Source organism: Caldococcus noboribetus (assembly GCF_055389385.1).
The window spans coordinates 1-113,351 of sequence record NZ_AP042475.1 but is presented as its reverse complement, the minus strand read 5'-3'; the positions used below and the strand labels follow the sequence as shown (position 1 = coordinate 113,351).

Below are 113,351 nucleotides of genomic sequence, written 5' to 3'. Positions count from 1 at the left end.
GGTCAGGGAACTCAAGGAGGCCAGGGACATTTACGTTATGTTTAACAACGTCTTCATGAAGGACGACGCCTCCCGCTTCAGGTCGCTGTGCACGGCCTAGCCTATTGAGCGCTTAACGTGAACAGACCTCTGGACCACGGTGGCCGCGGCCAGCACTGCCACTATGGCCATTATTACGTTGTCTACGAGCAGCTGCCTAAGGAGGAGCAGCAGCGACATTATGAAGAGGATTATCAGCCTCTCGCTCCTCTCGACGAGGCCGACACCCTCCATCTTAACGTTGAGCAGCTCCCCCTTGGCCCTGGCGTAGCTCACCATGAGCGAGAAGGCCAGCGCCATCATAGTTATATACTGGTTTACTCCAGCTAAGGCCATGGCGAGGAACAGGAAGGCGTCGCTCACCCTGTCGGTCATCGAATCCAGGTACGACCCGAACGCCGTGGTCCTCCCGGAGGCCCTGGCGACGGCACCGTCAAGGACGTCCATGAGGCCAGCCAGCAGTATTAAGAGCGGCAACAACGCGACCTTGCCCAGGTAGACGGCGAGCGGTGCCAGGGCAGAGAGGGCGAGGCCCGCGTAGGTGAGCTCGTTGGGCGTCACGCCAGCCCTGTAAAGCGTCTTGCCCACTGTGTTTGGCGCCACGGAGTTGATGAACTTCCTCAGCCTGCCAAGCAAGCCCTCTCACCGGCTGCCTTGCTGGGCTGGCCCCCTGAAGTTAATATTGCCAAGGAGTGAGACGGCCTCGCCCATAGTCATGGGCCTGTAGCCCCTCCCAACCATGTAATTCACGACACTCCTCAGGAGCCTAAGGAGCCTTGGGCCCGTGCCAACCCATATGTCGGGCCTCCAGTGCACCACGCCCGAGACCTCCCAGGGGTGCACGAAGAGGGTGGTCACGCTCGGCATCACGGCCAGCAGGGGCCTCTGGAGGCTCCACGGCATGCGCAGCACGCTGCTCGTCAAAGTGGCCGGGACCCTGACGACCCCGTCCTCAACCCTTAGGCCGCGCGGGAACGGGGGCTTGTAGGAGGCCAGGCTTGCGTCAACCATGACCCCCTCCTCCCTGAGGACAGGGAGGAGCTGCCGGGGCAGCTTGAGGTTAGGGGCCCTGAACGACCTAACATCGTGGAAGTCCCTGAGCACTCTGAGGGACATCCTTATGTCATTTTCTGCGTCCTTAAGGGGGACCTTGTCCAGCCTCACGTGAGCGTAGCCATGGCTCCCAAGCTCGTGGCCCCTCTCTACGATGCTGTAGACAGCCTTAGGGTACCTCTCGGCTATCCTGCCAACTACAAAGAACGTGGCCTTTACCTTAAGCTCGTCCAGCAGCTCCAGCAGCCTTGGCAGGCCCTCGACAACCCCTCTCTCACTGTTCATGTAGGGCGGGGCGTCCTGCTCCACGTCTGACGACAGGAACAAGACCTTCTGTCGACCTCTCATGGTACTTCCACTTCCTTTCCCTGCACCACTCGCCCTCCTTAACCGGGTCCCCCACGAGGGCCCTGTAAGCCCTGTAAGCCAGGAACCTCCTGTCATCGCTGCACTTAACCTCCTCGGCCCTCCGGTACTCCTCGACATACCTCCTGGCTATAACGCTGCAGTCGAAGAGCCTCGCCCTGTCCTCAGCCTCCCTAGCAAGGCTCCTCCTGAGGCCCTCATCGTTGGCAACCCTTACTATGGCATCTGCCATGGCCTCAGGCCCATCAACTATGATGCCACTCCTGCCGTCCTCCACCAGGTCCAGGACCCCTGGGCTCCTGTAGACCAGCGGGGGCACCCCCAGGGCCATGGCCTCCAGGACAGCTATGCCGAACGACTCCCTGTAGCTTGTCAGGACGAAGGCGTCAGCCCCTGAGAGGAGCTGGGCCACCCTCTCCCTGGGCATGAGGCCCAGGACCCTCACCTTGTCCTCAACCCCAAGGCCTCTGAGCGAGTCCATCAGGTCCCTCATGAGCATGCCGTCCCCGACTACGTAGAACCTAGCCCTGGGGAGCTCCCTGGCCACCAGCGAGGCGACCTTGGCTATCTCAAGGGGGTTCTTCCTAGGCGACAGCCTGGAGGTTATTACTATGGCTGGGTCGCCGTCCAGGTGGGACCATGCAGCCATCCCCCTCCACGAGTCAATGTTTATGCAGTTATGTATTACGTCCGCCGGCCTTCCGCTTATCCTGGAGACGTCCTCGGCGGCAGCCCTTGAGACGCCCACCAGGAGGGTGGGCCACTTGAGCGCATACCTAAGGGACAGCCTGCCCAGGCCCTTCACTGAGCCGCTCAGGAGCGAGTGGTTAGTGAGCACCGAGGGCACGCCCGTGCCGCCGCTGGCTACCATTGAAGTCATGAGGCCCAGCACTGATGTCACGCCGTGAGCGTGAACGATGTCAACGGCGTTCCTCTTGACGAAGAGCGATGCCTTAGCTATGACGAGCGGGTCATAGGTCACGTCATCCTTGGCCAGGAGGCGAGTTCCGATCCAGTACACCAGGTAGCCGTCCCTCTTGACGAGGCCCAGCGGGCCCCTGTAGGAGCTGTTCTCATGAGTTACCACGATCACCTCATGGCCCAGCCTGGCCAGGGCCTTGGAAAGCTCGCTTATGCTGGTCTCTACCCCTCCAACCCTTGGGGGGAACCAGTCGCTGACCATCGCTACCCTCAGCGTCTCCAACTCGCCGCGCCCCTGGCCTGCCTGAGCACGCGGTAGCTCCCAGTAACAGCAAGCACTATCATGCCCGCGACGCTGGGCATTACAGTGTCAACAAGCCTAAGGGACACCAGGAACAGAAGCGCTGCCCCCACGGGGTACCCCATGAGCTTAAGCGCACCTATGACCCCCACGTCAAGGAAGCCCAGGGCTGCCGGGGTCGGCGCCATGGACGTGACCCTGAGGACGACGTAAAGTAGAATTAGGTCGAAGAGGGTCAGGTAGAGGGCGCTCATGAGGGCCACGAGCCACACCTTAATCATGTCTATGGCCACTATGGCGGAGCTTATGGCAAGGTATATGGCCATAAGCCTTCGATCCCTGGAGAGGAGCCTGAATGCCTTAACCAGGTCCCTGAGGGCTGACCTGACCGTGACCCACTCGCGCTGGCCAACGGCCACAGAGACCAGGGTGATGGCTGCGGCGCCGAGGACGTAGTGCCTTATAATCACCGCCAGCAGAAGAAATGAAATTATCAGGCCCTCGGCCACCCACTCAACGGCGGCCGCCGCCATAACGGACGTCCTCTTGCCCTCCCTGACGTCAAGGTATGCTATCCTGAAGGCCTCCTGGGCTGCCTTGCCCGCCGGAAGCAAGTTGCCAAGCGGAAAGCTAGCCACAATAGCGCTCAGTGACTGAAGGTAGCCGACCCTGACCCCCAGGTACCTCAGCCCGGCTCTCCACCTTAGGGCCCAGAGCAGCGTAAGGACAACGTTTATTAGTGACCCTACCAGGACCGCGTAGCCAACCTCCCTGAGGCCGCTTAGCACCGTCGTCAGCGAGACGTCTAGCAAGTCGCTGTCCTCAACTGCATCGCGTGAGGGCTAGGATTAAAGCCTAAGCTGGCCTCAGGGGACCTGACGCCTTTTAGTCCTCAAGTGTACCTGCCGCCGTTAATTCCAATGACCTGGCCCGTTATGTTAAGCGAGAGCGAGGGGTCCGCCAGGAAGTAGATTACCTCGGCCACCTCCTCAGGCTTTATTATCCTTCCGAGCGGGTGCATCTGCTCCACCTCCCGCCTCCTGCGGGGGTCGTTGAGTATGTCGGCCACCATGTCGGTCTCAACGAAGCTGGGGGCAACGGCGTTGACCCTTATGCCGTACTTGGCGAGCTCCACTGCAAGCCTCTTGGTGAGCTCAATCACGCCGCCCTTGGCTGTGCAGTAGGCCGCACTCGCTAGCACGTTCCCGGTCTGGCCCGCTATGCTTGCTAGGTTCACTACTGAGGCCCAGCTGGCCCTCTTCAGCAGGTCTAGGAGCGCCTTGGTCACCAGGAAGGGCCCCGTCAGGTCCACGTCCAGGACCTCCCTCCACCTGTCAGGGGTGAGCCTCTCGAAGTCGCTGTAGTCAATTATGCCGGCGTTGTTGACCAGGACGTTAACGTAGGGCACCTTGCTGGAGAGCTCCTGGGCGAAGCGGGACACGGACTCCCAGCTCGAGACGTCAACCATGTAGTAGAGGACGCTGTGGGCCCCCTGGGCCTTGGCGTCAGACGCCGTGCGCTCGGCGGCGTCCTGCCTGCTCCTGTATGTGAACACTACGTTGAAGCCGGCCCTGGCGAACCTGAGCACCGTGGCCCTTCCTATTCCCCTGTCGCCGCCGGTGACAACTACGTACCTCTCCTCCAAGCTGATCACCTCGCCCGCCTGGTAAGCGGCCTAGAAAAAAGGGGTTGGTCAGAGCGACAGGTGCAGGACCCTGAATATCATGTAGATGCCAACCAGCACTATTATTACTCCGTAGGCCCTCTGGAGCGTCTTCTTAGGCGCCTTGACGGCCAGCGATGTTCCTAGGAAGCCACCCCCTATGCCGCCGAGCACGTAGAGCAGGGAAATTATGAACAGCGTGTCGCCGTACACGGCGTACTCAAGGCCTCCAGCCATGCCAAAGGTTCCTACGCTGAGCAGCGAGGTGCCTATGGCTCTAGTGATGCAGAGGCCTGATGAGAACATGAGGGCAGGCACTATCAGGAACCCGCCACCTATGCCGAAGTACCCGCTTATCAGTCCAACGATGAACCCGAAGATGGCGACAAGGGCAGCAACCTTAGCAGTGAGCTTGGGACATTTAGAGTATGCCTCCACGACTCTGCTTATCTCCTCGTGGGTCCCAGCCTTGGTCGCGTTCCTGAAGAACCCTATGTAGACGCCGAGGACTATCATGGCTATGGCGAAGTACAGCAGCAGCCTGCCTCCAGGCGTTATGTGCCCCAGGTAGGTGCCCAGGAGGGCGCCGACCACTCCGACGCCTGCAAATATGCCCCCTACCTTAGGGGAGACGTTCCTCTTCTTGAGGTGCATGTAGGAGTTTATGTACGCGTTCATGCCAACTGCCAGGTCTGTCGTCCCAAGGGCTATGTGCGCCGCGTTAGGTATGCTGCTGAGGCCGACAAAGTAGAGCAGCAGCGGCACTGCGAGGATGGAGCCGCCCCCTCCTATGAGGCCTAGCGAGAACCCCACTACTACCCCTGATACCACGGAGAGTATGTACTGCAGCAGCGTTATATGGATCATACTCTCACGCCCCACAGTTATTTACACATTTTCAGTATAGTTAACTTGTAAGACAGGAACTTTATAAGTGTTTATCTTTTAATTAAATATATCCGGGCTGCCCCTTCAAATGATGTCAAGCTTCTTGAGCTCCCTGAGCATGTCCTGGTAGGCCACTATTTTGCTTATGTTCTTGGTGCCCCGGGGCCCCGGCATCTTCATGTAGAACCTGTTAACGGCGGCGTAGCTTCCGTGGATCCCCCTCTCAAGCAGCGACTTGGCTATCGGTATGATTGACGCCATGAGGCCGGCCAGGTTTGACTTGTCGTTTATCCTGGCGTTGACTATCACCTCGTCCCTGAAACCTCCGAAGGACTCGTACTCTATGTGCATAGCTACGAACTTCCTGTCGCCCAGTGGCTCAAGGTACCCAGTGGGCCTTATGTAGTGGGGCGCATCGTAGCCAAGTATGTCAGCAACCATGCTGCTCTTGGTGACCTCCTTGGAGTGGTTCCTCTCAGGCTCAGTCAGGCTGAGGAAGTCTGTGTTGCCGCCTATGTTGAACTGCGCCACTGACAGCACCCTGCGGCCCCTCTCAGCCATGTGCTCAAGCAGGTCTGCCGTCAGCGGCGTCGCGCCCGTGGCAGCGTCGTCGCCCAGGACCAGGGCCCCTGCCCTCTCGAAGCGGCTCACGACGCCCGGGCTGTTTGCCGCCGCCGGGGGCGTCAGGTTGATGAATGCCACGGGGTTCCCGGTCCTCAGCGAGTACTCGCTGGCGGCGTATGCATATGCCAGCGTGGCCCCTGCGGAGCACGTTGAGGCCAACTTGACAAACTCCCCCTCGCTCTCAACGAACCTCATAGGCTCTGTGGTTATCACGTTCACTATTACGTCAGGCTTAAGCTTAACCAGCTGCGAGACCAGCTCGTCCAGGGCTTGCTGAGGGCTGCCGAGCGCGTCCTCAAGGCCTGAGGCGTCCACGTCAAGCCCCCTCAGGCTGCCGCAGTGGACGCCTCTGCTCACTACGATGTCCTTCAGGGTCTTGGGCAGTGAGCTGAAGGGCGAGAGCTTTGACGCTATTGAGTACATGTCCTTGCCAACCTTTGAGTTGTCAACGTCATACACGGCTACAACATCTATGTCCTCAGGCCTGTGGGCCTTCATGTAGTTCACAAGGGGTATACCCACGGGCTGTATCTCCCCGGCCTTCAGCTTCTCAAGTCCAGCGAGGAAGTAGGAGGCGCCGTTGCCAGCGCCTATCAGCACTGTCCTTATGCTCACATGTCCGCGCCCTTCCAAGCTGTTCACCTAGGGATATTTACGCCTTTCACTTTCTGAAAGTCTCACTTGGAGACCACGTCAGGGGCCGCCAGCTCTGGGTTAAAGCTGACGTACTGTACCATGCTCCCCCTTATGAGTATCTTGCCCAGCCTGGCGACTATCTGCTTCCCATCCTTCACCTCGACGGAGTTGTCGAGCACTAGGTTCATAGTCGAGTCGGTAACTAAGAGCTGGCCCACGTACTCAGTGCCATCCTTAAGCTTAACGTATATCTGGCTGTCAACAGCATCCCTCAGGTACCTCAGCGGGTTGACGACCCTCTTCTCCTGGCTCGCGGCCACGACTCAAGCACCCTGGCTTTCCTCGTAGAGCCTGCACCCTTATCTTATAAAATTAACCCTCTTTACGCCTCTGTTCAACTCCTTGCACGGCCTGTGGCCGCTTTTAAACTTCCCGAGGCCCTGACGCCCCGTGACTCGCCTTGAGGCTTGCCTCAGTGCTTGTAGGGGGAGTACCCCGGCTGGCCCTGGTTGATGGCGGTCAGGCCTACCTGGCCCTTATCGACGGCTCCCCGGTGGACCCAGCCACGTTCTTCAGGGACCCAGCTAAACTCATGGAGAAGCTGGAGAAGGGGGAGCTCGTCCAGGGGCTTGACAGGCCGCTTGAGCCCCCGGTGCCCCAGCCCTCGAAGATAATTGGCATTGGCAAGAACTACGCGGCCCACGCGAGAGAGATGGGGTCAGTGGAGAGGCCGGTGTTCTTCATGAAGGCCCCCAGCGCGCTGAGTGGGCACCTTCACAGCATTGAGGTGCCGGACTTCATACAGAAGCCTGATTATGAGGGCGAGGTAGTAATAGTCATCGGCAGGGCGGTGAAGCACGCCAGCGCGAGGGAGGCCAGGGACGCCATACTTGGCTACATGGCTGGGAACGACGTGACGGCCAGGGAGCTCCAGTACGACGAGAGGCTCCCCTGGTGCCTCTCCAAGAGCCTGGACACATTCTCGCCCACGGGGCCCTACGTTAAGGTCCTTGACGACTACTCCGAGCTGGAGGGCTCGTGCGTGGAGACTTATATAAATGGCGAGAGGGTTCAGCACGGCTGCGCTAATGAGATGACCTACGGCTTCGCCGAGATAGTGGCTGAGCTGTCAAAGTACATGAAGCTTTACCCCGGGGACCTGATATTTACTGGAACCCCGCCGGGCGTTGGACATCCAAGGGGGAGGTACCTCAGGGACGGCGACAGGGTCGAAATAGTTGTCAAGGGCCTTGACCCCCTGGTAAACACGGTGGTCAGGCCATCAGGGCCAAGGAGCTCTTAGGCCTCGCCCAAGTAAAGGCTTTTTATTTAAAACTCCAGCCCTTTACTTCAGCGCGGGTGCTCTGTTTGGAGTACACCGAGTTCGGATCAACCAAGGAGAAGGTCTCTAGGATAGGGCTCGGGGCCTGGCAGTTCAGCGACGCGTGGGGCGTCACGGACTACCAGAAGGCCAAGGCCACCATAGCCAAGGCGCTGGAGCTCGGAATCACGCTGATAGACACTGCCATGGTTTACGGCAACGGCATGAGTGAGAAGTTCATAGGGGACGCCATAAGGGAGCTTGGGGTGCAGAGGAGCGAGGTGTTCATAGTTACCAAGATACCTGGCCACTTCCTGAGCTATGATGATGTGTTCAGGGCCGTTGACGGGAGCCTGAGGAGGCTCCAGACTAGCTTCATAGACGCGCTTGAGGCCCACTGGCCGCCGGCCTGGCACAACATACCCACGTGCGAGTACGCCAGGGCCTTTGAGAGGCTCGTTGAGATGGGCAAGGTAAGGTACATAGGGCTGAGCAACTACCCCGTGGCGCTCATAGAGGAGTTCAGGTACTGCCTGAGCAGGCACGACGTGGAGGTGCTCGAGCTGAGGTATAACATAGTTGAGAGGCAGGCGGAGCAGCAGCACATACCATATGCCGAGGCCAACGGCATGACCGTGCTGGCCTGGAGCCCGCTGGCCCAGGCCGCCATACTTGGCAAGTACACTCTAGATGAGGTGAGCAAGTTCAGCGACGTCAGGAGGAACAACCAGCTGTTCAGGCCCGAGAACTACTCGCAGATACTCCAGCTCGCAGAGGAGCTAAAGGAGGTGGCAAAGAAGTACGACAAAACCCCCTCACAGGTGGCCCTTAACTTCCTGCTAAGGACCAGCAGCGTCGTGCTGCCAATACCTGGCGCTAAGTCGCCTGAGCAGGTCGAGGAGAACGCCGGGGCCACGGGCTGGGCCCTGTCCTACGAGGACTGGAGGCGCCTGGACGAGGCGAGCAAGAGGCTCAGGATATCATATGTTGACATATTCTGAGTGGGAAGCCTTCGCCACTTTTATTCTTCACAGGCCCTTGGCCTGCAGGTGTGAGCTTGGGCCTCAGGGCAGTTCAGCTCTCCTCACTCCATGAGAGCCTGGGGGCCTCCTTCGGTGAGTTCGCCGGCTGGAGCGTCCCCATGGTTTACACGTCTACCATGGAGGAGCACATGGCCGTCAGGACCGACGTCGGGATATTTGACATAAGCCACATGGGGAGGCTGAGGCTCACGGGCCCTGACGCAGCCGAGCTCCTGGAAATAGTGTTTACTAAGAAGGTCTCAGCGACCAAGGAGGGCTTCATGAGCGGCCCAACCCTTGCCCTCAATGAGCTGGCGAGGGTAATCGACGACGAGATGTGGTACAAGGTCTCCGACAGTGAGTGGCTCGCGGTGCCCAACGCCGCCGTAACTGAGAGGATGAAGTCGCACCTGCTGCAGGTCGCCTCCTCGAGGGGCCTGAAGGTAAACTTGGAGGACCTAACCTCAACCTACGCCATGTTGGCCATACAGGGCCCGAGGAGCCCCGAGGTCATGGAGAGGATGGGCCTCAAGGAGGCGAGCTCCCTTAAGCCACTGCAGTTCCTGCTCAATGTTGACCTGGGCGACGCCAAGGCCTTCCTTGTGAGCAGGAGCGGCTGGACAGGCGAGGACGGCTTTGAGGTGTGGGCAGCCCCAGGCGACGCGGAGAGGATTTACAGGAGAGCCTTGGAGCTGGGTGCGAAGCCTGTAGGCATAGCCGCGAGGGACACCCTAAGGATAGAGATGGGCTTCGTCCTCGGGGGCAACGAGTACGGCGAGGACCCCCTCAAGTTCCCCTGCGCCCTAAGCCTTAGGTACGGCCTAGGAGCCATAGACTGGAGCAAGAGGGGCTTCATAGGCGAGGACGCCCTGAGGGCGTGCAGGAGGGAGGGGCTGAGGTGGGTCAGGGTAGGGTTTGAGATGAAGAAGTCCTCAGCCAGGTTCATACCTAGGAACGGCTACAGGGTCATGGTAGACGACGTTGACGTGGGCTGGGTGACGAGCGGCACCTTTAGCCCAGTGCTCCAGAGGGGCGTTGGGCAGGGCTACCTCGACGTGAGGTACTCCATCTTCGGCGAGACTGTAGCCATAGTTGACGAGAGGGGCAGGTCGGGCGAGGCCAAGATAGTGGACTTCCCGCTGATAAAGAGGTAGGCCCCTTGAGGGCCACGGCATTCTATGGCAGGGTGTACGTTTCCTTCCGGCCCCTCAAGGTAGTGGACTCCCTGCTTGCGGTGAACGGCAGGGTCGTGCTTGAGGGCGACCAGGGCAAGGTAGAGAGGGCCTGCAGGGAGCTGGAGTGCGAGGAGGTCGACATAGACAGGGGCGTGGGCCTGCCGGGCTTCATAGACGCCCACATGCACCTCAGCGGCCTCGCAATACAGGACAGCGGCGTTGACCTCAGGGGAGTCGAGAGCATAGATGAGCTGAGGCGCAGGGTCAGGGAGTTCCTCGAGAGGCGGCCAAACGTCACCGTTGTGCTGGGCAGGGGCTGGGACGACACAAGGCTCAGGGAGGGGAGGCCCCCCACGTCAGCGGACATAGACGACATAGCGGGCGACAGGCCAGTGATGTTAATAAGGGTCTGCGGCCACGTCGCCCTGCTGAGCTCATCAGCTATGAAGAGGGTTGACCTGAGGGGCCTCGAGGACTACATAGATGTTGGCCCAGACGGCAGGCCGAGCGGCCTGGTCAGGGAGGGGGCAGTGATAAGGGCCCTCAGGCAGCTCGAGCCCCCGCCAGAGGAGTACATGATGTACGTAGGCGAGGAGGCCAGGAGGCTGGCCCTGCAGGGGGTGACCACGGTAGGCTTCATGAACGTGCCGCTTAAGCTTATGGCCGGTCTCACGTCCCAGCCCCTGCCCCTGAGGCTTAGGCTCTACCTGGACGCCGACAGCGTGGGCCTTCTAGAGCCCCTAGGCATATCCGGGGGCTTCGGCAACGACCTAGTAAAGGTGATGGGCCTCAAGGTGTTCGCCGACGGCTCCCTCGGCGCCAGGACGGCCTACCTGAGCGAGCCTTACTCGGACGACCCGGGTAACAGGGGGAGGCCGCTGCTGAGCCCCGAGGAGCTAAGGTCGCTGCTGGCCAGGGCCTCTAGGCTTAAGCTGCAGGTGGCGGTGCACGCGATAGGGGACGCGGCCCTTGACGTGGTGCTCAGGGGCTCCGAAGGCCTTGGCGAGTGGCTGAGGGTTGAGCACGCCTCACTTGTGAGGGACGACCAGCTTCCAAGGCTCTCGGGCCTCAGGGTGGCGGTGCAACCCATGTTTGCAGTTGACGACTCGCCGTGGATATACCAGAGGCTGGGCCAGAGGGTCAGGTGGGCCTACAGGTTCAAGTCCATGATCTCCGCGGGCGCCGCGGTTGGGCTCTCCACGGACGCCCCGGTGGAGCCCACGAACCCGTGGGCCACCCTCTCAGCGGCCGTGAACGGCGTTGATGACATAGGCGAAAGGCTGAGCGTCACAGAGGCCCTGGACGCCTACACCAGGGGCTCCGCTGAGGTCCTCAGGGACAGCGACGTGGGCAGCCTCGAGGTCGGCAGGCTGGCGGACCTTGTCATAGCGTCAGGGGATCCCCTAGAGGTTGAGCCTGAAGAGCTGGGCAGGCTGAGGACCCTGGCCACATACCTTGGAGGCTCAAGGGTTCAGTGAGCCCTTGACTGTTGGGCTGCACGCTATGACCTCAGGGCCATGACAGGCCGTGCTAAGCTCGCTGACCCCAGGGTTCACCTCAGGGCCTGCCGCGAGTTCATGACCTTGAAGGCATGCCTTGGAGCCTAGGCCCCGGTAAAGGCCCACGCTTTTTAAGTTAGGTCAGCTTGAGCTAAGGAGATGGGCGTTGGTCGTTGACCCCGTCTGCGGCATGGAGGTTGACGAGAGCACCCCCTATAAGACCATGATATACTCGGTGTCCTCTGCCCTGAGGTTTGCGCTTGGCATGGAGCCGACCTACGTCATTGAGGTGATCTCCGAGAGGTTTGACATGCTTGATACTGAGGGCAGGGAGTCGGTCCTAATTCATGAGCTGCTGCACATACCCAGGAGGTTCACCGGAGGGCTGAGGCCGCACGGCAAGTACGTCAACGGAAGGGAGGTCAGTAGGCTCAGGTCCATGCTAGAGGGCAGGTGCCTTGACCTCCTCTGACCAGGCAGTGAGCGTTCTCCAAAGTCGCTAACGCCCTTGATCCTATGATCTGCGCGGGCTAGCCAGCTCCTGAAGCAAATCAATCGCGTTCACGAACGCCCTGTTGCCCGTTATGAACCTTACTATTGCAAGCACGTCTAAGACTTCATCGAAGTTCCCGCCGTACTTTATAAACATGTTAAGGTAAGTCCTGACGCACTCCCTGTCCCTTAGCGAGATGCTCACAGCCAGCGCTACTGCGAACATGTACTTCCTGCTTAGCCTGAGGCTGTTGATTAGCAGGACGTCCCTCTCCCTGATGTGTTCTTTCGCAAGCTCTGGAGACACCTTAGCTAGCTCAATTATCCTCTCTGGCACAGAACCAACGCTGTTCAGGAGCTCATTAATGAACCTGGAGGACTCCTCTGAGCCCTCAACCTCCTTTGCAACGTACTCGTTGCTTAGCATTACGTCGAGCACGTCTAGGGTCGACGACATGATCGCCATCTTGGCTGCCCTAATCGCGTCTAAAACCTCAAGGTCATCGGCCCCAAACCTCCTGGCCAGCTTAAAGTGAATGGCGGCTGACTCCTTAGGGCCGCTCGCGAGGGCCACGCTCATAGCTATGAGCGCTGCTACCTTCCTAGGCAGGGCCTTCCTTCCAAGGTACAGGTTGACGTTCTCATTAAACTGCTCTACTGCCGCGCTTTCCTCAATTCTGAAGAGAAGGTCTATTACCTTGGGAACCTCCCCAAGGGTCTCCTCAGCGTACCTCCTGACCTCCTCAACGCTTCCCATCGGCGATCCCTGCTGTTAGCTCTCACGCTAGGCTTAAATGCTTTAATCCGACTGGTCGATTTATGTATATCCTAGTTCTCACAGTAGGCACTGCTCTTGCAGGCGAGGGCTCCACAGCACGTCCCACTGCATTCGATGGCGTGAAGCTGATCAGCCCTCCTGTCTAGCCTACGGCCTACCCTGTACTGCTCTAGCCCTACGGTACGGCGGCCTCTGTGAGAGCTGCCAGCTAACATAGAAGTGATGCTAACCGCTGATATCAAGAGGAACGTGAACAGCACCGCAGTGAGGCCCTCATAGTAGGGGGTTAGGCTCATTAAACCTAGGACCGCCAGCTCCAAGCCCTCAATAACAGATATAACAACTAGATACTTAGTCGCCGCCCCATCTCTGCTGCCACCGTAAGTAATATATAGTGTTCTGAAGCCTATATTGCGATCTAGTAGCTTTAACTTCAGAGGCTAATACGCGGAGGAGCCTTCATGATACGCTAGCGTTAATAGGCCTACTACCCTTCTGACTAGGACAAAGGCTTATAACCGTTGAATCGCTTATTCGAGTCGGGTAAGCGATATGAGCTGGTGGAGAGGCTACCGCGGAGGTCCCTGGTCTGGCCCCTGGCCTGGCCACGGGCCTTTCTCGTACCTGCCCCCGTGGGAGAGGCCAGGATACTACCTGTGGGGAGCTGGGACGTATGGAGCTCCGTACTACGCTGCCACGCCATACTACGACGCTGAGTCAGAGAGGAGGTACCTTGAGTCCCAGAGGCTGTACCTCGAGGACCTGAGGTCTAGGATAGAGGACGAGATAAAGAGGATAGACGAGAGGCTAGCGCAGCTAAAGAAGTAGCCAGCTAGGGAAAAGCTAAGAAAGGCCCTTTTTCTAAACCCGCTTTTTAAATGGGGCGACAGGCTCTCAGTGGTGGACAGCCGTAGGCTTATTATGAGAGCGCTTACAATAACCTGCTGAGGGCACACGCCTTGACAGGCTGGGAGATGTTTGACAGGCTCTATGAAAGGTATGACAAGTGGTTCTCGGAGAACGCCATCACTGTGGCTAACGAGCTGGACGTTGTGATAACCTCCGTAAGGGGCCTTGAACGCCCATGCGTTGAGGTCGGCTCTGGGACGGGTTCTTCTCCTCAAGCCTAGGCTGCCTTGGGGTTGACTGCATGTGCGACGAGGAGACGCACTGGGTGAGCGTGTGGTTTAGGGAGCACGTGACGCTAAGACTGCTTGACAGGCGTGATATCTCATACCTGGCGTCCCTCCCGCAAAAGCTTGAGCTTGGCGGATCAACAAATGTTCTGGCTGTTCACGGCGCACCAAGTAGCCCGCTCTATGGCTGCCTTTATCCATGGCTTAATAACGAGCAGCTCAGGTCAATGTTGAGCGGGCTGAGCATGAGACTTGAGAGGCCTCAACCCAACATGAACATGGGTTCGAGCGACCACGTGCTGAAATATGACCTATACCTAGTTGGTCACACCCACCTACAGCTCTGCAGGACTATCGACGGCCGAGCCGTTGTCAACCCAGGCAGCGTAGGACAGCCAAGGGATGGCAATCCCAGGGCCTCCTACGCTATGTTAGACCTTGACGACGGCTCTATAGAGCTGCACAGAGCTAAATATGATATAGGCAAGGTAGTTAAGGAGATCGAGGAGCTCAGCGTGCCTGAGCCCTACCTTAGCGCTCTTAAGTACATGTTTGAAGCTGCCTCAACCCCTCCAATGCCACCAAACCTTAAGGCGTGAGAGGTGATATGGTAAGCTCCTGATAGCTTTGTAGCAGACTGCCTTGAAATGGCGTGTGGAAACAGTTCATGTCAACCCTGAAACCTATTATCTCAACCTCGAACGTTTTACTTGTTTCCTGAAACCGTTTTTAGTAAGTTAGAGGCCTCTTCATTATCAAGCGTTTTCCTGCAGTGCTTCACTACCAGGACAAGGTGGTAGTAAAGAGCGTAAACTGAGCACGATACTCCATCCAATCCACACAGGATTGCTATATCTAACTTTTTAGAGTAACTATTAGAGACAAATTTCTGTGGATGGGCCTACCTATACCGTGAGGGCTTCCACTCCCTTAACCACCATATAGCACTTAAAGGCTGTAGGTCAGCTGTAGGGTTGCAACTCGGAAGGTCAAGGAGAACCTTGCCTGGGCTTTCGGCTACAACAGCGTGCTTGTCCCCATCGCAGCCGGCCTCCTCTACCCGACGGTCTACCTGAGCCCCCAGTACGCCGCCCTGGCGATGTCTATGAGCAGCGTCATAGTCTCCCTGTGGTCCACGGTCCCCCTGTAGGGGCCAACACCTCACCCATTTAATGCCTGGGGCCACAGTGAGCTAGGGTTACGCCTTGTACGAGGCCGAGTTCCCCTCCCTCAGGTCAAGGCACTACCTTGACTGGGCGGCCGTGGGCGTCCCGCCGCTCAGGGCGATAGGGGCCATCAGGTCCCTCCTTGACGTCTACGAGTCGTCTCCAGAGGAGGCGTCATCGATGGGCTCGCAGGCGGAGCTCAAGGCGGCTGCCAGGGAGCAGCTGGCCCCCCTGCTCGGCTGTAGCCCTGACAGGCTTGTCTTCACTGGGACAAGCACCACGTCGGCGGTGCAGGAGGCCGTGGACTCAATACCTATGTCGAAGGGCGACAACGTGGTCATATTTGACATGGACTTCCCACTCGTGCACGCGGAGGCCTACAGGCTCAAGCTCAGGGGCGTGGAGGTCAAGGTAGTCAGGAACAGGGAGGGAGACTATGATGTTGACCAGCTTTATGACATGGTCGACAGGAGGACAAGGGCTGTCATAGTGAGCTCAGTCATGTGGGTGAACGGCCTGAGGCTTGACGTCGAGGAGGTTGCCAAGGTGGTCCACGAGGCTGAGGCGTACCTGGTGGTAGATGCCATACAGCAGGCGGGGGCCCTCAGGCCCAGGGGGCTTGAGAAGGCAGACTTCGTGGCCTTCGGCACGCAGAAGTGGCTCCTGGCCCCCTTCGGGCTCGGAGGCATGTGCGTGAGCAGGAGGGCCATTGAGGAGCTTCAGCCCGCGAGGCCCGGGTACTCCAACGCCCCGGTCCAGGACTGGGACGCCTACTGGCTCGACCCCAACAAGGCGCCGTTTTATGTTGAGCCTTACAGGAGGGACTCGGCCCTCAAGTTCGAGTACGGCGGCTCCCTCTCTTCGCTCTCGCTCAGGGGGGCCGCCGCGGCGGCCTCGCTGATAAATGAGGTCGGCATAGAGGGCGTGGAGGCCCAAGTTATGAGGCTGAGGAAGGCGCTCATAGAGGAGCTCGAGGACCTGAGGGCTGATCTGCTGAGCGTGCCGGAGCAGTCCAAGGCCTCCGGCATAGTGCTCTTCAGGGTGGGCGACAGCTTGAGGGAGGACTACGAGCTCACCAGGAGGCTCAGGGCCAGGGGAATAGCGGTCTCCGCCAGGGGTGCGGCGGGCCTCTGGGGGATAAGGGCCTCAGTGCACTTCCCAAACAAGGAGGATGACGTTACGGCCCTGTCAGAGGCCATCAGGGAGCTCAGGGGCTGACGGCAGGGGCCAGCTCAGTGACGTTAAAGGCCTTGACCACGTAGAGGTAGTGCAACACACCGATGACCTGCCCTACCACGTCAACCCTGAGGGGCAGCTGCGTCAGGTTGGCCTCCACATGGGCTCCCGCGCCTATTAATACGAGGGCGAATATCACGTGGTGGGTCGCCTGGGTGCCGTTGACGATCCTCAGCACGGCCACATACGTGGTCTGGTTGACGGCGAAGAGGAGCTCCCCCCTGAACTCATAGACCTTGCCAACTATGTTCTGTGACTCCACGTAAGCATAGAGCCTCTCGTCAACCTTTATTATAAGCTCGTCGGCCCTGTATATGCCCCTGCCAACCACGACGGCCATGCCGTGGCCGCTGGAGGTCAGATTCTCAGCTATTTCGGCGCTCTTGTTGGCGAACTCCACTGACTGGTTGAGGTACTCGAGGGACAGGTTGTCCTCACCTACAGCATAGTAGTGGAGGGCTGTGAGCGTGGCATTTATGGCCTTGAACGTCAGGTTGAGGGCCTCCTCGCTCAGGTTGGCCTCGCTCCCGCTGAGGTACGCTATAAGCGCCTCTACCTTGCTGAGGCTCCTGTTGACACCCCTTAACACATTTACCTGGACGCTGTAAAGCGCCACCCTGCCCGTGGCGTTAGGGAACGGCTCAGCCATTGGGGCCCTGCTCACTATCTCCTCAACTGCCCTGGCCAGGCCCACCAGCTGCGCCGGCGTCGCGTTGGCGGCTGAAGAGTTCAGCTCCTCCTCAAGCTCCTTGGTAACCTCATAGGCCACCTGGGAGGGGCTTACGTTGGCCTCCTGCATGTAGGACCAGTTGGCCTCCATCTCGCCCCTGGCCCTGTGGAGCTCCCTCACGAGCCTCCCTATCATGGCGTGTTTGGCGTACTCTGAGACCCTGACGCTGAGGTTAGCCAGGTAGTCCTTTAGGTTGGCCAGTATTTCAGCGGCCCCGCTGACGTTGCCGCTGGAGAGGTCCTTGAGCGCCTCGCTAGCCTGCGATATCACGTACGACCTCTCAGTGGAGTTTATTGAGGGGGAGCTGTTCACGAACCTCTCTATGGCAAGCAGCTGCGCCTCTATCCCGTAGGCCGGAGGCATGTAGGTAGGCTTGGCAGCCCTGGCCCCGGAAGCTATGTACTTGAGGGCTTCCAGGCAGAGCTCCTCGGCCTCGCTGTAGTTTCCCTTGTTATAGTAGCTGAGGGCCTTTGAGTAGAGCCCCTCGGCCTGGGTGACGTTAATTCCTAGGGACCTGCCAACAGCTATGGCCCTCTGGGTCAGGTTTAACAGGACCTGGGCCTGCCCCTGGCCAGCCCCCTGGGCCTCCCCTACACTTACCTGTAATAATAGGGGGGTCCCGAGGGCCAGCGCCACCAGGGCGACGAGGCCCATCGCGGCCAGCGCCTTCAAGCTTCGCTCACCTCAGGCCTAAGGTTGTCCGGCAAGCGGTATTAGGGACCCGGCGGGATTGGCCTCCCGCCCCTTCCCGCGCTTTCCCGGGAAGAACTTATAGCTTTGCTGAAGGCCATCAGGGCCCCTGAGGCCTAAAGTGACCTGACGGCCTCCAGGGCCTTGTCAGCGTGCTCCTCAGCCTTCTTCAGGTTGCTTATCACGTGCCTTACAATGCCGTCAGGGCCTATAACGAAGGTGACCCTGGAGGCCGTGGCAAGCTTCAGGACGCCGAAGGTCTTTGATATCTCCTTGCCCCTGTCGCTCGCCAGGGGAAACTTGGCCCCATACTTCTCAGCGAACTTCTTAAGCGTGTCGACGCTGTCAACGCTGACGCCTATGACCTCAGCTCCGAGGGCCTTGAACTGGTCGTAGAGCTCCGTAAACCTCTTCAGCTCCCTGGTGCACCCCATAGTGAAGGCCTTGGGGAAGAAGTAAAGCACAAGCTTCCTGCCCCTGAAGTCTGAGAGCCTGACCTTGCCGGCTGTGGTCTCCAGCTCCAGGTCTGGAACCTGATCCCCGACCTGAATCATATTACCTCACCGAAGACTTTTCTGAAAAGTAGAGTATTTAAGCAGAGGTACAGTTGGCGGGGTGTTAATAGGTGGAATGAGCCCCAGCTTATTTACCTTGTTAGGCAAAGTAATAGGAAGGTGCTAAGGTGTATACAATGTCGTCCGGGGAGAACATTGAGCTGCTCAGGTCTAGCGTGAGGGAGTTCGCGGAGAAGGTGATAAAGCCCATCGCTAGGGACATAGACAGGGACAACACGGTACCCCCAGAGGTGATAAAGCAGGTAGCTGACATGGGATACTTTGCCCTGAGGGTGCCGCAGGAGTACGGGGGGCCCGGCCTCTCCACGCTTGAGTCGGTAGTCGTTGTGGAGGAGCTGGCCAAGGCCTCAGGGGCCATAGCCATTATGGCCACGGTCTCAGGCACCATGGTAGCCTACCCGCTGGTTCACTACGCCAACGATGACATAAAGAGGAGGTACCTCGAGAAGCTAGCCAGGGGCTCCATAGGCGCCTTTGCCCTCAGCGAGCCCTGCTGCGGCACCGACGCGGCGGCCATAACCACTAGGGCTGAGAAGGACGGCGACGAGTACGTGATAAACGGCAGGAAGATCTGGATAACGAACTCACCCTACGCTGACTTCTTCCTGGTGGCGGCGAGGACAGGGACTCCCGAGCAGAGGCACAGGGGCATCTCGCTGTTCGTCGTGGACAAGGGCTCCTGCGTGGAGGTCTCAAAGCTCGACATGATGGGCTACAGGGGCAGTGGGACCAGCGAGGTGCTCTTCAAGGACTGCAGGGTACCTGAGGCCAACCTGGTAGGCCAGCTTAACGGAGGCTTTAAGATAGTCATGGACGCCCTCAACGAGGGCAGGGTTGTAACTGCTGCCACGGCCCTGGGCCTCGCCGAGGCCGCCTTTGAGGACTCCCTGGCCTACGCAAAGCAGAGGGAGAGCATGGGGGTGCCAATAGCTGAGCACCAGATGGTCCAGTACATGCTGGCTGAGATGAAGATAAGGGTTGAGGCCATAAGGCAGCTGATCTACGAGGCTGCCCGCAGGGTTGACGCGGGCGACCCCGAGTACCCCATGTGGAGCAGCATAGCTAAGCTGGCCGCGGCCCAGTGGGGCGTTGACGTCGCCAGGATGGCGGTCCAGGTGGAGGGAGGGTTTGGCTACAGCAAGGAGAGCCTTGTCGAGAGGATCTACAGGGACGTGAAGATGGTTGAGATAGGGGACGGCACCAACGAGGCCCAGAGGCTGGTGATAGCCAGGAGCCTGCTGGGCAGGATAAGGCCCGTGAGGCAGGTCACTGGGCCGACGGCCTCAGGTACTCCTCGCCCATGACAGCCCCGCAGAGTATGGTCATGAAAACTATGGCCATGGTTTTTATGGCGTCGTCTACCTTGGCTATTATTGCCGCCTCCGTGGGGCTCTGGGAGGACTTTATGTAGGACTCTATGGAGCTTATGGTTGCCATAACGTTGAAGGCGACCTCGTGAAGCCTCTTCACGCTCGGCTGCGCGACCATGGCGCTCACCAGGGGGGCCAGGTCCCTTATCTGAGAGGCCAGCTGGGAGACTAGCTTTGACCTGACCTCGAGCCTTGAGGCCATCTTAGCCGCGTCAAGCAGGGTGTTGCCAACTACGCCGAGGAGGGCAGTTCCAACTATGGTTCCCTGCAGGTTACCCTCGACGCTGCCGCTGTTCATGGATCCCACCACGTACCTCATTATGAGGTGCTGGTACTTAGTGAGCTCGTTCGTAGCTATTGAGAACTGGTCCTCAGTGACCTGGGCCCCCTCGGCCACCTGCCTGAGCAGCTCCGCTATGTTTGAGACTGCCGAGCCCAGGCCCTTTATGGCGTGCTTGGGGTCGGCCTTTGAGTCGTCCAGGACTATCTTCATCACCGCCCTGTCCCTGTCTACCTCAAGGAGCTCGAGGCCCAGGAGCCTCATCGAGGCCTCCTTGAGGACCTGCATGGCCTCCGAGCCCATGCCCTTCAGGTCTATCGTGGCCTCGTTCACGTTGTTTACGTAGAGGCACGTAAGGGCCCAGGAGACCAGCTGGGGCATGACGAGCTTGTAGGCCTCAAACTCGTAGGTGTTCCTGTCGCTTCCCGTGTTTGCAGGCACTATCTTCAGCCTGTCGCCCTCGTCAACTATGTAGACAACGTCGCCAGCCTTAAGGCCGTGGGCCTCTATCCACGTGTGCGGCAGCGTCACGACAAGCGACGAGGCCCCTAGCTTCTGGAGCTTCCTCGGCGTTATGTTCAAAGTACCAACCCCGTATATACTGGACCTTGCTACCTTGTCTATGCATGTGAGAAGTTTTAACGTTTGCTTAGTATTTTTATCTAAGAACTTTTCTGTGAGAAACTATCTTTCAAAAACTCAAAGAAATGTGGGGCTAGGGGAGCCCCTCAGGGGGCGTACTTCTTGGCCTCCTCCACGTCCTCCTTCGGCGCTTCCCTAAAGGTGAACCACCAGTCGTAGCCCTTGAACTGGGTGAGCCTAAGGGAGGCCTCCTCGATGCTGGAGGGCGTGGGGTTGAGCAGGTTGTCCTTTATTATCTCGTTGTTGGGCCAGTTGGCTGGGGCAACGGCGCCGGTCTTGTCTATCAGCTGAAGGGCCTTCACGACCCTCAGTATCTCCTTCACGTTCCTGCCCAGCTCCAGCGGGTAGTATATTATGGCCCTTATAGTGGCCTTGTTGTCCACGAAGAAGACGGCCCTTACAGTGTTGGTAGCGCTCTGGGCGTGGAACATGCCCAGCCTCCTGGCGACCAGGCCGAGCGGGTCGGCAATTATGGGGAACGGCACGCTTATCTTCAGGTTGCGCTCTATCCACTGCACCCACGATATGTGGCTCGGGTTGCCGTCGACCGAGAGGCTATGAGGCCAGTGTTGAGCTTCTCGAACTCGGGGTAGTACAGCGAGAAGCTGTAGAACTCGGTCGTGCAGACGGGCGTGAAGTCGGCCGGGTGGCTGAAGAGGACGAACCACTTGCCCTTGGACGTGAAGTGGTCCGGCAGCTTTAGCCTTCCATGCGTTGTTGTTACCTCCACCTCCGGGAACTTCTCCCCTATGAGGGGCATCCTCTCCTGCGGGATGACCTCAGAGGCCGACATGGTTGGTCGCGCTAAGCCCTGTGGGGCACGGCTAAAAGCCTTTCTTTATGTAGAGAATAGCTTAGTATAGCCGAGGCTTTAAGGCCGTCGGCCGGCGCGGCACTGACGCAGCGCTATTACTACTGCATAAAGGCCTAGCCTCTGGCCAGCTGGCGGGGAACAATGCTGCTGGGCGACGCTGCCAAGGGCCTCATGACTGGGAGGCTGACGAGGGGCTGCGAGCTGTGCTACGCTGGCCTCAAGGCAGTCATCTTCATAACTGGGGTCTGTGACGAGAACTGCTTCTACTGCCCCGTGGACAGGGGCAGGTTCGGCAGGAGAGTTATGTACGTCAATGACGAGAGGGCCCACGACGTAAACGACATAATAAGGGAGGTGGAGAGGCAGGGGGCCACGGGGGCCAGCATAACAGGCGGGGACCCGCTGGCGGACCTGCCCCTGACCCTCTCCCTCATAAGGGCCCTGAAGGCTACCTTCGGGCCTGAGTTCCACATACACCTCTACACCCCAGGTAGGTACGCGACGCCCGAGGCCCTGCTGGCCCTCTGGAGGGCTGGGCTTGATGAGATAAGGTTTCACCCCGTCAGCAGGAGGTACATGAAGGGCATCGAGTACGCCGTTAAGCTCACCGGCATGAGGGTGGGGGCCGAGATGCCCATAGCCCCGGGCCTCGAGGACTGGGTCAAGGAGGTCATAAGGTTCGTGGACTCCGTCGGGGGACACTTCGTCAACCTTGACGAGATGGAGTTCGCTGAGCCCAACAGGGAGTCGCTCAGGCTCAGGGGCCTCAGGCCAGACGAGGCTAGGGACGCGGCGGTAAAGGGCGCCCTGAGGGCGGCGCTCGAGGTCCTCTCCTGGGCTGAGAGCAACGTCAAGGTGCCCGTGCACTTCTGCCCGGTCTCGTTCAAGGACCTGGTGCAGGTGAGGAACAGGTACAGGAGGACCGCGTTGAGGGACCTGAGGTGGTACGAGGCGCCTCTGAGCGACGGGACCGTCGCCAGGGGCGAGGTGGTCGACGAGGACGGTAATGTTGTAGGCTACTTCAGGCCAGGGGGGCCCGTGAGCCTGCCCAGGGGGGCAGTGGCGAGGGTGGTGGTGACGTACCCCACCCAGTCCAGGTCGCCCGTGCTCTGCGAGGCCGAGTCCGAGGACCCGGCTGAGGCCTTTAGGGAGTGCTCTTCTGCTGAGTGAGGCCCCTGCCAAGTCCTGCGGGTAAGGATTTATCCTCCATGTGGTCCTGTATTAAGGGGCTATGCGTTGAACGTGGTGAGGGCCCTCGTTGAGGAGTCCCTGCCGAGGGCCAGGGGCAGGACAATAAGGAGGATGGCGGTGGGCAGGTACGCCTACGTGGAGCTTGACGACGGCAGGGCTGGGCTAGCTTACGTTGACTGGGACTGGGTCAAGCCAAACAGGGACCCCTGGAGCCCTCCCAGGTCAGCTGAGGAGGCCGTAGGCCTGGCCCTATCCTATGACCCAGTCATGGCCGCGGTGGGCGTGGCCACCATAAATGCCCTCGTTAACACCGGCGGCCAGTCGGTGGACCCCCTTGACATTGTCAGGGTGAGCCCTGGCTCAAAGGTGGCTGTTGTGGGCTACATAAGGCCCTACGTGAGGAGGCTCAGCGAGGTGGCCAAGGTGTACGTCTTTGAGCTGACCCCCTCAGAGGAGGACTTCGTGCTGCCCTGGTATGCCGAGGAGGAGATGCTGCCCCAGATGGACTTAGTCATAGCCACAGGGGTCACGGTGGTCAACAAGACCATAAACAGGATAGCAGAGCTCTCCAGGGGGTCCCAGCTCATAGTTGTGGGCCCCACGACCCCCATGCTGCCCGAGGCCTTTGAGGGCCTGAGGGGCGCCCTAGGGGGCTCCATAGTAGTTGACAGGGAGCAAGCGTACTCAATGATAACCATGGGCTACGGGGCTGGGGCCCTGCTCCACTCAAAGGTCCTGAGGAAGGCGACGGTTCAGCTCTGAGTTCTCTATTTATAGAAAGGCTAAGATAATACCTCTTGTATACAGGTTAGACAACTGGGGGAGAGACTTGAGGCTCCCCCTGGTCAGCCTGAAGGAGGTCGCGGGGCCGGGGCCCTACAGGGCCAGGCTGGAGGTCACCCTGTGGCCCGGCCTGGTGCAGGAGGTCAGCGTCTCGAGGCTCTCGAGGCAGCCCGACAGGGCCTACTGCAGCAGGCTCGAGGGCCTTGAGGCCAGGAGCTACGTGGTGACCCTCTGCAGCTCGGGGGAGCCCTTCGCCTCAGTCTACCTCTGCGCCCCCTGGCTCAGGGGCGCCTCAGGTACCACTCAGCGAAGGCCCTGAGGGCCCTGCCCCTGTGGGACATGGAGTCCTTCTCCTCGACGCTCATCTCAGCGAAGGTCCTGCTGTGGCCCTCGGGCACGAATATTGGGTCGTAGCCGAAGCCCCCCGAGCCCCTTGGGGACTCAGCTATGGAGCCGCAGACCTCGCCTACAAAGGTCCTCACGCCATCCTCATCTGCGTACGCCAGGCCTGTCCTGAAGCAGGCCCTCCTGTTGGTCACCCCGCTGAGCAGCTTCAGGACTCCGCCCAGGCCCACCTTCTCAAGGAAGAAGCTGCTGTAAGGCCCAGGGAAGCCGTTGAGCGCATCTATGTAGAGGCCTGAGTCGTCAACTATGAGCGGCACTCTGAACTGCTCATAGGCGTGCCTGGCGGCCACCTCTGCTATCCTCACTACGTCCTCATCCTGTACCTCGAGCTTCTCAGCCCTCACCTGCTGCAGCTCTATGCCGTAGGGCTTAAGTATGAGTGAGGCCTCAAGGAACTTCCTGTCGTTGTGGGTCACCATGTAAAGCCTTCTCACTCCCTCCCCTCCCCCGCCCAGACGCTCCTCCTTGAGGCGACGTACCTGCCCCTCATCTCCACCTCCCTGGCCCTCCTGCTCACGTCCTCGGCCGCCCTCTCGCCCATCGCCTTTGAGTAGCCCCTCATGAAGGCCTCCATGAACTTCTCCGCGGCCGAGGGGTGAGTGCTGGTGACGGCCTCCCTGAGCAGGTGGACGTCAACAGCCCTGTCCTCCAGCTCCGAGGAGAAGTCCGCGAGGCCGAAGTCTATTAGGGTTACGCCGCCGTCCGTTACAACCATGTTAGAGGTCGTGGAGTCACCGTGCACTATGCCTGCTGAGTGGAGAAGCCCCAGCTGGAGACCCGCGTCCTCCGCCAGCGACTCCCAGCCGGGGGAGCCCACGAGCTCCTTGAGAGTAGGGCCCTTGACGTACTCCATGACTATGAGGCCTATGGAGGGGAAGACGGCGTAAAGCCTTGGCACCCTGACGCCCCTGGCGAAGGCTACAGTCAGCACCTTGGCCTCCTTGAGGGTCCTCTGGGCCCTGAGCCTTGAGTCGAGGGCTGGGTCCATGTACGGCTTGCTCACCCTGAGCTTGTATATGGCCTTCATTCCCATGAAGTCGCCCAGCCTCACCTCGGACTCCGCGCCCCTCTTGAGCAGAGTCAGCGAGGAGGCCCAGGACTCTATCATAGAAGCTTCCCATACCAAGGTATCTCTACCTCGTCAAGCCTCCACCTCTGGTTTATGAAGGCCCTCTCAGGCTCCACGTGCACGCCGCTCAGGTGCGCTAGGAGGCCCGCCAGCGATATCATGGCCCCGTTGTCGCCGCTGTAGTAGGCCGGGACCCCCCTGTAGGTACCCCCGTGAAGCCTGGCCATGGAGTCAAGCTTCGAGTTCAGCACCTTGTTGGCCGCGACGCCTCCGGTGAGGACCACGTCCCTCTTGCCGGTGTGGGCGAGGCACCTCTCGGTCACCTCGACCGCGGCTGAGAAGGCGACCTCCCTGAGGGTGTAGCAGACGTCCTTCAGCTTCGCCCCCCTCCTGACAGCCCTGAGGGCGGCCGTCAGGAGCCCTGAGTAGGAGACGTCCTGCCCTTTCACAACGTAGGGGAAGCCCTCTATGAACTCGCCCCCCTCGGCGCAGATGTCAACCACGTGGTTCCCGTTGACCACGTACGGCGGCCCAAGCTTGACCTCCCTGGCGAAGGTGTCGAGGAGGTTGCCGAGAGCTATGTCAAGGGTCTCGCCGAACACCCTGTACCTGCCTTCCACGAAGGTCGTCACAGCGGTGTTGCCGCCTGAGACGTAGAGTATCACGGGGTCCCTGAGGCCAGTGGTGTACCTGGCGACCTCCAGGTGCGCGACGGCGTGATTAACGGGCACGAGCGGCACCCCTAGGGCGGCAGCCATGGCCCTGGCAACGGTGGCCCCCACCCTGAGCTGTGGCCCCATGCCGGGGCCCAGGGCCACAGCTATGGCGTCGAGGTCCCTGGCCGTAAGTGAGTTCACGGAGAGGGCCTCCTCGACAACGTCAGCGGCCACCTGGCTGAAGAACTGGGCCACCTCCCTGGGCAGTATGCCGCCCTGCTTCGGCACGTAGTTCCTCCTGGCGTCCCTGAGGAGCTCGGGCCCGGCCGGGGTCCACCTGGAGACCCCGACGCCGAAGGTGTGCGCCGTGGACTCTATCCCGAGTACAATAACTTCACTGTTGGACGACGAACTCCGTGTAGCCGCAGTAGCCACAGTGCCACCTCTCAACAGGCTTCAGGTGGTGGGCCATAAAGTTGCCGCACTTGGGGCACTTCTTGTTCTTGGCCTTTATTGTCATGTTGTTGTAGTCGACCTCGTAGAGCAGGTGCACGTAGGCCTTTACCTGCTTTGCCATCACTTGCCACCCCCAGCCTTCGTCTTGACCTGCTTCTTCTCCGCCTCGCCGTGCCTTGCGAGGACGTACTGGGGCTCTACCTTGACAGCATCCTCGTGGCTGTCGTAGACGTGGATGTGGACCTTCGATATGCCGACGCCGTAGCTGGTCTTTATCGTCTTAACGTAGACGGCATTAACGTCCTTGTTGTAGGCCTTTGCCACGGCCTCCCTTATGGCGTTCCTTGCAGGGGTTGACTTGAGCTCGTGGTGCGCTAGGGCCTCCACCTCAGTGCGCTTAAGGAGGTCGTTCCTCCTCTCGGAGAGCACCTCAAGCCAAGAGCCATCCCCTAGGTCAACCCTCTTGGCCTCTGGCATGCCTGGCACCTCACTTAGACCTGACACCTGGGATTTTAACCCTTGAGCGCTTCAGGCGTTACCCAGCAGCCCAGCTTAAGTACTGCGACTGGCTAAGGCCTAAGGGGACCTTTATGAGCGAGAGCGGCCACCCGGCCATGACCCAGGACGCCCTGTCCTCAAGCTACGGCGGCGAGTCCATGGCCCACATGAGGTACCTGATATTCGCAGACATAGCCGAGAAGGAGGGGTTCAGGAACGTCGCAAGGCTCTTCAGGGCCATCGCTTTTGCGGAGCAGGTGCACGCGAGGAACCACTACCAGAGGCTTGAGAAGCTTAAGGCGCCCCTGAAGGTAGTGGCTGAAGCGCCCTTCGGGCCAGGGGACACGGCCAAGAACCTGGAGCTCGCAATAATGGGCGAGAGGTTTGAGGTGGAGGAGATGTACCCGGCCTACATAGAGCTCGCCAGGATGCAGGGGGACAGGGCCGCCGAGGTAACCTTCAGGTACGCCCTTGAGGCTGAGAAGATACACCTCAAGCTCTACCAGGAGGCCCTGGAGCACGTGAAGAAGGGGGAGGACATGCCGCTCGACGGCTACATCTGGATATGCCCCGTCTGCGGCCACACGTACGTGGGCAGGGAGCCGCCGCCCAAGTGCCCCATATGCGGCGCCCTGGGCAAGGACTTCGTGAAGTTCTGACGGGCCCGCCGGGACTTGAACCCCCGACCTCCGGCTCCGAAGGCCTAATCAAGTCATAAAAAGTTCCCGAGTTTCATGTGGTTCGGGAACCTGAAATAGTTTCGGATTTCCTCTCCGGCTTCCCAACCATTTAAGCTATTAGAGCAGGGAACCTTCAGGTTCTCAAAATAAATACATGGCTCGCCCCGTAACCCATGATCTCCCCGTTCCCGTCCTCAGCGGCGTCTAATTGTCCTCTACGAAGACGCAGGCCTCCTCGCTCAAGGCTGAGGCAGCTGCAGGACGCGGAGGGCCTAGAGCGCCCTGCCGCGAGGGTGAGACATCCAGGCCTTAGGGCCCTCAGCCACGCCTTGACCCGCGTTCTCGCCTTCGTCAAGGGACGCGAGCGTACCTCGCACGACCCTATGGGGCAGCGCCCTCCCAGCAGTCCTTGACGACGAACCCCTTCTGCTTGCGGAACCTCATGGATATCTCCAAGACCTCCAGCATTACCTCGCGCTCAGGTTCAGTATTCGGGGGCTCAAAGGGCCCGTCGAGGATGTCGCTGGGCACCCCAACGGCTGGCCGGGGGAACGTGTTCATGCACTACGTCCAGTACCTCTACCACAGGCGCCTCATATCGCCCGAGACCTTCGGGTGGATAATGGAGGTCGTGCCAGGCAGGTCTTACAGGCTCGACGTGAGGCCCTACCTCGTCGACGAGGACGAGCCGAAGAAGACACTGAAGCTCCTGAGGCGGAGGGGCCTGCTGCTCAGGCGTCCCCGCCATCGGAGGCGCCATGGTGGGCCTCAGTTGGCAAGCCACACCATGGTGGGCCTCAGTTGGCAAGCCACACTATGCAGTTAAGGTCCCTCACCACTTTCACCTCGGCGGCGGAGCGCTTGGGGCGACTGAGTAGTCTGTGGGCCTCCTTCCCTGGATCGGCCAAGGCCCAGGTGATAGCGGGCCTCGCCCTCGTTGTGATCATGGTAGTGCTCATAGCGCTCGCGGCCTCCCACCTCAGGTCTCCCGGCTCTCAGGTAGAGCTGGGCGCCGCCTTCGGCGTCGCCGGCACGGGCGCCTCGCTCCTGGCCATGGGGCTGGCGGAGAGGAGCAGATATGTGGAGTCTACCGCCGTGCTCGCCTTGGATGAGAGGGAGGGGATAAGCCCGCAGCCGTTAGACTGCAGTATCGCCTCACGGAGCTACCGTATAACTGCCATGATAGTCAACAGGGGGACCGCCCTCGCGCGGAGGGTGAGGGCCACGCTGACCCTCGAGCTCCTGAAGTGTAATACTGGCGGCCGCGAAGACCGCGACGCCGTAGGGTCCCACCGCGAGACCGAGCTAGGGCCCCGAACAAATGATGGCTGTAAGGGATGTTCATTTGACTGCTGCGAGCGCGGGAGCGAGATCCTTGAAGTCAACAGGCTTAGAAGCTACTTCGAGGACAACTGCCTATGCCCTAAGGCGCAACGACCGCTAGTCAATAGCGTGGTCTCGCTTAGGGTTAAGGAGGAGCTGCTCTCGTGGGCCGTCCCTGAGAACCAGGTGATGGCACCAGGGAGACCCGCGTACGGCTATGAGACCTCGATAGCGCCCGGCCAGGTCGCGAGGCTCCACCTCTTTGACCTATTTGAGCTCAGGGGCCCCAGCGGCAAGGATGATGGCGACGGAGGGCCGAAACCCTCCGAGCTGGAGATCAACTTCCACAGCGAGTATGAACATACTTGGGGCCCGATTTACAGGGCGTGCGTGAGGCTGGACGAGGACGTTGCGATCAGGGCTACAGTCAGGGTCTTTGGCGAGGGGGTTAGAAGACCTCTAGTCATCACGATGTGCCTGAGGCCCGAGTGCCTGAGGCGCCTCCTAGAACGGCTACGCGAGTGCCTCGGGGGAGCCAACTGCACGACTGACGACATAGCCAGGGCCTCACTTGAATGCCTGAACGCATCCTCTCGGCTTGAGAGCTGAGCGTGCAAGCCTAATGCAGCCCGCCCGCTGGCACTTTTGCCAACGGCCGCTGCCGCCCGTCCTAGCGGCCAGGCATGTAGCGACGTGGGCGCAACGTCCCGCGGGTAAACGCCCTGGGCTGGCGGGCTCGGACATGGCTTACCCTGGCAGTGATCAGCTGTCCTTGCCCCGCACGTCAGCAGCTTGAGCATGAGCGGCTAGGGCAGGAGCCGGTAAGCATCGTGAGCGACGTCCCGAGGTAAGCCGGGGGCTGGCAGGTCCCTTGTAGCACGGGCGCAGGGGCAGGGCCGTAGGGGCCGTAAGATACTGGCGGCTCGTAGGGGGAGGGGCTGCTTACCGCTACAGTTGTGATGGACGGACTCCCCTCAGCGTTGACGTAGTGCTGCTGCCCAGCGACATCGGCCTGCTGCAGTAATGGCGCGGAGGCTATGGTTAGGCTGGCGGTAGTGCTAGCGACGGTGTGCGAAGAGAAGACGTAGTCCGAGACGCGGTCCAGTAAGTGCACAGCCCCAGACAAGGCGCCGCTGAAGCAGCGCTCACAGGTGTCGGCGTGATGATGAACGGGGTGAAAGCAAGTTGCGCAGCTTATAGCAGTCAAGAGGCCCGTTATCGCAGTCACGGGGATTGTGACCCACCTTAGCCATTTCCTCTTGACATCTTGCATGTTCATTTAATCACCTCAATTAACCCTTCGAAGCGAACCTTATAAGCTTGTGACGACCCTGCTGTAGCCAGTTGCCTCTCGTCTTCGGCAAGACGTAGGGCCGCTAAGTGCGGTCGGCGTAGGGGCCTTGCCAGCGCCCGGGCTCGCGAGCCGGAGGCGGCGTAGGCCGCGCAGGCGCTCCCTCCGAACCCTAGGCCGCGGCCCCCAGGGCAATAGTCGCACCGCCGCATTGTACAAGTTTGTACAACTGGCCCAGCCCGCACGTCATTTTTCCAGGCCATGTTGAAAACAGCACCGTCATAGAAGCAGTTTTTCTTGGTCCGTTAAACTGCTACTCCCGTGTGGAACGGCGTTTTACCCATCGTTTACAAAACTGATAGATCATGGACGCCCCTACACAGTGGCACTGACCGCGACAGGGTGACTGGCTCACCCCCGGCCAGCGCGCAGCGACGGCAAGCGTCGGCCAGGCCTGCGTGGGGAGGCCGCGACGCCCCCAGGCCTAGGCCACGTAGTCAGCGCGCGCCTCCGAGCCCCGGCTTGTAAGCCCGCCCCACACTCAACGTGCTGGCCCAGCGCTAGGCCCTACGCCCCGCGGGCCGGGCTGCGCGCAGGCGACTCGGCGAGGCCCCTGACGACGCCGGTCAGGGGGCGGACTAGGCCCTCGAGGATCGTAAGGGCCCTCCCGGGCCCGCCCAGCCTCGCCGCCTCGGCCACGGCCTCCCCCACGGCCTCGGCAATGGCCGCCGACCAGGCGGCCGGATCGAGGACAAGGCCGGCCGCCAGCTGCCTGGAGACGGCGCGCGGGTCGGCCGGCCCCACGTAGCACCTCCTCGTCCTGCCCCGCTCGTAGTACAGGCCGTAGATGTACGCCCTGCCTCCCCTCCGCTCCACCACCAGCCTGTCGGCCCTCCTTCCGTCCCTGCACAGAGCCAAGCGGCGCCCCTGTGCGCGTGGGCGCCGGCGGCGTTAAGGCTGGGATATACGCCGCACAGCGCAAAGGCCCCGTGGCGGGGCCTGTGCGCGATCGGCGCCGCCCTGTGCGCAGCCCACGGCTCGACGACCCGGGCGGCTGGCCGCCTTAGCCCGAGGCAAGGCGTGTACAACTTTGTACAGCGGCCTCTACGGGCACAGAGCGCCCTTGCGACCCCCACCCCGCGACCGCCCCGCTCATAGTCCTCGGGCTCGCTGGCACAGGTGCCAGCGCGCCGCCGCGGGGCCCTCAGGGGCGAGAGCCATAGCCCATTTACAGGAGGCTTGACTAGTTCTTGCAGGGCGGCGCCGCCTGATGGCTGGCGGAGGCGCCGTTAACCTCGAGCCGTGTGGCCAAACCTGCACAAGTTTGTTTGTACAGGCAGCCCGCTGACAGCGTGAGGCGGCGCGGCCTCTGGGGCAGCTTGCAGGAGCGGCGAGGGCCATCGAAAGGGTTAAGGCGTTAGCCAGACCACAGCTTTCAGGGAGATCAGGTGAAGTGGATAGAGATCAACGTCTGCGTGAACGTCTATCAGGCCATGTACGATGCCCTAATCAGACTCGTCGACCCGCTGGCCTCCGAGTTCAAGGCCATGGCCAGGGACGGCTGCACGTGGCACTACCTCTGGGAAAACCAGCCCTGGCCCCTAACCCTAAGGGTAAGGTTCTACTGCGACGACGACGTGATAGAGAAGGTAGCTAGGAGGTTCGAGGAGCTCCACTCGTCGCTGGCCGCCTCGCAGCCGCCCTTGCTCTGCGGGTTCTGCTACGGAAGGCATGGCGAATGCGGCAAGGAGTACTCGGGCGAGGCCGACGAGTACGGCCCCAAGGGCTGGGAGCTCGTCAGCAGGATGCTCAACTTCGGCTCAGAGGTCGCCCTCGAGCTGATAAAGGCCGAGGGAGACGGCCTCATGGGGGGAGGCGACTTCAAGAAGCCACTGGAGGTGTACGTCGACCGCTACGTGCACCTATTCCTCGACCAGATGGCGGCTCGGATCGACGAGCTGCGGTTCTGCCTGGATCAGTTCATCGCGAGGTTCATCTACGTCCATGCACACGAATTGCCGTCGGGCGAGCTCGTCAAGCTCGTGGGGAGAATAGAGGGGGAAGTGATGGATCTCGTCAAGCGGAGGGCCGACGAGGCGCGGGCGGCCAGCGGTCGGGTCTAGTGGGCCCACATGGAGCTGGGGCCGCAGGTGGGCCTGCAGAAGCTTATGCCTGGCCTAGTGGCCTAGGCTAGGCTGCGGGCTGCTCGAGACAAGGGCAGCCGCGAAGATTTCATCGCGCGCACGGGGTCTCGTGGGCTACCGCGCCAGGCTACCTGTGGCGTTTGCCCGTGGCGACTTGCTCTCGGGCAAGCGGCCTGAAGCCCCGGCCTCCGGCTTGACCAAGTCATAAAAAGTTTCCGAAAGCTGCGTGGTTCGGGAACCAAAGTCACCTAGTGATAGTCTAAGAGATTTCATTCCTTTATCGCAACTATTCTGGGGTTCAAACCGTCCCTTATCAAAGTATTTTACCTCTACTGAACAACCTTTCCTCCCATTTCTCTATCATTTCCTTCTTCCCTTTGGTCAGTTTAAACGATCTACTACAGATTTCACACACGCCCCAAGGCCTATAGACATCGTGGGCATAAAGAAGCCTATCAGCTTCTAAGCGTATCTCGCTTCTAAACTCACTTATCTTCCCATCATCTAAAGGCTTTCTTAAACGCCTATAACCGCTACCAGTGGCTAAGTGCTGCAGGGCATATCTGATCTTATCGTTGTCAACGCTGGGTCTCTCGACAAGAGTGAAGGGAGGCTCCTCTGATATGATCTTAAACCCCTCGGCTATGAACTTTACGTGCTCCTCGCTTAGTTTAAGTCCAGGCAGCAGCTCCTCATGACCTGCAAGTACAATGCAAAGCCCCCTGGAGCCGCCCCTTTTATGAGTGGGGTTGGTGGTAATTATGATGTTTTTATTCTCTAGCTCCCTTATGCAAGGGTCTACCTTTTTCCAGTGCTTCCTGGGGTCCAAGTTAAGCTTGCGAAACAGCTCCTGCCTAGTCACGCAACTGTTCTTGCTCGACATAATATCAGCGATGGCATTGTAGGCTTCTAGGCACCGTTCAGGTAGGCCCTGGGGTGACTCAGACCTCTGAATCACCATCATCCATGTCATTATTAGCGAACTCAGCGATAAAATCACTTACTGCCTATCACCAGGACTTAACCTATAGGTGAGGAGAGGTGGGCCTTAGTAAGGTCGTTGGCAAGGACCTAATCCCAGTAGGGCTCAGGAACCTCACAAGGATGAGCGCGACGAACGAGAGGTACCTGATCTACCTCCCAGAGAGGCTAAACAACGTTTGGAGGGCCGTGTATGGCAGAGGGATCAGGGTCTACGTTTATGTGGAGATCCCCGAGGACCTAGGGGGCAGGCAACAGGCCAAGTCTAATGCCGAGGCTGACGCGCTCGCAAAGGTGAACGACGGTACTCCATAAAATCCGTGATGGTGAGTAAAATGGCCCTACACCCCTGTTACAGAAGCGTAAGCGATGCCCGTTTAAAGATTAGCAAAAACGCTGAAGGGCCTCTTAATGAACCTAGCAGGAGGAGGGGTCAACGCCAAAGGCTAAGCCTCACACCTAACGAGTACGCCGTCCTCTATTCCATAGGCCAAACGCTTTCTGTGAGCAACGTAAGGGGGATAGGGCGGTTTACAATACACGACATCGTTGAAGGGGTGAAGCTAAACTTTGGTTCAACGATAGACAGAAGGCATGTCTCTAGGATATTGCTACAGCTGGAGAGAAGGCTAGGCGGCGAGGTTATCTTCCGTGAAGGTAAAGGCAATTGGATTGGGGACTACGAAGCTGTATCTAACATAGTGAGGAACGTAAGCGTTAGGAAGGACAACAGGGGGTCGGTAGGCTATTCATCGTTACGTGTTCTGGAAAGGGGAGAAAGGCCTATTAATGAATTTATGGGGACAGGTGGCCTCGGAGGGGGCAAAAAAGAAGCAGAATACTGCATGAGCAAAAACGATGTAATAAAGGCTAGCAAAGGTGCAAAGGTAGGGGAGATATGTGTAAGGCCCTACACGACGTATTTTGACAACGTCCAGATGTATGATTACAACGGCAATTTTGTGAGGGGGGAGGTCGGCGTTATGGGAGTTGACAGGCTGGAATACGAGCTATCCCTTGGGGCCATGGTAAGGCACATGGAGGTCGAGATGTTCCTTAGCGACAGGTACGCTGAAGGGGTCAAGGGCTATTTGATAATGTATCGCGATAGGCGATACAATGTTAACAAGGTCTCCTGGAAGCCCCCAGCTGGCTACTTTAAAGGAAAGGGCCGGGAGGGGATAGCTCGGGTCATCCAAGACTTTTACAAAAACCTGTTATACCAAAGCCTGGCCCTTATCTCTGCGCTACAGAGGTCCCCATCCCACGTTAAGGAATCCTTCAATTATCTCGTCTGCAATGGTCATGAGCTGAGGGAAATTATAAAGGATTTATCCAAGTGCCGGGGGTGAGGCCTTGGTATCGCATGAAGAGGCTGTAAGGGTCCACGACGGCACCTGTGGCAAGCTTGTAAAGGTAGCTGGGGGAGGCCCTGCACGTTCTGCCCGGGCCGCGTGCACGGCCCCAGCCATGTCTGAGCCGCACGAAGGATTTCCGAGCACACAGCCTGAGCGGTTTCAGGAGGCTGTGACCTCATTGGCAAAATTGTCAATGGCGACCCGCCTTGAAGGCTATGTGCACCAACGGTAGGGGCGTGGAGAGCGTCGTCATAAGGCGGAAGAACAACAAGGAGTACTTATACGGGGTCTACTATGAGGGCTCCAAGACAAGGTTTTGCTACATCGGCCCGGCTGACCCCAAGAACATACTCTACAGCATGCCATATGCCTACCCCCTTAACCCCGACGCCTGGAGGTCTATCCTGCGCTCTTCGCTAGTTGAGCTTGTTAATAACATAAACGATGAGGGCGAGCTCAGGGCCCTGTATGAGCTGATAACCGGTGTAGCGAAAGAGATTGAAGAGGCTTTGGGCAAGGTAGGTAACGGGGAGGACCATCAAGCGGCTACCAGGCAGGCCCAGGGACAGCCATCGGGTGGGCAGCAGGCGTTGGTCTTCAAGTGCAGAGCTAAATGCGTGGGAGACTCAGCATACCTTGTTTCGTGCAGCGACGGCCGTGTGGGGCTCGTGCCAAAGGAGTCCCTTGTAGAGCTTGTCAACAGGTTCAGAGAATCCTATGAGATAGAGAGTAATTGCAAGGGCCGTAAGGGCTTCAATCCAGGGCATATATAGGTAGGGCTGATTCTAAGGTAATAGCCCCGCTCTACATAGGACGGACCTTATATGTCCCCAGCGTTATAAGAAGGCGTCCTCGCGGCTCCATTGTCAAAATTGGCAATGTAAATAGGCGGCATAGGGCATTGGTGTAGCCCTGAGATGAACTGCATCGGCTACACGGCATGGTATATACTCAAGGCGATGGTTGTACAAGGTTGTACGCTCAACGAGAAGCGCACTGGGAAGAGTTTAGCCTACCATGCCAATAAGGTCTTTCATTTTCCAATAAGGTATACCCACTGGGAATTTCCGTCAAAGATGTTCACCTTTTAATCAATTCATATCTTTATTATTTGTTTTTTCTATTATAAATGCTATTAGTATCTATTTTTAGTAAAACGTTTATTCTTGAGTTAATATTCATATACAGTGGGTGATATAGTTGCCAATAAGTAGATCCTCATTAAGCAAAAGGTTGTTAGCTGCAATTATAGCTATTGTGGTTGTAGTGATAGTAGTAGGAACTTTTGCTGGTTACTACCTTACCAAAAAATCCACCACTAATGAAGTACCAGTAACTGTTACCATAGGAGTACCAGTAACTACCACAATTACTAATACATATACAGTCCAATCATTACAAGCCCTTAATAATATATTACCTTCTTCCTATGTGTTTAGCTTATCTGCAGGACAGTACCTTTATATGAACTTTACAGTACCAAGTTATGCAACTAATGCTTATGTAAATGGATCTTACACTTCTACTAATGGGGTTGCGGTCTTAATTCTAACACCAGTAGAATTTGGAGCTTTCACTCAAAATCAATGGAATGTTATAAACTCAGGTGATTACGTTTGGTATTCTGGATATAATGGAGGAGCTACAATAGATGCTTCTTTAGTGCCAGGCCAGACATACTATCTGGTGTTCTATGATGGTAACTTGATACATAGTGACACTATAACAGTAATTAGTCCTATAACACTATGGGGCTATGTGCCATCAGAGGTTACTAGTACTACAACTATTGTAACAACTAGCTATACAACAACAGTTACATATACACAAGTCAGCTAATTAATATTACATTTTAAATTTATTTAAAATTTTAAATCTTTTTTAAGAAGTCATGTATCAACAGAGAATCATAGGCCCGATATCAAAAACGTTGATTATATTTTGATGTAAATTAAATAATAGTATTATGGACAAGGTCAAATAAAAAAAGATTATTAGGTTAATACTCAACTTTGTTTTCCAACAATTCTAGGTATTTCGTATAGTATTGGTCTGCCTCTGTTAATAGGTCTTCATACCTTGCTTCACTTATCTTCAATTCACCAAACCTTGACTGTATAAACCTGGCAATTTCTCTAGGCATGACCTCTATAAGGAGCCTCCACGACACCTTCCTAATGTATTTAGGTAAGACCAGGTTGTTCCTCCTCGCGTACCTCGTCACCTGGTCTTTATTAATATGCCTAGGAGATATCTTCTCTATTAACTTTAAAGTATCATTGCTGAAGTAGACCCAGTCGCATGGCTTGTTGCCCTCCCTCAATCCAAGGTAGTACCTTGAAAAGCCTTGAAGCGTCACCAGCCTCTTAGTAAAGGTATCGTCGATTTCAACCTCCTCTTTAGGGTTCCAGCCCTCTATCAGCTTCACCGCGTGGTCCCTCCTTATGCCGGACTCGAGCATTAGCCTGTAAACCGCGTAGTAGACCTCGTGGTTCTCCCTTAAGAAGTCAAGCGTTGACTTAACGTCCTCTACCCTTATCTGATATGGCCTGACGCTCAGCCTGTAGCTCCTGGAGGGCACGGCCTCCATCACCCAGCCAAACGCTTCAGGGCTTACCCTCCTCTTCAGGTACAGGTACTGTATGTAGTGCCTGAACACGTTCCTCAGCCACCTGTTTTCGTGGTTTGCAACGTAGTCGACGAGCGCCTCGCTGAGCTCCCTGCCCCTTAGGTACCTGTTGAAGAGGGACCTGTAGTAGTTAAGGGTTCCCTCAGTCTTCACCTTCCTCCTCCTCTTCCTCTCTGAGAGGAAGTCCTCGAAGCCCTCGTCCCACTCCATCTTCACGTTTGACAGGCCTATGCCGAGCATCCTCCTCAGCTCTTCCCTGTACTCCTTGACAACGTAGGTAAGAATGGCGTTTTTCAGGTACTCATCCCTGGAGGCCAGGGCTATTACCTCTAAGGCCAAGGAGTAGTCAATAGTATCTCCTTTTATAATCCCCAACGCCTTTAACCTATCCCACTCCCCCACTGTGTTGTCAAACTCCTCCTTTCGAAGCAGCTTTATTGCCTCCCCTACGACTTCATCAGGCACCCTCCTCTGCCTAGACAAATACCTGTGCATGCTGGACTTAGCGATGTTCAGCGCCTTGCACGCCTCGTTAAAGCCTAGCTTGTCCTTAACGTAATTGATAATGTTGAACCTGACGTCCTCATCTAGGGCGTTAACGTTAACCTTGCTATACCATTCTTCCCTATCGATTTCATTCTTAATTTCTTGCATGAGTTCCCGCCACTCCCATAAACCGGGAACCAACACCAGCTGATGTAAACCCTAAAGGCAGAGCTTAGAAGTTTATATGAAATTTATGACTTGTGGCGGGCCCGCCGGGACTTGAACCCGGGACCTCCGGCTCCGAAGGCCGGCGCGCTGGTCCTGGCTACGCCACGGGCCCATCTACAAGGTGGGACAGGGGGACATTATTTCTTTCTGGTGCTCCGCGGCAACGCGCAGGGACCCATAATCTTTATGAAGAGCCCTTGAATATATTTATGCTCACGCATTAGCAAGCTCCAGTCTTGGTACGGGGTGCGTCTTGGCAAAACAGGTCCAGTGCAACTCCATAGGGGTCTCCGTGAGGTTCGGTAACGTCACATGCTACGATGACGGCAGCATAGTGGTTGAGGGGCCCGCGGTGCTCTGGGTCTCAAAGGCTCTGATGGGCGTTGACGGCAGGTCCAGGAAGGTGGGCAGCGTGCAGAGGGCCATAATGGACGCCATCTCCAGGGGGCTCCACACTAGGGAGGAGATAGCGTCGAGCGTGGGCATCTCCATAGGCTCCCTGGGCTACTCGCTGACCTCGCTTGTGAGGAAGGGGCTTGTAATACTCGTCAAGGCGACCTCAGGGGGGCCTTGCAGGTCCTACTACTTCCTGCCGGGCCAGGACATACAGGCCTACCTCACAGCCAACAGGCTGGTGCCCTGCCGCAAGTCCTCATGAGGGCACACGGCTGTATACATATTAACTTCACTTGCCCACCCGCGGCACAGGCGCAGCTAATGAAGGCCGATGTTCCAGTGGAGTGTATAATAGATGCACACGTCCACATGCCGCTGCTTAGGGAGAGGGGGGAGGTGAACAGCTACATAAGGGGCCTCGTGGACAGCGGTGTCGGCGGCGCAGTGCTCCTGGGCATACCCCCCTTCAAGGAGGTCCTGGCGTCCATATCCATCGACGAGGTGAAGAGCGAGCACGAGAGGGTGAGGGGGCTCATAGAGAAGCTTGCTAGCGACATAATGGACCAGCTGGAGCCCGAGAGCCTATACCTGTCGGCCGTTAGGCTCTCCGAGAGCTTCTGCTCCTTCGCAAGGCACTCGGAGCTAGCGGGGGTAGTCAACTTCCCGGTCATGTACCCGGCCAACCTGAGCCTGGGCCCGGACGAGCTTGCGAGGCAGCTTGAGGAGGCCATTTCCATGGGCTTCAGGGGCTTCAAGGTGATATCGACCCTCTTCCTCAAGTACCTCAACTCGGAGCAGGTGGAGGCCGTGATAGACGTGGCTGAGAGGAAGGGGGTACCGGTGGTAGTCCACGGGGGCTGCGACCCAGGCATATGGGAGCTGCCCAGGTACTGCAAGTACGGCGACCCGTCAAGGCTCGAGCCCGTGCTCTCAAGGCACAGGGACGCCACGGTAGTGGTGGCCCACGCGGGCGGCTACAGCGCAATAGCCCCTGGGGTCTTCTTTGAGGAGGCCCTCTCGCTCGCCAGGAGGTTTGAGCGCGTCTACGTGGACACCTCGGCCCTGCCCCCTCAGCTGGTGCCCGTGGTCCTCAGGGACTTCCCGGCCGGGAAGGTCCTCTACGGCTCAGACTATCCGGCGGTCGCGAACTCCAGCCTGAGGGAGTACATGGAGGACGTCTTCATGACCCTCCTGGCCTCAGGCTGGAGGGGCAAGGAGCTTGAGGGCTACGCCCACGGCGTAGCCGAGGAGGTCTTCAAGGCCTCCTGCATTACCCCGCTCTACGAGCGCGTGGGGCTTTGATGTAATAAAAGCGCTTTTTATATTATAAAACAGTGGGAACATTTACATAATAAGCCCACAATAGAAACTTTTTAAACTAATCCAATTCTGTATACAAAATGAGAAGAGGAGGTGGGGTTCTTGTCAGAGTCGTCTTCACAACAGGAGATAGAGCTCCTCCCCTACGGTGAGAAGTACCACCCGTACCACAACAAGTACGTTGACTTCTGGAGGCAGAGCCTGGCGGACCCCATAAAGTTCTGGGACGAGAGGGCCAGGGAGCTGGTGTGGTACCGCACCTGGGACAAGGTGCTTGACGACTCCAACCCGCCCTTCTACCGCTGGTTCGTCGGCGGCGAGACCAACATAAACCTGAACGCCCTGGACAGGTGGATGAACACGCACGTGGCAAACAAGGTCGCTTACTACTGGGAGGGCGAGGACGGCACCACGAGGGTGCTCAGCTACAGGGACCTCTTCCGCGAGGTCAACAAGTTCGCCAGGGCCCTGCAGGACCTCGGCGTCAAGCCCAACGACACGGTCACGATCTACCTGCCGATGATACCTGAGCTCCCGATATCCATGTTGGCAGTCACCAGGATAGGCGGGATACACAGCGTGGTCTTCTCGGGCTTCAGCCCCTCGGCCCTGGCCGACAGGATAGTGGACGCAAAGTCTAGGGTTCTAATAACGGCCGACGGCTACTGGAGGAAGGGAAAGGTGGTTGAGCTCAAGAAGAACGCCGACGAGGGCGTCAGGCTGGCCGAGGAGAGGGGAGTAAAGGTAGACAAGGTCATAGTCGTCAGGAGGCTGGGCAACCAGATCTCCTGGAACGAGGGCAGGGACGTCTGGTACCACGAGCTCGTCTCTAAGTACCCGGAGAACACCTACGTGAAGCCAGTTCCAAGGAAGGCCGACGACGTGCTCTTCATACTGTACACCAGCGGCACCACGGGCAAGCCCAAGGGAATCATGCACAGCGTCGGCGGCTACATGGTGTACGTCTACAACGTGTTCAAGTGGAACTGGGACATAAGGCCCGAGGACGTGCACTGGACGATGGCTGACGTGGGCTGGATAACGGGGCACACCTACATAGTCTACGGCCCGCTGCTGAACGGCGCCACGGAGGTCATGTACGAGGGGGCCATAGACTACCCGCAGCCTGACAGGCCTTGGCAGATAGTCGAGAGGTACGGAGTCACGATATTCTACACTAGCCCGACAGCCCTGAGGATGCTGAGGCAGTACGGCGACGAGTGGGTCAAGAAGCACGACCTCTCGACGCTCAGGATACTCGGGAGCGTGGGCGAGCCCATAAACCCTGACGTCTGGAAGTGGTACTTCGAGGTTATCGGCGGGGGAAGGTGCCCCATAGTGGACACCTGGTGGATGACGGAGACAGGGGCGGCCATGATAGCCCCGGCCCCAGGCATATCGCTCGTGCAGCTCAAGCCTGGCTCGGCCACCTTCCCGATGCCGGGCATAGAGGCCGACGTGCTCGACGAGAACGGGAAGCCGACTCCGCCTGGCGTTAAGGGGTACCTGGTCATAAAGAGGCCGTGGCCCGGCATGCTGCTGGGAGTCTGGGGAGACCCGGAGAGGTACGTCAAGACCTACTGGTCCAGGTTCCCAGGCTACTTCTACCCGGGCGACTATGCCGTGAAGGACGAGGAGGGCTACTTCTGGCTGCTCGGCAGGGCCGACGAGGTACTCAAGGTGGCTGGCCACAGGATAGGCACGGCTGAGCTTGAGGACACGCTCATAAAGCACCCCGCGGTCGCCGAGGCCGCCGTCATAGGGGCCCCTGACCCGATAAAGGGAGAGGTTCCCGTGGCCGCCGTGGTGCTCAAGGCGGGCTACAGCCCCAGCGAGGAGCTGAAGAAGGAGCTCATAGACATGATTAGGACCAACATAGGGCCCATAGCGACGCCCAAGGCAATACTGTTCGTCAGCAAGCTGCCAAAGACCAGGAGCGGCAAGATCATGAGGAGGCTGCTGAAGGACATAATGGAGGGCAGGCCGCTGGGCGACACCACGACGCTTGAGGACCCAACCGCCGTGGACGAGCTCAAGAGGGCGTGGGACGAGTTCAAGGCCCAGATGGGGTGAGCCCTTGAGCCAGGACCAGCCATTCGCAGACCCCAGCTCCCTGGGCCTCTGGGGCTTCGCGCTTACCACCATAGTGCTCAGCCTCCACAACGCTGGCCTGGTGCCAACGGCTGGCCTCACCCTGGCCTACGCCTTCTTCTGGGGAGGGGCAGCCCAGGTGTTCGCCGGCTGGATGGACTTCAAGAGGGGCAACATGCTCGGCGGCACGGCCTTCAGCACATACGGCCTCTTCTGGATAGGCCTCGCCATGGCGTTTGTGCTGAGCAGCTGGGACCCCTCGGTGTTCAGCATGAGCGGGGCCGAGATAGGCGCCTGGTTCATTCTCTGGGGCGTGCTGACGTTAGTGTACACGGTGGGCGCCTACATGGCCAAGGCGAGGGTGTTGACGTCGGTGCTGGCCCTCCTCACGCTAACCTTCTGGGTGCTGGGCGCGGCGTTCTTCTCGGGCAGCGCAGCCATAACTAAGGCAGGGGGGTGGATAGGCCTCATAACTGGGCTGGACGCCCTCTACCTTGGGGCTGCCCTGCTAATTAACTGGGTCGCCAGGAGGCAGGTGCTGCCGGCCTAAGGCATGATTTAGCTTGGCTCTACCTTGAGCGGCTTGGTCCCACCGAAGTGCCCGTAACCATGATCTCACGGCTCATTTTTCCTCAATTTATATATTTGTTATCTTGCATTTTTAGCGCGGTGGACCCTTGAGCTCCTGCAAGAGGGAGAGGCTCGCCACCCTGGGCAGCTACTCCATTGAGCTCCTCTGCCCCGAGGACGCCAAGTACGTGGTCGCCTTTTACTCTTCGCTGGACGCCTTCTCGCTCTACTACAGGTTCCTGGGAATATTCAAGGACTTCGAGGGCCATGCCAGGAGGCTCTTCTCGGGCCAGTGCAACTACGCCATAGGCGCCTTCCTTGGCAATGACATCGTTGCCCTGGGCGAGGGCTTCTCTGACTGCAGGAGCGCCGAGCTAGCCTTCGCAGTGAAGGAGGAGCACAGGAGGAGGGGGCTCGCGACAGTGATAGCGGCACTGCTCATACTTGAGGCCTACAGGAGGGGGATTAAAACCATGGAGGCCTACATGCACAGCGACAACTACGCCGCAATAAGGATAGGCGAGAGGGTCGGGCTTAACCTTGAGTGCGAGGGGGAGGTGTACCACGGGAAGGCAGAGGTCGCTAAGGTAAGGGACAGGTGCATGGCGGCAATAAAGGAGAAGGGCGGCTCCCTGGAGCCCTGGTACCTTGAGGCCATATCGTCAGTAAGGCCTTAGGCATTTAATCCCTTGAACTCCAGCCCTGCTGGGACCAGGATGGGAAACAGGGTCGCCATGTTCTCGGGCGGCAAGGACGGCCTGAGGGCGGCCTCGCTGGCGTGGCCTGTCGACGTCTTCCTGTTCCTAATATATGACTTCCCGGAGCCAAGCCCCCACATAGAGAACGTCCACGCAACCATAGCCGAGGCCTCCCTCATAGGGAAGCCCATAGTGGTCGCAAGGCTTGACAGGGGCAAGGAGTTCGAGGAGACAGCCGACCTGCTGAGGAGGCTTAACGCGGACAAGCTCGTAGCGGGCGATGTCTTTGTTGAGGACCACCTTAAGTACATGGAGTCCCTGGCCTCCGAGGCTGGGGCGTCACTCCTTGAGCCGCTGTGGGGCCAGGACACGCTGGAGATCCTCATGAAGGACCTTGAGGAGGGGTACTCGATGAAGGTCCTGGGGGCGAGGACCAGGGCGCTGAGGAGGGCGGTTGGCGAGGTGATAGACAAGCACAACGTTGAGTGGTTCCTGTCGCTCGCCAAGAGCGACGGGGCCGACCCACTTGGTGAGAACGGGGAGTATCACACAGTAGTCGTTAACTCCCCGCTTCACAGGGCCCCGCTCAGGACGTTCAACGTCAGGAGGATATCAATGGAGTGCTGCGACATAGAGCTTGTGGCAGCCCCGTTTAACCAGGTAGCCCTGGGCCCCTACATGAAGGCCTTTGGCACGCCCTAGGCCTATAGAGGCCGCGTGGCTCTACGTAAACTACTTACCTTACGTTTTAATAGGTAGCCAGCGGGAGGGAGCCTTTTATAGCTATGCTAGCCAGGAGTCAGGCGGGTTCAGTTTGGGAAACGGTCGCGGCGCGATATCCACGGCCGCCCTGGCGGCCGTAGTCGTTGTCATAATAGTTATTGCAGTGGCCGGCGCCGTCATATATTACACGCACAGGCCCTCAAAGGTAACAAAGTCAACACCAACAACTACAGCCACATCAGCTACCACGACATCAACGTCGACGAGCTCCCAGCAGGTCACGCTAACGATAGCCACTTACACCGGCGCGCCGCAGCAGTTCCTAAGCATGGCGGCCCAGCTCTTTGAGCAGGAGCACCCGGGCGTCGTAATTAAGGTCGACGCCTACCCCTTCACGGAGTACATTACCAATGAGCTCACGGTCCTGAAGGCCGGCGAGAGCTCCTATGACATAGTGACCTTCACGCCCACCAGCGCAAGGCTGCTAGCGCCTTACCTGGTGCCCCTAAACTCCTCCGTGATAAACATCAGCGACATGCTCTGGCCGGCTGAGAGCTTCGGCGGCGTGATATACAACGTGACCACCAACACCTCTGAGATAGTCGGCGTGGCCCCGTGGGTCTCGAACGTGCTCATAATATATAACACCAAGTACTTTGACAACGCCACCCTGCAGCAGGAGTTCTATGATGAGTACCACATGCAGCTGAACCCATGGACCTGGCACAACTGGACTGTGGTTGTTGACGTGAGCCAGTTCTTCGTAAGCCACAACATAACTAAGTACGGCGTCCTCATAATGGACGACACCGCGGGAGGAGACCTGGACTCAAGCTTCGAGTCCATATACGGCTGGTTCTACATACATAACCAGAGCCTGAACTGCGGCACCATACACGGCATACCTGGCTTCGGCATAGAGTTCTACGGCTGCTACCCCAAGGGCTGGACCTACCCGTTCCCGCCGCCCGCCATAAACACCTCGGCCGGAGTCCAGGCCCTTGAGATACTGAGGCAGCTGGTCAGCTACGAGCCCTCGCCCACCGTGTTCCAGGTGTCGTTTGACAACACGCCAGAGCTCTTCGCCGAGGGCTATGGGCCCGCAGCCGTTAACTACGCCTCGAGGCTGGCCGCCATACTGGCCCAGAACGTGAGCCCGAGCGAGGTGGGCCTGGCCCCGCTCCCCGGCAACTACTCCATGGCTGGGGGCACCTACTTTGGGATAAGCAGGTACTCGCAGAACAAGGCCCTGGCCCTGGAGTTCCTGCAGTTCATAGAGTCGCCGCAGGTCCAGGAGGAGATGTTCCTGAAGCTGGGCCTCTTCCCGATATCGAAGCAGGCCTACAGCAGCCTGCTCTCGAACTCCTCGCTGCCCGCCTATGAGAAGAACTGGCTGCTGGCCAACGAGATCTCAGCCGAGTACGGCAACGCCTGGGAGCCGCTGATACCGGTGACATACCAGCTCGGCAACGCCCTTGGCGACGCGCTGCTTAGCTACCTGGAGAACCCGACCAGCCAGAGCCCGCAGCAGGTGCTCAACTCGGTGGCGGCGCAGTACATAAGTATATTGAAGGCGTACTACACCACCTCAACGACTACGACCTCCTCCTCGTAACTTGCTAAATCCAGGCCACCTTCTTTTTTGTACCTCAGCTCCTGCCCCTGACCGCTGAGGCCACGGCGCCCGCCACGACAAGCCATATCATAACCATGTATATAGTCCTGAGGCCGTGAACGAAGCTCACGGCGCTGGCCACCTGGGTGGCCGGCAGCCCCGTGAACACAGCGACAAGGACTCCCCTGGGAATATAGGAGGCCGCCAGGGCGCTTGCGACTGCCAGGCTCAGCGACTGGCCAGCGAACCTCATCAGGTTAAGCGTGCCCGAGGCCACCGAGAGCCTGTCCCTGGGGGCCGCGCCCATAACAGAGGCCGTGTTGGGGCTCGAGAAGAGGCCCATGCCTACTCCTATGAGCGTGGCCCTCCACGTTATGTCCTGGAGGGAGGCCCTCAGGCCGAGCTGCATCAGGAGCGCCAGACCAACGGCTATTATTGCCATCCCTGCAGTGGCCAGGGGCCTCGCCCCCACCCTGTCAGAGAGCCTTCCGCTTATGGGCGAGAGCACCACCATGGCCAGGGAGAGCGAGAGCAGGGCCAGGCTCACGTATATGGGCCTTACGCCCAGGATCTCTATCATGTAGTAGCTCAGGAAGAAGGGCACGAAGAAGTACCCCGTGTAGTTGAGCAGCGCCGCCAGGTTCCCCGCTGAGAAGGGCACGTACCTGAAGAGCCTCAGGTCAAGGAGGGCGCGCGGCCCAAGCCTCGACTCCCTCACGGCGAAGGCCGCTATGAGGACCAGGCCTGCCCCAAGCAGGGACAGGTATGTGGCGGACCAGCCCTCGAAGGCCCCGGCGGTGAGGCCCATTAGGGTGAGCCATACCCCCGCCGCCGCAAGCAATCCCCCTAGGAGGTCCAGGGGCTCTTCAGCGGGCTCGGACTCCCTAAGGTAGGCCTGCGACAGGGCGTAGCCCAGGGCGGCCAGGGGCACCGTGACCAGGAAGACCCACCTCCAGCTGGGCACGCCGGCTATGTACTTGAAGCTGGTTATAGCGCCTCCCACCACTGGCCCTACGGTTGTCCCTGTGTAGACTGCGAGCGTCCAGTAGCCGAAGGCTTTGCCCCTCTCCCACGGCGGGTAGGTCTCAGTAATTATGGCGCCGCTGTTGGAGAGTATCATAGCTGCCCCGAGGCCCTGCACGGCCCTCCAGAAGTCAAGCTCGAGGCCGCTGAGGGAGAGGGCGCACATGACGGTTCCAAGGGTGAAGATTAGGAATCCTATCGTGAAGACCCTCTTCCTGCCCCTGACGTCGCCCAGCCTGCCGAAGAGCAGGAGGAAGGCGGAGAGCGACGTGAGGTAGCCCATGGGAACCCATATGGTCTCCAGGTAGGTCGCGTGGGACCCCCTAGCTATGGCCGGCAGGGAGACGCTGACTATAGTGCTGTCCAAGGGGGTCAGGATCGCAGCGAAGGAAGTAACTATCGAGACCAGCCTTAGGTACTCCCTGGGGTACCTCCAGGGGCGGGACAAGCCCTCTTACCCGCCAAGCGACTTGACGAACTCCTTGGCCGCCTCGTCAAGCCTCCTGGAGGCCTCCCTCAGCGCCTGCTCCTTCAGGTCCCTTATGGACTTGATGTACTGCTCGTAGCTCTCCTTAAGCTTCCTGAGGGACTCCTCCTCCTTCCTCTTGAGCGTGCCATCTATGGAGCTCAAGGTGAGCCACACTTTGGCCTTGGGCTCAGGGGTTTTAAAGCGTTGATGTGATCGTCTATAATTAGCTAGTTTTTAAATAAAAAGAATGCTTATATATGTCAAAATCTTTAGATGAATTTTAGATGTATATTTCATTTTAATGCCTTTTTTTAATAAGCTATTAAACGATATTTATAATTATAACGTATTTGATGTAAAAACTCTGTTTGCAATTAGGACCAATCTAGTCAAATAACCTCAGAGAGGTGAGGCATGGGTTGATAACATACACGGCCCCCATGTGGGTGGGCCTCATAATAGGCTTCATAATAGGGGCCGCGGCAGAGGCATGGGGCATCGCTAACCCTGAGACCCTGATACGCCTTGCTAAGTGGGAGGACAGGCTGTTCCTTGACTGCATAGCGCTTGGCTTTGCAATAGGCACGCCAGTGCTCTTCGGCCTCTACGCCCTTGGGGTGGGGTTCCACTGGGGCCCCAAGCCCCTCTACGTGATAGGCGTGGGCCTAGGAGGCGTACTCTTCGGCTCAGGGCTCGCGCTCTCGGGCTACTTCCCAGGATCCATATGGATGGCCCTGGGCGAGGGCAGGAGGGACGCCGTCTATGCTCTGTTCGGAGCCATACTTGGCGCTGCCACCTGGACCGCCATGTACCAGGACCCAGCCATAAGGAAGGCCCTCGTTGGCACCCTCAACTTCGGCAGCCAGATAATAGGGGCCGTCCACCCGAGCGGGGCTGAGTACCTGGAGCCGTGGCCTGGGCTTAACAGGTACTCGCTGTTCGGCATAGCCCTGGTCTACGGCATAATAATGTTCCTCATAGCGTACTACGTCCCAAGGTACAAGGGAGGCTTGAGGAGCTGCCTCAGGGCCAACATAGAGAAGAGGATGAGCCCCGTTGAGATGAAGATGCACGAGGACACCGCCAGGTACCTCACGGACGGGGCCCTGCCATACAAGAAGGGAAGCCTTGCCCAGAAGCTCAACGAGTACTACGCTGTTGAGAGCAACGTGACGAGGTGGTTCATGGTCTCAGTGGCTGGCATAGTTGCCCTGACCGTGGTCGCTGAGATGTTCCTGCACCAGATATTCGGCGAGTCCACTACAGACAGCTGGATAGCCGGCCACCTGTTCATGCCGAACTTCGCCTACAGCAAGATAGTGTTCAAGGGCATTGGATGGGAGCCCTACAGCGACATAGGAACCCTGATGGGCAGCTTCTTCGCTGCCATATTCCTGACTAGGAGGTTCACTGCCTTCAGGAACATAATACCGCCCAGCTGGGCTGAGAGGTTCGGCACCAACAGCGCCGTCAGGTTCCTCGGCAGCTTCGGAGGGGCGTACCTGATGCTGCTCGGCGCCAGGATGGCTGACGGCTGCGCCAGCGGCCACATACTGAGCGGAGGCCTCGAGATGGCCCTCAGCGGCCTCGAGTTCGCTGGCTTCGTGTTCCTGAGCATGGTGCTCGTAGGCAGGATATACTACCAGAAGAGGAGGTGATGAAGATGGCAAAGGTGAGCGAGGAGACGCTGGACAAGATGGACAAGGCCTTCAAGGCAGTGTTCATAATAGCATTCATACTGCAGCTGGTGGTAGCGGCCATAGTGACGCATGACGCCACCACCACCCCGCTGACCGGCTGGCAGGTGGCCTCAGTAGGGATAATAACGGTGATACTGTTGGTGGTAGCTGCCGTAATCTACAGCCAGTACCCGTACTCGGTGCTCGGCCAGCCCGTGGAGCAGCAGGGAGGCCAGCAGGCCGAGAAGAAGTGAGGCCCTGGCCCCCGTCATAATGAGTTTTTTGTTTACCCTTTCCTTTTCTTCCCTCCTCCTTCTTGCTTGCACGCAGGGGCCTCTGCGGCACCGTTAGGCGTCAGCGAACTAAGTTATGGCATGTTGTAGTTCCTGCGTCGGGTCGCCTTAAGTTAACCGGCACAGCCCTTCAGGGCGGCTGTGATTGTCAGGGCGCTTGCGGTCGTGATGACTTTAGCGTGGTCATGCAGCCTCAGAGGTCAGCCGCCTGGCGGCCTTAGGGCTCTTGCGCGTTGACCGTGCTACGCTTAAAATGGCCTGATCTCCTGAACCCTTGGGAAGCTGCTTGCGCCTAACAGCCCCCTACGTGGCCTACATAACGGCCTTTGGAATAGTCCCATTCTTCGCCACCTTCGCCCTCGTTGGCCTTGACTTCCGCTCAGCCCTGGTGGCGCTTAGGCTAGTTCCCGTGGGCCAGGTGTTCCTGAACACGTTCATACTGGCCGTTGCCACCTCAGTGCTTGGCACCCTGATAGGCCTCGCCGCAGCCGTGGCCGTTGACATGCTCGACGTGAAGTACCAGAGGCCCCTCTCCCTATTAACGGTGCTCCCGCACACCGTGCCCTTCGTCTCGGCGGCCCTTATATGGTCCATAAGCCTCTACGGCGGCGGCTGGGGGTGGTTCACCTACCTGCTTCACATAAGCTTCGACCCGCTCTACCTAGCTAACACAGCCCTCTACGGCGTCATACTAGTCAGCGTCTGGGGCGCCATAGCGTTCCCCTTCATAATAATATACGCGACCCTGAGGTCGATACCGCCGGAGATAAGGGAGAACGCCATGATAGACAACATAGGCCTTTCAAGGTACTACGGCGAGGTGGCCATACCGCTCGCGAGCAAGGCCATACTGATAGCCTTTATAATAGAGCTCGCCTTCAGCTTCGGCGCCTTTGACGCGCCGTATGTGCTGACAGGAGGCGGGCCCGGCTATGCAACAACGACGCTGGGCATACTCACCTACGAGGCCGTGTACAACCTCAACAGCTACTCCGCGGGGGCCCTGATAGCGGCCGCCATAGCCGCCCTGGCCACGGTACCTGCCATAGCCCTCTTCAAGGTCCTGAGGAGCAGGCGCACCCTGCTGCCGGCCGTCAGCGTGAGGCTGCCGGACAACGTCTTTAAGGGAATAATGTTGTCGCTGCTCGCGGTCATACTTTTCTTCAACGTCATGCCCATATACTGGATGTTCCTCGTGGCCTTCAGGCCGAACACCCTTGACTTCAGGTCGCCCCCGGTCATGATACCGGTCAAGTTCACCAGCGCCTTCTTCATGCAGGCGCTCAGGGGCTCAGTGCCCTACATGATAAGCAGCGTGGTTGTGAGCGTGGCCGTTGGGGTAATAGCTGTCCTGCTGGCCTCCGGGGCCTCCTATGAGATAGCCAGGGGCAGGGCCTGGGGCTGGCTGCTGCCGCTCTCCATTTACCTCTACGTGCTGCCCCCCATGGCCTTTGTGATACCCCTCTACATAGCCTTCGCCAAGGTACACATGCTCAACACCTGGTGGGCGCTGATAATGGCTATGCCGCTGGGCTACGTGACCTACGCCCTGTGGATAATGAACGGCTTCTTCGTCGACCTCCCCAAGGCATATGACGAGGTCGCGGACCTGTTCAACATAAGGGGCAAGTTCAGGAGGCTCATACTGCCGCTCTCCAGGCCCGTGCTCCTCTCGACGTTCCTTCTGGCGGCGGTAGGCACTGGCACGCCCTCTTCTACCCGCTGATATTCTCAGCGACCCCGTACAACTTCAGCTTCCCGCCTCAGGGGGCCCAGACGGTCACCATATACGCGCTTACAGCCATACAGGAGTCAACCATAGACTGGGGCCTGCTGGCCTCTATGGCCTTAGTTGCCGCCCTGCCCCCCATGGTGCTTGACATGGTGTTCCTGTCGTTGATAGCCAGGGGCAGCAGGGCCAGCGGCCTCAAGTTCCTGTGAGCAGCCCAAGGCCCACGGCCAGCGCTGCAGCGATGAGCCCAGCGGCCCCGGCGAGCCGCAGGCCTGAGACGAAGTCCATAGCTGACCAGGCGGCCGTGTACTCAAGGTAGAAGGCCCTCGAGGCGAGCCACGGCCTAGGCTTAGCCCTCCCCAGCACGCCATAGGCGTAGTAGAAAGTCATGGAGACCACGAACCAGCCTACGAAGTTAGTTACGGGCACGCCGTAGTAGGGCCCCCTCGTCTGCCACACCCACAGGTGGCCCTTTAGTGTGAGGAAGGGGTCGAAGGCCAGGTCCATGGCTACCATTGCCAGTGAGGCGATGACGTAGCTTCCAGTGGCTGCCAGCGAGTAGAAGCCCAGGGAGGCCCAGAGCAGGGGTATGTAGACGGGCACCCCAAAGGCCTTGAGGCCAAGGCCCTCAGTGTAGTAGTACTTCCCAAAGGGGAGCCCGTAGTGAACCCCCAGGAACTCGAAGGTATAAGATATGGCTGCCGAGGCTGCCAGGAAGTAGAGGGTCCTCCTTCCGCCCAGCTCCGAGTAGGACGTCAGCAGGTAGAAAGCCACAAAGAAGATGGGTGTTGACACTATTGCCGCGATGAACCTGAGCGGCTGAGGCACGTCAAGTACTGACAGGAGGAGGAACGGAGGGTAGGCAGCCGATAGGCCCCAGGCTACCATCCTAAGCCTGTTCAAGCTAAAGGCCCAGGTGAGGCCGTGACCTTCAGGTTAAAAATTCACTGGCCCAGGCTGACCTCCAGCACGTCCCCTGGCCTCAGCGTGATCTCCTCCGAGAGCCCCAGCGCGCCGTCCTTAACGTAGCTCGCAGGGACCTCTGAGCCGTTGTACTTCACTGACGCCCTGCAGCACTTGACGTCAAGCCTGATTGAGGAGACCCTGAGGCCTGTGCCCTCAAGGGCCTTAACCGTGAGCGAGCCACTGCAGCCCTCCCTCCTGTAGCTGACGCTGAGGAGGTTGCCAGCAACCATCGCTGGGCCCCTGAAGCTTGGGCCGCCAAGCCTTGGAGCTACGGTGAGCTCCCTGCGAACGCCGTCATATGTGACGCCCGCTATGGCGTTGGGTATCGTGAGGGCGGCCAGCGGCCTGGAGTAGTGGCCGTCGCACTCCAGGTGGTTGAAGTAGAGCCCCCACGACCTGTACCTGTCGTGAATTGACCTGAGGACCTCCATGGCCTCCTCCACCATGCCCTCGTAGAGCATCTGGGAGGCGACGCCGAACTCAACGCCTGTCCAGGGCGTGTCGGCCTGCGACGACACCCTGTTTAATATCTTAGTTCCGTTGGGCTCCTCGACGTCGCCTACCATTGATGGCCTCGGGGAGCCTGGGTATGTGCCGTTGAGGAGCCCCTCCCACCTCCTGAAGTTGGCCCTGTAGACCTCCCTGAGGGCTGACCTCACCTTCTCGCTATCAATGCCGTCGCCCAGGCCGAGCATCTGAAGGTACCACTCGCCGGTGAGCTGCGCGGAGAGGACCGCCCTGTCCCTCAGGCCGCTCTCGGGGTCGTACCAGTCGTCAAAGTACCTGCCGTTCCACAGCAGCTTGACGAGGCTATCGTAAGCCCTCGAGGAGAGCTGCCTGAGCTCCTCGGCCCTCTCCAGCCCCTCCCTTGACGCCGCCTCAGCGGCCGCCCTGAGCGAGGCCGCCCACAGGTCCCCGGTGAATGAGGCCACGCCGAGGAGGCTGAAGTTGTCAAACGTGTTCACAGAGTTCATTACGAACTCAGGGCCTGAGAACAGCAGCTTGACAACGTTGCCGCCGTAGAAGCCAGGCACGAGGCCCTTCTCGGCTGCCTCCTGGGCCACTCTTGAGAGGCCCTCGTAGTCGGACGGCATGTAGTGCTCTATGAGCCCGGTGCCCCTGGCGTCGTGCTGCCTCCTGGTACCATCTATAACTGTCAGGACGTCGCTCCACAGAGACCTGAGGTACTCCCCGTCGCCAGTTGCGTAGTAAGGCAACATTGCTATGAGAATGAACTCGGGCATGAGGTCGTTCCTGTCGTAGCTGTCTATCAGGTTAAAGGAGGCCCTGAAGGAGTGGGGCACCCTGCCCGTGGGGTCCCTGCCGGTCCTCCTCACGACATCAGCTATGGCGGCAGAGAACTTGGCTGGGTCGTTCTGTATTGAGGGGTCCTTCCTCAGCATCTCCCTGTAGAGGCTCATGTTCTCGTGGAAGCCGAGGGCGAAGAGCTCATAGTAGTAGTGCTTGTCTGGCCTCAGTATGTGCCTGGCGACGTCCTTAGCAGCGACCTTGACGAGGTCTGGGTACATGTTGACGAGCCCGGCGAAGGCCCAGAGGACAACGTCAACCGTGTTGATCCCGCAGCATCCAGGCCCTCCCTCCCACAGGCCGAAGTGGCCGTCCCTGGTGAACCAAGAGAGCTTCGGGATGCTGGTCAGCTGGGCGGTCACGAGGTCTGAGACCCAGTCATCATATGAGACATCGTACATCGCGCTTGAGAAGGCCTCCAGCCTGGCTATCAGCTCATGCTTATGCTCAAATACATAGGAGATGACCTGCCCCACGTCGCTGAAGAAGTTCTCGTAGTAGTGCCCGACCCTCTGGCCTGAGGCGTCTACGTGATTAGGGAAGTACCAGGCTATGACCCAGTAGAGCTCCTCGGAGGACCCAGGCGCCAGCTCCACGGGCGAGGTGGCCACGGCAGAGAACACGTCAAGGTCTGAAGTGACGCTCGAGGGGCCGCTGAGGAAGCCGTCGCCCCTGAAGTCAACAAGGAGCCTCCTCAGGAAGTTAACTAGCTGGGGCCTGTTGCCGGCGTCAACTGACCCCACGGCGCCTGAGGAGGTCGAGCCCAGGGAGGCCACCCCCAGGGCCCCTCCCGCCATGGGGTGCCTCTCGTCGACGCAGCACGCGCTCATTATCATCGCGGTCCAGCCCGGGCCCTGCCTCACCTCGCTCGATGACCTGCCTCCAGCTGACCTGGCGGGGTTCCTGGCAATCGCCATTATGGAGGCCTTGACCCTGGACCTGCCCCTGTTGGTCACCCTGAACCTGAGTATGACTGCAGGCACCGACGAGTTCCTCAGGTCGCCTGGCAGCAGCGGCGAGTAGGCGTCAAGGCTGACCTCAACGCCCAGCTCGTCTAGCAAGGAGTCCCTGTAGCTCAGCGTCACCCTGGGGTACCTGACGTCCATCTCTACGCCCTCAACGCCCTTGGCCCAGGGCAGGTGGTAGGGCTCAGCCACAACCCAGGGGCCGCAGCCCCTGTAGGTGTAGTCCTCCGCGGAGCCGTACCAGAGCCCCGTAAACAGCCCCCTGAGGAGGGGCTCCTGGCCCTCAGGCTCAAGCCTCAGGAAGAACACGAGGTCATCGGGGGTCATGAACCACTGCGGCTGGCCGTAGCCGGCCCAGGGCCTGTTGTTGAAGATGAGCCACTCCCTGAACCTGCCGTCAGGCCCAACCTCAAAGGAGCCCGTGCCGAGGCCTCCCATGGGGACGCCCGCGAGGGAGGTCTCATAATATGATATGCGCAACTGTACACACCACAAAGAAAGGCAAGGGCAAATATATAAGGCTATGGCTGTAATTATGGCCTGAGCCTCACCTGGGAGCCCAGCCTGATGCCCTCCTCAAATGCCGCCAGGTTCTTCTCTGCCATGGGGAGCTCCTGCACCTTGGCCCTTATCCTCTCAGGCTCAACGAAGCCGTCCAGGGCCCCAGTGCCTACAAGCGCCCCAAGCATTACCATGTTCTCAGCCAGGTAGCTCCCGACCTTCTCGGCCACCTCCCTGGCGGGTATCACAGCGTACCTCACCCCGGCCCCCTTGAGCGCCGCCTCTATCTGCTGCCTCTTCAGCGGCCTGAGGCCAGGGGTTGGGGGCATCATGAGGGTGTCGGCCGTGAGCAGGACGCCGCCCTGCCTGAGGTAGGGCACTCCCCTGACGGCCTCTATCATCTCAAAGGAGAGCACCACGTCCGCCTCGCCCCTGGGCACGAGGGGGGAGTAGACGTCCCCCAGCCTCACGTGGACCTCCACGGCCCCTCCCCTCTGGCTCAGCCCGTGGGTCTCGGCCACCAGCGCCTTGCAGCCGCCCTCCACGGCTGCCTCCCCGAGGACCCTGGCGGCCGTTATGAGCCCCTGGCCGCCGACGCCAGTCATAACTATGTTTATTTTCCTGTGGCTCACATCCATGCCTCCTCCCACCCCTTGCCCTCCTGGACAACCTTAACTATGGCCTTGTACGGGCATATCTCAGCGCAGACCCCGCAGCCGCTGCAGAGGCTCGGGTCTATCCAGGCCTTCCTGTCGTCCTTGACAAATATGGCCGGGCACGAGAAGGCGTTGTAGCATATGCCGCAGGCTGTGCACTTGCTGTCCTCGACCTGGTACAGGGGCACCTGGATCTTGGCCTTCCTGGCCCTCCTCAGGGCGTCCAGCGCACAGGCCCTCCTCGCAACTGCCACCGCCGGCTTCCTCTCCTTGACCACGTACTCGAGGGCCTCAGCCATAGCGTTTGTGGCGCCGTTTATGTCGAATGGGTCAAAGGTCACGACCTTCTCTATGCCTATGCCCTTAGCTATGCCCTCTATGCTTATAACAGGCGCCTCGTCACCCATTGCAGTGACCCCTGACCCTGGGTCAGGCTGCTCCCCAGTCATGGCAGTGGTCCTGTTGTCAAGAACCAGCAGGAGCATGGGGGCCCTGTTGTACAAGGCGTTTATCAGCCCGGGCACCCCGGCGTGGAAGAAGGTCGAGTCGCCGATTATCGCTATGGGCATCTGGTCCTGGGCCGTGTGCGCCAGGCCGTTGGCGGCGCCCACGCTCCCTCCCATCTCAATTATTATGTCCTGCTCCTTGAAGGGCTCGTAGAGGCCGAGGCTGTAGCATCCTATGTCGCCGCTGTATATGGCCTTGATCCTCAGCCTGTTGACTGCCCTCCTCAGGGCGTAGAAGGTTGCCCTGTGCGGGCACCCTGGGCAGAAGGCGGGCGGCCTGGGCGGTATCTGAAGGTCCACCTTGTACAGCCTGGGCTCCTCAACGGGCAGGCCAAGGAATGACCTCACGGCCCTCCTGACGCGGTCAAGCGTCAGCTCCCCGGCCAGGCCCACCAGGTCCTTGCCGTGAACCTCGGGCGTCAGCCTCTCCTCCTCCAGGGCCTGCTTCAGCTGGCCCTCGACCACGGGCTCAAGCTCCTCCACCACCAGGATCCTCTTGACGTTGGACAGGGCTTCAACAACGAATGACCTGGGGAACGGCAGCGGCGTTGCTATCTTAACGACCTTAACTTTGTCGGCCTGGGGGCCAAGCTCCGAGAGGGCCTCCTTAACGAAGCCGTAGGCGACGCCGTCAGTGACTACTGCTACGTCGCCATCTCCCTCGACTCTGTTGAACTGGCCGAGGCCGGAGAACGTCTTCCTTATGTCCTCCCACTTCGATATGAGCTTCTCCCTCTGCTCCCTGGCAACCGCTGGCACGAGCGTCAGCCCCCTGGCCCTCTCAAACTTGCCCGTCGTCCTGGGGGGCCTCAGCGGCCCGAGGACCACGGGCCCTCTTGTGTGGGACACCCTGGTGGTGCTGACCATCATGAACGGGTGCGAGAACTTCTCGCTGAGGTCAAGGCCAAGCACGGTGAGGTCCTTGGCCTCCTGCGGGTCGCTCGGCGTTAGCACGGGCACGTAGGATATGAGGCCGTAGTACCTGTTGTCCTGCTCGTTCTGGCTGCTCCACATGCTCGGGTCGCCTGCTACGAAGACCAGCATGCCGCCCCTGACGCCGGTGTAGGCTATGCTCATGAGGGCGTCAGCAGCCACGTTAAGGCCGACGTGCTTCATGGTAGCTATGCTCCTGACCCCAGTCAAGGAGGCGCCGTAGGCGGCCTCCACGGCTACCTTCTCGTTGGAGCTCCACTCGACGTAGATGCCAACCTCCTTGGCGACGTCAGCCAGAGACTCTATTACTTCAGTTGATGGGGTTCCTGGGTAGCCAGCTGCGAAGCCGCCGCCGGCCTCAAGGAAGCCCCTGGCCACCGCCTCGTTGCCCATCAGCAGGGCTGTACTCCCGGCCCTACCCAGTATGCGATACAATAGCGGGTCCCAGGTAGCTATGGCAGCTGAAAATTAATTAGTTGTGTATTAGCAAAAAAGTTTTTGATCCTACGCATTTAACATCGCAGCCAAGGCTTAGCCTTCCTGGGAGCCCCTGACAGGGGCGCTCACTGAAGGCATGGCAGGGGGCGAGACCTTTATTGTGCCCGCCATTATCATGGCCGCCACGGCTATGGCGAAGAGGCCCGTGACTATGGCCGCCACGTTTATTGGGTAGGCCGGCGGGTAGAAGCTGTAGTAGATGCCGAAGAGCAGTATTACAAAGGACACCACCGGGGCCAGCACGTGGTACACTATGTTGACCTCGCCAAGCCTCCTGTAGAAGAACGGCAGGGCCACGTCGCCAAGCATGTGGCCAACGAAGAGGGCTATGGCTGAGGCGTTTATTAGGAACAGGAAGCCGTTGAAGGGACCCATAGCGAGCCCCGCGGCAAGTATCACTGCCGCCGAGAGGCCGGAGAGCAGCAGTACGCCCTTGTGGGGCGTCCTGTGCCTCGGGTGCACGTCAGCGAGCCAGGCCGGGGCAGCGCCGTCCCTGGCCAGGGCGTACAGGAGCCTCGAGCTCGAGTTCAGTGGCGCCAGGGAGCCTGCCACAAGGCTGTTAAGCATGAACGCCAGGAGCAGCACAAGGAACCAGACACCTATGTACTTGTCTGCCAGTATAAGCCCTGGGACGCCCGAGGGGGCGAAGCTGCTCATCTTGCTCAGGCCCCAGGCTATAACCATGGCGTAGGAAGTGAGCACGAAGACGACGCCTGTTATGAGGAAGCTCACCAGGACTGCCTTCTTGACGTTCCTCAGCGGGTCCCTGGTCTCCTCAGCTATGTAGACGGCCGCCGAGGAGCCCGACATGGAGAATATGGCAAGTATCATGCCCTCAAAGACAGGGGCCCAGCCGTGGGCCGGCCCAGGGGTGAAGGGGGCCAGGCTAAGCCTGCTAGAGAACTTGACAAGGAGTATGAGCGAGAACACTATCAGGAGCGTTATCTCAATAACCGACGTGTAGAGGCTGTACCTTGTGGAGGGCCTTATGCCCAGGTAGGCGGGCAGCGTTATCAGTGCCAGGAAGACTAACGACACTGGTATCCAGAACCACCACGGCAGGCTCACGCCGAAGAAGGTGCTAAGCATAGATGGCAGGAAGACCCCACCCACGAAGAGCACGGCGTTAGTTATGGTGTTGAAGTAGGAGAAGAGGTAGAGGTAGCCCGTGAAGGTGCCAAGCCTGCGCCCGAAGCCCTGGGAGACGAACTCGTAGAAGCCGCCGGCGCTGCTTATCTTCCTTGAGAACTGGTAGGGCACGTTGATCCAGGCCAGGACGCCAAATATACCTATTATATATGCTAGCGGGAGCGAGCCGAGGGCGTACTGGGCGGCCCCCGTGAGGGTCGCGGCGACGGCGCCCAGGGGCGCTATCATAGCTATTGCTTGGCCCAGGAGCTCGTTATAGCCTATGGCGTTCCTCAGGAGCCCCTTACCTGACGACATATAAGTTCCCCAGCGGCCTACCCCGGGGCTGCCTATAAAATGTTCACAGTTTCTGAATAAGTTAAAACGATGTAATGCCCTAAATAATATCCTGTTGACCTGGCCGTTTCTGCTAGAATACGTACTGCTTCTTCCTTACAGAATTCCAGGCCCTTATACGTTAAGGCCTCAGTTTACCCTGTCCAGGGCTATTGACATGACTGACCTGGTCCTCTGCCCAACGCCCCTGACCTGGAGCTCGGACCTCTGCGAGAGGTAGTCCAGGTACTCAAGCAGGCTGTTGTAGAAGCTCACCCTGTTGTGGTCGGCCACCCTGTTATACTTGCACTCGCCCTTGGTGCCGGTCACGGCCAGGGACATGGGGTCTATGTATATGAGCACCTCGGCCCCCCTGTTGAGCTTGCCCATGTCAGGTATCACTATAATCTCGTGGGGCCTGTCCACGTATATGCTCTTGACCACGTCTATGTCTATGGCGTCCCTGAGGAAGTCGTACCTGCCCGCCTTTACGTCCCTGTAGACCCTCTCGAAGAGCTCGTCGAGCTCCCTCCTGAACTCATAGCACTCGTCCTCTTCCCAGCTGCTCAACCGCAGTGCCCAGTCATGGTAGGCGTCGCAGGTTTTTAACCGAGGGCGCTTACGCCGCCATCCGCCTAAGGTCGACCCTCGCCAGGCCCCTGGCAATGGAGTTGTAGTCGGGCAGCGGGGGCTTTACAAGGGACCTTAGCTCGTCCCAGGCGTCCTTGGCAGAGGCGTACTTACCCTGGTAGCCGAGGACCTCGAGGAGCCTTGAGGCCACCTCCCAGCCCCTCAGGGCGCCGTTAATGACCGTGTTGCCCCTGGCCAGAGTCAGCCTGCCGTCCGCTGAGACGTAGACCCCCTCCTCCTCAACGTGAGAGGCCAGCGGCAGGTGGAACTTTGAGGCATAGCTCACGCCAACCCCAGCTGTGGGCGATATGGAGACCACCAGCGGGACCCTTGACATGGCCTCGAGTATCGACTCCCTCATGGGCGAGGGCGACGCCAGGTCGTAGCCTATGACTACTAACGCCCTGAGCTTCCCGTCCCTGGCCGCCTCCAGCATCTCGGCCGAGCTCATACCAGGCTCCTCCGGCACCTGGGCCCTCCACGCGGCTCCCAGCTCCTTGGCCTCGTCAAGCCTAAGGCCTCCCGGCAGCCTTGACGGGCTCACGCCAAAGGCCACGGCCTCGTAGTTGTCAAAGTAGGACAGCAGCGGCATGAAGCCCGAGCCCTCCCTGCTAAGCGCTCCTGAGAGGGCCGCCAGGCTTAGGGCCTCTGAGCCGACGCCCGGGGTGCCGTCAAGCTCAGCCACTATAATCAGCCTCTTAGCTGAGGCGATGGCGTCGGCCGCCGCCCTCACTGCAGCCTCGTCGACCCCTGCCTGCCTTGACGCCCTTGAGCCTCCCAGGGACCTCAGGCTCAGCGCCAGCGACGCGGCCCCAGCCAGGTACCTTGAGGCGCCGGCGACGTCTACCCTGCCGCCCTCAGCAAGGGAGGCCTCCACGGCCCTTATGGCAGCCTGCACGGACTCCTGGCCTGACTCCACGAAGACGTCCGCGAAGCGCGACAGCTTGTCGTCCTTAGTAGATATGACCACCAGCCTTGAGTAGCCCTGGAGGGACTGCCTCCTTATTGCTGAGGCCAGGGCCGGATGGTACTCCTCCACCTGGCCTATGGTAACAATAACGTCAGCGTCCTGGACCGCGCTGAAGGGCGCGGTGGGCAGCGGCCCGCCTATCGGCGCTAACTCCCCAGTTGACGGGAGCAGCGTCGAGGCGGTGTCGATATTGTTAGTTCCAAGGCCTGCCCTGGCGAGCAGCTGGGAGAGGTAGTAGGCCTCAGCCGTCAGCCTCGACGACACTATGACGCCCACGGAGCTGGGCCCTCCCTCCCTCACGGCGTCCCTAAGGCCCTGGGCCACGGACCTCAGCGCGTCGTCCCAGCCAGCCTTGGACCACAGCCCGTTGGACCTGGACCTGGGCCCCTCGGGCCTCTCGGGCACGTAGACGAGGTCCTCCCAGTGGTACCTGCCCTTGAGGCACTCGGCCGAGAACGGGAGCTGGCCCCTCTCGCCCTCGACGTAGACGGGCCTCGAGCCGGAGAAGCCCACCTTGACGGGGCACGAGAGGGAGCACATGGAGCACGCCGTCTCCCCCCACCTGTCAGGCGCGGCTGACGACATCACCTTGTCCACTATGGCCCCGCTGGGGCAGACGTCCACGCACGCCCTGCAGCTTATGCACGAGCTGGTGCCGAGCCTGCCGGTCTCAGGGATGACAACGGTCTGCTGGCCCCTGTACATGGCCCTCCATATGAGCCTCCCTATGTACTCGTCACACACCCTGACGCAGTTGTAGCAGAGGACGCACCTGCTGAAGTCGAAGCGGAGGAGCGGGTGGCTGTCGTCAACTAGCCCCGGCTTCTCCTCGCCGCTTGGCTCAACGCCGTACCTCTTGAAGAGCTCCGCCAGCCTGCCCCTGGCGTCCCTGGGGTGCCTCTCTGCCAGCATGCTCAGTATGGTCTTCCTGTGCTCTACAACCTCCGGGGTCTCCGTTGAGACCTCCATGCCGTCCTGCACGTAAGTGGTGCAGGCGGTCACGAGGCCCCTGCCCTTGACCTCCACGAGGCAGAGCCTGCAGCTACCATATGGCGAGAGCCTCTCGTCGTAGCAGAGCGACGGTATGTCTATGCCGGCCCTCCTGGCGGCGTTGAGTATTGTTGTGGGCTTCTCCAGCACGACCTCCCTTCCGTCAATTATAACCCTCACGGGCACGGCTATCACCTCACTATCTCCTTCCAGAACTTCTTAAGCGTGACCGCCACCGCCTGCCCCGTGGCCTGCCCGTGGCCGCAGAGGCTGGCGGCAGCCATTGTATTGGCTATGCTCATGGCCTCCCTGGCCTCCTCCTCCGTCAGGTAGCCCTTGCTGAACATCCTCTCCAGCTTGGCAGTTCCCAGCCTGCACGGGAAGCACTTGCCGCAGGACTCGAAGGACGCGAACAGTAGGACCTCGTGAAGAATGTCGGCTACGCTCGTGTCGTCACTGAAGGCTATCACGTTGCCGTGCCCCAGGCTGGCGCCTATGGCCCTGAGCTCCTCAACTCCCAGGGGCGTGTCTAGCTCCTCGGGAGGTATCAGGGAGGCCAGGGGGCCGCCTATCATGACTCCCTTAAGCTTCCCGAACCTCACCCCTCCGCCCATGTCATACACCACGTCCCTGAGCTTGACGCCGAACTCGACCTCGTAGAGGCCCGGCCTGTTGAAGGTGGAGCTGAGGCTCAGCACCTTTGTGCCCCTGCTCCTGTTGAACCCCATCTCCGCGTAGGCGTCACCCCCGTTCTCAACTATCCAGGGGACGCTTGCCAGGGTCTCGACGTTGTTAACAACCGTCGGCATGCCGAAGAGGCCCCTCTCTGTTGGGTAAGGGGGCCTCGGCGTGGGCTCGGGCCTCCTGCCCATTATCGCGTTTATCATGGCAGTCTCCTCGCCGACAACGTATGAGCCCTTGCCCACGTGGATCTCCACCTCTGAGGGCAGAGGGGGAGAGAGGTAGCCCGCCTCCTTCACCTCCTCCACGGCCCTCCTCATGGCAGCTATGGCCCCAGGGTACTCCCTCCTTATGTAGAGGTACACCTTGTGCGCCCCCACAGCGTACGCGGCTATCATTGCCCCCTCGAGCACTAGGTATGGGTCCCACTCCATGAGGAACCTGTCCACGTACGCCCCCGCGTCCCCCTCGTCGCCGTTAACTATGACGTACTTGGCGGGCGCCCCCTGCCTGTAAGCGGACTCCCACTTCAGGCCTGTGGGGAAGTACGCCCCTCCCCTGCCCCTCAGCTGGGACCTCTTGACCTCGTCTATGACCTCGGCCTGGGTCATCGAGAGTGCCTTCTCGAGCCCCTTCATGCCTCCCCTGGCCAGGTAATCCTTGAGCGACTCCACGGGGCCGTTGACTATGTGCCTTAACACTACGGCCTTCCTGGACCTCACCTCAACCCTTGGGTAGCCCTGAGTTGACGTGCTCGAGGGGCCCGCGTAGCACTTGCCCAGGCAGTAGGTCGGCGGCTGCTGGGCAGTGGCCTTCTTCCAGGCCTCGGGGTTAAGCGACCTGGCGGCGTAACATGCTAGCCCCCTGCAGTGCTCCTCAGGCGGCGCGAAGTCAGGAAACGAGTAGAACGTGTTCACCTCCTGCTTTGGGAGATTAATCCTAATCGTCAGAGGCACCCTATTGCCTTAAGTATCCTAAGATAGATAAATTCCTACTGCCCCGCCTCTCCTAGGGCCTCCCCAATCCTCCTTATGCCCTCCTCGAGCCTCTCAGGTGGCTGGCTGACGAAGGTGACCCTTATGAAGGTCCTGTCGTTCGGCCCGAAGGCTGTTCCAGGCATCACTGTGACCCTGTACCTTGAGGCCAGCCTTGAGGCGAAGGACTCGGCGTCGCCCACGAGAGGCGAGAGGTCGGCGTAGAGGTACATAGAGGCCCGCGGCTCCGTGAACCTGGCGGAGGGCACGTACCTCTTCATGGCGTTCACGGCGGCGTCCCTCCTTCTCCTGTACTCGGCCACCACCGACTCTATGAACCTCTCCCTCCCCTCCCACTTCAGGTAGCGCAGCACATAGAGCTGCGACATGTTTGAGGCCCCGAAGAACGCGTGCCCGCTGAAGGCAGCGTATGCGTCTATAAAGTCCTTGGGGCCGTAGATGTAGCCCAGCCTCAGGCCAGGCACGCCTGGGTCCTTGGAGAAGGTGCCGAGGCCTATCACGCTGTCAGGGGCGTAGGGCTGGACGCTCCTGTAGGAGCCCTCGTACACTATCTTCCTGTAGGCCTCGTCAACTATGAGGTAGACACCCCTGTCCTGGGCAACCTCAGCTATCGCCCTGCCCACGCTAAGGTCAAGGAGCCTGCCCGTGGGGTTGTCAGGGTCAACGAGCACTATGGCCTTGGTCCTGTCGTTAATGGCCTTTGCTATGGCCTCCGGGTCCGGCTGGAAGCCGGCCTCAGGGCTCGCCCTGACCCACCTGACCCTGCCTCCCAGGTACTCAATGACAGGCCTGTATATCATGAAGGTGGGGTCTATGAGAATGACCTCGTCGCCGGGGTCCAGGAGCACTGACATTACGGAGAATATCGCTGAGGTCCCGCTGGGGGTTATTGCGACCTCGTCGAAGCCCACAGAGGTGCCGTCGCGCTTAAGCTCCTCAGCCACGGCCTCCCTGAGCTCCGGCAGGCCCCTCGTGGGCGCGTAGGCGTAGCTCTCGGGCCTCCTCAGGTCCTCGACCAGGGTGTCTACAAGCTCAAGGGGAGGGGGCAGGCTCGGCTCCCCGGCGTGGAGCCTTATTACGTCAGCCCCGGCGGGGCCCAGGAGCGAGTCTATTATTTTCATTGGCGAGGCGGCCAGCGAGGAGAGCCTGGAGCTGAGCTTCCTGGGCATTCTCATCTCCAGGGCTCCCGTGCCCTCCAAATTTTTATCGTTACCCTTGGCCTCGGCCTCACTTTTATACCTCCCTTCCAGGCCTACCGCGGGGCTAACGTTGAGGCTCTCAGGGCTGCCCTACTACGAGAGGTGGTTCATAGCCGGCATAGTTATAGGGGTCTCAGTGGGCCTCATAGAGCTGGCCCTCTACTACCTTGAGGTCTACGCCCTTGGCATGTTCGTCCTCCTCGGCCTGCTCCATGTAAACGAGAGAAGCATGACGCTCCCCCAGTACTACGCTGCCCTTCCCAGGCTCCTCCTCATGCCCCTCGTGCTGGCGGCCGCGTTCCCGCTGTCGCTCTTCGTGGCCCTTGCTATGAGGACGCCCGAGGTGGGCAGCGACCCTGCGGTGAGGGCGTACCACAGGAACGTCAGGATGAGGCTCGAGGAGGCCCCCGCATCCATCATATCGTCAGCGATAACCATAGGCCTTGGGGGGAGCGCCGGGAGGGAGGGCCCCGCGTCGCACGCGGGGGCTGTGATATCACAGTGGCTCTCAAGGGTCATGAACATGAGCGCGGAGGACAGGAGGAGGGCAGTCGCCATAGGCCTCGGGGCGGGCATAGGGGCCGTCTTCAAGTCCCCCTTCGCAGGCGCCCTGCTCTCGGCGGAGCTGCTCTACAGGAGGGACATAGAGCCTGAGGTCATATACCCCTCGCTCATAGCTTCAAGCATAGCTTACGTGGTGTATGGCTCGGTGACCGGCTTCTCCCCAATACTTGGGTCCTGCAGGTGCCCCTTCAACCCGCTCTACCTGCCCTTCTTCGCGGTCATGGGACTAGTCAGCGGGGGCATGGCAATGCTGTACGTCAGGTCGCTCAGCTACTTCTCAAGGCTGTTCAGGTCGCTGGCCAACCCCTTTGTCAGGGCGGCCCTTGGAGGCGCGCTGGTAGGCCTCCTGGTGATACTGTTCCCAGAGGACATGGGCGAGGGGCTCAGCTGGGTCAGGTACCTCATAGGCGGCGGCCAGGTGGTCACCCTCCTGCCGCTGGCCCTTGCCCTGGCGCTGCTGCCGCTCTCCAAGGTCCTCGCCACGTCGCTCACGCTGGGGAGCGGCGCCAAGGGAGGGGTCTTCGCCCCAGGGCTTGACATAGGGGCCTTCACTGGGCTCGCCTTCGGGGAGGCCCTTCACCTCGCGTCGTCCAGGCTCTTCAGCGAGGTCGGGCCCTTCGTTGTGGTGGGCATGCTGTCGACCTTCGGGGCCGCCAGCTCGGCTCCAGTGAGCTCAATGCTCATGACAGTTGAGATGTCGGGCAGCCTGTCGCTGCTGCCGGGCGAGATGATAGCGCTAGCAGTGGCCATGATAGTCTTCAGGGGGCCCACCCTGCTCAAGGAGCAGGTCGAGAGCAGGGCCCGGTCCCCGGCCCACGCCGGCGAGTACTCAATACCGGTGCTGAGGAAGGTCAAGGTGGCTGAGGTGCCCCCGAGGCAGCTCTACGTGAGGCAGGACGCCAGGGTCTCCGAGGCCCTTCAGGCCATAACGTCAGCAGGCCTCCTGTCGCTGCCCCTGGTCGACCCGCTGGGCAGGGTGCTTGGGATAGTCAACGCCGTGGACCTGAGGCAGGGGAAGCCTGAGGAGCCCGCGATCAAGTACATGAGGCCCGAGCCCGGGCACGTGAGGCCCGACTCAAGCCTTGAGGAGGCCATAAACATGATGTCAAGGACTAACTCAAGGTACGCGATAGTTGAGGACAACGGCAAGTTCATTGGCATAGTTACCCTTGACGACGTCGTCAGAGCCTACGAGAGGGAGGCCTCTAAGTACCCTGGCCCTCGGGGCTGACCTTAACCACCTCCGCGGACTTCACAAGCTCCCTGTAGTCCAGGTTCATGGACTGCTCGGCCTTGATTACGTCCTCGACCCTGGCCCTGGTGGTTGACGCCTGGGCTATAGCGCAGTACTCCGGCACCTTAGCGGATATGCTGTAGGTCCCTATCCTCCTTGCGACCTCCACGATCTCGTCCTTGTCCATAGCTATGAGGGGCCTCAGCACAGGCAGCTCTATGCCGTGCTCCTCCGCCTCCAGGTTCCACATGGTCTGCGACGAGACCTGCGAGAGGGACTCGCCCGTGGTTATGGAGTGGGCCCCCTCGCGGGCCGCCAGGGCCTCGGCGAGCCTGTAGAGGACCCTCTTGAGGACTACGACCCTCAGGTCCCTCCTGACGTCAGCCAGCCCCTTCATGACCGGGATGCCGTCAATGAAGAAGACCTTTATGTCATGGCGTCCCGACCAGGCCCTCAGCACCCTGACCTCCTCAAGCACGGCCCTCCTGTGGGCCTCCCCTCCTATTGACAGGTTGAGCACGAGCGGCACGACGCCCCTCTTCATTATCATCCACGTGGCCACGGGCGAGTCTATGCCCCCGGAGACCAGGGCAACAGTCCTGCCGGCTACGCCCACCGGCAGCCCCCTCGCGCCCTCTGCCATGCCGGCGTGCACGTATGCGAGTCCCCTGTCAACTATGTCAACGTATACTGTCACCTCAGGGCTCTCCAGGTCAACACCGGCTGAGGCCTGCAGCAGCGCGGCCCCCAGCTCCCTGTTGACGTCCATGCTCGTGAACCTGTCCTCAGCCCCTGTCCTCCTGGCCCTGACGGCAAATTTCCTGCCCCTGACGTCGTTGGCCACTAAGGCCGACGCCTTCCTCACAAGGTCCTGGAGGTCCTCATACTTGACAGGGGCAGCCACGGAGTAGTGGGCTATGCCGAAGACCTTTGAGAGGGGCGAGGCGTCCCCGTCAACCTCAAGGACAAGGGTGCCCCCGTAGGCCCTCCACGACCTGAGCTTCACTGCAGCTGAGACGTTGCTTATGAGCTCGCTGACCATGTGGGCCCTCGTCGGCCTCCCCTTTATGCCCAGCTCGCCCGCCAGCGTGGCCACCACTGTTGTCAATGTATCACCGGAGCTCTGGCTAAGGGGGAGGCCAAAAAGCCCTGCTCAGACGACTATGATGTAGGCGAACAGCAGGACGCCTATGAGGACCAGCGTGGCCCCGGCAATAGTGCCATACCTTCTGCTCGCCGACAGGGCCCTCCCAACCGCCCCTGAGAGGCCCACGTACACCGCTGAGTAGCCCGCGCCGAAGGCGAGGGAGCTTAATATGGCAGTCGCCAGGCCCGCGGCGGCCACGGCCGAGACGGCTGCCACGAAGAAGGGGAGGGAGCACTCGAGGCCCGCCAGGGGCGCAAAGGCGGCCGCGGGGCCGCTGAGCACAACGACCCTCCCCCTGAGGATATCATAGCCAAGGAAGGCAGAGAAGCCGGCCGCGAAGCCCTCGAGCGAGGACTCTATGAGGGGCGACAGGGAGTAGGCCCTGGCCAGCAGGGCCCCGAAGGCCGCCACCCCGAGGGTCATCAGGGCCAGCTCGAGGGCCATCCTGGACGCGGCCCTCCTCCTCGATGACGCAGAGTAGAGCGCTAACATTGGCACGCTGCAGGGGCTCAGGGCCGCCAGGGCCCCTACGCCGAGGGCCGCAGCGGGGCTCACGTACTTCAGGGCCGCCGGTGGGCCGCCCTTGACAGGCGCTGGGCCGACGCTGAGGGCCGGGGCTATCGGCCTGCCGCTGAGGGAGCTCCTGACGAACTGCTCTATGTATGGCACCTGGTCAGCGCCCAGGGGAGGCCATATGCCGACGTGGTAGCCGTAGACCATGCCGTGATATATCACCACCTCGGTCGGAGTCCCCTGTACGTCATAGTATGAGACCAGCCTCTCAACGAGCTCTGGGTCGTTGGAGTAGAGCAGGTTAAGCTCAACGTTAACTACTTCAACGTCTGGGTGCGTCTCTGCGTACTGCTCCGCGTAGGGGTCAAGGACGTGGCAGTAGAGGCAGTCCGTGGCCCCAAATATGAGGAGCACGGGCTTAGTGGTGTTCATCGCTGACGCCAGCTGCCGCCCCGTGGTCACCGTTATCATCGCCTGGCGCCCTACGGCCGCCGGGGCCAGCCTGAGCGACAGGGCTATGACAGCGGCCACCAGGCCGGCAACCACCGCGTACTTCCACCTGACGCCGACGTTCGAGGACCTCCTGGGCAGCTCCATCCTCCTGTAGCCTGGCACTCCTGCCGCCTCTCCTGCTGTGCTGCCCCCTCAGGGAGATTAGCTTTGTTCGTAAGTATGCTTAGCGTTTTAACTTCAGGCGACACTGTTGTCGGGGAAAGGGAATGGGAGAGGAGGGAAACAAGTACGACGCCAGGAAGGACCCAAAGGTAATCAAGATAATGACGCAACTAATGGCGCAGGGCGGGGTCATGCTGGAGCAGACGTGCCCCATATGCGGCCTCCCGCTCTTCAGGCTGAAGAGCGGCGACGTCGTGTGCCCGCTCCACGGCAAGGTCTACATAGTAAGCAGCGACGAGGAGGCTCGAGAGGTAGAGATTGATGAGACCATAAAGCGACTGGAGTACTTTGCGAGCGTCAAGCTCAGGGAGCTGATGGACAAGGGCGACATAGGTGAGGCGGGCGACCTGCTCGGCATAATGGAGCAGGCCGAGAGGGTGCTCCGCCTCAGGCTTGAGAGGCTCTCGTCGTCATCAAGGCAGGCCCAGCCGCCCCCACCGCCGCCGAGGCAGAGGGGCAAGGAGGCTGAGGAGGAAGAGGAGGAGTCCTAGCCCTTAAGCAGCCTTGCCAGGAGCGGCGACAGGCTGAGGAGCCTCTCGACGTCCTCAGGGATCACGGGGAGGACCATCTTAATGCTGTTCATCTTCATAGCCTTCAGCACGGCGCCTACAAGCCTCTCGTGCCCCCTGCCCCATATGGCGTCGTTCACGCCGTCAAGGAGCTCGTCAATGAGGCCAGGGGCAGTCATGTCTAGGATCCTAAGCAAGTTGAGCGCGTTGACCTTAAGGCTGCCGCCCACTATGGAGCCTGAGACGTAGGCATAAAGCGCCTTGCCCCTTGGCGACCTGGAGCAGGCCTCGCCCAGGAGCCTGCAGTCGAAGTAGTCGACGGGCAGCCAGCCATCAATGTGGAGCAGCTCGGCGCTGACCACGCTTAGGCTCAGCGAGAAGGAGGCCCTTCGGTACCTGTAAATAACGTACTTGCTGCCCGAGACCCCCTCCACGTCGCTCCAGAAGGCCCTCTCCTGGTACTGGTTAAGGCCGATCCTCGACAGGAGCCGTGACGTGGCCAGGGGAGGGTCCCTGCACCTTAGCCCCCTCTCCCTGCATCCAGCTATCACGGCTCGGGCCGCCTCGACCATGAAGCCCAGGGAGGCCCTCCTCACGTCGCCCACAGCTTAACTGTAAAGCGACCACTTTAAATGTGCGGAGAGGCCCAGCGCTCTTAGGGTAAGGCTTGGACAGGGCCTCGGCGGGCTGGCTAAGCGTCTACGTGATAGGCTCAGCGCTGCTCTACTTCTTCGTTAAGGCAGGCCTGGCCTACGCCCAGCCGCTCGAGTACACGCTGCTCAGGTTCGTGCTCTCGGCCGCGGCCCTGGCAGTGATCACCAGGTCGCTTACGCTCAACAGGTACGTGGTCCTCCTGGCAGCCCTGGCGGCCGCGAGCTCCGTCGTGTGGGCCTGGGGCCTCATGCTGGTCCTCCCGGCGACCTCGGCGAGCCTGAGCTACTTCATGCCCTTCGTGGCAATAATAATGAGCTTCTTCATACTTGGCGAGCGGCTCGACAGGTGGGGCGCCGCGGGCACAGCTATAGGCGCCGTGGGGGTAACCCTCTACGCCGCCGAGTCCATAAGGGGCAGGAACACAGCGCTAGGCGTCAGCCTTACGCTATTTAACACCGTCCTATGGGCTGGCTACACGGTGCTTTACAGGAAGATAGCCAGGCTGGGCAAGGGAGTTGACATGATCTCTGTGAACCTCTCCATGTTCCTGCTTGGCACGGCAATGATGCTCCCCTTCGTGGCCCTCGACCCCTCTCCGGTCAGGTTCAACCTCACGCTCCTCGCGAGCCTAGCCTGGGCCTCAACCATGGGAGGGGCCCTGCAGTTCCTCTCGTGGAGCAGGCTGCTTGAGAGGATGAGCGTCTCCAGGGCTACCCTGTTGAGCTACCTGGTGCCCGCCGCGGCCGCCGGGGTCCAGGCAGCCATGGGGGAGCCCCCGAGCCCGCTCCAGGCCCTCGGCCTTGGAATAATGGTCCTGGGCGCCTACGTGGCCCTCCGCTGAAGTCCTCATGCATCTGGATGACTTCAGCTTCCTTACTAAAGCTTAAAGGCCCCTTGGACAGCTTTGAAGACGGTGTGCAACATGTCCGAAATTCAGATAACTCCCGTGAGGCAGCCCAAGTGGTCATCAGTTCACAGCCACATAAGGGGGCTGGGGCTTGACAAGAACGGCAAGGCGCTCAGGATAGCTGACGGCATGATAGGGCAGACCGAGGCCAGGGAGGCGGCGGGCCTCGTTGTTGAGATGGTGAAGCAGGGCAGGCTTGGCGGCAAGGGGGTCCTCATAGTTGGCCCCAGCGGCACTGGCAAGACCGCAATAGCTGTCGCGATGGCTAGGGAGCTGGGCGAGGACACGCCGTTCGTGGCAGTAAACGGCTCAGAGGTGCTCGCCGCCGAGAACAAGACAGAGTTCCTGATGCAGGCCATGCGCAGGGCGGTTGGAGTTAGGATGAGGGACGAGAGGGAGGTGGTCACTGGCGTCGTCACTGACCTCAAGTACCTCAAGAGGACCTCGCCGTTCTACCCCTACCCAGTGCTGGGAGGCGCCAAGGTGACCCTTGAGACCAAGGACGACTCGGGCACGTTCACCGTAGGCCCAGAGGTGGCCCAGCAGTTCCAGGAGCTTGGCATAAGGAAGGGGGACGTGATAATGATAGACGTCAACACGGGCGAGGTGAGAAGGCTCGGCAGGGTCAAGGAGAAGGCCGCAATAAGCTATGACATAGACGTGACTGAGAGCGTCGAGATACCTAGCGGCAGGGTGAGGTCGAAGAGGGAGATAGTGAGGACCCTCACGCTTCACGACATAGACGCCTCCATAGCGGCCCAGAGGGCTGCCTTCACGATATTCGGCTTCCTCAGGGAGGAGGCTGCCATAAGCGACGAGGTCAGGGCCAGGACGGACGAGCTGGTTAAGAAGCTGAGGGACGAGGGCAAGGCCGAGCTGGTGCCAGGGATAATGTTCATAGATGACGCCCACATGCTTGACATAGAGGCCTTCAGCTTCCTGACGAAGGCCATGGAGAGCGAGTTCGCCCCGATAATAGTGCTCGCCACCAACAGGGGCATGACAACTATAAGGGGCACTGACGAGGTCTCGCCCCACGGCATGCCAAGGGACCTGCTGGACAGGCTGCTCATAATCACCACTAGGCCATACAGCGAGGACGAGATAAGGGAGATCATTAAGGTAAGGGCCGAGGAGGAGGACGTAGAGCTGAGCGACGACGCCCTTAACGCCCTGACCAAGATAGGCGCAGAGAGGAGCCTTAGGTATGCCGTCCAGCTACTGCAGCCCGCCAAGCTGGCCGCCGAGAGGAGGGGGTCAAGCAGGGTGGAAGCCTCAGACGTGGAGCAGGTGTCAAAGCTCTTCGCCGACCTGAAGACGAGCATAGAGTATGTGGAGAAGTACAAGGACCTGCTGCTGCACTAAAAGGCGCCGAGCCTCCTCATGAGCTCAGCCATGGACTCCCTGAGGCCCCTCTCGAGCAGGGGCTGAAGCCTCGGCGAGGGCCTGAGCAGGGGGGCGGACGAGTACCTCCTCGGCAGCTCGCTCAGGGCGCCCTGCAGCCTCCTTGAGTACTCCTCGGGCACCCTGAGGGCGTAGACCGTGTGGGTGCTCGTCTCGGCCCTCCTGACCTCCTCCACGAGCCCCTGCTCTGAGCACCTGTCAAAGGCGACCAACATGGCTGCCAGCTTAGTTACCGGCACCCTGTAGGCGTAGCCCCTGGAGCCAGTGGAGGTGACGTACTCCATCACCGACCTGTTGTCTGGCATGAAGACGGGCCCCCTGACGTTAAGCCCCCTCCTCCTTGCCTCCTCCATTATCCATGAGACCCTCTCGTAGCTGCTCCTGCTGTTGGCCTTAGCCACCACCTCTATGGGCGAGTCCTCAACCACGTCGGGCAGGGGCAGGTAGAGGGTGTTCTCAGCCGTCACGCTCACGTCGGCGATCCCTGAGCTGTCAAGCTCTTCTGCCACCTCTTCAGGGAGCCTGCCGGCCAGGGAGACGCCCATGAGGTCCGGGGCCACTATTATGAGCCCCCTGTCCCTTGAGAGCGCGTCAAGTATGAACTTAGCCATGTGCTCCGCCCTGTCGCCCTCGGGCACCTCTGCAACGCGCTCGTACTCGTATATCTCAGCGAAGTCAAAGGACTCCAGGAGGGCGTTGAGCAGCGGCACCTCGTCTATGCTCGGCTCGTGGACGCTCTTGACAAGGAGCGAGACCTCCCTCCTGCCAGTGGCCTCGGGGGGCGGGGCCTCCCTCAGCTCAACGCTCGCCCTGTACACCCTTGACGTGAGGTATATGCCTTCAAGTTCCTCAGCGCAGTCCTCTGGGGACGCCTTCAAACGCGCTGCCTGTCTAACACTTGGTCTGCGGGGATTTTATGTGAAGCGTCAGCGGCCCCTCACCTGTTTGCGTAGGCGTAGACTGCAAGGAATGCGACAGCGAATATCGGCAAAAGCAGGACGTCGCTGGGCGAGTAGAAGGCCTCCATGTACCAGAAGGCGGAGAACGTGAGGAGCATCGCTGAGACGAAGTTCTTGAGGAGGGCCACCCTTATCCTGAGTATGTTCTGCTTCAGGAAGTAGGTCAGGAGGGCTACCAGGGCGGCACCTATGGCGAAGCCCAGGGCCGCTGAGGCATAGCTCTCTGGCAGCAGGGCAAGTATTACTATGGCCGCCTCCAGCGCCTCCGTGGCGCCTACACTGAAGGCCGTGGCCGCGAGCCCCCTGCCCTCCGAGAGCTCTGAGGCAACTGTTGTCGCCGTCCCCCTCCTTGACCTGAGCACTGTCCTCCTTGTGCTCCTGGCCAGCCTCAGGCCAAAGTAGAGGAGCAGCGTGGCCGAGAACAGGCGGACGTAGGTCACCGGTACCTCCTCTATAGCCCTGCCTGCAACGAACGTGGGCACGAGCACCAGGGCCTCGCCGGCCACCATGGCCCCGAAGGAGCTCAGTGCGCTCCTGAGCTCAGCGTAGACGGCCACGCCAACCGCTGAGGCCTCGGAAAGCTCAAGCAACGTGATGCCTAGGGCCGCCAGGGCCACTCCGGGGTCTATCAAAGTCCGCTCTCCAGGCTGTCGCGCCTTAGATTCTCTTTTAAGCTTTAGCCAGCCTCTCATCAAACTCTATCCTGAGGCCCCTCAGGGCCTTCATAACTGAGTCCCTGTAGGCCTCGACCCTCTCCCTGGGCACCTTGGCCTCCGCCTGCTTAAGCACTAGGTCCTCGACGACCGCGTACTTCTTGTAGGTCTCGTTCAGCTTCCTCCAGTCGATGCCCTTGAGGGCCTGCTCCACCTCCGGGTCCCTCCCTATTATGCCGGCAAGCATGAGCACGGATATTATGGGGTAGCCCACGTAGCCCCTGAGCTTGGTGCCGTTGTCGTCGCTGTACGCCCTGAAGTGGTCGCCCTCCCTGACTACCTTGACGTGGTACTTCCTGTCGCCCTCGCTGCTGGTCACCACGGCCTCAATCACGTCTGGGCTTAAGGTGCTCACCATCTGGACCCTGCCGTCGGCTATGGCCCCCGCGGCCTCAAGCACCTTTATCCTCGGAGGCTGCCTGAGCGTTCCTGCCACCTATAAATACGTGGGACCAGAGGCTATTAACTAGGAAAGCTCTTGCCGGAGGTCTGGGAGCTTTCAGGCTCAAGGTTTGACTCCTCGCCCAGGTCCATAGCTGTCATACCAATAGGCTCCGTTGAGAGGCACGGCGACCACCTGCCCCTGGGCACGGACGCCATAGAGGCAACGTGGGTGGCCCAGAGGGTGGCCGATGCCCTCGGCGCTGACCTCTTCCCAACCATATGGTACGGTGTGTCGCCCGCCCTGGCCAGGTTCCCGGGAACAATAAACGTGGAGACAGACGCCTTCATTGCCTATGTGAGGAGCGTCCTGAGGGAAATAGCGAGGAACGGGTACAGGCTCATAATGATAATAAACGGGCACGGTGGCAACAGCACGGCAATAAGGGTGGCCATGAAGGACGCCGCCTACAGCACCGGGGCTACGTTCGTCATGTTTGACTGGTGGAGGGACGCAGGCAGGGAGGCGCTGAGGCAGCTCTTCACGAGCCCAGGCCACGCGGGCGAGGATGAGACTAGCGCAATGCTCTACATAGATGGGGCCCACGTCGACATGTCGGCCGCCAAGGCCCACCCCAGCGGCTGGAGCCCCAGCGGCGAGGGGGAGGCGAAGGATGTGAAGTCCATGAGGAACTCAATGATATACGTCTCCGGGGTCGCGGTGGAGTCCCAGGAGGTGGACCAGGCGCTTTACCCGCACGCGGTGCTCGGCGACCCCACCAAGGCCTCTGCAGAGAGGGGGGCCAGGTGGCTGGAGGCCGTCGTTAACGAGATAGTGGACAGGGTCAGGGGGCTTGCGAGCACCCTTGGTGTGCTTCCTCCCCGCCCCTAAACATGCCGGTTATCACGTAGGCGGCGGCCACTGTCAGGAAGGCGAGCGCGAGCTCCATTATGGTGAGTGAGTTTATCTGCTGCTGCGTTATTGAGCTGGCTACCATCTCCCTGACTATAACTATCATGGCAACCTCTACTATGCTCCTTATGGATATGTAGCCCTCCCTCACGCTTATAACTATGGTCCTCATGAGGTCAGCGGCCAGGAGCATTATTATGACCAGGTCCACCATGCTGAGTATGGTAACGTGCGCCGCTGCCGCGTTGCCAACTGAGAGCTGCACCGAGGCCTCCTTGACCTCCACCAGGAGGTTCCAGAGCGAGAGGGCCATGACGACTATTATTGCCAGGGCTATGAGGAGCTCGGTGGCGAGCAGGAGGAGCCTTGATGTCTTGCCGAGCCTTACTGACAATAAACTTCCCTAAAAGTCCTCTGTGGCCAGTAAATTAAAGGGTCACGGGTCCTTCATTATCTCCTGGAGCTTCTTCCTGGCCTCCTCCAGGGCCATGGGGTCGCTGGGCTTGGTTGTCTTAGGGTCGAAGGGGTACTGGCTCATAACTAGCTTGACCTCGCCGCTCTCAAGCTGGGCGAAGAGCTGGGGGAGCCAGGCCATGCCAAGGTCGTCCTTGTCACCGTAGGATATGGCGTAGACGTAGTCCTCCTTCTTGACCTCAAGCTCCACGTTGAGCTCCTTAGCAAGCTGCTGGGCCAGGTTCATCCAGTTCTTGTGCAGGGGGTGGAAGTCCTCCGTGTCAAGCACCAACTTGACTACCTTGCCCAAGGCCTCTCTCCCGCGACTCAGGGCCCCTGGGGGATTTTAAGCGTAGAGGTAAAGGCGTGGGCCAAGGCTTGGGCCGCCCGGCTAAAAACCATTTATTAGTGGTGTATACGTGACCCCGGGGTCACGCTTGAGGGCTGTGGTGTTTGACTCCCACGGCGGCCCTGAGGTCCTCCACGAGGCGGAGGTCCCGGACCCGAGGCCGGGCCCAGGCGAGGTGGTGGTCAGGGTCAGGTACACCTCGCTTAACAGGATAGACGCGCTGGTCCGCAGGGGCTACCCAGGCATAAAGGTGAAGCTTCCCCACATCCTCGGCTCCGATGTCTCCGGCACTGTTGAGGAGGTCGGAGAGGGTGTCGACTTCCTGAGGGAGGGCCAGCAGGTCATAGTGGCCCCTGTTCACGGCTGCGGCCACTGCGAGTACTGCCTCAGCGGCAGGGAGAACATGTGCAGGCTCTGGTCCATGCTTGGCTTCCAGGAGGAAGGCTCCTACGCGGAGCTGGTAAAGGTGCCCGCCAGGACAGTGATACCGGCGGAGGGCGACCCGGAGGAGCTGGGGGCCCTGCCCCTCTCCCTGCTCGTGGCCTACAGGTCGCTGGTCAGCGTGGCTAACGTCTCCAGGGGGCAGTACGTGCTCATATGGGGCGCCACTGGAGGCGTGGGCACCCTGGCGGTGCAGGTGGCAAAGGCCTTCGGGGCCAAGGTAGTAGCCACCACCAGGAGCGAGGGCAAGGCAAAGGTCCTCAGGGAGGCGGGGGCTGACCTAATAGTTAACACGAGCGAGGAGGACGCGGTCTCAAGGGTCATGGAGTTCACTGACGGCCACGGGGCCGACGTAGTGATAGACTACGTGGTGGGCACAACGCTTGACAGGAGCCTTGATGCCCTGGCCACCGGCGGCACCATAGTTATCTTTGGCTACCTGGGAGGGCCCGTCAAGGAGATCAACTGGAACAGGTTCTACCTCAAGCACGCCAGGATAGTTGGCACCCACACCGGGAGCCCGTGGGAGATGGCCAAGGCCTACCAGCTCTACGCCCAGGGCCTCGTGAGGCCAATAATAACTAGGAGGCTCGGCCTCTCCCAGGCGGCCGAGGCCCACAGGATAATGGAGGAGGGCTCCCTGGCCGGCAAGCTGACGATGAAGGTTGACCTAGGCTAGGACCTTCACCATGAGTATGCCGTCCTCGTCGCCGTAGTACCTTGGAAGCCTCCTGGCGGGCCTGTAGCCGAACTTCAGGTATAGGTTTATGGCCGGGTAGTTGGTCTCCCTCACCTCAAGCCTGACCGCCACGGCCCCCTCGCCCCTGAGGACCCTCTCGGCCTCGGCCAGGAGGGCTGACGCTATGCCCCTCCTCCTGAAGGCTGGCCTCACTGCAAGGGAGGCCAGGTGCCCAACGCCCCTGCCCTCCATGTAGCCCAGGGCGTAGCCGACTACCTTCCCGTCCTCCTCGGCAACTATCATGAATGACCCCCTGAGGGAGAGCAGGTACTCAAAGGTCTCCGGGGAGTACCTCTGCCTTGGAGGGAAGCTCTCCTCTTCAACCTTAAGTATGTCCTCAATGTCCTCCGGCCTGTACCGCCTCAGCCTAACCAAGCTGCCCCGTGCAGGTGAACTTGGCAGGGTTAAAGGCCTTGAAGCTTAGGCCGTAAGTGCGCGGCCCGCTTAGACCCTGGGGGGCAGCGAGAGGGCCACGAGGTACGCCACAGTTAACGCCAATACTGTGTAAAACCTAAACTTCACAGCCCTGCTCAGGTGAACCTTCCTGACGCCGACCACTATGAGGGTTGAGTAGACGGCCATCGGCGTCACCGCGAGGCTGAGCAGCCCCCAGGGCCACACGATTGCCGCTGGGAGCGCCAGCGAGGCTGAGATTATGGCCACGTAAAGCGCTGAGGAGGCCCTCATGCCTAGCCTGACGGGCAGGGTCCTGACCCCGTGAACCCTGTCCCACCAGTAGTCCCTCATGTCATCTGCTAGGAGGACGGAGGTCGTTATGAGCGACGGTGGCAGCGAGAGGACCAACTCCCTGAGGGTCAGCAGGCCGGACACGGCGTAGGCCGTGCCGACAACCATGAGGACACCCATGAGGAATACGTCCACCTCGCCCATGCCGCTGTACTTGAACCCGCGGGGGGCCGGGTAGAGGAACAGCAGGGGCGAGCCCAGGGCCAGGAACAGGGGCAGCAGGGGCCTGCCGAGAGCAAGGGTGGCCACAGCGACAATTGCGGAGCCCGCGGCGAAGAGCGCTAGGCTGTAGTTCCTCAGCTGGCCGACGCTCATGCCCAGGGAGTAGAAGCCGTGAGGGTTGTAGGTGCTCCTGGGCGCCCCAGGCATGTCAACGCCCCTGACAGTGTCAAGGTAGTCATCAAAGACGTTCTCGGCCGCCAGGAAGAGCGAGAGGCCGAGGGCGGCCACCAGGGCCCCCTGGGCCGTGAAGCCCGCGTAGAGCCTCATGGCTATGAAGCCGCCCGTCAGCGCTAGGGAGACGCTCGACAGGAGCGCGCAGGGCCTCACTGCCAGGAAGTACCTCCTGGCCAGATCCGCCGCTCTCGAGCATGACACCCATGTTACACCACTGAGAAGTTGTGTAAAAAGTTTTTGTAAAAAGTTGACTATAGGGCCGCCGAGGCTATGTTAAGCGTTAATAGCGACCTGGGGCTCCTTGGCGTGGGCGGCGCCTTGGGGACCGTGGCAGTTGACGTGGGAGGCACGTTCACTGACGTTATATACGTTGACAGCTCCGGCGCCCTGAGGCTCTCCAAGGTACCAACCACCGCCAGGAGGCCGGAGGACGGCGTCGTCAGCGGCGTCCGCTCCGTCTCGCCCTCGGGGCCCTTTGAGGTGCTGCACGCCACCACAATAGCCACCAACGCGCTCCTGGGCCAGGTCGGCCTGGAGCTCCCAAGGACGGCGCTGGTCACCACCAGGGGCTTCAGGGACGTGATAGAGATAGGCAGGCAGTCGAGGCCCAGGCTCTACGACCTCTTCTTCACCAGGCCGAGGCCGCTTGTCCCCAGGGAGCTCAGGTTCGAGGTCGACGAGAGGACGCTCAGCAATGGCACCGTGGCCAGGGAGGTCAGCGAGGCCGAGCTGGAGGAGGTGGCCTCAAGGATGAGGTCGCTGGGGGTCGAGGCGGTTGCTGTGAGCTTCATAAACAGCTACGCCAACCCCTCCAACGAGGCCAGGGCAAGGGACGTCCTGTCAAGGTGGTTCAAGTACGTCACGGCCTCCCACGAGGTCGCCATGGAGCCCAGGGAGTACGAGAGGACCTCGACGGCCGTGGTGAACGCCGCCCTGAGGCCCATAGTCTCGAGGTACCTCTCCTCGCTGTGGCCCTCCCTCAGGTCCATGGGGGCCTCGTCGCTCTCCGTGATGTCAAGCGCTGGGGGCCTAGTAGACGTGGAGGAGGCCGAGCTGAGGCCCGTGCAGCTGATAGAGTCAGGCCCAGCGGCGGGGGCCATAGCGGCCTCATGGCTGGCCCGGGAGCTTGGCGTGGGGAGCGCCATAGGCTTTGACATGGGCGGCACCACCGCTAAGGCTAGCTCCATAGTGAACGGCGAGGTCCAGGTGACCACGGAGTACGAGGTCGGAGGCGAGGTCCACCACGGCAGGGTCGTCAAGGGGTCGGGCTACCCGGTCAGGTTCCCGTTCGTTGACCTTGCTGAGGTCTCGGCCGGGGGAGGAACCATAATATGGAGGGACGAGGCCGGCGCCCTGAGGGTGGGCCCCCTGAGCGCTGGGGCTGACCCTGGGCCTGCCTCATACGGCAGGGGCGGCTCGCGGCCGACGCTAACTGATGCCAACCTGGTGCTAGGCAGGATCGGCACCTCCCTGGCCGGGGGCGCTGTAAGGCTCAGGCCGGAGCTCGCGGCCCAGGCCCTGTCTAAGCTAGGGGACCCAGAGGCTGTGGCCCAGGAGGCCCTCGAGCTTGCAGCCCTTGAGATGGCCAGGGCGGTGAGGCTGGTGACCGTTGAGAGGGGCCTTGACCCCTCTGGGATGACGTTAATCGCCTTCGGCGGGGCCGGCCCCCAGGCGGCGGCGGAGCTGGCTGACGAGATGGGCGTCAGCAGGGTCCTCGTGCCCCCTGACCCGGGCCTCTTCAGCGCCTTGGGCCTCCTGGTGGCCGACTCAAAGTACGAGGCTAGGGCCCCCTTCCCAAGGGACCTCGAGGAGGCCTTCGAGGGGCTTGAGGCCTCGCTGTCAAGGAGGCTTGGGAGGGTGGACTACTTCATCAGGCTTGTGGACGCCAGGTACAGGGGCCAGGGCTGGGAGCTCACGGTGAGGGTCCCCGAGGACCTAGGCAGGCTCAGGGAGGAGTTCGACAGGGCCCACGCAGCTGCCTACGGCTTCACCCTCGACAGGCCAGTGGAGGTGGTCGCCGCCAGGGTGTTCGCTGTCATACTGAGGCCCAAGCCGAGGCTCAGGGAGCCGCCCGCGGAGGGCGAGGCCACGCCGGTGTCGCACAGGAAGGCCATGATAGCCGGCGAGTGGGACGAGGTGCCTGTCTACTTAAGGGACTCACTGCCAAGGGGCGCTGTCATCAGGGGGCCCGCAATAGTTGAGGAGTACAGCTCCACAACCCTGGTGCCGAGGGGCTGGACCCTCGAGGTTGGGCCCATGGGAGTCCTGGAGGTGAGGCGGTGAGCCTTGGTCAGCTGGGAGGTCGTGCACAGGGCCACCGTGTTCATAGCGGAGGAGATGGGGGTGGCCCTCAGGAGGTCGGCCCTGTCCCCGAACATAAGGGAGAGGGCCGACCACAGCTGCGCTGTAGTGGACAGCGACGGCAACATAGTGGCCCAGGCCGAGCACATACCTGTCCACCTGGGCTCCCTCAGGGTCGGCGTGAGGGGCCTGCTCAGGGCCATGGAGTCCGAGGGGCTCGAGCTGGGCGAGGGGGACGCGGTGATGTCCAACGACCCCTACATAACTGGCACGCACCTGAACGACATTACTGTCATCTCGCCGGTCTACGTGGGCGGCAGGCTGGAGGGCTACGTGGTTAACAAGGCGCACCACGTTGACGTTGGAGGGCCCTCCTTCGGCAGCATAAACCCCGGCGCCAGGACCATATACGAGGAGGGGGTCATAATACCCCCGGTCAAGGTTGTTGAGGGCGGCAGGCTGAGGGAGGACGTGCTGAGAATATACCTGGCCAACGTGAAGGACCCAGAGGCCTCCGAGGGGGACCTGAGGGCCCAGCTGGCGTCGCTCAGGGTGGGCGCATCGAGGGTCAGGGAGCTCATGGAGAGGTACGGCAGGGGGCCAGTGAGGGACGGCTGGGCCAGGTCCATAGAGTACGCCAGGGGGCTGGCGTCCTCAGAGATATCGTCGTGGCCCGAGGGCACGTACAGCGCCTCGGACGTCCTTGAGGTGGGCCCAGGCGAGGGGGACGTGGTCAGCATAGGCGCTGAGGTCACCATGCTCAGGGACAGGGTGAGGGTCTCCCTCAGGGCGCCGGGGCAGCTCCAGAGACCAGTCAACGCCGTCCTTGGGGTCACCTACGCCGCCTCCTCGTTCGCCGTCAGGTCCCTCATGAGGGCCGACGTGCCCGTCAACGAGGGGCTCTACTCGGCCATAGAGGTCGAGGCGCCGGAGGGCTCCATGCTGAACGCCAGGCCCCCTGCCCCCGTGGCTGCGGGGAACCTCGAGGCGAGCCAGAGGGTGGTGGACGTGGTGCTCCTGGCCATGTCAAGGGCCCTGCCAGACAGGGTGCCGGCCGCCTCCTCAGGCACCATGATGAACGTCATGCTGGGCGGCGTGGACCCCAGGACGGGGAGGACCTGGGCGTACTACGAGACTGTTGGGGGCGGCTCCGGGGCCAGGCCAAACGGCGACGGCGTTTCAGCTGTCCACACAAACATGACCAACACAATGAACACGCCCATAGAGGTGGCGGAGGCCTCCTACCCGATCATATTCACGTCATACAGGGTGAGGGAGGGCAGCGGAGGGGCGGGCAGGCACAGGGGAGGGGACGGCATAGTGAGGTCGTTCAGGGTCACGGCGCCGGCGAGGCTCTCAATAATAGCCAGCAGGTTCAGGTCAAGGCCGTGGGGGCTCATGGGCGGCCTGCCCGGGGCGCCGGCCAGGGTCACAGTGGTCAGGGCCTCAGGGGCCGTGGAGGAGGTAGTGCCCTTCTCCACCGTGGACCTGGGGCCGGGGGACGAGGTCATAGTTGAGACCCCCGGTGGCGGCGGCTACGGGCAGCCTTAGGCCCTTTCAGCTCTCAGGTCGGTCTGGCTCCTGTAGCCCCAGCCAAGCTCGAAGGCGTCGCCGCACCTCGCCTCAACGGCTGAGCCTGGGTATGACCCCGCCACGAGCCTCTGGACCTCGTACTGGACATTCATAGCCTCAGCGCTCTACTGCATCTGCACTTGCCCTCCGACGCCATTATGAAGCAGCTAAGCTACCGGGCACCTTATTGCCAACGCACCAGGTCACAGGTCCACCAGCATTTTAGGGCGCTTTACAAGGCCTCGGGCTCCTAGGGCCCTGGCTGAGGGCTACTGCTTGCTCCTGGGCTGTGGCCAGGCCTCCTAGGCGTCACGCGCAAGAGCTCCAGGACGAGGGCCGCCACGGCCACTGCGAGCCCAGCCATGGCAAGCGATGTGGCCCTGGCCAGGGAGGAGGCCTGAGAGGCCAGCCTGGCGCCCTGGGACTTCAGCGTAGACGAGAGCTGGAGGAGCTGGGAGCGCAGAGAAGTGTAGTTCCCGCTTATCCACGAGGAGAGCCTCGAGGCCTCGAGGGCCTGGTAGGACTCCAGCTGCGTCAGGTTCTGCCTGAGCCCAGTTATGTTGTCCTCAGCCCTTGACACTGCGCCGCCCAGCGACGAGACGTTGACCTCAAGGCTCTTCACGAGCTCCGCCTCAGCGGTCACGTTTGACCTCACCTGGGACGCCAGGGACCCGAACTCCTTGACCACCTGGCCAGCCTGCTGGACTGCTGAGCTGGCCTCCTGGAGCAGCGCCTTGGCGTAGCCCAGGGAGGCGTTTACGGCGTACCCCAGCGAGGTCACGTTGGCCCTGAGGCCTTCCAGGTACTGCCAAGCTGCTGTCAGGTTTGCCTGGGCCTGGTAGAGCTGGCCCTGCAGCAAGCTTACGTTAAACCTTAGGCCCTCGACCTCGGCCCTCAGGGACCCTATGTAGTTCAGGAGCTCCTCCCTCGCGAGGCTCAGGTTGCCCATGGCCTGGGAGAAGTAATCCTTCACGAGGGACTGGAGGTAGCCCACGGCGTCCCTCACGTAGCCTGGCACCACCACGCTGACCCTGGACCCCGGGCCCACCGTTAGGCTGCTCACGTTGGACCACAGCATTGTCAGGCTTGAGTTTACGAGGACCACGTCACTGAGGCGGCTGTAGGCCAGGGTCACGTTGGAGTTCACTATAACCAGGGCCCCCTCTGAGCTTGAGTAGAGGAGCGTGACGTTGCTGTCAACTATGTAGTCAGTTCCCACAAAGGTGTCGCCGTAGAGGGCGCCGCTGAAGGTAAGGTTCACGTTTTCAAAGTACGAGTCCACGGGGTAGAACTGGCCCGCCGCCAGGGTCCTGTTAAAGTAATAGTAAACAGGCAGCTGCGCCACCTGGGCCTCCGCGGGGGCGAGCTGCGAGTAGACTCCCTGGCCGTAGACCTCCAGGTCCCAGACCCTGGGCTGCCCTGCCCCTATGCCCTGGAGGCTCCCGTTGGCCCATGGGAGGGTCAGCGTCGCCTCCCAGAGGCCCAGGGTCGAGTTGAACTCCATAGGTATGATCGCCGCTGGCCCCCCGGAGGCGGGCCTTACCGAGAGCGTGAAGTGGCCAAGCCTTGCCGGCGTCCCGTTCAGGTAGGTGACGTTAGCGTAGACCTCAATGGGCTGCCCCATCATTGAGTACTTAGGCGCTATGAGGGTCGCCCTAAGCGGCTGGGAGACGTAGACGTAGCCGTAGGTCACGCCTTCCACGGGGCCCAGCTCGACAGGGCTGTAGTTGGTCTCAACTATGACTGCGTAGTACCCCTGGCCCAGGTACGGCGGCAGCTCGACGCAGCCCCAGTAGCGCCCAAGGGTGGCGTTGTAGTACACGTAGGCCTGGTAGAAGGTTGAGACGAGGCCGCTGGCGTTTGATGCCAGGTAAACTGTCACGTTGCTCCCGTGCTCAAGCAAGTCCGCCGCCTCCTGCCCTACCTCGGCTGGTGCCAGCAGGGAGGCCGCGACGTAGAGGCAGCCCCCAGGCGACGGCGAGTAGCCCCACGGGGACTCCGGCGCGTAGTTAACTGCTACCATGCTGCCGAAGACCAGGGGCAGCGCGGCGAAGACCGGCGGCTGCGACTCAACCAGGTAATAGCCGGGCAGCTCGACCTCAACAGTGCCCCCTGAGGTCACGGCCTTAAGCACGTAGGTGTTGTTAGTGTAGGAGTAGTAGAGGACCTCAAGGGCCGGCGTCGCCCTGGCCGGGGTCCCGTTGAGCTCGACGGCCCTGTACTCCATGACTACAGGGCTTACGTGGGGCCCTGGGCTCAGGTTTACGTCTTCAAGGAAGTAGCCGAGGAAGGCCTCATACTCGTAGATCCCCCAGGTGCCGTTGTACATGGCCTCAACTGCTATCATTGCCGGCCCTGAGGCGTTGGCCGGGACGGCGACTGAGGCCCTCCACACGCCCCCTGAGTAGCTCATGGGGACGACCTCAACGACGCCCTGCTGGGCCGTCTCTATGTAAAGGTTCACGAAGCCCGAGGAGGCGGACTCGTTGCCGTAGGTCACCGAGGCCGTGACGCTGAGCCTCTGGCCGGGGAGAAGCTCAGGCCCCTCAGGGCTCAGGCTCGCCGAGACCAGCAGCCTGGGCACTGTGCAGTTTATTGCCCTCAGCAGGGACTCGTTCTTGAGCCACCTAGCTAGCTGGCCTGCGTTCAGGGCCCCAAGGCCGTTGAGCACGCTGTAGCCGCTCCCCGCAAGCCACGGGAAGCTGTAGCCTGGGTACACGGGCTCAAATGCTGACCTGGTGGACGTGTTGCACGGAGTCCCCTTGTACATTAGGTACAGCACCGGGGCCGCGAGGCCCAGCCTGTGGCCCACGTAGCCCTCAACGTCTGCCAGCTCACCGGCCACTATTGCTGCTGCCAGCCCGTTGCCCCAGGCAACGCCCTGGCCAGAGCTTGTCGCCACGCCGAGCCCTGCGGCGGGGCTGGCGTCAGCCACTACGTCAGGCGAGCCCCTGCCGTAGGAAAGCCCATGGGATGGCCTCAGCAGGCCCTGCCACCACGGCATTGGCTCAACGTCGCTCAGGCCCGCCTGGCTGCCTATGTCTCCAGTGGCCGACCAGGAGGACTGGGCCGTCAGGTTGCCTGAGGCGAAGGCTGTGGAGCCCCCCACCGCCAGGACCCAGGGCGACGAGGCGGGGTAGTAGAGGGAGCCCATGGGCCCGTAGGGGTACAGGCTCCCGTTGTCCCCCGTGGGGGCTATGAAAGTTATGCCCTCGGCGCCTCCAAGGGCGAAGTAGACGTCAGCCAGGTAGAAGTTGAAGAGGTAGAAGCCGTAGCCAAGGTAGTTGACAAGGCCCTCCGGGACGCCGAGGGGCAGCACGACCAGGGGGGTCTCGTTGAGCTGGTCCACCTCTGCGGCTATAGCTGAGAGCGGCAGCCCCTGCCACGCGGCATATATTACTATAGGAGAGCCCGGGGCCACCGAGTGCACGGCCTCTGCCAGGGCCTCTGCCTCCTCAGCCCACCCGGTGTAGAGGCCCAGGTTAGGGTCGTAGGGGCCTATGGGCACGAAGGAAACTGATGCCCCGGGGAGCCCGTAGGCCTCGTCGAAGGCCCTCAGCTCGTCCCCCAGCAGGGGGTCGCCGTAGTATGTGACTATGCCCACGGGCACCCCGGAGCCCGTCATGTTGCCCACGCCATACACCTCCCTGAGCTCCCCGGGCGTGATTCCCTGGGCGCCCGAGGAGGCCAGGCCAAGGGGCTGCAGGGTGAAGTTGGAGGCGTATATGTAGCCCATGCCGGGCACGTAGGAGGTGTAGACGAAGTACTCGCGTCCCATGTAGCTGAAGTACCTCGCCTGGCCCCCGAAGTCCCCCTCAAGCTGCCCAAGGCGGGCCTCAAAGAGTATCAGGGAGCCCTCCAGGACCCCCAGCACCCTGAAGCCCATGCCCTGGAGCAGGGACGCGTTGCCGCTCACCTGCGACGGCGGCGGGAGGACCTGGGGGAGCAGGGTTGAGTTCATGTAGTGGCCATAGAGGGGGTTGCCCGGCACGCCCGAGTCCTCGGCGTAGAGGAACACCAGGTTCAGGTTCCTGAGGGGTACATAAAGCACGGCCACGGCAACTGGCCCCTGGGAGGCCGCCACGGGAAGCGATGGGGCGGCTGAGAGGAGCGTGAGGGCTAGTAGGGCTAGGACGAGCCCCTTGGCCAACTTCATGGACTGCACCGGGTTTTATGATAAGGAGCAGATGTAATAAGGGTTAACATCCTCCACCTTGGCCCGCCACGGCTAGGGCTTAGCCCGCGTTAATACCGTTTAGGCCGCGCGTGCATACACTGTGAAATACTTTTAACCACTCCATATTAACACCTGCAACTCGAAAGGGAACTCCTTTGGACGCGGCGGTGGAGGAGGGGCTTTCTGCGGCGTTCCTTGACATGCCAGACCCATGGAATGCCCTTAGCTCTGTGCATGCCTCCCTGAGGCCTTCATCCCCCCTGGTGGCATTCATGCCTACCACGAACCAGCTAGTTAAGCTTCTAGACGCAGTAAGGTCGACGGGGCTCTTTGCTGTCCAGGAGGTCTCTGAGCTTGTCAAACGGGAGTGGGAGCCAAAAGCTGAGGCCCTGAGGCCTGCGGTCAGGGTGATCGGCCACACGGGCTTCATAGCTGTGCTAAGGTCTCTTGTCCCGGTTAAGGACGAGCTCAACGACCCTGATCGGCCCTAGGATCTGGGCCAACTGAGAGCGTGCATCGCCCTAAGGCGTTGTAAGTGGACGTCAGCTGGAGTAGAGCCTCAGCAGGTCCTTTACCAGCTGCCTTACATAGCTCACCATTTCTATGTCTGGGTCCCACCATACGATGTAGCAGAGAAGCGCGCCAATGAAGGCCCTCCGCGCGTGCAGCGGCACCGTGACCCTGGCCAGCTTCTCTACCTTGGCGAACAGCCTATTGACGTATCCCTCGCACGAGTTGTACAGGGCCTCCTTAACGTCAGGGTACCGCTCCCTCACGCTAAAGGTCATGAGGAAGAGGAGCCTCTCTGTCCTGTCAGCGTACCTCTTCAGGAATGACAGGCCAAAGTCGGTGAGGAGGTCCTCTGCAGTACTATACTGCTTGACAAGCACGTCCTCAAAGACGTCCAGGGGAAGCGACTTCATCGCAACGGCCCTTATGAGCTCGTTCTTCGTCTTAAAGTAGTGAAAGAGGTCTCCCTTGCTTATGCCGCTCTCTTTGGCTATCAGCTCTGTTGACGTAGCGTCAAAGCCCGCCTCCGAGAACAGCCTCGAGGCGGTCTCTATGATCTTCATCCTTATATCTGTTTGCTCACCCATTTTAGTCCCAGGACGCTATATATAATAGCGGCTTATATCTCATATGGATCGACCGGTCAATATTAAGGTTTTAATACCCCTAAGAATAATTAACCGACTGGTCAATCTAAAAGGTGGAAGCCTTGAGTATGAGCAAAGGGAGCGCACTGGTAGCGCTGAGGGATCATCTTGACAGGTTCCTAGGGCTCTACGTTGGCCTCATGATTGTCATAGGAACCATAACTGGGTACTACGACATGGGCTGGGTGAAGCTCCACATACAACTTATGCAGACCCTCATGGAGGTCGCAATATATGTTATGATATTTCCAATGATGCTCATGCTTAACGTCAGGTCGCTGGGGAAGGCCTTTACTAACTGGAAGGTGACTACAGCGGTTATATTGATGAACTTTATATATGGGCCCCTTATGGCTGTCCTCCTGGGCTACGCGTTTGTCAGCAGCCCCTTCGTGAGGCTGGGCCTCTTCATAGCGTGGCTAGTGCCGTGCTCCTCGATGAGTATTGGCTACGTAGGGCTTATGAGAGGGGACATAAATTTAGCGACGGCCATGGTAGCGCTATCGTTCATCCTTTCACTAGCTCTAATCCCGGTTGAGACCACAGGCTACATAAGCCTCATACTTGTGCACCAGATCCACGGCGCTCTGACGCTTACCAGCGCTGCCATCAGGAAGATGGAGGTCGGCATCCTGATGACCATAGTTGAGATACTCCTGGCCCCGTTAGTCGTCGCTATACCGACGCATGAGGCCATCATAAGGAAGGCCGGAATAGAGGGCTTTAGGAAGGTTAGCCCCCTCTTCTCGTCGCTTACCATGCTAGGCATGTTTATGATAATCTTCGTCATATTCTTTGCACACGCTGGCATGCTGATCATGCACATACACGACGTTCTCGGGGTCTTCTACTCTGCCATGGTTTTCGGGACCGTTTCCCTATTACTGTTCACCGTGTTGTTTAAGTATGTCAGGCTTGCCCCTGGAGGGATAAGGAACTACCGCAACTCGATGGTTGCAGTACTGACAGGCATACCAAAGAATGAGGCAACAGCCATAGCTCTCTCAGCCATGGCGTTGAGCTCGCTCGGCCCGGGCTACGCCTTCCTTGCCTCAATGGCGCCGTCCCTTCTACCAGCGTTCCAGGTGGTGTTTATAATAACGTACCTCAAGATGAGGGAGAGGCTCATAAGGTACTATGGCGGCAGCGTCAAGGAGCTAGAGGTCATCGAGGAGGAGGAGCTGATGCAGCAGCGCATTGCTACAGCTGAGGTCAGGAGGTGATCAAGTTGGAGAGGAAGGGCGTTAGGGCGCTGGTGCCGGTTGACTTCTCACCGCATACGGAGGACTGGGTAAAGAGGGCGTTGGACCTGTTCGGTAGCTACATCTCCAGGCTGACCTTCATGTACGTCCTCCCGCTCGGCCTAAAGGAGCTCGAGGACTTCGTTGACCCAAAGACTATAAGGCAGGCAGAGGCCTCAGCTAAGTCAAAGCTTGAGGCCTTGGCGGAGTCGTTCGCAGGACAGTACAGAATAAGCATAATAGTAGCAACTGGTGACCCTGCCTCGCTAATAGTGGATGAGGCGAACAGCGGAAAGTATGACGTTGTAATTATGGGCCACAGGGGCTACGGCTACCGCGAGGAGTTCTTTGTAGGGAGCGTGACGCTGAAGGTCATATCGTCCTCAAAGGTACCTGTACTGGTTATACATAGGGAACGGAAGTTGACGGAAACGGGCAGGTGATCTGGTGACCTGAAGCACAACACTTATTTTGACAACAGGATTACAAAAGGAGCGTCAGGCCTCCCCCTTCTGGGGGTAATGCCTCCAGGTTTCTGAAAGCTAGAGGCGTTGTAGAGCAAAGCTCGTCTCCGCGAGGGGACGCCCAACAGGGCCCTGCACGCCCCCAAGCCCCTTAGAGCCAATGTAGCCCCGCGGCTAGGGGCAGGGTGCAAACGGCTGAGGGCCCGGCCCGCTGCCTGCAGCTGGACTAGCGGAGTTAGTGGAGAGCGCGCCTGCCAGCGATGAGGCGATGAAAGGTGAGCGCGGTAGGCCACAGACCATGATCCGCCCAAGGGGGGCCCTAGCGGCTCAGGGCGGTGGGGCTGAACCCTTTTCACGTTAACAGAAGGCCTTCCTATATCGGCTTACGGCCGACTTTCCTCGGTGCGTTATGATTGCCCTCGACGCGTGCTGTGCCCAAAAGGGGCGAGGAAAGGGGTAGCGGTGACGTGAGCCCCCTCCCAGCGACGTCCTGCTCGAAGGTTACCCATGGCCTGCCTGCCGTTGAGCTCGGCAGGCGGCTGAGGGCTAAGCCCCTGCGCTCGACCATAAACTAACATGAAGTGACTGGAGTGAAGGCGCAGGGGCAAACGGAGTCGCTAGCTAACTAGCTTGGTGCCATCTGGGTCAACGCTGACTTCCCTGACCCATCTAGCTCTCCTTGCAAGGGAGGCCACTACGCCTGCAGCGCCCCCGGGATGCGCAACGGCCAGCACAGAGCCGCCCATGCCTGCCCCTGTCAGCTTTGCCCCTAATGCGCCGGAGCTACGGGCTATATAGACCAGCTCTTCGAGCTCAAGCGTAGAGACGCCGATAGCGGAGAGGAGGCCGTGACTTATGTTTAGCATAGCTCCGAGCACCTCTGGCCTCGACTCCTTTATGGCGTTCCATGTCATATTAACCACGCCCTCCGCAGCAGCTATAAGCGAGGACTTCACCGAGCCCAAGGTGTCCAACAGGCATGGTGAAGCCGCACCAGCCTCCAGGAGAGGCGCTGGACTTCACTAAGGCCTTGAGGGAAGCCCTTGGCTTTAGCGTCAGGGTTGCCATAGACCTCAACGGCGGGCTAACTAGGGACGGGGCCCTTGACTTCCTCAACGCGGCTTCTAGATATGAGCCGGAGTGGGTTGAGGAGCCCATCTGGCCCGTTGACGATCACGAGGCCTTGGCCAGCATCGCCTCTAAGTCGCCAGTTCCCATAGCTGCTGGTGAAAACGAGTACAGCGTAAGAGGCCTGCTTGACCTTGCCAGGAAGGGCGTGTCCGTTGTCCAGCCAGACATATCAAAGCTTGGAGGAGTCCTCAAGATGTTGGATGCTGTGGACGCCCTAGCCGGGGAGAGGGTCACCATAGCGCCTCACCTGAGGCCCCATAGATCCTTCCTAGCTCATGCATTTACGCTTCACGTGGCCGCGATTCGCCCGCAGGTCAAGCTAGTGGAGTGGCCCTCAGCCCCGCTGGCGGCTGACGCCTTCGAGGCGCCAAGGCTCTCAATCTCCTCAGGGCTCATAGACGCGTCAGGGCTCCTGAGCTCAAGGGGCGTTGGGGTGGCGGTTAGGGAGGAGGTGGTGAGATCCAGGTCTGAGTCATAAAGCAAGTCGTTGAGCTGAAGGTGGTAGAGGGCATTATGCCTTGCCAGCATCACCACCGTCTCAGGGTTGTACTCCTTCGCCAGCCTTAGTGCAAGAACTCTATCATGACACCCACGTTGTTTATCCCCCTCTGCCTGAGCTCAAGCACAGTGGCCAGGGCCCTCCCAGCGGAGCCGTGTATTATGTAGCCCTGGGGGTCCTCAACCTTGGGCTCGATGGCTATTTTAACGTCAGGCTCGGCATATTCTGCAACTTCAGCGAGTGAGTCCACATAAGCGTCCCACTGCCTGGCGTAGTCAGTCGTGAACGGGTAGTCAAAGCCCTCCCTGCCAGGCCAGACGTTAATAATGCTGGATCCGACCTGCCTGGCCACGTCTATGGCCTCCTTGACCCTTTCTACGGCCTGCCTCCTAGTCTCCTTAGACAGGGATGAGAGGCCCCCCTTGCCCACCTGGCCTCCTGGGTTATGGCAACCCCTATCACCGCTAACGACAGGCCGTAGTCCTCTGCAGCCCTCCTGACCTTGTCAGCGTTGTCCTTGTTTATTACGAACGGGTAGTTGACCTCAAGCCCATTAAGGCCCTCTATTCTTGAGAGCTCAGGGAATATCGAGGTTGGGTCCCTTGCCTCCCTGTAGCCACCTGGGTTAAACCTCTCAACCCCTTGCGCGACTAGGGGAAGGAGCACAACTGAAAACTTAAGCTCCAAGCTCCCACGCCCAGCCCAGAGGGTAAGCTCGCGTATTTAGAAACTTATACAGAACTGTATAATAAATGTGCAGCGAAAAGGTAAGGAGGGGAAGGCCCAAGGGGAGCTTAGGGGAACTTCCTGACCTCTGTTGACTTAATTATATGACTCCCCTGCTCATTGATGAGCTGCTCAACCAGCCCCCTGCTCACGCTCGACGTAGCCCCATAGCCTGTGACAGCCACAGCCCCGGCTGCCTGGGAGAACGCTAACGCGTTGGCGAGCTCCTCAGGGCCCAGCCCTGACAGGGCCTCTGCGCTCGTCACCCCTCTCGTCATTAGCCAGACCAGCATGCCCGCGACCATTGCGTCACCCGCTCCCGTAGGGTCTACTGCCTTGACTGAGTAGGCCCTCTGTCTCACAGCTAGGCCATCCATGAACAGCTCAGCGCCGGCCTCACCCATGCTGACAAGCACTGCCGTGACGCCGCTTTTCAGAAGAAGCTTCACTGCGTCTAAGTAGGATGTCAAGCCCATTGCAGTGGCCAGCTCCGATGGGTTGCCGTGAACTAGGTCGGCCCACTCAAGGGCGCCTTTAGCCATGTGCTTGAGCCTTGAGGGCACGGCCGAGAAGTCCACAACCTTGAGCCCCCTGTAGCCCTCTATAGGGCGGCCGAGCCTAGCCCAGACGCCAGTGGTTATGTAGAAGGCCTCCGACCCCCCAACAAGCCTTGAGAGCTCCTCAAAGCTAACCAGGTCAGAGGCCCCGGAGACAGCACGGCTACAACTGACGTCCTGGCCCCGCTCACGGGCGGGGCTGCCGGCTCTATCCCCAGGGACCTCAGGTAGGAAGTTATCAGGTTGCCGAAGGAGTCATCGCCTACCTTAAAGTAAACGGTCAGGCTTGAAGGCTGTACCCGAGCTTGACCATGTCAACGGACACGTTGACCGCGTGCCCGCCAGGGGAGACCTCAAGGCCCTCAGCCTGCGTCGTGCCCCCTGGGGGAGGGACGTCGTCAAAGTCATGAAAGACTAGGTCAACCGTGGCGTACCCAGCTATGAGCACCCTTGGGAGGCTCAAACCTCTATCCTCCTGTAGGGGTTTGGCACACTCTCAATTAGAAGCTTCGTGTACTCATGCCTTGGGTGCGTGAGCACTTCATCTGTTGGGCCCTCCTCTATTATTCTCCCCTCCTTCATCACATAGACCCTGTCGGTTATGTAGCCGACAGTAGCTATGTCGTGAGTTATGTAGAGCATTGTGACCTTCTTCTGCTCGTTGAGGACCTTGAAGAGGTCCAGGAGCGAGGCCCTTATGGAGGCGTCGACGTTCGAGACGGGCTCGTCAGCTATTATCACGTCTGGCTCCAGGGCCATGACCCTTGCCAGGTAAACCCTCTGCCTCTGGCCCCCGCTGAGCTGGAACGGGTACTTGTTAATGTAGTCCTCAGGAGGCGTTAGGCCTACCAGCTTCAGCAGCTCCTTGACCCTGGTCTCGTAGTCGCCCCTGTAGCCGTAGACCTTCAGGGCCCTCTCCACGTGCCACTTCACGGTGTGAGTTGGGTCAAGCGACGAGTAGGGGTCCTGGAAGACCAGCTGCACGTGCTTCCTATACTCCTTCAGCTGCCTTGGCTTCGCCCTCGCCACGTCGAGGTTCATAGGGTAATAGATGACGGACCCCCTGGTCGGCTTCAGCAGGCCGACTATTATCCACGCTATTACCGTCTTTCCTGCCCCGCTCTCGCCCACAAGGCCTACTATCTCCTGCCTGCCCAGGTACATGTTTATGTCTATGAGCCCCCTCCTCTCCTCCCTCGATATGAGGCCTGACCTGGCCACGAAGTCCTTGTAGACGTGCTGGAGCTCTATTACCTTGTCAGGCATGGACCCTCGCCCCTGCCTCTGCCTCTTTCTTCCACTCAGGGTACCTCAGGCACCTGTAGGCGCCGTTGTTGTAGGTGACCAGCTGAGGGTGCCGTCTCCTGCAGTCATCGGTGGCGAATGGGCACCTTGACGAGAGGCTGCAGCCTGATGGAAGGTTGGAGAAGCCCTCAAAGTCACCTGGGAGCCTAGCAAGCCTCTGCCCCCTCTTCACTATTGATGGTATGCTGTTGAGCAGAAGGTATGTGTAAGGGTGATGTGGGTCCTCTAGCAGCGTCCTGTAGTCGGCCTCCTCCACGACCTCGCCGGCGTACATCACGGCCATGTAGTCTACGACCTGGAACAGCATAGCTATGTCATGACTTATGAACAGCATGGTCAAGTTCCTCTCCCTCTGAACCCTCCTTATCACCTTGAGTATCTCGTGTTGAGTCACAACGTCAAGGCCTGTGGTGGGCTCGTCCATAACTACAATCCTTGGGTCAAGCATGAGGGCCATGGCCAGTATGAGCCTCTGCTTCATGCCGCCTGACATCTGAAATGGGTAGAGCTCTAGGACCTGCCTGTCCCTAGCTAGGCCGACCTCCTGAAGGGCGTCGAGCACGAGGTCCATGTGGGACTCTATGTCTATGTTGTGGGCTGCCAGTATGTCACCTACTATCCTCTTAACCTTGAAGACGGGGTTGAGGGAGTTCTGGGCCGCCTGGGGAACATAGGCTATAACCTTGCCCCTGAGCCTGTTCAGCTCCTCCTGGCTCATCGAGAACAGGTCGTACTTGCCCTCTATTATGACCCTGCCGCTCTCCACCACCAGAGGTGGGTTCACAAGCCCCACAACTATGTTCGCAAGCGTCGACTTGCCTGAGCCCGACTCGCCGACGAGTCCCATGAGGACGCCCTCTGGCACCTCAAGGTTTACGTCCCTCAGGACCCTGACGTAGCCGCCCGTCTCGGTAAGGTAGCCTGCGTTAAGGTCCTCAACGGCTATTGCGGAGGGCATCTTAGGCTCACCTTGTAGTAAGGCCAAAGATCCTTAAAAACGTGCACTTAACTGTACCCAATTCGCTATGATGATCTTGGATACACAACCTTGAGCCCCCTTGGGACCCTCCACACCCTTAGCTTGGGGTTAGCCACCACGTCAAGACCTATGTTTATCAGAGCGAACGAGAGCGCGAGGGTCCCTATCATTAGGCCGGGCGGGACGTACCACCACCAGCCGTTTATATAAGCCATCTCTCCAAGGGACCAGTAGAGCATCGTGCCCCAGTTGACCTGCGCGAGGCTTCCGAGGCCAAGGTAGTATATCAGCGTGGCACCGAAGACGCCGTATATGGAGGCCGAGAAGAAGGTTGACGCTATGTAGGGCAGGTTGTTGGGTATTATCTGGTTAAAGACTATGCTGGCCGTGCTCTCCCCTATCAGCTATGACGACAATATATACTCCTTCCTCCTCATAGTCAGCGTCTGCGCCCTGATAGTCCTGGCCCCGTACGGCCACGCGGTCACCCCAAGCCCTATCATGAGCTCAAGGTACCCTAGCCTGAGGTTAGCTACCCTGAAGTAGGCCGCGAACACCATTAATATGAGGATGCCAGGTATCACCAGGAGTATCTGGTCCACCCCTGTGAGCACGGCGTCGATCGCGGTGCCCTCGTAGAGGCCCGCAACAACGCCTATTAGGATGGCCAGCAGGGTCCCTATTATCCCGACCCCTACCCCAAGCCCTATCACTGGCAGGCCGCCGGCCAGGAGCTGTGACAGAACGTCCTGGCCAAACATAGTGGTGCCCAGGGGGTGTGCAAGGCTCGGAGGTGACGCCTAGAGCTGACGGGACCCTAGTGTACTATGACGGCAGTGGGTTCGCCGAGGAGAGGGTCTCCTGCTGCAGGGAGGTCGAGCTTGGCTAGCGGCCTATCGGCGCGCCGACCTCGAAAGCACCAAGGTAGTGTAGCCCCTCGGCCTGAGCCTCACCTTCACGTCGTCCGCTGGCCCCAGGTCCTCCAGCAGGGAGTCCTCGAGCAGGGTTGAGGTGAACGCCTCGAAGCCCTTAAGCTCGGATTTAAGCCTGAGCTCCCTGGGCTCCCCGTCAAGCTCTAGGAGCCTCAGCACGACGCCGTCGCCGAGGTCCCACCGCTTTATGGACGTCACGGCCGCCCCCGGCGTGAGGCTCAGCCTCACCTTGAACTTCCTTCCCCTCAGCGGGGTCAGAGACGCCAGGTGAGCCTGCAGGGGGGTCATGTCGGAGCCGCTGAAGCTCAGCCTGTAGCTGAAGGTAAACGTGCCTCCCTGGGCCGCCCTGTAGTTGGTGTGCCAGTAGTTGTTCATAACGTACGACATTATGAGCCCGCTGGGCCCCGGGTCCCTGCGCCAGTCCCCATCAAAGACGCCCCCGACGGTTACGAGCGGCGCGTCGTACGACGCCAGGGAGGCCGACGGCTGCCCCCTAAGGAGGACGGAGTCGTTGACCGCGTACCATAGCCTGCAGCCCCCTCTCACTATGTCCTTGGATATGTCTACGAAGGCCCCGGGCTCCTCTACCATTACGGAGCTTGGCCTCATGGAGAACGGGAACGCGAAGTAGACCCCCTCCTTGTCGTAGTTGTGCGCCTTGGTTACAACGTTGCTTATGAAGACCTCGTCGGTCCTCTTGGACATGTAGACCTCCTTGACCACGCTAGTCAGGTAGGACTGGGATCGCAGCACCAGCTTGACTACGTCGTCGTTTTCAAACACGCCCAGGAGCTCCGACCTGTACTCCCTGACGACCTCCAGCCTCGGCCTCGGCGCCTCCCTTGGCTCCTCGACGGGGAAGCCATCGAGGGGGCTCTCCATTGAGGTCCCCCTGCCCCCCTTTACGTAGACGAGCTCGTCAACGCCGTACTCAGCGTCCCCCATGACCTCCCTGCCCAGGTCCTTCAAGTAGAGGGACACCAGCCTCCCGTCCCTTACGGTCGCCTCAAAGTTCCCAGCCTCAACCCTTATGGTGCCGCCTGCTGGACCCTGGACCTCGATCAGCTCCTTAGAGGCTGCGTGGGCCGCGTCCATGTAGTCCAGCGAGACCAGCGAGCCGTCCACGAGGCCGCTGACCCTGTAGGGGTACGGGTTGACCACGTACGGGCCGTAGGTCAGCTCCTCGGCCCTGGCCAGCGCCCTCGCCGCGAAGCCCGCCTTGGTGGCCCACTGGCCCTCAACAAAGTCGCTGAGGGGCTTGCTCACTGAGCTCCAGGCGCCCCAGGTGTGCTCGTCATAGTAAATTACGTCGCGCCAGGCCTGGGAGAGCTCGTCCCCAGGGTAGCGGTCTCCGGCAGCGTAGGCCATTGCGTGGTAGCCTCTGCAGCGGCTGCGTTGGAGCTTCAGCTCAGGCGCCCTTACACAGCTGACTTGGGCCTGGGCGGGGCCTTAGAAGCCGTTTCGGGCCGCCGTGAATATATTGAAATACTCTAGTCGGCCTCTTACCCTGGGAGGAGCCTTGAAGCAGCTCATTGCAATTCCTGAGAGGTGCACCGGGTGCGGAAGGTGTGAGCTTGCCTGCAGCTTTGAGCACTTCAAGGTCTTTGACCCCGAGCTCTCGGCAATCCACGTCCTGAGGCTTGAGAGGGAGCCCCTGGACGCCCCGCTCTTCTGCATACAGTGCGGCCTGTGCGCTGTTGACGGGGTCTGCCCCCACAACGCGATCTACAGGGACCCCAACACGTTCTCGGTGGTGATCGACAGAGCCAGGTGCGACGGCTGCGAGAGGTGCGTGGAGGTATGCCCCTACGGGGTTATAACTATTGACCACCTTGAGAAGAAGGCCGTGAAGTGCGACCTCTGCGGCGGCGACCCGCAGTGCGTCAAGGCGTGCCCGGAGAACGCCCTGGCCTACGTTGACGTCAACGAGGCAGCCTACTACAAGAGGTACTTCTTCGCCAAGCTGCAGGAGAAGTTCATGGTGCCCATAGTCCCCTACCCTGCTAGGGGATCGCAGAGCTGACGCCGAAGCGCTCTAGTGCAGGCGCTCCAGCGCTAGGCCTAGTGCGGACGCGCGCAGAGCGGGGGCCCCTGAAGGTTATAGCCTTCTCTTAACTGGTTTGGCCGACTGAAAGGGTAGGCCTGGGCCCTCCAGGCAGCGCCAGGGGCCCGGGGGCTTGAGGAAGAGGCAAGGGTCCGCTAAACCTTCCCCGCCCTGGGCTAACGCTGCCACTTTAATGGGCTCCCAGCTTCTAAAACGCTAGGCCTTCCTGAACCTTGAGCACACGAACCCCTCAACCCCAGTGTAGGGCCTCGGCTCCTCCTCCCTGGGCTCGTCGAGGGGGCCGTAGGTAAGCGTCGCGAAGTGCCCCTCCGGCATAAGCCCTGCGGACACGGCCATGGACTCGACCTCGTCGACGTCGTAGAACTTGGCCAGCGAGTAGAACGGGTGCCCCGCCCTCCCAAGGCCCATGTAGTGCTGCCCCCACGGCGAGCTCCTGGTAACTATGCAGCTCACGAGCAGGCCTCCCCTGGCGAGCACCCTGGACGCCTCGGCCACAGCCGCAACTGGGTCGCTTATGAAACAGAGCGTGACCACAAATATCACTGCGCCCACCGAGGAGTCCCTGAGCGGCAGGGCCTCGGCCCTGCCCTGGACGCTCTGCACACCCCTCCCGAGGGCCAGCCTGGCCATGTTGACGCTTGGCTCGACGCCCAGGCAGCCAAGCCTTGAGGTGAAGAAGCCCGTGCCTGAGCCGACCTCCACGCACGGCCTCCCGGCCCCCTCCACGGCCCTGAGCAGGGCCTTCACCTCGTTCCCCGCAGTCACGGCGTTCCTGGAGAACCAGGAGTCGTACCTCGAGTAGAGCCTCTCAAACGGCTCCCAGCCCAAGCGGCTGACCCATAAGGCTGGGCTGGCCTGGCATAAAATTACTGAGCCCTCGCTGGCCCCTTCCTTGGCTTCCAGACCCTGAGCCTCGGGTTGGCCACAGCGTCAATACCAAGGTTCATGAGTGCGAAGGACATGGCCAGCAGGCCCATCATGAGCCCCGGCGGCAGGTACCACCACCACTCCCCTGTGAAGTACGCGTAACTCGAGAGTGACCAGTAGAGCATGGTGCCCCAGTTCACCGCCCTGAGGCTGCCGAGGCCCAGGTAGTATATGAGGGCCGTGCCGAAGACGCCGTAGAGGGCGTTGAAGAAGAATGCCGAGGCCACGTATGGGAGCGAGTAGGGCACTATCTCGTCAAACATTATCCTGTACCAGGGCTCCCCTATGAGCTGGGATGACAGTATGAACTCCCTCCTCCTTATGGTCAGCGTCTGCGCCCTTATGGCCCTGGCGCTCGGGGGCCAGCTGGTCAGGGCCAGGGCCAGCGTCAGGCCAAGGTAGCCGAGCCTTATGTGGAGGGCCAGCATGTAGTCGGCTATGAACATCATGAATATGAGCGCGGGGACCACCAGGAAGAGCTGGTTGAGCCAGCTGATGGCCTTGCCTAGGGCAGAGTCAGCGTAGTAGCCTGAGGAGACCCCCACGAGCACTGATATGAGAGTCCCCAGGGCCCCAACCCCGAGGCCAACCTCCACGACTGGAAGGCCGCCGGCCAGGAGCTGGGAGAGCACGTCCTGACCGAACACCGTCGTGCCCAGGGGGTGCTTGAGGCTGGGCGGCTGCCCTGGGGGGAAGAGCGACGCCGAGGGGTTGTAAGGGGTCCAGATGGCCCCAATTATTGAGAACGCCAGGATCGCCAGGAAAAGTATGAGGCCCGCCCTGGCGGCGGGCTGCTGCCATATGCCCTCCCAGAGCCTGTAGGCCGGGCTATACCTGTCTGGCAGCCTCAAAGCCCCTCGACCTCGGCCTTACTTGTCCTGGGGTCAAGTATGCCATATATCAGCTCTGCCGCCAGGTTTGACGTTATCATGGCTGTCACCAGCATGACGAGTATGCCGTTGAGCAGCGGGTAGTCGAGCGACTGCAGGGCCTGGCCGTAGTAGTAGCCCAGGCCGGCGTAGTTAAAGAGCCCCTCAATAGCTATGGCTCCTAGGACGGAGTAGCCCAGCGATATGGCGAAGCCAGTGAAGTTGGGCAGGAGCGCCGTCCTGTAGGCCCTGCTGGCTATGACCTTCTCCGGGACCCCTATGGCCCTGTAGTACTGCATGAAGTCCTCCTGGAGTATCGGTATCATGTTGTTCCTCATCCCTATGGCCCAGCCGGCCAGGGAGAAGAGGGTAAGCGTAATTATTGGCAGCGCTGCATGGTGGAGCACGCTGATCACGAAGGGGAGGCTTATGGTGGGCCTCGGGAAGGCCCTCTCGTTGTAGGGGTTCTCGAGAGGGAAGAGCCTGAGGTGAACGGCAAATATCGTTATGAGGACCTCGCCCATAACGAAGACCGGGAACGTGTAGAGGAACATGAGGGCTGAGACTATCGCGTAGTCCCTCCAGCTCCCCCTTCTCAGGGCTGCCGCCCTGCCAAGTATGTTGCCTATGACGAAGGCCAGCGCTATGGAGGGGTACACCAGGAGGACGGTCCACGGCGCCCCCAGGCCTATTATGCCCGACACCTTAAAGGGGTAGTACTCGAGCGAGACGCCAAACCTCAGGGTGAACACGTCCCTGAGGAAGTCGATGTACTGAATGTATATGGGCTCACTGTACTGCTTTATGAGGGGCCCGAACTGGGCCAGGTACTCCCTCATGTACTCCTCCACGAGGCCCGCCGACGCCCCGTAGCTGATCAGCTTTGAGTATATCAGCGTGAAGAGTATGTTGTGGGGCAGCAGGTGGGGTATGAAGAAGTCCACGGTGACGCCCGCGAGCCAGAGGGAGAAGTAGAACAGGACCCTGTCAAGCACCCACCTTAGCCTGGGCATCAGGACCTCCGTATACTTCGCTGGACTCAGCTAAGATTTAAATGTGTAAGCTAGAACTGTGGGAAGGGACTCGGCGTGGTCCTGGGGTGCTTCAGCGTAAGCCCTCACGGCATCTTCGGCCGCCGCTCCTTCTACGGCGTTGTCCTTGACCCTCCATCCACAGAGCCCGGCTCGTGGAGGGGCGCTGGGAAGGCGATAAAGCTCTCGGACAATGAGTACCTGATAAGCACCAGGCCAAGGATGCTGAGGTCCAGGGGCAACGGGGTCGAGGTCTACACCTCGCCCGACGGCCTCTCCTCGCTCAGCCTGGCGAGCTTCATAAGCAAGGAGGACATCTCAAGGGACCTCAAGGTGAGCGTGTACAGTGTTGAGAACAGCCAGCTGCTCGTTGACCCGGCCACGGGGGAGCTCATGCTTTACATGTCCATAGACGTGGGCCCGCACCTCTGGGAGACTGCCCTCTACAGGTCGGACGACCCTAAGGGGCCTTGGAGGCCCGTGGGGGTCGTGATAGGGAGGGACACGCCTTATGACGCCAGTGAGGCCAGGGACTGCACAATAGACTACGTTGACGGCCTCTTCATAGCGCTTTGCAAGGCCGTGGGGGCCGGGGAGGCCACGGTGCGCACGGAGCTTGCTGTCAGCAGGGACGGCGTCAGGTGGACTAAGCTTGGCGTGCCCACAGTTGACGGGGGCATGCAGCCGGCCAACCCAGCGTTCCTGCTCAACGGCAGGATACTTCCCACGGCGCATGGCCCAATGTTCGTCGGCTCGGTCACGCTCTACCAGGTCAACGGGGCCCACGTGACCAGGAACGTGGGCGCCTACATAATAGACATAGATAACGTTAACCTTAAGCAGGTCTACTACGCAGAGTGGAGGCCCTCGTCGCCCTACGAGAGGGAGGACTACCCAATACACACCTACGTTGACATACTGCCTGACGTGGAAAGGGGCAGGTGGGTGCTCTACGTGGAGGCCATAGACCCCAAGCTATCCAAGGACGTGGGGGTGGACCTGGAGGTCGACAGGCTCCTCGCCTACACCTCGCCCATGCAGGGGTGCTGGTCCTCGTGACCCTCGTGGTCCCCGGCTCAGTGGTGGTCAGGAGGAGGCGCCGCGGGGTTGTTGAGACTGGAGAAGGTGGCAGAGTGGAGGACGGCCGCGGGAAGGGGGGCCTCTAAGTTCGGCCTCTTGGGGGTCCTCTCGCCCCAGGAGCTCGTGGTGTGGTACATAAAGAGGATATACCTCGACGTCGGCAGCTCCTCGGGAATCTACGTGGTGAGGCTAGGTAAGAGGCCCCTGGAGGTCCAGAGGTTCCAGCTCATGAACGACCTTGAGGAGAGCGGCGCCTTTGGCCTCGTCAGGGTCGTGACGCTTGGGGACACGGTAAGCTACTTCACCGTGGGCTCAAGCGGCGTCGTTAACGGCCTCGGCTGCAGGTACTCCGGGGCCAGCCTGAGGTTCGAGGACGGCCACGTCATCTGCCTCTGTGACGGCTACGACAACTGCAACGGCACCTCCAACTCAAGGTACACGCTCTACGACCCGCTGAGGGACGTCATAATACACGGAGGGGACTGCACCGGCTTCTACCTCTGGCTCCTGAGGGGCGACCACAGCGACATAGTTGCCAGGCTCTCGCTCAGGGGCTTTGAGACCCCGTTCATGAGCCACCTGGCTGTAGTACCCACGGACGGCGACGAGCTGGTGGTGGTGGCCGGCAACTCGCCCCCAGGCAAGGGCATAGTTGTCGGCAAGGTAAACCTGGACGACCTGGCCGAAAACGGGCCCAGCTCTTACAGGCTGGACGAGCTGCCCTCCTGGAGGGGGCTCTTTGAGCTTGAGGACCCTATATCATGTATCACCTGCTCCAAGTCCGACGGGAGGCACCTGCTCATAGCGGTCGACAGGGGAGGCGTTGTTAACACGGAAGTGGTTGACCTCAGCGGGAGGAAGGTGGACGAAGTGCCCGGCGTTGCCATCCCGCTTCCCATAGGCTCTTACGCGTGGCTCGAGGGGGAGGAGCTGGTCACCAGAGGCGGGGACAGGCTTAAGGTGGGGGGCAGGGGGAGGCTCGTCAGCTCGGCCGGCAACCTGGTCGCCTCCCTGGACACCCTCTCGGGTCAGGCAGAGCTCTTCGCCATGACAGGGGGCAACCAGGACCCAGCCCTGCCGGTCGTTGACGTTGAGAGGGGTACAATAAGGGCCGTGAGGCCCGGCGGCGGCCAGGCGGCGTTGGCGGAGTTCTTCCAGGTGTGGACAAGGCTGGCGTACTCATATTACCAGGAGGGCTGCACCCAGACCCTTCCCCTGCTTAGCCAGGAGCCCAGGAGGGGCTACCTTGAGGGGGAGGAGGTGCCGAGCCCACCCTCTGAGGGGAGGCCGACGCTCTCGCTCTTCCCAGCTTTAACTCACTGATGTAAATATTTTTAGCTTCTGAAAGATTCCCCGCGCAGTGGTGCATCCCCTCTTGGGTACAAGATGGATAGTCGCGGCCCTAGTTATCCTGGTCGCCTTTGCCCTGGCCTACCCCCTTGCGTACGGCGGGGCGGCCACCAGGGCCCAGTCCTACAGCTACCCTCCCCCTGAGGGAAGCATGACCCTGGCTGGGGCCACGGGGATAACGTTCACAAACAACTTCAACCCCTTCTCATCAACGACGTCGCTGCCCAACGACCTGCTTGAGATATTCTTTGAGCCCCTTATCTACTTCAACCCAGTGACCGGCGCGATGATACCGTGGCTGGCCTCCAACTACACCTTCGTCACGGCGTACATGTGGGAGAACGCCAGCGGCAGGCTGGTCAAGGTGCCCACGCTGGGAATAATATTCTGGCTCAGGAGGGGAGTTACGTTCGCTAACGGGGACCCGTTCAACGCCACTGACGTGTGGTACACCTTCGGGCTCACCAAGGCCTACGACCTGCCCAGCAACTACGGCTCGATACCGGGTCCCCTGGCGTCAATGATAGCTAACGTCACGGTGCTGGGCCCCTACGAGGTAGAGATAGTCCTGAGCGGCAACCAGACCCTTGACTTCCTAACAGTGGCCACGGAGCACATAGTGGACGCCCTGACCTGGGAGAAGGTGTGGCCCATAGAGCAGCTGCCCAACGGGACCTTCGTTGGCCTCAATAAGACCAGCCCAGCTACCGTGGCCCTGCCCATAAACAGCCCTCTGATAAACGGCAGCGGCACCGGGCCGTACCTGCCCTACAGCTACTCGCCCCAGATGGTGGTGGCCGTGGCCAACCCCCACTACTGGATACCTGGGGAGCCCCACATAAAGTGGCTCTACTTCCCAGCTTACCCAAGCACCTCAGCGCTCATAGAGGCCCTGCTGGCGGGCCAGGTGGACTGGACTAACGTGGTCATACCTAACATAAACCAGACGTTCGTGGCCAAGAACCCGCAGTACTACCATTACCTGCTCTCGGGCATAGCGTTCCCCGTGGACTTCTTCCTCAACTACAGGAGGTGGCCCCTCAGCGACCCGGTTCTGAGGCAGGCCATAAGCATGGCAATAAACAGGACGGCACTTGACTACATAGCGGAGTACGGCTACGAGCCCCCTGCCGTTGACCTGCCCGTGCCCCCATCGCTTCTAAGCGAGTTCAACTCAACGGTTGTCAGCATGGCCGAGTTCTTCGCCCCGCCTGAGGGCAACGCGAGCGGCGCCATTAAGTGGCTCGAGGCCCACGGCTACAAGTTCGTCAACGGCCAGCTCTACGCCCCTAACGGCACCGACATATCGGACATACAGATGACCATAATTGAGCCCTCCGGCGAGGCCGACTACGACGAGTCAGCCGTGCTCATAGCTGACGAGCTCAAGGCCATCGGCCTTAACGTGGAGCCCGAGACCCTGCCGTTCAGCACGTGGTTCTCCGACCTGCTGAGCGGGAACTACTGGATGGCCAGGTTCTGGGGCATGGGCGCCGTGCCTGTAGCCGCCCAGCAGTTCGTCGCCAGGCTCTCACCTAAGACTGCAAACGAGTCCGCCATGGACTTCGGCGGCTTCATGTGGATAAACCTGTCAGAGTACCCGTTCATGGAGTACCTGAACAAGGCCATGCAGTACTGGCTGATCAACAACACGCTCTACGAGTACTACATAAACAGGGTAGGGATGCTGTGGGTCGAGACCCTGCCGTCAATATCGCTGCTCTACCCGTACTCGCCCTACGAGTACGTTAACGAGACTATAACTGGGTTCCCGACCCAGGACCACAACTACTGGGCCTCCTACTGGCTCATAGGCTGGCCCGCGGCGCTCCTGTGCCTCCACCTGGTTAACCAGAGCGTGCCGGAGCCCTGGTGGTACTACTACAGCGCATACTCGATGGAGCAGGTGCCGCAGCAGTGGGTGACAAGCAACGACCCATACGTGACCCAGGTGACGACGACCACGCCTATAACTACTACAAGCACAACTAGCACTGTTACCTCGGTAACAACATCTACTACGACGACCACCACCACGACAACGACAAGCACAACGACAACAACTACAACGACGCCGACGCCTGTCCACAAGCCCACGCCCGTGGGCCTCTACGTGGGCATAGCAGTTGTAGTAATCATAATAGTGGTGGCGGCCGCTGTCCTGCTGCTGAGGAGGCGCTGAGCCCCAATAACTTAGCTTAAAAGGCTTTTTTGTTTTAGAACACGTTTTCTTGTGAGCGCTAGGGCCTCCTCCTTAGCAGCAGGGAGAGCGACGCTGCAACAGCCACTGCGGCCACGATAGCCGCGCCCAGGCCCTCTGCTTCTGTCGCTTTAATCGTAACGACTTCCGCCTCGCTCATGGGCTCCCCCACGCTCACTGAGGCGCCGTTGGGGAGGTCCAAGGTGCCGACCCACCTGACAGCGTGGAGGGGCTGAGCCGGCGACTCCAGCTTAACAGTGCAGCCCAGCGACGCCCAGAGGCTCCTGGTGGTGCCGTTAGCGTAAGTTATGCTCGCCAGGAACCTGGGCGAGTACTCGACAGGTATTGTACCAGGCGAGATGACCACCGCCTCCTCGGGCGACACGAGCTCGTAGGACACGCCGCTGCTCACGTTTATGGTAGTCGGGAACCTCAGCACGTAGCCGACTGGGAGCCAGCCCACGAAGGCCGTGCCGTTCGGCAGGGAGTAGCTGACCAGCAGCTGGAGCTGGTATTATGCCCAGGAGGATGCCGCCCAGCGCCGCAGACTTTGTCTGACGTCCCTCCTTTAAGCTATTGGCAGTTCCTCACGAAGAGATGTTAGCGAAAACGAGGCCCCAGTCGGCAGCGTAAATGTACCCAGTGCCGGCCCCAACCCCAAACGCGTACTTGCCTGTGCCTGGGGGCGGGAAGTAGGGGCCTACGTAGACCTTAAGGTAGGACACATAGAACGGCCAGTCCAGGTCCTGGGCGTAGCCGTAGAGGTAGCCGTTAGAGGGGTCGTACCTCACGCAGACCAGCACGTAGTCCCCTGCGTCGGGGACCCACAGGAACGGCCAGGAGCCGTAGCCGTCCCAGCCGCTCCAGGGGCTGCCGAGGTTGGGGCTCGGGCTGGGGGCGAAGCCTATCTTGTAGTAGGTGCTCTTCCCCTTCCCCGCCTTGGTCTCGGTGACGACCCAGACGTTCCACGGGCCCGTGGAGCCCGGCACGCTGGGGCCGGTGAGCGAGAAGTAGTTGTAGGCCCAGGCCGGGTCGAACTGGACGACTAGGTAGTTGACCGACGAGTTCGGGAATATCACGTCGCCCATGACGGGGGACGGCATCTGGCTAAGGGCCTCGGACGAGACGTAGACGACCGAGAAGTTGTAGCTCGGCTTGACAGACCAGCCGTAGGGGCTAATGAAGAGGTAGAGGACGAGGCCGTGCCCAACGTAGCCGGTGGAGCTGTTGGCGTACGTGAGCACCGCCTCCAGCGTGACGTTCTCCCCGGCCTTGTAGCTGTAGCTCCAGAACACCGCGCCCGCCTCGGGGACCCCGTAGAAGAAGGGCGTGAGGGTGCCCGGCGTCACGTTCATGACCGCCTGGGTCGCCGCGTTGGGGAACCAGTTGTCCCAGTAGTATGTTGTCGCCGCTGGCCCGCTCAGGTCGCGCGGCCACAGGCTGGTCGGTGTCGTGTCGTAGTCCCCCTGGTAGACGAGCGTCGCCTGGTACGACTGCCCGTCCACGAGGCTCAGGACGTTGACCTTCAGGGGCGGCGACACCGTGACCCTCCAGCCGTAGGTGAACCAGACGCCGGGGTAGAGCGACGACGTCGTGAAGTTCACCTGGCCGCTGTACGTGGCCGTGGAGGTGAGCGGCGAGCTGAGGCTGAGGTAGTCGTAGAGGTAGCCGTGGGGCGGCGGCGACACGTCGCCAGCCCACAGCAGCGTCCCGCTCGGGAGGTAGAGGCCCAGGACGCCGGGCCGCGTGACGTTGTAGAGCAGGACAGGCCAGCTCAGCAGGTAGTATGTTGAGCCTGAGGCAGACACGTTCTGCAGCGTGAATGCCAGTCCGCTGGCGCTGAAGGAAGCGTTGTAGGCGTTTGCATACCTCACCGCGTCGCCGCAGTAGGCCGGGGGCTGGGCGGGCGTCACAAAGTAGAGCGGGCTGGCCTCAGCTGGGAGCTCTGAGCTTAACCTGTAGACGAACACGAGGGAGGCCAGCGAGTCAATGAGCCCGGCTGCCATGACAATGACGAGCAGGGCAATCGCCATGGCGACTGCTGGCCTCACTGAGCTCCCCCCGACCGCTCAGCGCCCCCCTTATTGACGTGCCTCCTCAGGTACCTGGCCCTCTCCATTATCTCCTTGGCGGCCCAGGGCTTTGTCCTCTCAAGCTCCTCAATCCCCACGCCGAAGAGCCTCCTCGCCTCCCTGTCGGCGGCCTCCCTTATGGGCTCCCCCTTGCCGTAGAGGCCTGACCTCGCCTCGCCGTAGCCTGGGGAGTACCTTGAGTAGAGCTCAACGGCCCTTGCCAGCCCAGGGCTCCTCCCCCTGAGCTCCTCGAGGCCAAGCCTGAACCTGGCCCTGGCAAGCCTCTCGGCGGCCTCAGCTATCGCCCTCCTGGCCTCCTGCCACGTGGAGGCTACTAGGGCGGTCGCGGCCGAGGCGGTTAGCAGGGCCACCGAGGCGTAGTCAAGGCTTACAGAGGCACCCGGCACCACAAGGACTGAGGAGGGGCCGTAGTCTATGGCCAGGCCCCCAAGACCCCTTAGGCCCTCGGCAACCTCAAGGGATGCCGTGAAGTAATATGAGAGCGCCGCGAGGGCAAGGTAGGCCGCCCTGGCCCTCCTGTTGAACGCCATGTAGACCGCTGAGGCCCCCAGAAGCGCCTCTGGCACAGCCATGGGAGGGTACAGGACAACCCTGGAGTAGGTGGGGGTCTCCACCCTTGAGATTAGGCCCACCTCTATATAATAGTACCTGGCGTCGGCAACAACCGCTGGCAGTGCGGCCACTGCGCCAAGCGAGGCTATTATCAGCGAGGAGGCCACTGCCATTAGCAGCCTAGCCCTGGTAACCAAGGAGTCCCACCTCCTGGGTGGTGTTTCCGTAGGGCGAGAGGTAGGTCACGTTGGCGAGCGCCCTGACCTGGTACACGTCCCCTGGCGCCAGGGCCCTCAGGTTCTTATAGGTGCAGTTGAGCAGGGGGAGCTCAACTGTCCCCTGGCCCGCCGGCGCAGACTCCCTTGGGGATGAGCACCCGGACAGCACCAGGACCGAGAGGTTGTAGTTTATGTACGTCACCTGGCTTACAGACACCACGATGGGGAACGGGGAGACGTAGCTCAGGGCCAGGAACGGCCTGCCGTCCTCGAATATTATGTTGACGGGCCTAACAGACATGGCTGCAGTGACCAGCCTCTCGAAGTATGAGATGACGTAGCCCCTGTCCCCCAGGGACACGTTAACTGCAAACCTTGCCACGGCGCCGACGAGCTGGGGCTGGAGGGGCAGGACCACTGTGTTGAGGCCGCAGGTGGCGTTAAAGCTGCCGTACTCCACTGGCCTGTCGCCCAGGTAGACCTCAACGGAGCCCGCCAGGGGCCTCACTTGGCAATCGCTTATCGTTAAGTTAACGTAAAGCCTGTCCCCAACGCCGCTCACGTTATCTAGGCTCACGTTAAACGGGGGCTTCGGCAGAGGGCGGCCGAGGGGCCCCAGGTACTTCAGCACCACAAGTGCTCCTAGGACAGACACCAATATCACTACGGCCGCGTAGACGTAGTTTAGGCTGCTCTCGCTCAAGGCCTGCCCCGCCAGCCCCTGAGGAACCTCTTAAAAGAGCCTAAAAGGGAGCCTGTAGCCGTCATGAAGATGAGGTCACGTTTTCTACCTCAAGGTACAGCGTGAGCGTGCCGCTGCTCTGATAGGGCACTGGCAGGGCGGGGATCACCTTGAAGTCAACGTAGTAGGTTGAGCCCTGCGCGAGCGTTGCAGTGCCCGTGGCGCTGCATGACGAAGTTGACGGTGTTATGGTTATGTTCTCTCCCTGGCCGGGGCTGCTGCTGGTGGGGTAAATTACCAGGGTCACGCTGCTTAGGGTGGCTGAGCCAGTGTAGCTGCACGAGGCCACTGAGAGCACTGGGGTTCCTGTCGCAAAGACGTTGTTGACGTACAGTTCAAGCGGCTGGTACACGTACTCGTAGGTCGCGTTAGTGACCGGTATGGTGAGCGTTATGAAGGCCCCGGCAGTGCCCGTATTGCCTCCTGTCACGTTGTAGAGGCTCAGCTGAACGGCGCTGGCCTCAGGGCCTGCCTTGAAGATCACTGGCGTCACTGCCTTGAAGCTCACCTTTTCATTGTAGACAAATATTAGGTGAGCCGCAGCCATGGGGGCCGCCAGGGCCGCTGCCAGCAGCGCAGCTAGGGCCGCTGCCTTTACGTAGCTCCTCAAGCTGGACACCTAAACTGCCCTGGAGGCCCCACTCTTTAAAAACATTTTTACTAATAATTTGAATTTTGACAGTTATGCAGTTTAACCTCCCGCAGCCCTAAGTGGTCACCCGCCCAGGTCCCCCGGCCTCCCTAACTATGCCCAGCCTCTCAAGGGTCTCCCTTGTCGGCCTCCCCTCCTCGTCGTAGCCCCTTAGCTTATAGTATGTTGTTACCATGCTCCTCCACTCGTCCTCAGTAACAACGTAGCTCCTGCCCTCGAACTCCACGGGCTCCTTGAGCCACCTGGGGGGCAGCCTGTCGTCGTCAACGGTTGTGCCGTTCAGGTACCTGTGCAGCACTATTATCCTCTCCGCGGTCTCCCTGAGCGACCCCCTGTCGTAGCCGAACCCTGTGACGGCGTTAAGCGCCTGGACAAGCTCGTCCCAGCCGTAGGCGTTCCTGCCGAACTTGCAGAGCACCGCGCTGTCATAAATTGCGTTCCTCTCCTCGAGGTCCATCACCGCCCTCACCTTCTCCTCGCCTGTGGCCTGCCTTCCGCCCGCCAGGCCAGGTATGTCTACTGCGTACCCGCTGCTCCACAGGTGGTCGGCGCCCCTCTCGGCTACGGCGTAAGTTAATATCATGCCCTTGAGCGTCCTGGGGTCGTAGCCAGCTGGGTCAAGCCCCTTGACCTCCACCGCTGCCTCCGGGTGACCTAAGGCCCTGGCAGCCTCCCTGACGCCCATGGAGAGGACCTTCCCTATTCCCTCCCTCCTGGCTATCGCAGTTACCAGCTCCCTTAGGCGAGCTGCGTCCCCAAACCTCACGCCCTCCGCTGGGTCCACGTAGCCCCTCTCCGTCAAGTATGCCAGGAGCCCAAGGACGTTGCCAGTGCTTATGGTGTCAAGCCCGACGTCGTCAACAAGGGAGGCGAGCTGTATGAGCTCGTCGGGGTCAACGACGCCCGTGAGCCCGGCCAGGGCCATGGTGGTCTCGTACTCGAGCTCGTAGTAGCCCCCGTACCTCCTCGAGGTGACAACCTTGTGGCAGGCCACGGGGCAGTGGAGGCAGGTGGCCCTCTTGCCTGTGTAGTAGTACTTGCTCAGCACGTCATACCACGAGATCCTCCTCCAGCCCGGGGCGGACACCCTGCTCCAGTAGAGCGAGGGGAAGAAGCCGGTGCCGTTGGCCACGTCTATGGTTCCCAGGGTGCCGTTGTCCCTGTAGCTCTTCGCCGCAGCTGCGAGCCTCTGCGTCATATAGGCTATCACTGACCACGTCCTCTCCGGGTCGGCGACCTCCACGGCCCTGCCGCTGGGCACGAAGACAATGGCCTTGAGGTTCTTTGAGCCCATGACGGCCCCTCCGCCGGTCCTGCCGAACTGCCTCCAGGTCTCATGGTTTATGGAGGCGAAAGGCACCAGGTTCTCGCCAGCCGGGCCTATGACCGCCACCGCCGCCTCGTCGCCGTGGGCCTCCTTAAGGGCTTTCTCAGCGTCAAAGGTCCCCGTGCCCCAGAGGCCGGAGGCGTCCTTCACCTCTGCCCTGCCGCCCTCCACCACTATATAGGATGGCCTGGGGGCCCTGCCGGTGACCATCAGGACGTCGGCGCCTGCGTACCTCATTATGACGGCCAGCGAGCCGCCCACCGTTGAGTAGCTCCACCTCCTGGTCAGGGGCGAGAAGAACACCGCCGTGGCCCTAGAGGAGAGGGGGACCCCGCTGCCCGAGAGGGGGCCTGAGGCCACTATGAGGGGCAGCTCAGGCGAGAAGGGGTCCTGGGGCCTGCCGTAGCCTCCCTTGAGGGCCAGGAGCAGGCCTATGCCCCTGCCGCCAAGGTATGCCTTGACCTCGTCGTCCCTCAGCTCGTCGTACCTGGCCTCGCCTCTGGCCAGGTCAACCCTTATGAGCCTGCTGAAGCCTCCCAAGCCCAGCCCCCTTCCCCAGCGAAAAAGGGAAGTATTAAGACAGCGCCCCTGCGGCTCAGAACAGGGGCCTAGGTATCCTGGGGTACTTCTGCCAGTTGGTGGGGTCGTGGGTCATGAACATGTGTACCCTCTTAGATGAGGCCCAGAACTTCATCTTCCTTGTGAACGACTCGAACTGGTCCCCGTTGTAGAGGAGCCACCCCTTGCTCTCGGCCTGGAACTCCTCAGGCATGTGGAAGAAGTCCCCCATGAAGTACCAGGTCTCCCCGTTGGGGGCCTCCACCTTCACAACCATGTGGCCCGGCGTGTGGCCTCCCGTGTGTATGACCTCAATGCCCGGCAGCAGCTCAAGCCTCTCCTCGTCAATGAGTACCCACTTGGCCCCCTTGAGCGGCTCGAAGTCCCCGGGCACGTAGGCCCCGTACTTGCCCTCCCATATCTGCGTCAGGGCGTGCTGAAGCTCAAGCCTGTGGGCTATTAGGAACGCGCTGTCCCTGTACATGTAGGCCTGGCCAGCGTGGTCAAGGTGTAGGTGCGTGAATATTATGGCCCTTATGTCCTCAGGCTTAAGGCCAAGCTGCTTGAGCTGGTAGTCGGACCTGTTCTCCTCCGTGAACCTCACCACTGGGAACGCCTCGAAGGAGTCCTTGGGCCACACCTTGGCCGCGTCGGGGCTGGGGCCGCTGTCTATCATTATCCAGCCGTCCTCGTGCTCTATGAGGGCCCCGGCCATGGGGAACTCCACCCACCTCCTCGGCTTGTCCCTCTGGCTGTTGGTCGCCGGGTCCGGCAGGAACCAGCCCCACTCGGCCTGCATGAGGCCGTAGTCAAAGAGGTAGGCGTGCCTCACGCCTGTCTCGGCCAAGCCCTCTCACCCCTTGGCTTCCCCCCTTCTGTACTCTTATTTTATACATCTTGTAAAATAAATACAGTGGGAAATTAGTAGCGCAGGCCATGCCTGTGGCTAAGGCCTCGGGCGCTCATTGAAGCTCGGCGAGAGGATGGCGTACCTGGCTTACTCGGAGCTCACGGACTCCGTGTTTGTGATAAACCTGCCCTACATCAAGTTCGGCCTGGGAGCGTCAAAGGACGTGGGCTACGAGGCCAGGAGGCTCGGCATGACGAGCGTGCTCCTGGTCGTCGGCAGGAGGCTGGCCGAGAGCAAGCTGGCTGAGCAGGTCAGGGGAAGCCTTGAGTCGCAGGGGATAAAGGTTGAGGTCTTCACCGACGTCCACGTGGAGCCTGACGACGAGGCCATAGTTCAGGGCTTCTCGAAGGTCAAGGACCTGAGGGTGGACGGCTTCGTGGCCCTAGGAGGGGGCTCGACGATAGACACCGCCAAGCTGCTGAACCTGCTCTACAGCTACCCGGCTGACCTTATGGACTACGTCAACAAGCCAGTGGGCAAGGGGATGTCTCCCCCTGGGCCCCTGAAGCCTATGATAGCCGTGCCCACCACAGCTGGCACCGGGGCGGAGAACACCAACGTGGCCGTGCTTGACATAAAGAAGCTTCACGTCAAGACAGGCGTCAGCAACCAGTACCTGAGGCCCTCAGTCGCCATAGTGGACCCGCTTACCACCATAAGCATGCCGCCCACCGTCACCGCCTCCACGGGGCTTGACGTGCTCAACCACGCCATAGAGTCCATAACGGCGCACCCGTACACCGCGAGGCCAGCGGTGTCCCCTGCGGAGAGGCCTGTCTACGCAGGCTCAACCCCCATAGGTGACCTGTTCCTTCCAGTGATAACCTGGGTCGCCAAGTACCTAAGGAGGGCCTACGCCGACCCATACGACATAGAGGCCAGGTACTACATGCAGCTCGGCGCAAACCTCGCAGGCCTTGGCTTCGGGCACGCGGGGGTCCACGTGCCGCACGCCATGGCTTACCCGATAGCCGGCATGGTGAGGGACTGGCACCCGCCGGACTACGACTTCGGCTACCCCATAGTGCCCCACGGCATAAGCACGGCGATTCCTGCCGCCTACGCCTTCAGGTTCCTGGCGCCTTACAACGAGGACAAGTTCAGGGCGGTGGCCAGGGCCCTGGGCCTTGACGACAGCGGGACGCCGAGGGAGGTCGGCGAGAGGATATTCGACTTCTACATGAAGCTGCTCGAGGACCTACACGTGCCAACTAACCTCAAGGAGATAGGCTTCACCAGGTCCGACCTCGACGCCCTGGTGGAGGGGGCGTGGGCCCAGCAGAGGCTGCTGGTGCTCTCGCCAAAGACCATGAGCAAGGACGACCTCAGGCAGCTCTTCTCTGAGATGCTAGAGTGAGCGGCCCACCGAGCGGCTCAGCGCAGGCTTTCTTGACTGTAGTTGCCGTTGCCCTCTTTGCTTTGGCCTGTGGGCCTTGCGAGCCCAGGGCGATGGAGCAGCTCTAAGGGCCGCTAAAGCCAAACGCCCCTGTTGGCTCAAGCCGGCTGGGGTTACCACAAGCCGGGGGCTGCAGGGGAAGCCGCACTCCAAGGAGGCTGGAAAATAAGGAAGGAGGGAAACAAAAAAGTAAGTTGGATTGAGCCTTGCCTTTCACTTCAGGCCGCTGGCCGCTCAGGCTAAGAGCTGCCACCGCCGCCCGGCGGCGGTGCAGGCGATGATGGAGGGGCTGACGTGGGGTACCAGGCCGCGTTGAAGTTAAAGCTCACCAGCAGCGATCCGAGGTCCTCGCCAGGGGTGACCATCTGGTTTGAGTTGCCCACGACCGTTATAGTTACGTAGTATGGCATGCCGCCAGGCGACTTGCCCGTGAGCCAGCACTGCTGGGCCGATGTAGGCCCGGTTGTCGTGGTGCCCGAGGGGCTCACAGCGTAGGTGTACTCATAGTAGTACTCCAGCGGGCCGTTGCTGGTCTCGTTTATCTCAATTGTGCAGCCGTAGTAAGTCCCTGGAGGCAGCGGAGGGGTCCCGGCTGGCTCTATCTCTATAATTACTGACTTAGCGTATGAGCCGCTTCCCCCTATCAGCGACCCTGACACGCTGGCAACTGTTATCGCCAGCTGGTCGGAGTAGACGGTCATCGTGCCTATGTCGCTGTAAGCGCTCGTAGAGTTGTAGAGGGTTGCGTGGAGCTTGAAGCCCCCTGTGTAAGGCGAGGTCGTCGGCATTGTACTGAACGTAGCCCAGGGAGAAGCCACGCCAGGCCCAAAGGAGGCCGGCGCTGGAGGCGCGAACACGTGGAGCTTGCCCTGGTAGCCGTAGAGCAGGAAGGCGGCCGACGAGCTGGCCATTAGGAACACGGCGACTACCGCCGCCGCGGCCACGGCCAGGGTCACGAGCCTTATCCTGGAACTCATGCTCTCAGGCCAAGCTAGTTGGGTGTCAGCTGGAGGCCTTCTGACTGGGGGCTGGCGGCGCCTGTATCAATCCAGGAGATATACAAGTACTTTGTTAAGCCAAGGAGGCCGGGCGGGGCTGCGTAAAAGGATTTTCAGTAAAGCTTACAGGTTACTGAAAAAGTTCAGCCGCTGGGCCCCGGCCTTAAGTAAGCCTTCG

At 60.4% G+C, this 113,351-nt stretch carries 117 protein-coding genes, 1 tRNA gene and 1 pseudogene (1 of these 119 running past the window's edge); 50 read left to right on the top strand and 69 right to left on the bottom strand.

Annotation, left to right across the window (positions count from 1 at the left end):
- Nucleotides 1-100: the 3' end of a DUF72 domain-containing protein gene (locus ACZ5GQ_RS00595; protein WP_498857415.1), read on the top strand. Its footprint begins 644 nt before the window's first position; only the last 100 of its 744 coding nucleotides appear in the window; the start codon falls outside the window, past its left edge; the stop codon is at nt 98-100.
- Here the strand turns inward: ACZ5GQ_RS00595 and pgsA are convergent.
- From pgsA to ACZ5GQ_RS00555, 8 genes are all read right to left on the bottom strand, one after another.
- Nucleotides 97-675 carry a CDP-alcohol phosphatidyltransferase family protein gene (gene pgsA / locus ACZ5GQ_RS00590; protein ID WP_498856735.1) on the bottom strand — a complete coding sequence of 193 codons (579 nt, stop codon included), beginning with the start codon at nt 673-675 and terminating at the stop codon, nt 97-99. The genes ACZ5GQ_RS00595 and pgsA overlap by 4 nt on opposite strands.
- A gap of 6 nt (nt 676-681) precedes the next feature.
- Nucleotides 682-1,419 carry a polysaccharide deacetylase family protein gene (locus ACZ5GQ_RS00585; protein ID WP_498856734.1) on the bottom strand — a complete coding sequence of 246 codons (738 nt, stop codon included), beginning with the start codon at nt 1,417-1,419 and terminating at the stop codon, nt 682-684.
- Complete coding sequence (locus ACZ5GQ_RS00580; RefSeq protein WP_498856733.1) at nt 1,367-2,662, bottom strand: glycosyltransferase family 4 protein; 1,296 nt, start codon at nt 2,660-2,662, stop codon at nt 1,367-1,369. The genes ACZ5GQ_RS00585 and ACZ5GQ_RS00580 overlap by 53 nt, the downstream gene beginning before the upstream one ends.
- Nucleotides 2,650-3,492, bottom strand: a complete 843-nt coding sequence (locus ACZ5GQ_RS00575) for a lysylphosphatidylglycerol synthase domain-containing protein (RefSeq protein ID WP_498856732.1) — start codon at nt 3,490-3,492, stop codon at nt 2,650-2,652. The genes ACZ5GQ_RS00580 and ACZ5GQ_RS00575 overlap by 13 nt, the downstream gene beginning before the upstream one ends.
- An 80-nt stretch (nt 3,493-3,572) precedes the next feature.
- Nucleotides 3,573-4,334: an SDR family NAD(P)-dependent oxidoreductase gene (locus tag ACZ5GQ_RS00570; protein ID WP_498856731.1), complete on the bottom strand. Its 762-nt coding sequence runs from the start codon at nt 4,332-4,334 to the stop codon at nt 3,573-3,575.
- Between the two features lie 39 nt (nt 4,335-4,373).
- Entirely contained in the window at nt 4,374-5,210 is an 837-nt protein-coding gene (locus ACZ5GQ_RS00565; protein ID WP_498856730.1) for a sulfite exporter TauE/SafE family protein, read from the bottom strand.
- A gap of 105 nt (nt 5,211-5,315) precedes the next feature.
- Nucleotides 5,316-6,470: an inositol-3-phosphate synthase gene (locus ACZ5GQ_RS00560; RefSeq protein WP_498856729.1), complete on the bottom strand. Its 1,155-nt coding sequence runs from the start codon at nt 6,468-6,470 to the stop codon at nt 5,316-5,318.
- 62 nt (nt 6,471-6,532) lie between these two features.
- Complete coding sequence (locus ACZ5GQ_RS00555) at nt 6,533-6,811, bottom strand: U6 snRNA-associated Sm-like protein LSm6 (RefSeq protein WP_013266485.1); 279 nt, start codon at nt 6,809-6,811, stop codon at nt 6,533-6,535.
- Nucleotides 6,812-6,951: 140 nt separating this feature from the next.
- Between ACZ5GQ_RS00555 and ACZ5GQ_RS00550 the strand changes: the two genes are divergently transcribed.
- From ACZ5GQ_RS00550 to ACZ5GQ_RS00530, 5 genes are all read left to right on the top strand, one after another.
- A complete protein-coding gene (locus ACZ5GQ_RS00550; protein ID WP_498856728.1) occupies nt 6,952-7,794 on the top strand; it encodes a fumarylacetoacetate hydrolase family protein in 843 nt (280 codons plus the stop codon).
- Nucleotides 7,795-7,859: 65 nt separating this feature from the next.
- The gene (locus ACZ5GQ_RS00545; RefSeq protein ID WP_498856727.1) at nt 7,860-8,813 is read left to right on the top strand and encodes an aldo/keto reductase; all 954 of its coding nucleotides are present in this window, start codon (nt 7,860-7,862) and stop codon (nt 8,811-8,813) included.
- A 50-nt stretch (nt 8,814-8,863) separates the two neighbouring features.
- Complete coding sequence (gene gcvT / locus ACZ5GQ_RS00540; protein ID WP_498856726.1) at nt 8,864-9,988, top strand: glycine cleavage system aminomethyltransferase GcvT; 1,125 nt, start codon at nt 8,864-8,866, stop codon at nt 9,986-9,988.
- 5 nt (nt 9,989-9,993) lie between these two features.
- On the top strand, nt 9,994-11,487 hold the full coding sequence (locus ACZ5GQ_RS00535) for an amidohydrolase (protein WP_498856725.1): 1,494 nt from the start codon (nt 9,994-9,996) through the stop codon (nt 11,485-11,487).
- 187 nt (nt 11,488-11,674) lie between these two features.
- On the top strand, nt 11,675-11,980 hold the full coding sequence (locus ACZ5GQ_RS00530) for a putative metallopeptidase (protein ID WP_498856724.1): 306 nt from the start codon (nt 11,675-11,677) through the stop codon (nt 11,978-11,980).
- 42 nt (nt 11,981-12,022) lie between these two features.
- Here ACZ5GQ_RS00530 and ACZ5GQ_RS00525 read toward each other — a convergent pair whose 3' ends face one another.
- Together ACZ5GQ_RS00525 and ACZ5GQ_RS00520 are read right to left on the bottom strand one after the other, a co-directional pair.
- A complete protein-coding gene (locus ACZ5GQ_RS00525) occupies nt 12,023-12,757 on the bottom strand; it encodes a carboxymuconolactone decarboxylase family protein (protein WP_498856723.1) in 735 nt (244 codons plus the stop codon).
- A gap of 71 nt (nt 12,758-12,828) precedes the next feature.
- The gene (locus ACZ5GQ_RS00520; protein WP_498856722.1) at nt 12,829-13,098 is read right to left on the bottom strand and encodes a hypothetical protein; all 270 of its coding nucleotides are present in this window, start codon (nt 13,096-13,098) and stop codon (nt 12,829-12,831) included.
- A gap of 232 nt (nt 13,099-13,330) precedes the next feature.
- Between ACZ5GQ_RS00520 and ACZ5GQ_RS00515 the strand changes: the two genes are divergently transcribed.
- The 5 genes from ACZ5GQ_RS00515 (at nt 13,331) to ACZ5GQ_RS00495 (ending at nt 16,298) form a co-directional block, all read left to right on the top strand.
- Nucleotides 13,331-13,606, top strand: coding sequence for a hypothetical protein (locus ACZ5GQ_RS00515; RefSeq protein WP_498856721.1), 276 nt, complete (start codon nt 13,331-13,333; stop codon nt 13,604-13,606).
- A gap of 131 nt (nt 13,607-13,737) precedes the next feature.
- On the top strand, nt 13,738-13,908 hold the full coding sequence (locus ACZ5GQ_RS00510) for a hypothetical protein (protein ID WP_498856720.1): 171 nt from the start codon (nt 13,738-13,740) through the stop codon (nt 13,906-13,908).
- A gap of 20 nt (nt 13,909-13,928) precedes the next feature.
- Nucleotides 13,929-14,513 (top strand): metallophosphoesterase family protein, encoded by a 585-nt coding sequence (locus tag ACZ5GQ_RS00505; RefSeq protein ID WP_498856719.1) that lies wholly within the window; start codon nt 13,929-13,931, stop codon nt 14,511-14,513.
- 428 nt (nt 14,514-14,941) lie between these two features.
- Nucleotides 14,942-15,064, top strand: coding sequence for a hypothetical protein (locus ACZ5GQ_RS00500; protein ID WP_498856718.1), 123 nt, complete (start codon nt 14,942-14,944; stop codon nt 15,062-15,064).
- 55 nt (nt 15,065-15,119) lie between these two features.
- Nucleotides 15,120-16,298: an aminotransferase class V-fold PLP-dependent enzyme gene (locus ACZ5GQ_RS00495; RefSeq protein ID WP_498856717.1), complete on the top strand. Its 1,179-nt coding sequence runs from the start codon at nt 15,120-15,122 to the stop codon at nt 16,296-16,298.
- Here ACZ5GQ_RS00495 and ACZ5GQ_RS00490 read toward each other — a convergent pair.
- Together ACZ5GQ_RS00490 and ACZ5GQ_RS00485 are read right to left on the bottom strand one after the other, a co-directional pair.
- Nucleotides 16,288-17,718, bottom strand: a complete 1,431-nt coding sequence (locus ACZ5GQ_RS00490) for a tetratricopeptide repeat protein (protein WP_498856716.1) — start codon at nt 17,716-17,718, stop codon at nt 16,288-16,290. The two genes, ACZ5GQ_RS00495 and ACZ5GQ_RS00490, sit on opposite strands and share 11 nt — an antisense overlap.
- Nucleotides 17,719-17,852: 134 nt before the next feature.
- The gene (locus ACZ5GQ_RS00485; protein ID WP_498857414.1) at nt 17,853-18,287 is read right to left on the bottom strand and encodes a peroxiredoxin; all 435 of its coding nucleotides are present in this window, start codon (nt 18,285-18,287) and stop codon (nt 17,853-17,855) included.
- Between the two features lie 140 nt (nt 18,288-18,427).
- Between ACZ5GQ_RS00485 and ACZ5GQ_RS00480 the strand changes: the two genes are divergently transcribed.
- Nucleotides 18,428-19,615 carry an acyl-CoA dehydrogenase family protein gene (locus tag ACZ5GQ_RS00480; protein WP_498856715.1) on the top strand — a complete coding sequence of 396 codons (1,188 nt, stop codon included), beginning with the start codon at nt 18,428-18,430 and terminating at the stop codon, nt 19,613-19,615.
- Here ACZ5GQ_RS00480 and ACZ5GQ_RS00475 read toward each other — a convergent pair.
- Both ACZ5GQ_RS00475 and ACZ5GQ_RS00470 read right to left on the bottom strand, forming a co-directional pair.
- Nucleotides 19,578-20,543 carry an AbrB/MazE/SpoVT family DNA-binding domain-containing protein gene (locus tag ACZ5GQ_RS00475; RefSeq protein WP_498856714.1) on the bottom strand — a complete coding sequence of 322 codons (966 nt, stop codon included), beginning with the start codon at nt 20,541-20,543 and terminating at the stop codon, nt 19,578-19,580. The genes ACZ5GQ_RS00480 and ACZ5GQ_RS00475 overlap by 38 nt on opposite strands.
- Nucleotides 20,544-20,689: 146 nt before the next feature.
- Nucleotides 20,690-21,378: pseudogene (locus tag ACZ5GQ_RS00470) on the bottom strand (peroxiredoxin).
- Between the two features lie 180 nt (nt 21,379-21,558).
- Between ACZ5GQ_RS00470 and ACZ5GQ_RS00465 the strand changes: the two are divergent.
- The 3 genes from ACZ5GQ_RS00465 (at nt 21,559) to ACZ5GQ_RS00455 (ending at nt 23,710) form a co-directional block, all read left to right on the top strand.
- Nucleotides 21,559-22,587 (top strand): radical SAM protein, encoded by a 1,029-nt coding sequence (locus ACZ5GQ_RS00465; protein WP_498856713.1) that lies wholly within the window; start codon nt 21,559-21,561, stop codon nt 22,585-22,587.
- A 72-nt stretch (nt 22,588-22,659) separates the two neighbouring features.
- Complete coding sequence (locus ACZ5GQ_RS00460) at nt 22,660-23,370, top strand: Rossmann-like domain-containing protein (protein WP_498857413.1); 711 nt, start codon at nt 22,660-22,662, stop codon at nt 23,368-23,370.
- A 67-nt stretch (nt 23,371-23,437) separates the two neighbouring features.
- Nucleotides 23,438-23,710, top strand: a complete 273-nt coding sequence (locus ACZ5GQ_RS00455) for a hypothetical protein (protein ID WP_498856712.1) — start codon at nt 23,438-23,440, stop codon at nt 23,708-23,710.
- Here the strand turns inward: ACZ5GQ_RS00455 and ACZ5GQ_RS00450 are convergent.
- From ACZ5GQ_RS00450 to ACZ5GQ_RS00430, 5 genes are read right to left on the bottom strand one after another with little or no spacing between them, the layout of a single operon-like run.
- Nucleotides 23,673-24,215 (bottom strand): XTP/dITP diphosphatase, encoded by a 543-nt coding sequence (locus tag ACZ5GQ_RS00450; RefSeq protein WP_498857412.1) that lies wholly within the window; start codon nt 24,213-24,215, stop codon nt 23,673-23,675. The two genes, ACZ5GQ_RS00455 and ACZ5GQ_RS00450, sit on opposite strands and share 38 nt — an antisense overlap.
- A gap of 11 nt (nt 24,216-24,226) precedes the next feature.
- On the bottom strand, nt 24,227-24,922 hold the full coding sequence (locus ACZ5GQ_RS00445; RefSeq protein WP_498856711.1) for a Kae1-associated kinase Bud32: 696 nt from the start codon (nt 24,920-24,922) through the stop codon (nt 24,227-24,229).
- Nucleotides 24,901-25,956, bottom strand: a complete 1,056-nt coding sequence (kae1, locus tag ACZ5GQ_RS00440) for a KEOPS complex N(6)-L-threonylcarbamoyladenine synthase Kae1 (protein ID WP_498856710.1) — start codon at nt 25,954-25,956, stop codon at nt 24,901-24,903. Before kae1 ends, ACZ5GQ_RS00445 begins: the two co-directional genes overlap by 22 nt.
- Entirely contained in the window at nt 25,916-26,098 is a 183-nt protein-coding gene (locus ACZ5GQ_RS00435) for a 30S ribosomal protein S27ae (protein ID WP_498856709.1), read from the bottom strand. The genes kae1 and ACZ5GQ_RS00435 overlap by 41 nt, the downstream gene beginning before the upstream one ends.
- Nucleotides 26,098-26,454 (bottom strand): 30S ribosomal protein S24e, encoded by a 357-nt coding sequence (locus ACZ5GQ_RS00430; RefSeq protein WP_498856708.1) that lies wholly within the window; start codon nt 26,452-26,454, stop codon nt 26,098-26,100. Before ACZ5GQ_RS00430 ends, ACZ5GQ_RS00435 begins: the two co-directional genes overlap by 1 nt.
- 113 nt (nt 26,455-26,567) lie before the next feature.
- On the opposite strand from ACZ5GQ_RS00430, the gene ACZ5GQ_RS00425 reads away from it, so the two are divergent.
- Entirely contained in the window at nt 26,568-27,134 is a 567-nt protein-coding gene (locus tag ACZ5GQ_RS00425; protein WP_498856707.1) for a rubrerythrin family protein, read from the top strand.
- Between the two features lie 402 nt (nt 27,135-27,536).
- On the opposite strand, the gene ACZ5GQ_RS00420 is transcribed toward ACZ5GQ_RS00425, so the two are convergent.
- A complete protein-coding gene (locus tag ACZ5GQ_RS00420) occupies nt 27,537-27,686 on the bottom strand; it encodes a hypothetical protein (RefSeq protein ID WP_498856706.1) in 150 nt (49 codons plus the stop codon).
- 28 nt (nt 27,687-27,714) lie between these two features.
- Here ACZ5GQ_RS00420 and ACZ5GQ_RS00415 point away from each other — a divergent pair, with 28 nt between their 5' ends.
- Together ACZ5GQ_RS00415 and ACZ5GQ_RS00410 are read left to right on the top strand one after the other, a co-directional pair.
- Nucleotides 27,715-27,981, top strand: a complete 267-nt coding sequence (locus ACZ5GQ_RS00415) for a hypothetical protein (RefSeq protein ID WP_498856705.1) — start codon at nt 27,715-27,717, stop codon at nt 27,979-27,981.
- Nucleotides 27,982-28,016: 35 nt separating this feature from the next.
- A complete protein-coding gene (locus tag ACZ5GQ_RS00410; protein WP_498856704.1) occupies nt 28,017-29,087 on the top strand; it encodes a hypothetical protein in 1,071 nt (356 codons plus the stop codon).
- A 1,249-nt stretch (nt 29,088-30,336) separates the two neighbouring features.
- Here ACZ5GQ_RS00410 and ACZ5GQ_RS00405 read toward each other — a convergent pair.
- Complete coding sequence (locus tag ACZ5GQ_RS00405) at nt 30,337-30,687, bottom strand: hypothetical protein (RefSeq protein ID WP_498856703.1); 351 nt, start codon at nt 30,685-30,687, stop codon at nt 30,337-30,339.
- Nucleotides 30,688-31,217: 530 nt separating this feature from the next.
- Between ACZ5GQ_RS00405 and ACZ5GQ_RS00400 the strand changes: the two genes are divergently transcribed.
- Nucleotides 31,218-31,892, top strand: coding sequence for a hypothetical protein (locus ACZ5GQ_RS00400; RefSeq protein WP_498856702.1), 675 nt, complete (start codon nt 31,218-31,220; stop codon nt 31,890-31,892).
- Nucleotides 31,893-32,226: 334 nt separating this feature from the next.
- On the opposite strand, the gene ACZ5GQ_RS00395 is transcribed toward ACZ5GQ_RS00400, so the two are convergent.
- Nucleotides 32,227-32,775 carry a hypothetical protein gene (locus ACZ5GQ_RS00395; protein WP_498856701.1) on the bottom strand — a complete coding sequence of 183 codons (549 nt, stop codon included), beginning with the start codon at nt 32,773-32,775 and terminating at the stop codon, nt 32,227-32,229.
- 179 nt (nt 32,776-32,954) lie between these two features.
- On the opposite strand from ACZ5GQ_RS00395, the gene ACZ5GQ_RS00390 reads away from it, so the two are divergent.
- The 4 genes from ACZ5GQ_RS00390 to ACZ5GQ_RS00375 all read left to right on the top strand — a co-directional run bounded on the left by ACZ5GQ_RS00390 (nt 32,955) and on the right by ACZ5GQ_RS00375 (nt 36,091).
- Nucleotides 32,955-33,209 carry a hypothetical protein gene (locus tag ACZ5GQ_RS00390; protein ID WP_498856700.1) on the top strand — a complete coding sequence of 85 codons (255 nt, stop codon included), beginning with the start codon at nt 32,955-32,957 and terminating at the stop codon, nt 33,207-33,209.
- 20 nt (nt 33,210-33,229) lie between these two features.
- Nucleotides 33,230-34,246, top strand: a complete 1,017-nt coding sequence (locus tag ACZ5GQ_RS00385) for a hypothetical protein (RefSeq protein ID WP_498856699.1) — start codon at nt 33,230-33,232, stop codon at nt 34,244-34,246.
- A gap of 212 nt (nt 34,247-34,458) precedes the next feature.
- Entirely contained in the window at nt 34,459-35,025 is a 567-nt protein-coding gene (locus ACZ5GQ_RS00380) for a hypothetical protein (protein ID WP_498856698.1), read from the top strand.
- Between the two features lie 427 nt (nt 35,026-35,452).
- Nucleotides 35,453-36,091 (top strand): hypothetical protein, encoded by a 639-nt coding sequence (locus tag ACZ5GQ_RS00375; RefSeq protein WP_498856697.1) that lies wholly within the window; start codon nt 35,453-35,455, stop codon nt 36,089-36,091.
- Between the two features lie 160 nt (nt 36,092-36,251).
- On the opposite strand, the gene ACZ5GQ_RS00370 is transcribed toward ACZ5GQ_RS00375, so the two are convergent.
- Together ACZ5GQ_RS00370 and ACZ5GQ_RS00365 are read right to left on the bottom strand one after the other, a co-directional pair.
- Nucleotides 36,252-37,535, bottom strand: coding sequence for an integrase (locus ACZ5GQ_RS00370; RefSeq protein ID WP_498856696.1), 1,284 nt, complete (start codon nt 37,533-37,535; stop codon nt 36,252-36,254).
- Nucleotides 37,536-37,628: 93 nt separating this feature from the next.
- Nucleotides 37,629-37,707: transfer RNA gene (locus ACZ5GQ_RS00365), tRNA-Arg, on the bottom strand.
- Nucleotides 37,708-37,848: 141 nt separating this feature from the next.
- Here ACZ5GQ_RS00365 and ACZ5GQ_RS00360 point away from each other — a divergent pair.
- The 7 genes from ACZ5GQ_RS00360 (at nt 37,849) to ACZ5GQ_RS00330 (ending at nt 45,008) form a co-directional block, all read left to right on the top strand.
- A complete protein-coding gene (locus tag ACZ5GQ_RS00360) occupies nt 37,849-38,253 on the top strand; it encodes a hypothetical protein (protein WP_498856695.1) in 405 nt (134 codons plus the stop codon).
- A 59-nt stretch (nt 38,254-38,312) separates the two neighbouring features.
- Nucleotides 38,313-39,293, top strand: a complete 981-nt coding sequence (locus tag ACZ5GQ_RS00355; protein WP_498856694.1) for an amidohydrolase family protein — start codon at nt 38,313-38,315, stop codon at nt 39,291-39,293.
- A 120-nt stretch (nt 39,294-39,413) separates the two neighbouring features.
- Nucleotides 39,414-41,384 (top strand): acetate--CoA ligase, encoded by a 1,971-nt coding sequence (gene acs, locus ACZ5GQ_RS00350; protein ID WP_498856693.1) that lies wholly within the window; start codon nt 39,414-39,416, stop codon nt 41,382-41,384.
- A gap of 4 nt (nt 41,385-41,388) precedes the next feature.
- Nucleotides 41,389-41,952 carry an acetate uptake transporter family protein gene (locus tag ACZ5GQ_RS00345; protein ID WP_498856692.1) on the top strand — a complete coding sequence of 188 codons (564 nt, stop codon included), beginning with the start codon at nt 41,389-41,391 and terminating at the stop codon, nt 41,950-41,952.
- A 127-nt stretch (nt 41,953-42,079) separates the two neighbouring features.
- Nucleotides 42,080-42,649, top strand: coding sequence for a GNAT family N-acetyltransferase (locus tag ACZ5GQ_RS00340; protein ID WP_498856691.1), 570 nt, complete (start codon nt 42,080-42,082; stop codon nt 42,647-42,649).
- Between the two features lie 39 nt (nt 42,650-42,688).
- Nucleotides 42,689-43,372, top strand: a complete 684-nt coding sequence (locus ACZ5GQ_RS00335; protein ID WP_498856690.1) for a TTX_0299 family putative ATP pyrophosphatase — start codon at nt 42,689-42,691, stop codon at nt 43,370-43,372.
- Nucleotides 43,373-43,484: 112 nt separating this feature from the next.
- Nucleotides 43,485-45,008: an ABC transporter substrate-binding protein gene (locus tag ACZ5GQ_RS00330; RefSeq protein ID WP_498856689.1), complete on the top strand. Its 1,524-nt coding sequence runs from the start codon at nt 43,485-43,487 to the stop codon at nt 45,006-45,008.
- 34 nt (nt 45,009-45,042) lie between these two features.
- Here ACZ5GQ_RS00330 and ACZ5GQ_RS00325 read toward each other — a convergent pair whose 3' ends face one another.
- Nucleotides 45,043-46,479: an MFS transporter gene (locus tag ACZ5GQ_RS00325; RefSeq protein WP_498856688.1), complete on the bottom strand. Its 1,437-nt coding sequence runs from the start codon at nt 46,477-46,479 to the stop codon at nt 45,043-45,045.
- A gap of 6 nt (nt 46,480-46,485) precedes the next feature.
- Nucleotides 46,486-46,662: a hypothetical protein gene (locus ACZ5GQ_RS00320; RefSeq protein WP_498856687.1), complete on the bottom strand. Its 177-nt coding sequence runs from the start codon at nt 46,660-46,662 to the stop codon at nt 46,486-46,488.
- A gap of 257 nt (nt 46,663-46,919) precedes the next feature.
- Here ACZ5GQ_RS00320 and ACZ5GQ_RS00315 point away from each other — a divergent pair, with 257 nt between their 5' ends.
- The 3 genes from ACZ5GQ_RS00315 (at nt 46,920) to ACZ5GQ_RS00305 (ending at nt 50,198) form a co-directional block, all read left to right on the top strand.
- The gene (locus ACZ5GQ_RS00315; protein WP_498856686.1) at nt 46,920-48,158 is read left to right on the top strand and encodes a YeeE/YedE thiosulfate transporter family protein; all 1,239 of its coding nucleotides are present in this window, start codon (nt 46,920-46,922) and stop codon (nt 48,156-48,158) included.
- A gap of 5 nt (nt 48,159-48,163) precedes the next feature.
- Nucleotides 48,164-48,433: a hypothetical protein gene (locus ACZ5GQ_RS00310; RefSeq protein ID WP_498856685.1), complete on the top strand. Its 270-nt coding sequence runs from the start codon at nt 48,164-48,166 to the stop codon at nt 48,431-48,433.
- 325 nt (nt 48,434-48,758) lie between these two features.
- A complete protein-coding gene (locus ACZ5GQ_RS00305) occupies nt 48,759-50,198 on the top strand; it encodes an ABC transporter permease subunit (protein ID WP_498856684.1) in 1,440 nt (479 codons plus the stop codon).
- A 201-nt stretch (nt 50,199-50,399) separates the two neighbouring features.
- Here ACZ5GQ_RS00305 and ACZ5GQ_RS00300 read toward each other — a convergent pair whose 3' ends face one another.
- The 9 genes from ACZ5GQ_RS00300 to ACZ5GQ_RS00260 form a co-directional block, all read right to left on the bottom strand.
- Nucleotides 50,400-51,107, bottom strand: a complete 708-nt coding sequence (locus tag ACZ5GQ_RS00300) for a carotenoid biosynthesis protein (protein ID WP_498856683.1) — start codon at nt 51,105-51,107, stop codon at nt 50,400-50,402.
- 41 nt (nt 51,108-51,148) lie between these two features.
- Nucleotides 51,149-53,923 carry a GH116 family glycosyl hydrolase gene (locus tag ACZ5GQ_RS00295; protein ID WP_498856682.1) on the bottom strand — a complete coding sequence of 925 codons (2,775 nt, stop codon included), beginning with the start codon at nt 53,921-53,923 and terminating at the stop codon, nt 51,149-51,151.
- 53 nt (nt 53,924-53,976) lie between these two features.
- Entirely contained in the window at nt 53,977-54,582 is a 606-nt protein-coding gene (locus ACZ5GQ_RS00290; RefSeq protein WP_498856681.1) for an indolepyruvate oxidoreductase subunit beta, read from the bottom strand.
- Nucleotides 54,573-56,474 carry an indolepyruvate ferredoxin oxidoreductase subunit alpha gene (iorA, locus tag ACZ5GQ_RS00285; RefSeq protein ID WP_498856680.1) on the bottom strand — a complete coding sequence of 634 codons (1,902 nt, stop codon included), beginning with the start codon at nt 56,472-56,474 and terminating at the stop codon, nt 54,573-54,575. Before iorA ends, ACZ5GQ_RS00290 begins: the two co-directional genes overlap by 10 nt.
- A gap of 96 nt (nt 56,475-56,570) precedes the next feature.
- Nucleotides 56,571-57,983, bottom strand: coding sequence for an APC family permease (locus ACZ5GQ_RS00280; protein ID WP_498856679.1), 1,413 nt, complete (start codon nt 57,981-57,983; stop codon nt 56,571-56,573).
- 168 nt (nt 57,984-58,151) lie between these two features.
- The gene (locus ACZ5GQ_RS00275; RefSeq protein WP_498856678.1) at nt 58,152-58,571 is read right to left on the bottom strand and encodes a hypothetical protein; all 420 of its coding nucleotides are present in this window, start codon (nt 58,569-58,571) and stop codon (nt 58,152-58,154) included.
- Between the two features lie 49 nt (nt 58,572-58,620).
- Nucleotides 58,621-60,777, bottom strand: coding sequence for a 2Fe-2S iron-sulfur cluster-binding protein (locus ACZ5GQ_RS00270; RefSeq protein WP_498856677.1), 2,157 nt, complete (start codon nt 60,775-60,777; stop codon nt 58,621-58,623).
- A gap of 5 nt (nt 60,778-60,782) precedes the next feature.
- Nucleotides 60,783-62,228: a complex I 51 kDa subunit family protein gene (locus tag ACZ5GQ_RS00265; RefSeq protein WP_498856676.1), complete on the bottom strand. Its 1,446-nt coding sequence runs from the start codon at nt 62,226-62,228 to the stop codon at nt 60,783-60,785.
- A 35-nt stretch (nt 62,229-62,263) separates the two neighbouring features.
- Nucleotides 62,264-63,466, bottom strand: coding sequence for a pyridoxal phosphate-dependent aminotransferase (locus ACZ5GQ_RS00260; protein WP_498856675.1), 1,203 nt, complete (start codon nt 63,464-63,466; stop codon nt 62,264-62,266).
- A gap of 70 nt (nt 63,467-63,536) precedes the next feature.
- Between ACZ5GQ_RS00260 and ACZ5GQ_RS00255 the strand changes: the two genes are divergently transcribed.
- Nucleotides 63,537-65,261 (top strand): chloride channel protein, encoded by a 1,725-nt coding sequence (locus ACZ5GQ_RS00255; protein WP_498856674.1) that lies wholly within the window; start codon nt 63,537-63,539, stop codon nt 65,259-65,261.
- Here ACZ5GQ_RS00255 and ACZ5GQ_RS00250 read toward each other — a convergent pair.
- Complete coding sequence (locus ACZ5GQ_RS00250) at nt 65,236-66,363, bottom strand: tRNA sulfurtransferase (protein WP_498857411.1); 1,128 nt, start codon at nt 66,361-66,363, stop codon at nt 65,236-65,238. The genes ACZ5GQ_RS00255 and ACZ5GQ_RS00250 overlap by 26 nt on opposite strands.
- Before the next feature lie 54 nt (nt 66,364-66,417).
- Entirely contained in the window at nt 66,418-67,539 is a 1,122-nt protein-coding gene (locus ACZ5GQ_RS00245) for a thioredoxin family protein (protein WP_498856673.1), read from the bottom strand.
- Nucleotides 67,540-67,700: 161 nt separating this feature from the next.
- On the opposite strand from ACZ5GQ_RS00245, the gene ACZ5GQ_RS00240 reads away from it, so the two are divergent.
- Nucleotides 67,701-68,090, top strand: coding sequence for an Sjogren's syndrome/scleroderma autoantigen 1 family protein (locus ACZ5GQ_RS00240; protein ID WP_498857410.1), 390 nt, complete (start codon nt 67,701-67,703; stop codon nt 68,088-68,090).
- Here ACZ5GQ_RS00240 and ACZ5GQ_RS00235 read toward each other — a convergent pair.
- On the bottom strand, nt 68,087-68,713 hold the full coding sequence (locus ACZ5GQ_RS00235; protein WP_498856672.1) for a hypothetical protein: 627 nt from the start codon (nt 68,711-68,713) through the stop codon (nt 68,087-68,089). The two genes, ACZ5GQ_RS00240 and ACZ5GQ_RS00235, sit on opposite strands and share 4 nt — an antisense overlap.
- Nucleotides 68,714-68,775: 62 nt before the next feature.
- On the opposite strand from ACZ5GQ_RS00235, the gene ACZ5GQ_RS00230 reads away from it, so the two are divergent.
- Nucleotides 68,776-69,603: a DMT family transporter gene (locus ACZ5GQ_RS00230; protein WP_498856671.1), complete on the top strand. Its 828-nt coding sequence runs from the start codon at nt 68,776-68,778 to the stop codon at nt 69,601-69,603.
- An 81-nt stretch (nt 69,604-69,684) separates the two neighbouring features.
- Nucleotides 69,685-71,034: a RuvB-like helicase gene (locus ACZ5GQ_RS00225; protein WP_498856670.1), complete on the top strand. Its 1,350-nt coding sequence runs from the start codon at nt 69,685-69,687 to the stop codon at nt 71,032-71,034.
- Here the strand turns inward: ACZ5GQ_RS00225 and ACZ5GQ_RS00220 are convergent.
- From ACZ5GQ_RS00220 to ACZ5GQ_RS00210, 3 genes are read right to left on the bottom strand one after another with little or no spacing between them, the layout of a single operon-like run.
- Nucleotides 71,031-71,951: a hypothetical protein gene (locus ACZ5GQ_RS00220; protein WP_498856669.1), complete on the bottom strand. Its 921-nt coding sequence runs from the start codon at nt 71,949-71,951 to the stop codon at nt 71,031-71,033. The two genes, ACZ5GQ_RS00225 and ACZ5GQ_RS00220, sit on opposite strands and share 4 nt — an antisense overlap.
- 59 nt (nt 71,952-72,010) lie before the next feature.
- Nucleotides 72,011-72,664, bottom strand: a complete 654-nt coding sequence (locus ACZ5GQ_RS00215; RefSeq protein ID WP_498856668.1) for a hypothetical protein — start codon at nt 72,662-72,664, stop codon at nt 72,011-72,013.
- 37 nt (nt 72,665-72,701) lie between these two features.
- Nucleotides 72,702-73,181 (bottom strand): UCP014422 family protein, encoded by a 480-nt coding sequence (locus ACZ5GQ_RS00210; RefSeq protein WP_498856667.1) that lies wholly within the window; start codon nt 73,179-73,181, stop codon nt 72,702-72,704.
- Nucleotides 73,182-73,223: 42 nt separating this feature from the next.
- Here ACZ5GQ_RS00210 and ACZ5GQ_RS00205 point away from each other — a divergent pair, with 42 nt between their 5' ends.
- Nucleotides 73,224-74,018, top strand: a complete 795-nt coding sequence (locus tag ACZ5GQ_RS00205) for a creatininase family protein (RefSeq protein WP_498856666.1) — start codon at nt 73,224-73,226, stop codon at nt 74,016-74,018.
- Here ACZ5GQ_RS00205 and ACZ5GQ_RS00200 read toward each other — a convergent pair.
- Complete coding sequence (locus ACZ5GQ_RS00200) at nt 73,972-74,433, bottom strand: phosphate-starvation-inducible PsiE family protein (protein ID WP_498856665.1); 462 nt, start codon at nt 74,431-74,433, stop codon at nt 73,972-73,974. The genes ACZ5GQ_RS00205 and ACZ5GQ_RS00200 overlap by 47 nt on opposite strands.
- A gap of 42 nt (nt 74,434-74,475) precedes the next feature.
- The gene (locus ACZ5GQ_RS00195) at nt 74,476-74,802 is read right to left on the bottom strand and encodes a hypothetical protein (protein WP_498856664.1); all 327 of its coding nucleotides are present in this window, start codon (nt 74,800-74,802) and stop codon (nt 74,476-74,478) included.
- Nucleotides 74,803-74,938: 136 nt separating this feature from the next.
- On the opposite strand from ACZ5GQ_RS00195, the gene ACZ5GQ_RS00190 reads away from it, so the two are divergent.
- A complete protein-coding gene (locus ACZ5GQ_RS00190) occupies nt 74,939-75,961 on the top strand; it encodes a zinc-binding dehydrogenase (protein ID WP_498857409.1) in 1,023 nt (340 codons plus the stop codon).
- Here the strand turns inward: ACZ5GQ_RS00190 and rimI are convergent.
- Both rimI and ACZ5GQ_RS00180 read right to left on the bottom strand, forming a co-directional pair.
- Complete coding sequence (rimI, locus tag ACZ5GQ_RS00185) at nt 75,953-76,396, bottom strand: GNAT family protein (RefSeq protein ID WP_498856663.1); 444 nt, start codon at nt 76,394-76,396, stop codon at nt 75,953-75,955. The two genes, ACZ5GQ_RS00190 and rimI, sit on opposite strands and share 9 nt — an antisense overlap.
- 69 nt (nt 76,397-76,465) lie before the next feature.
- The gene (locus ACZ5GQ_RS00180; protein ID WP_498856662.1) at nt 76,466-77,365 is read right to left on the bottom strand and encodes a prenyltransferase; all 900 of its coding nucleotides are present in this window, start codon (nt 77,363-77,365) and stop codon (nt 76,466-76,468) included.
- Nucleotides 77,366-77,434: 69 nt separating this feature from the next.
- On the opposite strand from ACZ5GQ_RS00180, the gene ACZ5GQ_RS00175 reads away from it, so the two are divergent.
- Complete coding sequence (locus ACZ5GQ_RS00175; protein WP_498856661.1) at nt 77,435-79,447, top strand: hydantoinase/oxoprolinase family protein; 2,013 nt, start codon at nt 77,435-77,437, stop codon at nt 79,445-79,447.
- 3 nt (nt 79,448-79,450) lie between these two features.
- Nucleotides 79,451-81,016 carry a hydantoinase B/oxoprolinase family protein gene (locus ACZ5GQ_RS00170; RefSeq protein WP_498856660.1) on the top strand — a complete coding sequence of 522 codons (1,566 nt, stop codon included), beginning with the start codon at nt 79,451-79,453 and terminating at the stop codon, nt 81,014-81,016.
- Here ACZ5GQ_RS00170 and ACZ5GQ_RS00165 read toward each other — a convergent pair.
- Nucleotides 81,013-81,150 carry a hypothetical protein gene (locus ACZ5GQ_RS00165; RefSeq protein ID WP_498856659.1) on the bottom strand — a complete coding sequence of 46 codons (138 nt, stop codon included), beginning with the start codon at nt 81,148-81,150 and terminating at the stop codon, nt 81,013-81,015. The two genes, ACZ5GQ_RS00170 and ACZ5GQ_RS00165, sit on opposite strands and share 4 nt — an antisense overlap.
- 137 nt (nt 81,151-81,287) lie before the next feature.
- Complete coding sequence (locus tag ACZ5GQ_RS00160; RefSeq protein WP_498856658.1) at nt 81,288-85,193, bottom strand: hypothetical protein; 3,906 nt, start codon at nt 85,191-85,193, stop codon at nt 81,288-81,290.
- A 176-nt stretch (nt 85,194-85,369) separates the two neighbouring features.
- On the opposite strand from ACZ5GQ_RS00160, the gene ACZ5GQ_RS00155 reads away from it, so the two are divergent.
- Nucleotides 85,370-85,705: a hypothetical protein gene (locus ACZ5GQ_RS00155; RefSeq protein WP_498856657.1), complete on the top strand. Its 336-nt coding sequence runs from the start codon at nt 85,370-85,372 to the stop codon at nt 85,703-85,705.
- Nucleotides 85,706-85,756: 51 nt separating this feature from the next.
- Here ACZ5GQ_RS00155 and ACZ5GQ_RS00150 read toward each other — a convergent pair whose 3' ends face one another.
- Nucleotides 85,757-86,311 (bottom strand): TetR/AcrR family transcriptional regulator, encoded by a 555-nt coding sequence (locus tag ACZ5GQ_RS00150; protein ID WP_498856656.1) that lies wholly within the window; start codon nt 86,309-86,311, stop codon nt 85,757-85,759.
- Nucleotides 86,312-86,439: 128 nt separating this feature from the next.
- Here ACZ5GQ_RS00150 and ACZ5GQ_RS00145 point away from each other — a divergent pair, with 128 nt between their 5' ends.
- Both ACZ5GQ_RS00145 and ACZ5GQ_RS00140 read left to right on the top strand, forming a co-directional pair.
- Complete coding sequence (locus ACZ5GQ_RS00145; protein WP_498857408.1) at nt 86,440-87,594, top strand: arsenic resistance protein; 1,155 nt, start codon at nt 86,440-86,442, stop codon at nt 87,592-87,594.
- Between the two features lie 5 nt (nt 87,595-87,599).
- Nucleotides 87,600-88,055, top strand: a complete 456-nt coding sequence (locus ACZ5GQ_RS00140; protein ID WP_498856655.1) for a universal stress protein — start codon at nt 87,600-87,602, stop codon at nt 88,053-88,055.
- 638 nt (nt 88,056-88,693) lie between these two features.
- Here the strand turns inward: ACZ5GQ_RS00140 and ACZ5GQ_RS00135 are convergent.
- Nucleotides 88,694-89,032 (bottom strand): hypothetical protein, encoded by a 339-nt coding sequence (locus ACZ5GQ_RS00135; RefSeq protein ID WP_498857407.1) that lies wholly within the window; start codon nt 89,030-89,032, stop codon nt 88,694-88,696.
- 23 nt (nt 89,033-89,055) lie between these two features.
- Here ACZ5GQ_RS00135 and ACZ5GQ_RS00130 point away from each other — a divergent pair, with 23 nt between their 5' ends.
- Nucleotides 89,056-89,685, top strand: coding sequence for an enolase-like domain-containing protein (locus ACZ5GQ_RS00130; protein ID WP_498856654.1), 630 nt, complete (start codon nt 89,056-89,058; stop codon nt 89,683-89,685).
- 85 nt (nt 89,686-89,770) lie between these two features.
- On the opposite strand, the gene ACZ5GQ_RS00125 is transcribed toward ACZ5GQ_RS00130, so the two are convergent.
- From ACZ5GQ_RS00125 to ACZ5GQ_RS00085, 9 genes are all read right to left on the bottom strand, one after another.
- Nucleotides 89,771-90,136, bottom strand: coding sequence for an apurinic/apyrimidinic endonuclease family protein (locus tag ACZ5GQ_RS00125; RefSeq protein ID WP_498856653.1), 366 nt, complete (start codon nt 90,134-90,136; stop codon nt 89,771-89,773).
- The gene (locus ACZ5GQ_RS00120) at nt 90,082-90,393 is read right to left on the bottom strand and encodes a hypothetical protein (RefSeq protein WP_498856652.1); all 312 of its coding nucleotides are present in this window, start codon (nt 90,391-90,393) and stop codon (nt 90,082-90,084) included. Before ACZ5GQ_RS00120 ends, ACZ5GQ_RS00125 begins: the two co-directional genes overlap by 55 nt.
- A gap of 107 nt (nt 90,394-90,500) precedes the next feature.
- Nucleotides 90,501-91,010, bottom strand: coding sequence for a carbohydrate kinase family protein (locus ACZ5GQ_RS00115; RefSeq protein WP_498856651.1), 510 nt, complete (start codon nt 91,008-91,010; stop codon nt 90,501-90,503).
- Nucleotides 91,011-91,269: 259 nt separating this feature from the next.
- Nucleotides 91,270-91,452 (bottom strand): hypothetical protein, encoded by a 183-nt coding sequence (locus ACZ5GQ_RS00110; protein ID WP_498856650.1) that lies wholly within the window; start codon nt 91,450-91,452, stop codon nt 91,270-91,272.
- Nucleotides 91,449-92,255 carry an ABC transporter ATP-binding protein gene (locus ACZ5GQ_RS00105; protein ID WP_498856649.1) on the bottom strand — a complete coding sequence of 269 codons (807 nt, stop codon included), beginning with the start codon at nt 92,253-92,255 and terminating at the stop codon, nt 91,449-91,451. The genes ACZ5GQ_RS00110 and ACZ5GQ_RS00105 overlap by 4 nt, the downstream gene beginning before the upstream one ends.
- Nucleotides 92,248-93,252, bottom strand: coding sequence for an ABC transporter ATP-binding protein (locus ACZ5GQ_RS00100; protein WP_498856648.1), 1,005 nt, complete (start codon nt 93,250-93,252; stop codon nt 92,248-92,250). The genes ACZ5GQ_RS00105 and ACZ5GQ_RS00100 overlap by 8 nt, the downstream gene beginning before the upstream one ends.
- A gap of 65 nt (nt 93,253-93,317) precedes the next feature.
- A complete protein-coding gene (locus ACZ5GQ_RS00095; RefSeq protein WP_498856647.1) occupies nt 93,318-93,512 on the bottom strand; it encodes a hypothetical protein in 195 nt (64 codons plus the stop codon).
- A gap of 165 nt (nt 93,513-93,677) precedes the next feature.
- On the bottom strand, nt 93,678-94,034 hold the full coding sequence (locus ACZ5GQ_RS00090) for a hypothetical protein (RefSeq protein ID WP_498856646.1): 357 nt from the start codon (nt 94,032-94,034) through the stop codon (nt 93,678-93,680).
- 132 nt (nt 94,035-94,166) lie between these two features.
- The gene (locus tag ACZ5GQ_RS00085) at nt 94,167-95,573 is read right to left on the bottom strand and encodes a glycosyl hydrolase-related protein (RefSeq protein ID WP_498856645.1); all 1,407 of its coding nucleotides are present in this window, start codon (nt 95,571-95,573) and stop codon (nt 94,167-94,169) included.
- 151 nt (nt 95,574-95,724) lie between these two features.
- Here ACZ5GQ_RS00085 and ACZ5GQ_RS00080 point away from each other — a divergent pair, with 151 nt between their 5' ends.
- A complete protein-coding gene (locus ACZ5GQ_RS00080) occupies nt 95,725-96,228 on the top strand; it encodes a 4Fe-4S dicluster domain-containing protein (protein ID WP_498856644.1) in 504 nt (167 codons plus the stop codon).
- Nucleotides 96,229-96,465: 237 nt separating this feature from the next.
- Here ACZ5GQ_RS00080 and ACZ5GQ_RS00075 read toward each other — a convergent pair whose 3' ends face one another.
- The 3 genes from ACZ5GQ_RS00075 to ACZ5GQ_RS00065 are packed head-to-tail and all read right to left on the bottom strand — an operon-like array spanning nt 96,466 to nt 99,079.
- Nucleotides 96,466-97,098, bottom strand: coding sequence for a class I SAM-dependent methyltransferase (locus ACZ5GQ_RS00075; RefSeq protein ID WP_498856643.1), 633 nt, complete (start codon nt 97,096-97,098; stop codon nt 96,466-96,468).
- A gap of 38 nt (nt 97,099-97,136) precedes the next feature.
- Nucleotides 97,137-98,048: an ABC transporter permease gene (locus ACZ5GQ_RS00070; protein ID WP_498856642.1), complete on the bottom strand. Its 912-nt coding sequence runs from the start codon at nt 98,046-98,048 to the stop codon at nt 97,137-97,139.
- Nucleotides 98,045-99,079 (bottom strand): ABC transporter permease, encoded by a 1,035-nt coding sequence (locus ACZ5GQ_RS00065; protein WP_498856641.1) that lies wholly within the window; start codon nt 99,077-99,079, stop codon nt 98,045-98,047. Before ACZ5GQ_RS00065 ends, ACZ5GQ_RS00070 begins: the two co-directional genes overlap by 4 nt.
- Nucleotides 99,080-99,154: 75 nt before the next feature.
- Between ACZ5GQ_RS00065 and ACZ5GQ_RS00060 the strand changes: the two genes are divergently transcribed.
- Genes ACZ5GQ_RS00060 through ACZ5GQ_RS00050 form a run of 3 tightly spaced genes read left to right on the top strand, consistent with a single transcriptional unit; the run spans nt 99,155 to nt 103,709 of the window.
- Complete coding sequence (locus ACZ5GQ_RS00060) at nt 99,155-100,156, top strand: hypothetical protein (RefSeq protein ID WP_498856640.1); 1,002 nt, start codon at nt 99,155-99,157, stop codon at nt 100,154-100,156.
- A 48-nt stretch (nt 100,157-100,204) separates the two neighbouring features.
- A complete protein-coding gene (locus ACZ5GQ_RS00055) occupies nt 100,205-101,500 on the top strand; it encodes a hypothetical protein (protein WP_498856639.1) in 1,296 nt (431 codons plus the stop codon).
- Nucleotides 101,501-101,552: 52 nt separating this feature from the next.
- Nucleotides 101,553-103,709: an ABC transporter substrate-binding protein gene (locus tag ACZ5GQ_RS00050; RefSeq protein ID WP_498856638.1), complete on the top strand. Its 2,157-nt coding sequence runs from the start codon at nt 101,553-101,555 to the stop codon at nt 103,707-103,709.
- Nucleotides 103,710-103,767: 58 nt separating this feature from the next.
- Here ACZ5GQ_RS00050 and ACZ5GQ_RS00045 read toward each other — a convergent pair whose 3' ends face one another.
- The 7 genes from ACZ5GQ_RS00045 to ACZ5GQ_RS00015 form a co-directional block, all read right to left on the bottom strand.
- Nucleotides 103,768-104,190, bottom strand: a complete 423-nt coding sequence (locus ACZ5GQ_RS00045; RefSeq protein WP_498856637.1) for an MYXO-CTERM sorting domain-containing protein — start codon at nt 104,188-104,190, stop codon at nt 103,768-103,770.
- 124 nt (nt 104,191-104,314) lie between these two features.
- A complete protein-coding gene (locus ACZ5GQ_RS00040; protein ID WP_498856636.1) occupies nt 104,315-105,778 on the bottom strand; it encodes a hypothetical protein in 1,464 nt (487 codons plus the stop codon).
- Entirely contained in the window at nt 105,775-106,569 is a 795-nt protein-coding gene (locus ACZ5GQ_RS00035) for a hypothetical protein (RefSeq protein ID WP_498856635.1), read from the bottom strand. Before ACZ5GQ_RS00035 ends, ACZ5GQ_RS00040 begins: the two co-directional genes overlap by 4 nt.
- The gene (locus ACZ5GQ_RS00030) at nt 106,553-107,293 is read right to left on the bottom strand and encodes a hypothetical protein (protein ID WP_498856634.1); all 741 of its coding nucleotides are present in this window, start codon (nt 107,291-107,293) and stop codon (nt 106,553-106,555) included. The genes ACZ5GQ_RS00035 and ACZ5GQ_RS00030 overlap by 17 nt, the downstream gene beginning before the upstream one ends.
- 61 nt (nt 107,294-107,354) lie before the next feature.
- Nucleotides 107,355-107,942: a hypothetical protein gene (locus ACZ5GQ_RS00025; protein ID WP_498856633.1), complete on the bottom strand. Its 588-nt coding sequence runs from the start codon at nt 107,940-107,942 to the stop codon at nt 107,355-107,357.
- 97 nt (nt 107,943-108,039) lie between these two features.
- Nucleotides 108,040-109,851: an aldehyde ferredoxin oxidoreductase family protein gene (locus tag ACZ5GQ_RS00020; RefSeq protein ID WP_498856632.1), complete on the bottom strand. Its 1,812-nt coding sequence runs from the start codon at nt 109,849-109,851 to the stop codon at nt 108,040-108,042.
- Between the two features lie 55 nt (nt 109,852-109,906).
- Nucleotides 109,907-110,716 (bottom strand): N-acyl homoserine lactonase family protein, encoded by an 810-nt coding sequence (locus ACZ5GQ_RS00015; protein ID WP_498856631.1) that lies wholly within the window; start codon nt 110,714-110,716, stop codon nt 109,907-109,909.
- Nucleotides 110,717-110,852: 136 nt separating this feature from the next.
- Here ACZ5GQ_RS00015 and ACZ5GQ_RS00010 point away from each other — a divergent pair, with 136 nt between their 5' ends.
- Entirely contained in the window at nt 110,853-112,136 is a 1,284-nt protein-coding gene (locus ACZ5GQ_RS00010) for a hydroxyacid-oxoacid transhydrogenase (RefSeq protein ID WP_498857406.1), read from the top strand.
- Between the two features lie 278 nt (nt 112,137-112,414).
- Here the strand turns inward: ACZ5GQ_RS00010 and ACZ5GQ_RS00005 are convergent, their stop codons facing one another.
- Complete coding sequence (locus ACZ5GQ_RS00005) at nt 112,415-113,152, bottom strand: hypothetical protein (protein WP_498856630.1); 738 nt, start codon at nt 113,150-113,152, stop codon at nt 112,415-112,417.
- Nucleotides 113,153-113,351 lie beyond the last annotated feature (199 nt).

Excerpts from the sequence above, each read along its gene's own strand:
- ACZ5GQ_RS00065 (WP_498856641.1), bottom strand. The coding sequence starts at position 99,079 with ATGCCCAGGCTAAGGTGGGTGCTTGACAGGGTCCTGTTCTACTTCTCC.
- ACZ5GQ_RS00100 (WP_498856648.1), bottom strand. The coding sequence starts at position 93,252 with ATGCCCTCCGCAATAGCCGTTGAGGACCTTAACGCAGGCTACCTTACC.
- ACZ5GQ_RS00090 (WP_498856646.1), bottom strand. The coding sequence starts at position 94,034 with ATGTTTGGCCAGGACGTTCTGTCACAGCTCCTGGCCGGCGGCCTGCCA.
- ACZ5GQ_RS00175 (WP_498856661.1), top strand. The coding sequence starts at position 77,435 with ATGTTAAGCGTTAATAGCGACCTGGGGCTCCTTGGCGTGGGCGGCGCC.
- ACZ5GQ_RS00085 (WP_498856645.1), bottom strand. The coding sequence starts at position 95,573 with ATGGCCTACGCTGCCGGAGACCGCTACCCTGGGGACGAGCTCTCCCAG.
- ACZ5GQ_RS00095 (WP_498856647.1), bottom strand. The coding sequence starts at position 93,512 with ATGCTCTACTGGTCCCTTGGAGAGATGGCTTATATAAACGGCTGGTGG.
- ACZ5GQ_RS00310 (WP_498856685.1), top strand. The coding sequence starts at position 48,164 with ATGGCAAAGGTGAGCGAGGAGACGCTGGACAAGATGGACAAGGCCTTC.
- ACZ5GQ_RS00130 (WP_498856654.1), top strand. The coding sequence starts at position 89,056 with ATGGTGAAGCCGCACCAGCCTCCAGGAGAGGCGCTGGACTTCACTAAG.
- ACZ5GQ_RS00005 (WP_498856630.1), bottom strand. The coding sequence starts at position 113,152 with ATGAGTTCCAGGATAAGGCTCGTGACCCTGGCCGTGGCCGCGGCGGCG.
- ACZ5GQ_RS00165 (WP_498856659.1), bottom strand. The coding sequence starts at position 81,150 with ATGAATGTCCAGTACGAGGTCCAGAGGCTCGTGGCGGGGTCATACCCA.
- ACZ5GQ_RS00010 (WP_498857406.1), top strand. The coding sequence starts at position 110,853 with ATGGCGTACCTGGCTTACTCGGAGCTCACGGACTCCGTGTTTGTGATA.
- ACZ5GQ_RS00280 (WP_498856679.1), bottom strand. The coding sequence starts at position 57,983 with ATGTCGTCAGGTAAGGGGCTCCTGAGGAACGCCATAGGCTATAACGAG.
- ACZ5GQ_RS00415 (WP_498856705.1), top strand. The coding sequence starts at position 27,715 with ATGCACTACGTCCAGTACCTCTACCACAGGCGCCTCATATCGCCCGAG.
- ACZ5GQ_RS00435 (WP_498856709.1), bottom strand. The coding sequence starts at position 26,098 with ATGGCAAAGCAGGTAAAGGCCTACGTGCACCTGCTCTACGAGGTCGAC.
- ACZ5GQ_RS00290 (WP_498856681.1), bottom strand. The coding sequence starts at position 54,582 with ATGGATGTGAGCCACAGGAAAATAAACATAGTTATGACTGGCGTCGGC.
- ACZ5GQ_RS00150 (WP_498856656.1), bottom strand. The coding sequence starts at position 86,311 with ATGGGTGAGCAAACAGATATAAGGATGAAGATCATAGAGACCGCCTCG.
- ACZ5GQ_RS00160 (WP_498856658.1), bottom strand. The coding sequence starts at position 85,193 with ATGAAGTTGGCCAAGGGGCTCGTCCTAGCCCTACTAGCCCTCACGCTC.
- ACZ5GQ_RS00240 (WP_498857410.1), top strand. The coding sequence starts at position 67,701 with ATGACGCAACTAATGGCGCAGGGCGGGGTCATGCTGGAGCAGACGTGC.
- ACZ5GQ_RS00355 (WP_498856694.1), top strand. The coding sequence starts at position 38,313 with ATGAAGGCCGATGTTCCAGTGGAGTGTATAATAGATGCACACGTCCAC.
- ACZ5GQ_RS00370 (WP_498856696.1), bottom strand. The coding sequence starts at position 37,535 with ATGCAAGAAATTAAGAATGAAATCGATAGGGAAGAATGGTATAGCAAG.
- ACZ5GQ_RS00450 (WP_498857412.1), bottom strand. The coding sequence starts at position 24,215 with ATGGTGACCCACAACGACAGGAAGTTCCTTGAGGCCTCACTCATACTT.
- ACZ5GQ_RS00565 (WP_498856730.1), bottom strand. The coding sequence starts at position 5,210 with ATGATCCATATAACGCTGCTGCAGTACATACTCTCCGTGGTATCAGGG.
- ACZ5GQ_RS00430 (WP_498856708.1), bottom strand. The coding sequence starts at position 26,454 with ATGCCAGAGGCCAAGAGGGTTGACCTAGGGGATGGCTCTTGGCTTGAG.
- ACZ5GQ_RS00385 (WP_498856699.1), top strand. The coding sequence starts at position 33,230 with ATGGCCCTACACCCCTGTTACAGAAGCGTAAGCGATGCCCGTTTAAAG.
- ACZ5GQ_RS00480 (WP_498856715.1), top strand. The coding sequence starts at position 18,428 with ATGTCGTCCGGGGAGAACATTGAGCTGCTCAGGTCTAGCGTGAGGGAG.
- ACZ5GQ_RS00145 (WP_498857408.1), top strand. The coding sequence starts at position 86,440 with ATGAGCAAAGGGAGCGCACTGGTAGCGCTGAGGGATCATCTTGACAGG.
- ACZ5GQ_RS00505 (WP_498856719.1), top strand. The coding sequence starts at position 13,929 with ATGTGCGACGAGGAGACGCACTGGGTGAGCGTGTGGTTTAGGGAGCAC.
- ACZ5GQ_RS00425 (WP_498856707.1), top strand. The coding sequence starts at position 26,568 with ATGAGCGAGAGCGGCCACCCGGCCATGACCCAGGACGCCCTGTCCTCA.
- ACZ5GQ_RS00515 (WP_498856721.1), top strand. The coding sequence starts at position 13,331 with ATGAGCTGGTGGAGAGGCTACCGCGGAGGTCCCTGGTCTGGCCCCTGG.
- ACZ5GQ_RS00105 (WP_498856649.1), bottom strand. The coding sequence starts at position 92,255 with ATGCCTGACAAGGTAATAGAGCTCCAGCACGTCTACAAGGACTTCGTG.
- ACZ5GQ_RS00225 (WP_498856670.1), top strand. The coding sequence starts at position 69,685 with ATGTCCGAAATTCAGATAACTCCCGTGAGGCAGCCCAAGTGGTCATCA.
- ACZ5GQ_RS00465 (WP_498856713.1), top strand. The coding sequence starts at position 21,559 with ATGCTGCTGGGCGACGCTGCCAAGGGCCTCATGACTGGGAGGCTGACG.
- ACZ5GQ_RS00335 (WP_498856690.1), top strand. The coding sequence starts at position 42,689 with ATGGGAAACAGGGTCGCCATGTTCTCGGGCGGCAAGGACGGCCTGAGG.
- ACZ5GQ_RS00525 (WP_498856723.1), bottom strand. The coding sequence starts at position 12,757 with ATGGGAAGCGTTGAGGAGGTCAGGAGGTACGCTGAGGAGACCCTTGGG.